Source organism: Rhodococcus qingshengii JCM 15477, assembly GCF_023221595.1.
GTDB classification, from domain to species: domain Bacteria; phylum Actinomycetota; class Actinomycetes; order Mycobacteriales; family Mycobacteriaceae; genus Rhodococcus_F; species Rhodococcus_F qingshengii.
In genome coordinates this window covers 403,701-519,043 of the sequence record NZ_CP096563.1, presented here as the reverse complement: position 1 = coordinate 519,043, position 115,343 = coordinate 403,701, and the positions used below count along the sequence as shown (strand labels likewise).

Below are 115,343 nucleotides of genomic sequence, written 5' to 3'. Positions count from 1 at the left end.
CTGGCTCCAGTTCACGCTCGGATACAGCGCACTCCAGGCAGGGCTCGCACTGGTTCCCATTGCCATCGGCAGCTTTGTCGCCAGTGGTGCGAGCTTCGGGCTGGCATCGAAGGTCTCGCCGTTGGGCTTGGTCCGTATCGGTTTGGCTCTCGAGGCGCTCGGTCTCGCCGGTCTCGGATTCATCGCTGCGACAGACAGCCCCTGGTGGACTATCGCCGCAGTGCTGTTCTTCTACGGAATCGGCGTCGGTTTTGCGACTGCGCAGGTGACCAACGTCGTGCTCGAGGAGATTCCCGAGCAGAGCGCCGGTCAAGGCTCCGGCATTCAGAGCGCGTTCCGCCAACTCGGATCCGCACTGGGCATCGCTGTCCTCACCACGGTCTTCTTCAGCACTCTCAATTCGACGCTGAACAACGACCTCACCGGATCCGGTGTCGACCAAGCTCAGGCTGATCAGTTGACGCGGGCAGTCACCGACAGCGCAGGCGCCGCCATCGACTCGCTGTCCGGTTCACCGAACACTGCCTTCGTCGCCGACGCTGCCCAATCTGCGATGACTCACGGCATCACACTCGGCGGATACCTTGCGGCCGGATTTGTCGTGGTGGGCCTGATCGCCACGGCGCTCATCCCGAACAAGCCGGCCCCGTCAAACGAGGAGGAAACGAAAGCAGCAGCCGACGTCGCCTGACGGTCGGATCGGTGCAGTACGGTGCCGGTATGCGATTGCCCTGGTCACGGTCATCACAGTCACGGTCAGCACAGTCACGGTCAGCACAGTCACGGTCAGCACCGGTGCTCAGTGAGGCCGACATCGTCGCCGTACGTGAGCAAGCACGCGAACTGGTACTCCCAGGTTTCGCGACGTTCGACGAAATCTGCGAAGCCGCCCGAGACTGTGTCGAGGGCGGCTTCGAGAACGACGAACTCGGCAGACAGATCGACGCAGTAGTACGTGAGGTCTGGGACCACAGACTCGGGGAGCAGACCCAGTGGACGGCTCCCGGCGACTTCGAGCGCCTCTCCGCAGCCTTCGCTGATCTCGAGCGCAACGGCATCGTGGCCCGGATGAACTTCACCTGCTGCATGCAGTGCGGCACTACTGAAATCGACGACGAACGCACGCCGTCCGAACCCGACGAGAACGGGTATCCCTTTGCTCAGTGGGCGTACACGTTCTTCCACATGCAAGATGCGGAGCGTCTCGGCGACGAGCCGTCCGATCTCTACTTGTCCTACAGTGCGTTTCGCCCGGCCCACGATCTCGATCCCGCGCTGGTCGCCGCTGCCTTCGGCGGCGACGAAACCGCCAAGGCACACATGATCGCGCACACCGATCAGACCGTCGGGCGCCAGGTAGCCGACGCACTCCGAACTCAGGGGCTGAGCGTCGATTGGAACGGTGACAACAATCAGCGTATCCGTGTCACCGACGTATGTTGGCGCAAACCGCTTCCGCAGTAGGAGATTCAGCTGGGTGGCAATACGCGGTCGAGGAACGTATTGCTGAAGACGCGGTGTGGGTCGTGTTCGTCGAGAGTGGCGAGAGCGAAGTCCCAATTCCCGTCGCCACCGGCACGGAAGGTGGCAGGCACTGTGCTGGTGAGGAATTCGTCGTCCTGGTACGCCGCCTGATCGGTGAATGCCCACCCCTTGGACCACTCCGGACGGAAGGTCGCGTAATCGCCGGAGTAGTTCGCGACCATCCACCGTTCCATTTCGCGAAGGAAGGCAGGCAATCCCGCGGTGCCGGGAATCGAGACCACGTTCATCCAGATCGCTGTGTCCCAGTCCTGACGATCCGCCCGCGGCCGCACCGCTGACAGGTCCGGCACTCCGGCGCTGTCGACCAACACCTCGCCGTCATCGTCGACACCGCAGAGACGCACTTCGAACGGCATGTTGACGGGATACTGCCCCAGCGACGCGTAGTGCGTCATTCGTTCGTTCAGCCAACTCGTCATCTCGTGGACGACTCGGCCGATGTTGGACCGCTTGGTGATCACGGCTCCGCCCCCGGCTACGACGCGCAAGGTCGTGTGCCGGAGGTAGAACAGAACGTCTTTCGACCAGCCCCAGAGATCGTCGGTGTCGGTCAGCACCAATCCTGCTGCTACAGCGCCGAACTGAGAGGCGCCGAACAGCGGTGTCGCAGCTTGGAGACCCTTTGCCACCATCCCCAACGGGGTGGTGACCTCTTCGGGAATCGCGTCGGAGAAGAAGTAGTTGTACGGCCCGCTCACCTCTCGGGACTCCGGCGGTTTGACCGGGGTCGGTGTCCAGACCTTGAGCCACGGTGTTTGCGTGAACGGGAACCAGATTGCTTCCACCCGTCCGGATTTCTCGACGAAACTCTCGTAGGTACGCCCTGGCGAACCGGGAGCAGCAAAGAGTTCTTGCCACGGAATGTCGGTGAAACTCTGGCACCGCAGCCGATAATTCTCCCCGGCTTGCAGCGTCACGGAGGTGACGAAGGTTCGACCCAGATGGGTCAGGAAGGCGGTGCTCTCGACGTCCGATCGGTGAAATGTCTTCAGTGCGTACCGATTGATGCCTTCGTCCCACGCCACCACCGTGATCTCGGTGATCAGGTTGCTCAGCGAACCATACGATTGACCAGGGGTGATCGTCTCCCCCACAGCCGGATAGGTTGCCCCGTGAGCACCGATCGCCAGCGCGCCGGCGATGGACAGCTCACCGATCGCCGGAGAGTTGGCCCAGCCGAGCCCTTCTCGCTCGAGCGCTGTCAGAATCGCTTCGATACTGGCGCCGGCGCCCGCCGTGACCGTTGCGGGCGTGCCGTGCTGCACCACAACCGAATTCAGTTTGGCCATCGTATCGACCAGCAGAACTCGATCCGAAGGCGCGCCGGGCACCACCGTCAACGGACTCCACCCGTGCATCGTTCCCTTCGCACGCACTGTGTACCCGTTGTCGAACGCCCAGTTGGCGAGGGTGACGACGTCATCGCTGTGACGTGCCGTGGCCGTCCACACGCTGTCGAGCATGATTTCTCGCGACCAGTTCGCGTACGCCTGCTGTGACAACGGAATGTCCGACGGAAATCCGGGCGGTGGCGCGATGGTCGATGCCGAACCCCAGGGAACTGCTCCAGCCGGCGCCCAGGAAATGCCCGCGAGAGCAGCTGCGCCGGCACTCGCTGCGAGAAATCCGCGCCGGCTCACACCGTCTTCGCTCGAGCTGTGCTCTGCCATGCGCTCTGCTTGATGCACCACTGCTCACTCCGTCAGCCGACTCGGTTCATGTCAGGGACGAACGTAGAACAAATATGATTACGATGCCAGTGGTTCCGTAATAAAAGTTTTCCGAAGCTCACTGCACCATCGGAGCGAAGACCGCGTAGATCGCTTCCGGGGCACCGTCGAACGCACTGATGATCAACCAGGCAGTCAGAACCGTCAACGCCGGCCCGATCAGGATCTTCTCGAGGTTCCCACCTGCACGGATGGACAGGAATGACGGCAGCCGTTGTTCCCACCATCGTTTGCCGCCGAGCGGAATCAGGGGCGCGAGAAACGGCACCCCTTCCTTGGTGATCGCATCGCCGAGACAGTGCGTGGCGCAACCCAGTGCCACCGCAACACCTAGCCCCGTGGATCCAGCCTCACTCGGATACCACTGCCAGGTGAGGGCAGAGAGCACCAACGCAACGGCGGAGACCGCGAGCCAACCCTTCTCCTTGGCCAATTCACCCGCCAATCCACGGATGGCCAACCCGAGGCAGAAGAACAGGGTGATGATGATGGCTGGCTTCCCGAACTGAACAACCAGCGCCGAGACCCCGGCACCCAACCCGGCGGCGAACAGCGCGGTGTGCGTGAGCGTCCGATGCCCACCACGACGCTTGCCGTCCTTCTTGCCTTTGGTGATGCGGTAGAAGGTCACCGAAATTGCGTCGATGCCTTTGGCCAGAGCCTTGCTGAGCGGACCGAATGATCGCGAAACCGTCGACTGACCGGTATCGAGGTCGGGAAGCAAGGCGGCTCCGGCACACACTCCGGCAAAGGTCAAAGTTTCCGCAGTGGATGTGGGCCCTCCCCAGTCGAGAGGCAACAACTCCGCAACCACCAACCCCACAGCAGCACCGGACATCGCGTGGGTGGGGCCCATGACCATGAAACACAACACCTTTCGAAACGCGCCCCGCATCAGGCCGTACCGCACCCTCTGCAAGACACCACACACATGACGCCGTCGGCGACGGCCCCGGCATGCTCGCCGAGACCGCCCCGAACGTAGCAAGTGCTACCGACAGGCTTGACCAACCTCCAGACCCAGTTGAGTACGGCCGTACCGTTCCAGGTCAAAGCGGTTCATGCGGAGCTTTTTTCGCTCGTCAGCCCGCGGCAACCGTGCATGACAGGGCAACGCCTTCCTCCAGCGGAGCGACACCGGCCATGTCGAGCACCTCTGCCGGAACACCTTCGGTGGTCGGAGCCCATTCGACGGTCGGCAACGCCGGCACCCCTTCACGCGCAACGAATGTCGCAGCTTCGCTCGGCACTTCGATAGTGACTGCGGCCGTACCGGCCTCCTCCGCGCGCACGACCTTCCCCTCGTCGATGAGCTTCTGCAGCTCCTCGTCGGAAATCGGCGCCGCGACACCACACGCTACTTCGGGAGCCACACCCAACTCGGACGGAGCGGTCGCGATCGACCGCACCGCCACCGGTGACCCGTCGGAAATCGGATTGGAAGCCCAGGCGATTCCCGGCGCCACTGCCATACCGAGGACCGCCACGGACGCCACCACCACACCGGTCCGGCGGGCCCGCTTGCCGTTCACTTTCAATCGCGTCATCGTAGTTCTCCTTGATCGAACGTTCTCGAGTTCTCGGCGCGGTCGCATCCGAGAAACCCGAGGTTATGAAGCCAACACTGCAGATCTGTTGTCGGTTTCTTAGGAGTTGATGAGAATGCGACGGCCCTCGCTCCGAGCGAGGCCCCAGTCCTTGATCCGATGGCAACATGGCTGGGGTGAGTACACGCGAGCGCATCCTGATCGTTGACGACGACGCGAAGGTTCTGAATTCGCTCGAACGTGGACTCCGATTGTCGGGCTTCGACACGGCAACTGCCGTCGACGGACGATCGGCCTTGTCATCGGTGAACAAGCAATGCCCGGCCGCGCTCGTTCTCGACGTCAACATGCCCGGCCTCGACGGCGTCGGGGTGGTGACCGCCCTGCGCGCGATCGGCAACGAGGTTCCGATCTGCGTGCTCAGCGCCCGAAGTTCCGTGGGTGATCGCATCGCGGGGCTGGAGGCGGGCGCCGACGACTACCTCACCAAGCCCTTCGAGTTGGCCGAGCTCGTCGCCAGACTCCGCGCATTACTTCGACGCACGACGCGAGCCACCCCGTCGGTCGACCATCCGATCAGGGTGGGACCGCTGACGGTCGATCTCCGTGGCCATCGAGCGCACATCGACGGTAGACGAATCGAACTCACCAAAAGAGAATTCGACCTGTTGTCGGTACTCGCCGAGCACGCCGGTGTCGTACTCAGTCGCGCACAACTCCTGCGACTCGTCTGGGGTTACGACTTCGCTGCCGACACCAATGTCGTCGACGTCTTTGTCACCTATCTACGCAAGAAACTCGAAGTCGACGGGACTCCCCGCGTGATCCACACAGTGCGTGGGGTGGGCTTCGTCCTGAGGGCCGAACGATGAAGCGGCCGCTGTCACTTCAGACTCGCGTAGCCATCGCCTCGGGCCTGGCCGCCGGAATCGTGATTGCCGCGATCGGAATTGCGTTCGCGGTCTTTCTGCGTGTCAACGGATCCGAACAACTCGAACGCACTCTCGATTCCGTCACCCTGGGCGTCGCGGCGAGTGCGCCGAGCCCGCTATTCATCGAAACACCAACTGCAACAACAGAACCATCCGTGGTCAGCCCCGGATTCAACGCCGCGACCGTCAGCGCCTTGGCTACCACCGATGTTCGCAGTCGTGATGTTCTGGTGCCCGGCGACAGCGGCGCCGCACTGGCCGTCAGCATCCCCGAAGACCCACTGACCCAGGCAATCCGTGAGCAGCAGTTCCAAGTGGCCGCTGCAGCAGTGGTCGCCATCCTTGCCGCGGCCGGGCTCGGTTGGTTCCTCACCGGCCGAGCCGTCCGGCCACTACAGCAATTGACCGAGACCACCAGTTCGATCGGCAACAACCTCGACGTCGACGGACTCTCGCGCCGGGCACCGTCGGTACGTGGAACGCGAGAAGCCGAAGAACTGTCGGAGGCAATCCACAGCATGCTCAGTCGCATCGAAAGCGATCGAAGCCGCACCGAGGAGGCGTTGGAGTCGGCACGCGATTTCGCTCGCGTCTCCGCCCACGAACTGCGCACACCTCTCACGTCGATGCGTACCGATCTCGAAGTTCTCGCAACACTCGATCTCACGGAAAGCCAACGGCGCGAACTGTCCGGCGAATTGTTGGAGGCGCAGCGCCAGATCGAGCGCACCCTGACCGACCTCGAGACTCTAGCCCTGGGTGACGTGGCCGATCCCGAGGATTGTGCCGACGTCGATCTCGTGGAGGTTGCCGATCGCGCCGTCGCTGACGCAGGCCGTCTGCACCCGCAGGTCGACGTTCGTTTGAAAGCACCGGAAGAACTTTCGGTTCAGGCCTTTCCCGCGGGTATCCGTCTGGTGCTGACCAACGCCGTCACCAATTCCGTTCGGCACGGCAATGCCGACGAAGTCGAGATCACTGTCCGATCAGGGGCGGCGACGGGTTCGGCGACGGTATTCGTCGACGACAACGGCACCGTGATCGCGCCTTCGGAACGCGAAGCGATGTTCGAGAGATTCGTTCGTGGTACCGGTGCGGGCGACGCCGGAAGCGGTTTGGGACTGGCCCTCGTCGCGCAGCAGGCGAGGCTGCACGGCGGTAGCGCGCGACTCGACAAGAGCCCACTCGGCGGAACTCGATTGATCTTCTCGATCAACCCAATTCGACGTGCAGAGCCTCGAGCAGCGGCTTGGCCGCCTCGTCGAAGAATCGGTCTTGGGTATCTCCACCGATCTGTACCAGTGCCACATCGGTGAATCCGGCGTCCGTGTATGCCTTGACCGCTTCGACGATCACATCGAGATCGGGACCACACGGAATGCTTTCAGCTACATCCTCTTTGCGCACGAACTGAGTCGCACCCGAGAAGCTCGCCGGCGTCGGCAGTTCGGAGTTCACGGACCACCCTCCGCCGAACCACCGGAACTGCTGATGAGCTCGTGCAATTGCCGTGTCGCGATCAGGGTCCCACGAGATCGGAATCTGACCGATGGTCCGGCCTGCGGGAGCCAATCCGTATGCTCGGCCGTGCACGTGCTTCCACAAGTGCACTAGCTCCGAATCCGGTTGCACGGCAATCAGATCGTCGGCCATCGGACCGAAACGCTCGACGGACTTGTCTCCGGACATGGCCAGCGCCAGCGGAACCGGGTTCTCGGGGAGATCCCAGATCCTGGCGGACTGGACGTCGAAGTACTCCCCCTTCCAGCTCACCAGATCTCCGGCGAGCAGTGCGCGAATGATGCTCACCGCCTCCTGCAGCATGTCCTGGCGGGTGTCGATGGACGGCCAACCCTCGCCGACCACATGCTCGTTCAGGCTCTCGCCACTTCCCAATCCCAGGGTGAAGCGTCCGTCCGCGAGGATCTGGATCGTCGCAGCTTTCTGAGCGACGACGGCGGGGTGGTACCTCACGGTCGGACAAGTCACGTACGTCATCAAACCGACTCGCTCGGTGGCGTGGGCGACTGCCCCCAGCACCGACCAGGCGTAGGGTGCATGCCCCTGCTCGGTCAGCCACGGCGAGTAGTGATCACTCATCACTTCGAAGTCGAAGCCGACTTCTTCGGCCCGAACTGCATGGCGAACCAGTTCTTTCGGACCTGCCTGCTCCGTCATCAAGGTGTAGCCGAATCGTGCCATCACTGATCAACTCCCGGTATCTAGGCCTGAAACGAGTTCGGAAATCACACTGCCGTCGAGGTGGTCGAGGAGGTCGCGGGCGTCGTCGTACACGGCAGCCGCACCCGCACCTTCGAGTTCGTCGGTCGACATGCCGCCGCTGCGCACTCCCACAGCCACAACGCCCGCCCATGTCGCCGCCTTCATGTCCCAGACGGCATCCCCGACCATGACCGCATCGCCCGCGTCGACACCTGCCTTCGCGAGCGCGACCTCGATCAGGTCCGGATCAGGTTTGGCCTCGTCGACGGATTCCGAAGAGGTGGCGGCGTAGATCATTTCGTCGATGTCGAGCGTCCGGCGTAGCAACTTCAGTTCGTCGTCCGGCGCCGAGGTAGCGAGCACCACGTGCAGTCCGAGCGAGTGAACTCGGCGGATCAACTCGCGCGCTCCCGGCAGTACTCGGAGACGGTCGGCCGACTGCCGGTAGTACGTGGTGTGAAGTTCTTTGGCTCGCGGTCCGCACCCGTCGATGTCTTCGCCGAGCAAGGACTCCAGTAGTTGGTCTCCGTCCATGCCGATGCTGCGGTGTACCCGCCACGCGTCGACCGGGCGACCTACCTCGAAGAAAGCTCGCGACCACGCTTCTACGTGCAGATAGTTGGAATCGACGAGCGTTCCGTCGATGTCGAAGAGAACCGCACCTATTGCCATGGGAATTGACTGCCCAACACCTCGGTTCGCGAAACTTGTGCCCCGAGCATTCTCAGCTCGAGAAGCGGATCATGGAGAGTGCGAACAGCAGAAGTGAACGTCGAACAGGGGTGTCGTCATGGAGTCAGTCGTTGTATTCCTTCTCGCATGCTTCGTCTATTGGTTTGCGCTTCTGTAGTTGGGTAGACGGAAACGGACCGCTGCCGGGAAGTGATTTCCCTTGCAGCGGTCCGCATTCGGTCGACCTAGGCGATGCTCATGTCAGCGGGTCACTGACCTGCGCGTACACCTTCTTCGACGCGCTTGCCCAAATCTGCGTCGACGTTCTTCCAGTACTCGAAGACGCGCAACAGAACTTCCTCACTGACGCCGGCAAGGGCGTGGCCGACGATGTTGCTCACCAGGCGCTCACGAGCTGCGTCGTCGAGAACTTCACGGACCAGCGTTCCGGCCTGCGTGAAGTCGCCGTCCTCGGCGTGCTCGATGTATCCGGCGCGCACTGCCTTGCCGTCGAACGCCCACAGTCCTTCGTCACCGGCAACCGACGGATCGGCATGCGGTCCGCCGTACGAGTTCGGTGCGTACACCGGCGTCGACGGGGAATTGAAGCTGTAACGCATGGCGCCCTCCTTGGAGTAGGAGTTCACCTCGTTCTTCGGGGCATTGACCGGCAGGTCGGCGTAGTTGGTGCCGATGCGGTAACGATGTGCGTCGGCGTAGGAGAAGACGCGGCCGAGAAGCATCTTGTCCGGGCTGAATCCGATGCCGGGCACCACGTTCGACGGCTCGAACGAAGCCTGCTCGATCTGCGCGAAGAAGTTCTCCGGGTTGCGGTTCAGCGTCCACTTGCCGACCTCGATCAGTGGGTAGTCCTTCTGGGACCAGACCTTGGTGAGGTCGAACGGGTTGAAGCGGTAGCCTTCGGCCTCGTCGACCGGCATGATCTGAACCTTGAGTGTCCAGCTCGGGAAATTACCGGCCTCGATGGCGTTGTACAGATCCGCGCGGTGGTAGTCGGGATCGCTACCGGCGAGGCTGTCTGCTTCGGCCTGCGTCAGGAACTCGATGCCCTGATCGGTCTTGAAGTGGTACTTCACCCAGAAGCGTTCACCCGCAGCGTTGACCCACTGGTAGGTGTGCGATCCGAAGCCGTCCATGTTGCGCCAGGTCTTCGGGATACCGCGGTCACCCATCAGCCAGGTCACCTGGTGAGCGGTCTCGGGACGCAGAGTCCAGAAGTCCCACTGCATGTCGTGGTCACGAAGACCGGAGCCGGGCAGTCGCTTCTGCGAACGAATGAAGTCGGGGAACTTGATGGCGTCCTTGATGAAGAACACCGGGGTGTTGTTGCCGACGAGGTCGTAGTTTCCCTCTTCGGTGTAGAACTTCATCGCAAAACCGCGCGGATCGCGCCAGGTGTCCGGGCTGCCCTGCTCACCGGCGACGGTGGAGAAGCGGACGAGGGACTCGGTCTTCTTACCCGGCTGCAGGAACGCGGCCTTGGTGTACTTGCTGACGTCGTGTGTGATGACGAGTTCACCGAAAGCGCCGCCGCCCTTGGCGTGGACGATGCGCTCCGGGACACGCTCGCGGTTGAACTGCGCGAGCTTCTCGATCAGGTAGTGGTCGTGAAGGAGCACCGGCCCCTGAATACCCGCGGTCAGCGATTCGTCATCACTTGCGACCGCGATACCGAAATTGTTGGTGGTGGGCTTGGTCATGGCGAAGCCTCCTAGCGTTGTGGGCTGGGCGTCAGAGGAGCGGGGCTGCATCCGAGTCGAACGCATGGGCTGCATGCGAGGTGGCTGACTCGGAGGTTCTGGACGCATCAATTCGATTCTGCGAGACCGCGTCCGACTCGGTGTCGGATTCGGCAGAATTCTTCAGGCAATCTTCGCAACGGCCCCAGAACACGACCTCGGCTTCGTCGATTTCGAAGCCGTGATTATCGGAAGGTTCGAGGCAGGGAGCTTGGCCGACAACACAATCGACGTCGACGACCTTGCCGCAGCCGCGACAGACGAGGTGATGGTGGTTGTCACCAGTCCTCGTCTCGAACCGTGCGGGCGAACCCGCCGGCTCGATGCGTCGCAGCAATCCTGCGTTCACGCATGCCTTCAGCACGTCGTAAACGGCCTGTGTGGATACCGATCCGAGCTGCTGCCGCACGAGTGCTGCAACAGAATCGGCGTCTGAATGCGGTTGGGCTGTAACCGCATCCAGCACGGCGAGGCGCGGAGCAGTGACCCTCAACCCGACGGCGCGCAATTGCGCTCGGGGGTCGAAGTCATGCTCTCCGTCTCGCATGTTTCCCAGTATGCCGCTTTTCTGGAATTAGTCAAGAAAAGGATTGCCTAAGTTGAATCGAGACCGGTGTCACATATCAAGGACGGGAACAAATCCGGGGAGACCGCCGTTGAACACCCTGTCGGCGTCCGAACAAGCCCCGGGCCCCACCCCTTTTGTCGCTGCGAGCGACCACCCGCCGAGAGGCGCCTGTGGGACGTCGACACCTGACTTTCACACCACACGACCAAGGCCGCCCGGTCACTGACGGGCGGCCTTGGTCGCTTTTTCGCAGGTCAAACCCCCGTTACCGACGCCTGGCCGCTCCCGTAGTCATTTTTCCGCCCAGAATCACGACGCCGTGATGGGTGCCCGCAGCCAACCAGTCCGGCAGGGTCTGTCCCTCTGCCTCGACGCTCACGCGCGCGTATCGGAACGATCCCGTCAGCCTTGCCGACGCGATCGCCAGACCTCCACCGGACTCCGGCTGCGCAAATCCCAACGCCCCGGCAATCGGCAGACGCGGCCCGAGCATCCGCGTATCCGAACGCACCCGCCATCCGTCGCCGGTTGCAGTGAATTTCTGCTGCACGTCTCCGTCGAACTCGGCCAGAACCTTGGGTAGTTGCCAGTGGACTCGCCCACCGTGCACCGACGGTTCCGAATCCACCGCGATGAAAGGGACCGCCATCCGCGGCATAGGCCCGATCCGTTTCCCTGGCGCATGCAAGACCGGACTGGCGAGGATCTCGCGATACGGGCCGACCGGCGAATCGAGGTAGTCCACCATCATGGCCACCGTCATCGGAATCGTTCGACCATCCGGGCCGAGCTCCCGCGCCGCCGACGTACTGCGGTGCCACCACAGTGTCGCGCGAACGCGAGCCGGCCACGGCGGCGGATCACTCACCGGCCAGTCGACGCGGTCACTTGTCGATTCAGGCACGCTCCACATCGGACACCTTCTCAGCTCGAATGGTCAGGGGAAGCCGCAAAGCGCCTGGTGCATGCGTCGGCACCACCGGATCGGACGGCAAAGTCGGATCGATACGTACGTATGGCTCGCCGGTCTTCGGGCGGGCGTCCGCGCCACCCTTGTTCGGCCACATCGCGCACGCTCGTTCCGCCTGCGCAGTGATGGTCAGGGAAGGATTCACTCCGAGATTTGCGCTCACCACCGAACCGTCCATGACGTGCAGTCCCTCATGACCGTATGCACGCAGATACGGATCGACGACGCCACTCGACGCGCTGTCACCGATCGCGCAGCCACCCAGAAAGTGTGCCGTCATCGGGATGTTCACGATCTCGGCGATGGAACCACCCGGGTCGCCGTCGATCTTCTCGGCGACCTTGCGAATGGCTGTATGACCCTGCGGAATCCACTGAGGAGGTGGATCGCCCGGTCCCGGTCTACTGGTGAGGGAGCGCCCGAATCGTTTGGTGTTCTTGGAAAGTTCGAGGGAGTTGTCGTCGGTCTGCATCACCAGCGCGATGACGGTTCGCTCGGACCAGTTCCGTACCGACAACGACCGCAAGAACGCTCCTGGGTGTCGGGCCGCGACTGCCAGAGTCTTCAGCACCCGGGGAGTTCGCCCACCGCCGTCACTCAGGACGGTCTGCAGAAGTCCTATTGCATTGCTGCCCTTGCCGTATCGCACCGGCTCGATGTGCGTGTGATCATCCGGGTGAAAGGACGACGTGATGGCTACGCCCTGCGTGAAGTTCCGTCGACGCGACTTCGACGTTGCGGCCAGTACGGCCTCGGAATTGGTACGTACGACGGTGCCGAGAGTATCCGACAGGCCCGGCAGGGCACCGGATTCCTTCATACCGAGCAGCAGTCTCGCCGTTCCGTACGTTCCGGCGGCAACCACCACCTGATCGGCGGTGAACCGAACTTCTCGCCGGCGGACGCCGTCCGTTCGCCTCGCGAGCAGGCGGTAACCACCGCTTGCCGCCGGCCGAAGGTCGGTGACGGTCGTGAGCGGATGAACCCTGGCGCCCGCTTGCTCGGCGAGATGGAGGTAGTTCTTGACCAGCGTGTTCTTCGCACCGACTCGGCAGCCGGTCATACATCCCCCGCATTCCGTGCAACCTGTGCGTTCGGGTCCTTTTCCGCCGAAGAACGGGTCCGGCACGGAAACTCCTGCCTCCCCGAAGAAAACACCGACGGGGGTGGACGTGAAGGTCTCCCCCACGCCCATCTCTTCGGCTACGTCCTTCATCACCGCATCGGCAGGAGTGAAGGACGGATTGGTGCGAACACCCAACATCCGTTTGGCCTGGTCGTAGTACGGCGCCAGTTCGTCGTGCCAGTCAGTGATGTGCGCCCACTGACGGTCTTCGAAGAACCGATTGGGTGGCTGATACAACGTGTTGGCGTAGTTCAACGACCCACCTCCGACGCCGGCCCCCGCCATCACGAGCACATCCGGAAGAAGATGGATGCGCTGAACCCCATAACATCCGATCCACGGCGCCCACAGGTACTTTCGAAGTCTCCAACTGGTTTCAGGCAACTCGTCGTCGGCAAACCGTCGACCGGCTTCGAGCACCCCGACGCGGTAGCCCTTCTCCGTCAGGCGAAGAGCGGCGACACTGCCACCGAATCCCGAACCGATAACCACCACGTCGTAGTGCGTAGTGGTCATGCCTCGACGCTTTCGATCTTGCGAGCGGAGTAGTTCTCCCGATCGAAATGCTCCAGCAGCGAACGGAATTTGAAAGTGAACGTCGGCCACTGCACCGAGTTGCGCCCCTCCGGATCGATGTACCAACTCGAGCATCCGCCCTTGTTCCACACCGTGTGCTGCAACTCGTGCTGAATTCCCTTGTTGTAGTGCACCTGCACCGTCTCGTTCACGTCGAGGGCATCGATCCGCTCTCGCTTCATGGTGTTCACGGCGTCGTTGACGTACTCGGCCTGGGACTCGAGCATGTACACGATCGAACTGTGTCCGAGGTTGGTGTTCGGACCGTACATGAGGAACAGATTCGGGAACCCGCTGACCGCAGTACCCTTGTACGCGTTGGGACTACCGTTCCAATGTGCGGCCAGCGTCTCGCCACGTTTTCCGGTGATCAGATGCGCAACAGGCGGTTCCGTCGGCGTGAACCCCGTGGCGAAGATGATGGTGTCGACCTTGTGCTCGACGCCGCTTCCGTCGACCACTCCGTTTTCGGTGACCGAGACGAGCCCACTGTCGACCAGACTCACGTCCGCGCGGTCAAGGGTGCGCAACCAGTCGTTGGACAGAAGCATGCGCTTGCAACCGATCGTGAAATCGGGAGTCAGTTTCCGGCGCAACTCCGGATCTTTCACCTGTCTGCGCAGATGAAGGCGCGCGGCCGCCTCGAAGGCAGGCAGCACCCACGTCGCGTGCGACATCGCGGCACCGAGTAGCTCGCGGAAGCCGTAAACCCACCCTCGAATCACCTTCTGTGTAACGGGAATCCGCGAGTACACGGCCTTCTGTGCGGCAGGCAGGGTGCGATCCATCCGCGGAATCACCCAGGCCGGAGTTCGCTGGAACACGGTGACATGGGCAGCAGGGTCGGCAATTTCGGGAACGAACTGAACCGCCGACGCTCCCGTTCCGATCACGGCTACGCGCTCACCGCGCAGTTCGTGTTCGTGGTTCCACGTCGCCGAATGGAAAGTGGTCCCGGAGAATTGGTCGAGACCGGGAAAATCCGGGATCTTGGGCGTCGACAACGCTCCGGTCGCGGCGACCAGAGCTTTGGCCGTCAACGACCCTCGAGATGTCCGAATACGCCACAGCGCCGCATCCTCGTCCCACACAGCAGCTTCGAGTTCGCAGTTCAGGACTACGCGTTCCACGATGCCGGTGTCTGCGGCCACCTTCTTCAGATAGTTGTAGATCTCGGGTTGACGAGCAAAGGTATGACTCCAATCGGCGCTCGGTGCAAAAGAATACGAGTACAACGCCGTCGGCACGTCACAGGCACAGCCTGGATAGGTGTTGTCGCGCCAAGTGCCGCCGATGTCAGCTCCACGCTCGATCAACACGACGTCTGCAGCGCGATTGTCGCGAAGCATTCTGGCGGCCAAGCCCATACCGGCAAATCCGGCACCGACGATCAGCGTTTCGACATGTTCGGGAAGCTTCACTTCTTCTCCACTCGGGATTGCCAGGCCGGCAACAGTCGCGCTCTGAGCGCGTCGTCGGCTTCGGATGTACGAAACAGGGCTGAGACGGCAAGCCCACGAACGAGTTCGATGGTGAGTTCGACCGACTCGGAGTCGAACCGATCACCGAACAACTCGGCGCTGCCGAACTCGAGCGCCTCACTCACCTTGCGTTCGAGGGGCACCGTCGCCGCATGCAGAACGGGATCGGTCCGCGCCGCGACCCACAATTCGAGGGCGGCATAGAACAGCGGCCCGGAGAACGCGTCCGACAGGACCTCGAGGCCTCGACCACGATCCACTTCAGCGGTGAGGATTTCTTCCAGCCGCTTGTCGACCAGATACTCGACGGCCGCGACGACCAGCGATTCCTTGGTCGGAAAATGATGCAGTTGCGTACCCCGCGAGACGCCTGCGCGGCGGGCGATCTCTTGCGTGCTGGTCCGTGCGTAGCCCAACTCGACCAACGATTCGACGGCGGCGTCGAGGAGGCGCCCACGCATCGCCGCTGTACGTTCGGCCTGGGTACGGCTTACTTTCGCATCGGAAGTGGTCTCGGTCACAAGACAACTGTAGAGCCGAAACGTAAAACAGTCCAGGCTGACTTCAAATCTTGACACGTAACATACCGGTCAGTCAGCTCTGCCTGATAACGTCCTCGCATCGAGCGGAGGGAAACAATCGCTATGCCAGAGCAAACAGCATTTCCACACCGCCGTGTCGGGTTGGTGGAAGACCACGAGTCGGTAGCAATCGGCGTGTCCGTGATGCTCGAGGACGAGCCGGACCTCGAATTGGTGTGCATCGCGACCACTGTGTCCGAGATGCTCGCTCAGAACGTCGCCTTGGATCTGGCAATCCTCGACCTCTGACTGGCCGACGGGTCATCGCCCAAGAGCAATGTCGAGCAACTGCGGTCCGCCGGGCTCGAGACATTGATCTTCACCGGGGCGGAAAACCCGTACCTCGTTCGCTCGGCCGCCCGTGCCGGCGTACTGGGTGTTGTACGCAAGTCCGAACCGACTGCCGTCGTGGTTGATGCGATACGCGCCGCCGCGTCGGGAAGGCAGGTGGTGACGACAGAGTGGGCTGCCGCAATCGACGGGGATCCAGGTCTCGACGAAGTGGGTCTGAGCCCTCGACAACTCGAGGTCCTCGAACTTTACGCATCCGGAGAGAAGGCGGATCGAGTTGCGCGACTCACCGGTTTGGCGCCGCAGACGGTTAACGACTACCTCCAGCGCATCAGGCAGAAATATGCGGCTGTCGGACGACCCGCACCGACAAAAACGGATTTGTACAAACGCGCGGTCGAAGACGGGGTGTTACCAATTCCTGAACGGCCTACTTCCGGAAAAAAGCTGACTTTGACTAACAATGAGGTTCGGCAACAATAACTCTCACAGCGCTGCCCCTGAAAATATGGGCAGAGGAATTGATGTCTGGGAAAAATTTCCCTCTTCGAATTACATTCATCTGACAAGAAGACGGCACTGTCGGGGGTCTGTCATTCCGCTACAGAGAAGTAAGGACGAAACTCATGACAGTCACTGTGGAAAACTGCATGGCACAGGATCCCGTCGGACCGCACCTTTCGGAGCGCGAAATCGAGGTTCTCAGGGAATGGCTACTGAGTGATTCGAAGTCACGCGTTGCTCAAAACCTCTACATCAGCGTGGGAACGGTGGGGACCCACCTGTCGCGGATTCGCGAGAAGTATGCCGACGTTGGAAGGAACGCACCGACGAAATGCGAATTACTCGTGCGAGCGATACAAGATCAGATAGTGACGATCGACGAACTCTGATCGACAGAGTTGCTTTCGACAAAACAGCCAGTGCTTCTGACGAAATTCTGAGGCTCTTCGGCCGTTTCATCGGCGCCGGCTATGTCTGCTATCTGATATTGCTTGCCCCTGCGATTGCAGAAGCCACCACGATGTCTGCGTCGTGGTGGACTCCACTGGCGGTGGTCGCGACTTTCGGTAGTGGGCTGGCGCTGGGAGCATCGACGTTCCACGCCGACACCCGATGGGTGAAACGAACTGCGAGCGCAAATGCGGTTCTCTACGTCGTGGTCATCCTCCTGTGGTGGCCGGCGTGGAATGGTGACCACGTCACAGATTTCACCTTGTGGATTTCCAATTTCCCCGGCGTCGCCAGCCTTGCTGCCGCTGCAGCTTGGCGACCGGCCGCTGCCGTCGTGCACCTTTTCGTAGTGGCAACACTCGCACAGTTGACCAATCACATAATCCGGACGAGTCCCACGACGCACCTGTTGGTTCCCGACCTCGCCTTCGCCTGGACATTCTGCGCGGTTTTCGTAGCAGCGGCCGTCATGGCCTTGCGAACCGGACGAGTACTGGATGCGACCATCGCCACCACTCATGCCGCTGCCGCCGGCGCCGCTGCGGCCGAGGCCAAATCCGTCGAACGCGAGAGATTCGACGCACTCATCCACGACACCGTGATGTCGACTCTGCTCGCTGCTTCGAGAAACGACGCCGATCCCTCGGTCGTCGCTCAGGCGCGAAGGACGGTGGCAAGACTCGACGAACTGCGCTCCGGAACCGACCACGAGACGAGTTTCGACTTCGACGGAATCCTCGCTCAGTTGCGTTCAGCCGCTTCGGAAGTGGACGAAAACATCACGTTCGAGACCGCCCTCTCCGACGGGTCTGATCCGAGCGGATACGCACCCGACTCGATTCGTGCGATGGCCGGTGCGATGGCCGAGGCACTGCGCAACAGCGTCAAACACGCCGGAAGCAGTGCACGGCGTTCGGTCACGGTCACGGCAACCGCCACCCACCTCGAAGTAGTCGTCACCGACGACGGCGTCGGCTTCGATCCGAGCTCCGTCGAGACGCATCGCCTCGGAATCACTGTCAGCATCCGCGGCAGAATGCGTCAACTCGACGGCGGATCGGCAACCATTCGATCGTCACCCGGCCGCGGCACTTCGGTGACTCTGACGTTGAGCTTGCCCGTAGCGGTGATGACATGACCAGGCCGGACGGACGAGATGTCCGCGATCTTCTCGGCATGCACAGCCGTGCGGGCTCGATTCATGGCTGCATGCTTCGCGCTCACCTGCGTGATCTCGGTCGCCTACACATCCTCCGACGTCCGCGCAGTCTGGCCGATGATCTTGGCAATTATCGTGTGCTCGACTGCGGCTTTCACACTCGTACTGAGCAGAGGCGACCCGATGCCGCTGGGGCAGAGCGTTCTGGTGTCTCTGACCGGCGCCGTCACGAGCGGCCTGGTGTTGTCAGTGGTTCCCGTCCCCGTCAACGACATGACTCAACTCTGGATGTTCGGGATGTCGACGGCAGTCTTCACCTTCATGTGCGTTCGTGGGCGTACAGCACTCGCGTGGCTCGGGCTTGGACTCATGGTGTTGGTGACCGCCATCTGGTCCTCCACCACCGGCCAGGGGGCCATGTACGGAGTGTCGTTGACGGTCATCAACGCCGGCCCTGTTCTGATGTCGACCTTCTTCGCATACACCATCCGTCCTCAAGCCAGGGTTATCTACGAACTTCGTGAGCAGTCCACCCAACGAATTGCCTCCGCATCCGCCAGTGCTGCGATTCTCGAGGAACGCGACGCGCAACTCGACAGGCTCGATGTCCTTGCACGCCCGCTCCTCGAACGGGTCGCTTCCGGGGTTCCACTGACAACCACCGAGCGGCAAGAATGCGAACTCCTCGAGGCGCAACTCCGAGATTCGCTGAGGGCGACAGGCTTACAACAAACAGATGTCATCGATGCTGTGCGTGCCGCTCGAAACCGCGGCGTCGAAGTGGTCCTGCTCGACGACCACGGAATGGATGGCGCGAACCCCGACGTGCGCGACCGAATCCACTCGAGCATCGTCCGGGAACTCACCGCGATCACGCGAGGAAAAGTGACCATACGGATCCTTCCACCTCGGCGTACCGCTATGGCCACGATGCTGGTCGATACTGAAGACGTTCGACGAATCGAGTTCGATCACAACGGAATGCAGCTGCTACGGCAGGGGGACCGGGGAGAGCTCGGCACCTCGTCCATGTCCGTCGATCCGACTACAGACAGCGCCGTCGAACCCGAATAGCTTTCGAGGAGAGTGAGATTCACCGGGTCGATCACCAGGAGAAATGAATGATCTTCGAACTGCGTCCAGCGCATGTCGCACGTGCCCTCGCCGCACTGTGTGCCCTTCCGATTCTGTGGACCTTCGCAGTAGAGGGAATCACCACGACAACGGAATACGACTACAGCACAGGCGAAGTGTCCTCGTCGAGCGACCTGGGCTCTCAGATCGGAAGCGTCGTGATCTGGATCGTCCTCGCGATCGCATTTGCCGCCGGTGCCTGGTATCTGGAGAAGCAGCGCATCGGTTGGCCGGCCGCGGCGCACGAGCAGCTGGTCAAACTGCAGCTGGCATCACCCAACCGAGAAGAGTAAAGGTCATTACCGCTTCCGGTCGCCGGCGCGGAGAAGATTACTGGGAACCGTATGGCCCACTATCTCCTCTGCAACGGCAGCGGCACGAATGCTCGCATCCAGGTCGATACCTGTCGCGATGCCCATGTCTTCGAGCATGTAGACCAGTTCCTCCGTCGCGATATTGCCACTGGCACCGGGAGCGAACGGACAACCGCCGAGACCTCCGGTGGACGCGTCGAGGTTTCGAACACCGTGCTGCACAGCCGCAAACGCGCAAGCAAGACCAGCGCCACGCGTGTTGTGGAAGTGCGCACCCAAGCCGAAGTCACCTACTCTTTCGCCCACAGCGTCGATCAATCGTCCGACACGTCCCGGCGTGGCAGTGCCGATGGTATCTGCGATCGAGAACTGATCAGCACCGAACTCCTTGGCCTCCTCCGCAATCCGCAGAACACGATCCGGGTCGGTTGGACCGTCGAACGGACAGTCCCAGGCTGTGGCCACGATGACCTCCACCCGTCCTCCGGCGTCGTGGACGATCCTGACGACCTCTCCGATACGTTCGGTCGCTTGCTCCGTCGTCGACCGAGTGTTGGCCTCGCTGTGGCCATTCGATGCCGACACAACATATTCGACGGTTTTCATTCCTGCGGCGACGGCCCGTTTCGCTCCACCGATTCCGGCGACCAATGCCGAGAACTCGATGCCGGGCCACTGGTGCAGTTCTGCTGCCAACAATTCCGCGTCGGCCAACGCCGGCACAGCGCGCGGTGAGACGAACGACGTCGCCTCGATACGCGAAACACCCGTCGCAGCCAGAGCGTCGACAAGACGAAGTTTCTCCGCCAGCGACACCGGGTCTTCGATCTGCAACCCGTCCCGTGGTCCGACTTCACGAATACTGACTGCTGGAATACCCACGCCAGGTACCGACATGTCAGATCACGCCCTTCATCTTCAGTTCTGCCTGCTCGCCGTCCGAGAGTCCGAGGAGCCCGCCCCACACCGAGGAGTTGTCGTGACCCGGCGCCGACGCTCCCGCGTTGCGCACGGATCCGGGTGTCTCACTGAAGGTAGGCACGACGCCCAGGCCGAGGACGTTTTCACCGATCCGCTCGTCGTAGTGGTCGACGAGCATCCCCCGCTCGATCAGCTGCGGATCCTTGACGACATCTTCAACCGTATTGATCGGCCCGGCAACAACTCCCACTTCGGTGAGGCGTTCCACCAGGCTGGTGGGATCTTGGAGCGCGACCCAGGCACTGATCAGTTCGTCGAGCTCGTCCTGATGTTTGCCACGCGCAACATGATTGGAGAAGCGGTCGTCATGCGCTAGTTCCGGTCGCCCCATGATGGTGCACAGACGCACGAAGAGCGTGTCCTGATTGGCTGCGATCACCACCCAGTTTCCTTCAGAGGTCTGATAGATGTTGGACGGCGCAATACCCTCCAATCTCGTTCCCGAGGGCTGCCGGATGATCCCGCCCCGATCGTAATCCGGGATCGTGGATTCCTGCACCGCCAGACAGGATTCCGTGAGGGCAACGTCGACCACCTGACCATGGCCGGTCCGCTCTCGTGAGAGCAACGCCGCCAGCACTCCCTGAACGGCGAACATCCCGCCGAGAGAATCTCCGAGCGAAAGGGCAATACGCGGAGGCGCCTGCCCTGGATAACCGTTCAGATGCCGAAATCCGCTGACCGCTTCGGCAACCGAGGCGTAGCCGGCGCTCTTGGCTTGCGGTCCGCTCTGCCCGTAACCGGATACCCTGGCCAACACCAACTTCGGATTGCGCGCACTGAGAACGTCGAATCCCAGGCCCCACTTCTCGAGGGTGCCCGGCCGGAAGTTCTCGACCACCACATCGGCATGTTCGATCAGATTCAGAAACAGGTCTCGTCCCGCGTCGACGCGAAGGTCCAACGTCACACACCGCTTGTTGCGGGCGTGAACCGTCCAGAAGAATCGATGACCGTCCTGCTCGGCCTGACCCCAGGTACGAAGCGGGTCCGGGCGGTCCGGCGATTCGATCTTGATCACGTCGGCGCCCATGTCGCCGAGCAGTTTCCCGGCGAAGGGCCCGGCGATCAAGGTTCCGAGTTCAATCACCCGATATCCGTCCAGGGGCCCGGTGGGCGCACCTTCCGACACAGCTGCCTCCTCTGGGAACTTTTCTCCCCTTGAAGGCTACGTCACCACCCGATATCGCAACATCATGTCGTGGTCTTCGTGATCGAGCATGTGGCAGTGCCAGACGTACCCCTGCAGGTCCCCCATACCGGCTTCTCCGTGTGCCGAGTGGTCTGCCATGGAACCTCTCGCGAAAGTTGCATCCGGATCGAAGCCCAACTCGTCGGCCGTCGGAAAGCGCACGATCACGCGGGTGATCGAGTTGGCATCCACGATGACAGTGTCCTTCTCCCCCGTTTCCCACACTTCGGGAGGCCGCAGCGAAGAGGTCACAAATTCCTCGGCCGACGGCGTCCACCGGACCCCCAAGTCAGGCACCGGATACCGCTGCATCAGTGCTGCAGTGTCGAGGCTTTGGCGTCCCACAACGCGGAACGCCACCAAGTGCAGATGAATCGGATGTGGTTCCGTGGTGATGTTGATCAGATTCCATTGCTCGACGGCTCCCTGACGTGGCAGTTCGATATCCGAATCGGTGAACCTCAAATTGTTGAGCGACATAGTGATCGACGGGTAATCCGAGGGACGCGACAGCTGCATGATCGTGAGATTTCGCACCATATCCGGGGACGCCGGTTCGGCAGCAACGGAATTCAGCTGCTGCGGGATCGAGCCGGTGAATCCCTTTGCGCTGCCCACATCGAACCGACAGAAGACCGGCATCACCTGTGTGCCGCGTTGCGCCACCGCAAGGGGTACCGGTTCGTCGTTGCGCAATTCCACCGTCGTGCCCGGCTCGAGCATGCTGAAGTCGACCAGCAGATCAGCGCGTTCACCCGGACTCAGCCGGACGTGATCCGTCGGCGCCGGAGCGGCCAAAAAACCGCCTTCGGAACCGATCACCCAGAACCGCATACGATTTGCGAAATGCAGATTCCACACCGAATAGGTTGCGGCATTGAGCAGTCGCAATCGGTACAGTCCGCGAGCCACCTCCACTTTCGGCCATACGACGCCGTTCACTACACCCACGTCACCGGGAGTCGCCGGATCCCAGGAACCCTGCGGAGTGAGCCACGTGGAACGGACACTCTGTTGACCGTCGGAGGTGAAGACCTTGTCCTGCAGAATCATCGGAAGCTCGAATTCGCCGGACGGCAAGCCGAGAGAATTCCCGGTGGTGCCTGTATCTGCGTCGTCACGGAGAAAATACATCCCGACCAGCCCGGCGTAGACGTTGAGGCGCGTCATTCCCATGGCGTGATCGTGGTACCAGAGATTGCCGGCGGCACGACCATTCCTGTATTCGTGGACCAAACCTTCGCCCGGACGCTGGATCAACTCCGGATGTCCGTCGAACTGTGGTGCAGTAACTCCCCCGTGCAGGTGAAGCGAGGTGGGGACCTGTGTGCGGTCGAGGTTGCTGACGCCGTGCAGACCCGGATCGACATCCGCGGCAAGCGGATACGCAGAAATGTCGTTGGCATATCGGACTGTGACGAGCTGATCGACGTGAGCTTCGATGGTGGGGCCCAGATAATCCATTCCGCCGTAACCCAGCGACGGCGACGACGGTAGGTCCGGATGGAAACGGTGCATCGACGAAGCCGCGCGAAGCTCCAGGTTGCCACCCGAAATGCCCGGCAGGACAGGAAGGGTCTCCCGAAACGGTTCCAGCCGGGGTGACGGAAGTTGGAACGGGCGCAATGGATCGACATCAGGTGGTCGAGCCGTCGCTGATCCAGCGGACAACGCGCTGAGACCGGCCAGCAGGCCAAGCCCTTGAACAAACGATCGGCGACGGATCTTGTGTGACTCGTCCACTCACGGCCCCCTCACGCTGACGGCATCCGGAGCGGGTTACCCGCGTGCTCGCACGGTCAAACACCAACGACATTCTCCAACCAGGGTTTGAGAATGGGTAGAACATGAGTCGGTTGCATTGCCTGCGTGTGATCCAGACCGTCGAGTACCTCGATATCCCACCCTGCCGACCGAACGGCGTCGAGGTCGAGATCGGCCGGCGCGACCCGTACCCCACCCCATCGGTCACCGTATTCGATGACGTCTCGCGAACCGACGAAACACATTCGCGGACAAAGGATGCGCCCTTGAATCGTTCGATCGTCGAATTCACCAAGTGCGCGGTACAGCGTCACGAACTGCCGGGTCTGCGCTCCGGTCAACGCAATGTCGATGGAGTTCCAATCGAATTCGTCTGATGATGCCGCGGGCTGTGATGTGCGCTGGGGCGGTTCACTCGCCATGCGGTGTGTAGCTTCGGTAACCTGGAGCATCGCCTTGTACGGCCCATCCACCGGCGGGAAACCACCCATGACCAGTGCGGTCAGACGATCGGTGCGCAGCGCCAACTGCAATCCGCACAGTGCCAGCCAGGAGTATCCGTAGTAGGCGAACTGGTCGATCCCAGCCGAATTCGCCACAGCCAGAATGTCGGACGCGATGTTGTCGGGAGTGAGCGTGTCCGGCGCGGGCGACGCCATCCGGTGCCCTTCGTAGGCGAAGGCAACCACAGTGAAGTTCGACGCCAACCCTTCCATGAATGTTCGACCGAGCGAGGGGTCAACGCCCCAGGCGCGAAGTTCGTCCGCCTTGATGCCGGTAGCCGAAATCGGATTCACAGGTATCAGCACGGCGGGGCCATGTCCGAGAACCTCGACCTCGATAGATGTCCCGTCGTGAAGTCTTGCCTCAACCATGTCCACTCCCAAATCTTTACACTGTAAAGTAATTAAGAATAGCGCGACTCCACGAAAGCGACAAGATGAACAAACAGGCAGGCCGACGCGATATCGCACGCACGATTTCACTTCTGTGGCGTCAACCCGAGACGCCTTCCGGCCGCCGAGGACCGAAGCCCGCGCTGTCCACGGACACAGTCGTTGACGCCGCGATCGAAGTCGCCGACGCCAACCCCACGACACCGTTGTCGATGCGCATGATCGGCGACCACCTCGGCCGCACTGCGATGTCGTTGTACACCTACATACCGGGAAAGGACGAACTGCTGGACCTGATGTACGACCGGGCGCATGCCGAGCTACCGCCGATCGCAGACACCGGCGACTGGCGCATGGCACTCTCCGACTGGGCCGCCGCACTCTTCGCCCTACATACACGCCATCCGTGGACTTTGGATGTCTCGTTGGCGCGCCCCGTCCTGGGTCCGCACGAGCAGGCAGGACTCGAATCACTCCTGTCCATTCTCTACTCCACAGGTCTCGATGCTCCGACCATCCGCAGATCGGTGAGCATGCTTTTCCATTTCATCCGGGGGTCCGCGCGGACCTTAGCTGAGATCCGAAGCGCCTCGACCATCGGAGATTCCGAATCTCATTGGTGGGCAGAGTCTTCTGCTGCACTGGCCGATGCTGCACCGGATTTCGTGGACGACTTCCCGCACACGACGCAGTTGGGTCGGGAGGCCCCACCGGTACCGGGCGGCGACTTCTATCTCGAACGAGAAACCGAAGAGTCATTTACTCAGGGCCTACAGATCCTCCTTGACGGTATCGAATCGAGGATTCGAAAACGCTCTTGACTCGAACGCATGTTCGAGTATGATTTGGGGAGGGGATCGGGGGGTTCAATGAGTGTTTGTCTGTCGGAAGTGGTGTCGGGTTCTGCGGTGGGGTTACGCGGACGCCTGTGGCAGTTGACTGCTGCCGAGTTGCGCGCTGCTGCTGTCGAGGCGAGTGCGGAGATTCTGCGCCTGGAAGCCGTTCGTGTGGCGGTGGTCGACGAACTCTCGTTGCGCCCGGATGATCAGGTGATTGCCAGCCGCGGTGTGGGGTCCTGGTTGGCGGCCAACACGATGTTGCAGGTTCGGGACGGGAAGAAGATCGCCGCCCTGGGTGCGGCTTTGCGGCCGTTTCCGGCGGTGGGAGCTCGGTTCGATTGCGGGGATTGCTCGTTCGAGCATGCCGTGTTGATCGTGGCGTTCTGCGAGTCGCCACCTAAAGGCATGCCGGAGGAGGCGCTACCGAAGTGCATCGATTTGTTGTTGGCTGCCGCGTCGGGGGTGGAGGCGACAACGACGAAGGTGCGGAACGTGATCGCGACCTTGGAGCGAATCTTCGAATCCGATGAAATTCCACCCGCCGAAGACGTCGACCGGAACGAGCTCCGCATCGCCTCGACGCTCAATGGTCGCGTGGTGGTGCGTGGGGATTTCGACGCCCTCACGGGCGAAATGCTGCTCTCGGCCCTGTCGAACCTGACGATGCCCACCCCGGCGCCGGATGGAACGCCCGATGCCCGGTCGGCGGCGAAACGGACTGCCGACGGGTTCACCGAACTGATCCGCCGCTATCTCGACTGCGCCAAAACAGGCACAGACGGTGGTCAACGCCCGCACGTGAACGTGCACATCAATGCCCATGATCTCGCTGAGCATCGAGACTGCGCCGCCACACCCTCCACTGCTGATGGTGAAGAGTCTCTGTCGGATCTTGATGTCGGGCACATGCCCTGGCTCGGGCCACTCTCGGTGTCGCAGACCAGGCTTCTCGGGTGTGATTGTTTCCTGTCGACCGTTCTGCTCGACGATCACGGCGCGCCCTTGGATGCGCAACCAGGGAAGAGGTTGGTCACCGCCGAACAACGCGTCGCCCTCATCGCCCGAGACAAAGGCTGCGCCTTCCCGGGCTGCACGTGCGTGCCCGCCTGGACGGATGCGCACCATATCCGGCACTGGGCAAACGGTGGCCCGACGGTGATGAACAACCTGGTCCTGCTGTGCCGTTCACATCACCGGCTGATGCACCGCAAATCCGGGTTCGTCGGGAAATGGGAAATCCGAATAGGAGTCGACAACAAACCCTGGTTCATCCCGCCGCCCTCGATCGACCCCGGGCAGCAACCGCGCCCAGCGAACACCACATTCAAAACCTGAGAACGAACCTCAGGCACAACAGAACACGGCCGAGCACCGCATCGAAGGGATCCCCCCGATGCGGTGCCAACAGGCCGTGGCGAACCCGTCAGACGGCCTGCGCAACCTTGGCGGCTCGCGGGAATCGCTCCCGAATCTCCGCTGGCGTGACAACTCTCGGGTCCAGGGGTTGCTCGTCACGCAGGTGGCGCTCCAACACCTTGCCCGTCATCGGCGCAATGACTTTCAGAGCAGTGGTCATGTTCTTCGGTGAACTACCCAACCGGACTGCCGTTCGCACCGCGGGCGCAATTGCTCTGTCCAACAACGCTGGCTGATCGAACCCACCCATCGTTCGCATCCAGCCGGGCAAAGTCGCGATAGTGGCCGGCGCGACCAATCGGCTGAATGTCGCGAACTTCGTCTTCCCCTGCGCTCTCGGTGTTCTCAACAAGTAGTGCATCGCCCGGTTGGCACGCTCGGAGGTACACAATCTGGGCCTGACTTCAGCGAAGTACTCACGTACCTCGTCTCGGGAGCGTGGAACGTCGGAGGTCTTGCATGTCTGTAGTTCGGCAGCGATCACGCATTCTTCCCAGTACCGCTGCTCTTCGACAGCTGAAAGCGGGCCCGGCCCATACATCTCGTAGCACTTGAGCACCGAATGCCAACCCGTCACGTGGATCCAGAGTTGTGACGCCGGATTGTTTGCGCTGTAACGAGTTCCGGTGATCGGTTCAACGCCCGTAGCCTGAGCATGAACTGTCATGAGGTGGTCGGACAGCGCCAGTGCTGTCCGCCCGTCGGCAGTGGCGACGGTCAGGAAGTACGCCAAGGTTCGGTCGAGTCGCCCGGCCGGATCGCTGTAAATCCCGCTCATGTCTGCCACTGCGGCAGCCAAGAAGGGGTCGAAGTGCTCGAGCACCACCGACCGCTGGAACCCGATCAGCGCTGTCGGCGCGGCCCAGATCTTCCAACTGGGTGATCCTGGGCCGAAGAAGCCGTAATCCTCACGCGGTCGATTCATCGTCAGTTCAGACATTTCATTCCTCCCCGTTCGTTGAGCCGGCACCGTTCATTTCGTAGGCACCAGACAAGGCGACTACTTGCTGCCAGACGTACTCGAATCGCTCCGCCACGAACGTGGGGCGCCGGATAGATGCCAGTGCCAACCGTTGCTGATCTTCACTGGCGCTGGGTTTTCCGTACAACTCCACCGCTGCAGCACTGAAGTCGCGGACCAGGACATCGAAGATCTGATCCAGCACCCCACCGTTCCGCTGCCCCTCGTCCAATCCCAAGATCTCGGCTTGTTCGAGGATCAACTGGCCGTAGACGACGAGGGTGAAGAGTTCGGTGATCGCCAGGCCGAAGTCCAAGTCGACCTGCTGCGCCGCATCCGGTGCAGCTTCGGCCAAAAGGGTCACGAGCGCTTCTGCCTGCTCCATGAACAGTGCAACGTTGGGAACATCCGCGAACTTCGCGTACACCGCTCGCCAGTCGTCGAATCGAACCTTCGACAACCCCCGTGCCGGGCCCTGACGGAACAGGAACTCGTCGTCGGCTGCATCGTTGCGCGTCGGAATCGCCGGAAATGACTCGGGGGCAAAGAGGTACGCCGGCATGAACTTGGCGATCAGGGCGAGATTGACGGCGACGGTCCCCTCGAGCTTGGGCAGCCCGTCGACATCCATCTTGGCCACCGCGAGGTAGCTGTCCTTCTCGAAGCCCTTTGCCGCAGCGATGTCGGAGAGCAGTCCGATCACCTTCTGTGCCTCGGTTGTCACCTTCATCTTGGTGACGGGATTGAACAAGAGGTAGCGGCGGTCCTCGGGCGATGCGGTGCGGAAGTAGTCCACCGCACGATCCGAGAAGAGCCTCATCGCCAGCAGGCGCGCGTACGCGTCGACGAATTCACGTCGTACGTGTGGGAACGCCGTGACGGGATTGCCGAACAGGATTCGATTGTGCGCGTGGGTAATCGTCTCGTACAAGGTATGAGTCGACATACCGATTCCGCCGAAGCACAGGTTGAACTTTCCGATGTTCACGGTGTTGAGTGCGGCACTGAATGCTGCCTCGCCGGTATGCAGGATATCCTCTGCCGCAACGGGATAGTCGACGAGTGAGAACTCCGCTACGTGCATCTGGGCCGGAACGATGTTCTTCACCACGGTGAATGCCGGATGGTCCGAGTCGGCGTAAAAGAAGACGTACTGATCAGTGCCCTCCACTCCGTCGACACGGCCGAAGACAGAGACCGTGTTGGCGCAGTTGCCATTTCCGATGTAGTACTTCGAACCGCTGGCCAGGTACCCGCCGCTGCCGTTGGGCGTCAAGACCATGTCCGTGGAGTAGACGTCCGCGCCATGCTCTTTCTCGGACAGTCCGAATGCCGCAACGCCTCCGGAAGCCAAAGCGGAAGCTGCTCGCGCCCTTGCCGTCTCGTTGTCGCTCTGCCACACCGGCCCGAGACCGAGGATGGTCACCTGCCACGGGTACCAGTAGTTGAGTCCGTAGAAGCCGAGGATCTCGGACAGCGCGGCGATACGACTGGTATCCCAGCGCTTGTCAGAGTCGCCACCACTGTCGCGGGCGGGCGTCAGAAATGTGGCGAACAGACCTTCCTTCGCCGCGAAATCGAGGAAATCGGAGTAGAAGATCTTGTCGTGATAGTCGGCCAGGAGTCGGTTCTTTCCACGCGCCTCGAACCAGTCGACGGTCGCGCCCAGCAGTCTCCGCGTGGTCGCGTCGAACTCCGGCCGATCGTACGTGGAGGGATGGAGCAGCAGATCATTCGGCACTAAAGAGGTCGACGCTGTCATAGCGGTTGTTCTCCTCGAGATCTCGGCAGAGGCGCCTCACTGAGCACCATTCGAATACAACGCCACCGTAACAATTGCAGACGATGAATACAACGGTTGCGTATTATTCACGAAGAAGTGGCAGGCAGATTAGGGTGAGAGCGGAGGTGATGCACACGATGACCAGGTCACAAGCTGACGCAACGGATACACCGCGGCGCAAGTACGCCCCTCGCATGGCGCCGGAGCAACGTCGCGAGCAGCTCCTCGACGCAGCATTCGAGGTCACCGGCCGCGTTGGCCTGCACAACCTCAGCATGGAATCCGTCGCTGCCGAAGCCGGTGTCGGCAAGCCCGTCCTCTACACGATTTTCGATACCAGGACCGATCTCGTCGCTGCACTGCTGCGCCGCGAGCACGAGCGAGCCATCGCTCAGGTGCTCGAAACCATGCCGACAGATCTGAGCGAACTCGGCCCAGCGGCGTCGTACACCGGGACCGTCGGCGCCTTCGTCGACGCCGTACTGGAGAACCCGACGCGCTGGCGCCTGATTCTGACGTCTGTCGAGAACGCCCCCAGCGAGTATCACGGCTTGTTGAAGCTCTCTCGCGGAGCTGTCTTCGCCCGCGCCGAAGAACTGGCCCGCGCCGGGATTGCCCTCGAGTCGAAGCTCGAAGGCCTTGATCCGGTTCTCCTCGCACACACCATGATGTCGTTCGCCGAAATGCTCGGACGACTGGCCGTCAGTGATCCCGAAACCTATACCCGAGAACGACTTTCCAGTTTTGCCGTGGCTCTCGCACAATCGGTCGGGCGTTAGCGGCCGACTGAAACCTGTCGGTCGGATCTGCTTCAATACACGCATGACATCACCATCGATCGAACCGCTACAGCTTTTCGAAACGTCTCCGGGCAACTGGTCACTGATGCTCACCGACCAGCATTTCGGCAAGGTGGCATCGATATTCGAGCAGGTAGAGGGTTTCGAAGGCTCCGGTTACGACTGGGCGTCGGTCGCCTACGCAGTGGTAGGCCGCGATGCACCGCATCTGGAGGGCCGCTTCGGCACCGATCCCGAAGCGGGCATGTTTGTTGCGTACGGCAGCGACAACGGAGCTCTCGGTGAGCTCGGAGCGCTACTCGCCAAAGCGTATTCGGATGCCGAGTACCTCGGTGGCCTGGTCGCCATTTCCGAACTCGACTAGAGCGCCTGTCGAAACGACACCGGCCCCACACCTAGGTGCGGGGCCGGTACCGAACGAAAGATCTAGCCGACCAACAGCTCGGCAATCTGAATCGTGTTGAGCGCGGCACCCTTACGCAGGTTGTCGCCCGAAACGAAGAGCGCGAGTCCGCGTCCCTCCGGGACACCCGGATCCTGACGGATACGACCGACCAGCGACGCGTTGCCACCGGCAGCGGCCAGCGGCGTCGGAACCTCGACCAGCTCGACGCCCGGAGCGTCGGCGAGGATCTCCTTGGCGCGAGCAACCGAGAGCGGGTTGGCGAACTCTGCGTTGATCGCGAGCGAGTGCCCGGTCACGACGGGAACGCGCACGCACGTACCCGAAACCAACAGATCGGGAAGTCCGAGGATCTTGCGGCTCTCGTTGCGGAGCTTCTGATCCTCGTCGGTCTCGCCGCTTCCGTCGTCGACCAGCGAACCTGCGAGAGGCAGGACGTTGAACGCGATGGGGGCGACGTAGTTGTTCGGGGCCGGGAAGTCGACGGCACTGCCGTCGTGAACCAGCTTCTCCGCGTCTCCGACTACGGCGCGCACCTGGCCGAGGAGTTCCTCGACGCCGGCGATGCCGCTACCGGACACGGCCTGGTAGCTGGAGACGATCAGACGCTGCAGACCGGCTTCGTCGTGCAGAACCTTCAGCACCGGCATCGCTGCCATGGTGGTGCAGTTGGGGTTCGCGATAATGCCCTTGACCAGGTTCTTCGTGTCCTGCGGGTTGACCTCGCTGACCACGAGGGGAACCTCGGGATCCTTGCGCCATGCCGAAGAGTTGTCGACAACGGTCGCGCCGGCAGCAGCGAAGCGAGGAGCCTGGGCGCGCGAGAGCGTCGCACCGGCTGAGAACAGGGCGATGTCGATGCCCTTCAGGTCCTCATCCGATGTGGCGGCCGCATCCTCGACGATGATCTCTTCGCCGCGGAAGGGCAGCTTCTTACCGGCGGAGCGTGCAGATGCGAAGAACCGCACCTTGTCCGCGGGGAAGTTCCGCTCTTCGAGCAAAGTGCGCATGACGATGCCGACCTGACCGGTCGCACCGACAACAGCGATAGTCGTCATGAGAAATTACCGTCCCGTTCCAGCGTGTACTACTGCTTCTTCTTCGCCACCGAGCCCGAAAGCGTCGTGGATGACACGTACAGCGTCGTCCAATTCGGTGTCCTTGACCAGCACTGAGATGCGGATCTCAGAGGTCGAGATGAGGTCGATGTTGATGTCTGCCTTGGCCAGCGCCTCGCAGAACGTGGCGGTGACGCCCGGGTGGCTCCGCATTCCGGCGCCGACCAGGGAAACCTTGCCGATGTGGTCGTCGAACAAGATCTGCGTGAAGCCGATGTCTTCCTGACGCTTGGTCAGGATCTCGACGGCGCGGGGGCCGTCGGCCGTCGGAAGCGTGAAGGTGATGTCCGTCTTGTTTGTCTCCACCTTGGAGATGTTCTGCAGCACCATGTCGATGTTGATCTCGGCATCGGAGACTGCGCGGAACACCTTGGCAGCGTGTCCCGGTGTGTCCGGCAATCCGACAACGGTGATCTTGGCTTCGCCGCGATCGTGCGCGACTCCGGTGATCAGGGCCTCTTCCACAGGAATGTCCTCCATCGATCCGGACACGATTGTTCCGGGCTTGGTGGTGTATGACGAACGGACGTGCACAGGCACGTTGTAACGACGGGCGTACTCGACGCACCGGAGCATGAGCACCTTGGCACCACACGCTGCGAGTTCGAGCATTTCCTCGAAGGAAACCGTCTCGAGGCGGTGAGCGTCGGGGACGATGCGCGGATCGGCGGAGAAAACGCCGTCGACGTCGGTGTAGATCTCGCAGACGTCGGCGTTGAGTGCAGCTGCCAACGCCACGGCAGTGGTGTCCGAGCCACCGCGTCCGAGCGTCGTGATGTCCTTGCTGTCCTGGCTGACGCCTTGGAATCCGGCGACCAGAACGATCGAGCCTTCGTCCAGCGCAGTGCGAACACGGCCCGGCGTGACGTCGATGATCTTGGCGTTTCCGTGGCTGCCGGTCGTGATGACTCCGGCTTGTGAGCCCGAGAACGAACGAGCTTCGGCGCCGAGGGAGTGAATTGCCATCGCTACCAAGGAGTTGGAGATGCGCTCACCCGAGGTCAGCAGCATGTCCATTTCACGGGCCGGCGGGGAAGGGCACACCTGCTGAGCCAGATCGAGCAGCTCATCGGTGGTATCGCCCATCGCTGACACCACGACGACGACATCATTGCCGGCCTTCTTGGTCTCGACGATCCGTTCAGCGACTCGTCGGATGCGCTCGGCGGTTGCCACCGAGGATCCGCCGTACTTCTGGACGACGAGAGCCACGCGTTTCTACCTCCAGGTCGAAATTGTTTACAGATACCAGAGGTCGAGCTTACCGAGGTGGTCCTGGGACTTCCCGATGCGTACTGCTGTTCGCCTCAGATCCGCGCGGGATCAGTTGCGAGATCCGCGATCGCATCAACGTCGCAGAACGCGAGCCACCGGCAACGTAACCGACCACCGTGACGGCAACTCCGCAGGCGAGAAGCACGCGGATACTGCTGACCAGCGAAACTGCCAGCGCGTCGTACACCGCGACTGCCGCCTCAGATGACGGTATGTCTGAATTCTGTAAATAGACCCGCCGCACGACGGCCAGCGCCACCAACAGGGCGATCATCGCCACCGCCGTCGCCAGCCCGACCAGGGACAGTGCGCGCATTCTCCTCGGCGCAACTGCGACGGCCGCGATCGCACAGGCCAGCGACACCCACGGCAGCCAGGCCGCTGCCCGGTCGAGAGTGTTCGAGAGGTCCTGGGCCCGCACCAGCTCGTCGGATTGCAGGATCTCGAACTGCGGATCGAACGTCGGAAGACGATCGACGACGGTGAATCCGCGATCGCGGAGGTTCGTCCGCAGTTCTGTCATGATCGGCTCGAGGGACAAGGTGACTGTTCCGCTGTCGTCGGACCGAACGATGCCGTCGGTGGCTCTGCCGGTCACCATCGCAGCAAGTTGCGCGTGCGCCTGACGGTTGGCCGCGGTCCAGAGCGTCGCGAACTGGTCGCTGGAGACCAACGACTGAGCCGCCTCCCGAACAAGTTTCTCGGCTTGTCTCGTCACCACCTGCGGAAACCGGTCCAACCGCTGCGTCAGTTCCTCGGTCAGCCGATCAACGACAGCCGCTTGGACAGCAGGTTCGGAAGCCAACGGGGCAACCGTCTCGACGTAACTGTCGGTGTCGTTCACCTGGGTGTGGACGAACAGCGCGAGCACCGAGCCGGCAGCACCGAGACCAGCGAGAACGATCAGCAGTGAACAGACGATCCAGCGGATCGAGCGCATCACGTGTGCTTGGCGCGCGCCGGTCGAATCTTCGCGGTGATGTGGTGAATGCGGTGATCGTCAGCGGGTATCCGGAAGGTCTCGGTAACCCGAACGGTCATCAGGTTCCGCCCGAACAACCCGGCGTCGAGGAGGTAGTCAGCCGTCAGGTCGTCCCCGTCGACCGTCCACTCCACCTCACGAATGTCGCGGATCACGCGATACTGAGGACCTCCGGAAAGGCTGCGCCGCAAATGATTCCCCGAAAATCCGGTCTTGAGCCCGACCTCGTGGCGTACCGCGTCCGGAGCCAGCGGTACGGAACTGCCATCGTGACTGCGGAGCGCGTCGAGGTACGTCCTCGCCACGGCGATTCGGGGATCCATGGACGACAGTCCACCATTTTCGGGGCCGAAACGGCAGCACAATTCGGCGACAAATTGGACATGAGGGCGAACCCCACCGATTTCTCGCGAAATCCAGGAGTAGAGTGCTGTGCATGCAGCGCGCACTCCTTCTTGGTTGCCGCGACGGGGTCTGATCCAGACTGGCCTCCCGCCGCGGGGTTTTTGTGCGCCGGTCGACCAAGCCTTCCGGACTCATGGTCTTGACCAACAGGTCAACAGGCCGGGTCCACAATCCTGGAGATCACACCCATGTCCCCCGCTGACGCATTCACCACCGGCACTCGCACCATCACCCCGCCCACGAAGCCGGCACCGTCCGACCAGCCTGCGTGGAACACGCAGAAGAACTCGTCGATGCCGACGTTCCGCTACCGCCCGTTCGCCGAAGAGGTCGAGACGGTCACGCTGCCCGACCGCACCTGGCCGGACAAGATCATCGACCGAGCACCCCAGTGGTGTGCCGTTGACCTGCGCGACGGCAACCAGGCGCTGATCGATCCGATGAGCCCGGCGCGCAAGCGTCGTATGTTCGATCTCCTGGTTCGTATGGGCTACAAGGAGATCGAGGTCGGCTTCCCGTCCGCGAGCCAGACGGACTTCGATTTCGTTCGCGAGATCATCGAGGACGGCGCCATCCCGTCCGACGTCACCATCCAGGTGCTGACGCAGTCGCGTCCCGAGCTGATCAAGCGCACGTTCGAGGCCTGTGAAGGTGCCGAGAACGCGATCGTGCACTTCTACAACTCCACCTCGATTCTGCAGCGCCGCGTCGTGTTCCGCGCCGACAAGGACACGATCAAGAAGATCGCCACCGACGCCGCCGAACTGGTCCTCGCCGAGTCGAAGAAGTACCCGGACACGAACTGGCGCTGGGAATACTCGCCCGAGTCCTACACCGGCACCGAGCTCGAGTACGCCAAGGAAGTATGTGACGCCGTCACCGAAACCCTGGGTGCGACGCCGGCCAACCCGGTCATCCTGAACCTGCCCGCCACCGTCGAGATGGCTACACCCAACGTGTATGCCGACTCCATCGAGTGGATGCACCGCAACCTGGCCCGCCGCGATTCGGTCATCCTGTCGCTGCACCCCCACAACGACCGCGGCACGGGTGTCGCTGCAGCCGAGCTGGGCTACCAGGCCGGCGCGGACCGCATCGAAGGCTGCCTGTTCGGCAACGGTGAGCGCACCGGCAACGTCTGCCTGGTCACTCTCGCTCTGAACATGTTCACGCGCGGCGTCGACCCGCAGATCGATTTCTCGAACATCGACGAGATCCGTCGCACGGTCGAGTACTGCAACCAGCTACCCGTCCACGAGCGTCATCCGTACGGCGGCGACCTGGTCTACACCGCGTTCTCCGGCAGCCACCAGGACGCGATCAACAAGGGCCTCGACGCCATGAAGGTCGACGCCGACAGCCAGAACTCCGACGTCGACGACATTCTCTGGCAGGTCCCCTACCTGCCGATCGACCCGAAGGACGTCGGCCGCAGCTACGAGGCCGTCATCCGTGTGAACTCGCAGTCCGGCAAGGGCGGCGTCGCATACATCATGAAGGCCGATCACGGTCTGGTGCTGCCGCGTCGTCTGCAGGTCGAGTTCTCGCAGTCGGTCCAGAAGATCACCGACGGCGAGGGCGGCGAGGTCTCGCCGAAGGAAATGTGGGATGTCTTCCACGAGGAGTACCTCGCTCCCATCACCCCGCTCGAGCGCATGAAGCAGAAGGTCACCGCGTCCGAGGAGGACGGCGGCACCGATGCGATCACCGCGATCGTCAAGGTGAACGGCAAGGAGCAGGAGATCTCGGGTACCGGCAACGGCCCACTCGCTGCCTTCGTCGACGCGCTGGGAAGCATCAACTTCGACGTTCGTGTCCTCGACTACTCCGAGCACGCGATGTCCGCCGGTGACGACGCCCAGGCCGCGGCCTACGTCGAGTGCGCCGTGACGGGCCCGGAGGGTCAGAGCACCGTCGTCTGGGGTGTGGGTATCGCCACGTCGATCACGACGGCCTCGCTGCGCGCTGTGGTCTCGGCAGTGAACCGCGCCAGCTGACACTCAGCTCCCGACTCGTGAACAATCCCTGGTCTCACCCGATTTTCGGGTGGGGCCAGGGTCGTTTTCAGAGCACTGAAGATTTTCGGTCGATGTTTTCGATTCGGCATGACATTGGTCCCGAAAGAGTCGGTTAGCGAAGTTAACAAAAAGAATTCACCCATCGAGGATGATGCAGACGCCACGTGCGCGTGAGATAGTCAGCTCAGACAAATCCGACTTGTGAAATGGAGCTCGACAATGGATTCCTTTTGGGACTTCCTCTGGCTGATCATCATCAGCTTCGCGTTCATCGCGTACTTGATCCTGCTCTTCTCGATCATCACCGACCTGTTCCGCGATCACAAGACCTCCGGCTGGGTGAAGGCAATCTGGATCGTCTTCCTGTTCTTCATTCCGCTGCTCACCTCGCTCGTCTACCTGATCGTTCGCAGTGACGGAATGGCACAGCGGTCCCTCGAGGCTGCGCAGCAGGTCAAGAACGCACAGGACAGCTACATCCGTGAGGTTGCCGGAAAGTCCCCGGCCGAATCCATCGCAGATGCAAAGGCACTTCTCGACGCCGGCACCATCAGTGAAGAAGAATTCGCAGCACTGAAGGCCAAGGCTCTCGCCTGATACCGGCCCTCACTAAGCGACCCTCACTAAACCGTGAGGATTGCACTACCGAAACGGGAGCGACACTAATCGTGTCGCTCCCGTTTTGTGTTCATTCACCAACAGCTGCTCATTCACCGACAGCCGTTCATTCACCAACGGCCCTTCATTCACCGACAGCCTTCATTCACCGACAGCACGCGCGACGTCACGAAAGGCGTCGAGCACGACTCCGATAGCCGGACTGCGGTTGGCGTGTAAACGAGTTGCCAATTCATAAACTCGTGCAGCGCGCACTCCCGCCACCGGTTTCCTCGAAACTCCGGGATGCGTGATCGCGTATCGCGGCATCAAAGCCACGCCGTGGCCCGCCGCCACCAGCTCTTCGATGACGCGGAAATCGTTTATCCGATGAGCGACGCGAGGCTGGACGCCGGTTACCGACGCAACCGACAGCAGAACGTCGTCGACCGGAAACCCGCCGCGCACGCTTATCCAGTTCTCGTCGGCCAATTGTTCCAGCCGGACCGAATCCTGCTCGGCGAGTGGATGATCAGGCCGCAGCACCAGATCGATCGGTTCACGCATCAGCGGTTGCACGCTGACCCGGGGAAACGACGTCTCGGCTCCGCGTTCGTCACGGTGGGTGAGGATCACATCGTGATCGGCCAACAGCCCAGGGACGGCGGACGCCGGTTTGTCGACGTCGTAGGCGTCGATGTCCACGTCCGAGTTCTTCAGCGCCGTCAGGACACCGGGCAGCAGGAGCGCCGCGCCGGAGGGAAAGAACGCGACTCGCACCTTTCCCCGCGGCGAGCCTCGGTACGACGCCATCTCGTCCGCCGCCCTGTCTAGCGCCGCCACCACGTCGTCGGCGCGAAGCACCAGCGCTCGACCCGCGTCGGTGAGGCGCAGCGTGCGCCCGTCCGGTTCGAGGAGCGAGACCCCCGCTTCTCGTCCGAGGATCTTGAGTTGTTGCGAGACGGCGGACGGCGTCATCGAGAGGGCGAGAGCAGTAGCGCCGACGGTTCCTCGGTCGGCGAGCTCGCGGAGGATTCGCAAGCGCGTGGCATCCATACGGTGACGAATATCCATGTAGCAAAACTACATGGATAGTGCATCTATATTCGCTTGTTCTGATGCTTCGTAAGGCTCACGATTAACGCATGACTCCCCGCGACCGTCTCCTCGGCCTGACCGTGATCGTCTTGTGGGGTCTGAACTTCCTGGCCATTCGCGTCGGCCTGGATCATTTCCCGCCGTTCTTCTTCGCAGCGCTGCGGTTTCTGATCATCGCGATTCCGGTGGTCATCTTCGTGCCGCGTCCACAGGTGCCGCTCCGCTGGCTGCTGCTCTACGGATTCGGTTTCGGATTCGGCCAGTTCGTCTTCCTCTTCTGGGCGATGCATTCGGGGATGCCGACGGGCCTTGCATCACTTGTCCTGCAGTCGTCAGCACCGTTCACCGTCCTACTCGGCGCTTTCCTGCTCCGCGAGAAGCTCAGCGTCTGGCAAGTCTCCGGTATCGCCGTCGCCGTTGGCGGGATGTCCTTGATCGGCTGGGACCGCTCGCACCACGCGGCACTGTTGCCCGTCATCCTCACGCTCCTCGGCGGCCTGTCCTGGGCGTTCGGCAATCTCGGCAGCCGCTTGGCCGCGGCGAACACCGTCGGCGAGCCTGCACCGATGCGCTTGATGTTGTGGATGTGTGTCATCCCGCCGTTGCCGATGCTCGCACTGTCAGCCGTGGTCGAGGGCCCCACAGTCGGCTGGCACGCACTCGGCACCGCATTCAGCGCCGACGCCTGGCCGTCGCTGGTCGGGCTGGCCTACATCATTCTGCTCGGCACCATCGCCGGATCCGGGCTCTGGACGATGCTCATGGGCCGCTATCCCGCCGGCATGGTGGCGCCGCTCTCCTTGCTGGTGCCAGTCGTGGGAATCGGCGCGTCCTGGCTGTTCCTGCACGAGGATCCGAGCCCGTTGTCACTGGTCGGGGCGGTCATCGTGATCGCCGGAGCGAGCGCCGCACAGATGAGACGTAAGCCCGCGAACACTGTTTTCTCGGACACACCTGCAGCCTCACCACCGGCGCGACTCGGCGTCTGACGACGCCCTGTGCCAAACTCGGGCCGTGGGAACTGGACTATCGATCACAGCGCGCGGAAAGCTCGCCATGCGAGCTGCCGCAGCAGCATCTTGGGCATCGCAGAAGGCCGGTCGCGGCAAGGGTTCGATGATCGGCGGGCTGATCGCCCTCAAGATCGACCCGACGCTCATGACTCAGCTCGGACGCGGCAAGCGCACCGTCGTGGTCACCGGCACCAACGGCAAGTCGACGACCACGCGTATGACCGCCGCAGCGCTCGCGACACTCGGTAACGTCGCCACGCAGGCCGACGGCGCCAACATGGATGCCGGGATCGTGGCCGCCCTGGCCGCGCGTACCGATGCGACGCTGGCGGCACTCGAGGTCGACGAACTGCACGTCCCCCACGTAGCCGACGCCGTGAACCCGGAAGTGATCGTGCTGCTGAATCTCAGCCGCGATCAGCTCGACCGGGTCGGCGAGATCAACATGATCGAACGGAAACTGCGCGCGTGCGTCAACGCGCATCCGAATGCGGTGATCGTCGCCAACTGCGACGACGTACTGGTCACCTCCGTGGCATACGACGCCACCAACGTCGTGTGGGTTGCTGCCGGCGGCGGTTGGGCCGGCGATTCCGTCAGCTGCCCGCGCACCGGCGAACCCATCGTGTGGGAGGGAAAGCACTGGCGCAGTACCGGTTCCGACTTCGCGCGGCCCGAGCCGACCTGGTGGCTCGACGACGACAATCTCTACGGCCCCGACGGCCTGAAGATTCCGATGACGTTGACCCTCCCCGGAAAAGCCAACCGCGGCAACGCAGCTCAGGCCGTAGCGGCTGCAGCGGCTTTGGGTGCAGATCCGGTCGGGGCAGTTGCCGCCGCATCGACGGTTCAAGAAGTCGCAGGTCGATACAGCACCGTCGAGGTCGGACCGCACTCCGTTCACATGCTGCTCGCGAAGAATCCCGCCGGCTGGCAGGAAGCGTTGTCGATGATCGATCCCACGGTGGACGGTCTGGTCATCGCGGTGAACGGTCAGGTGCCGGACGGCGAGGACCTCTCCTGGCTGTGGGACGTGAAGTTCGAGCACTTCGAAGGTGTCAAGGTAGTGGCCGCCGGTGAACGCGGAACAGATCTGGCAGTTCGCCTCACGTACGCGGGCGTCGAGCACACTCTCGACCCGGACCCGTTGCGCGCCATCGCTTCCTGCCCTCCCGGACGTGTGGAGGTACTGGCGAACTACACGGCCTTCCGTGACCTCAACACTGCCATCGCGAAGGAGTCTCGCAATGTCTGACTCGACAGTTCGCATCGGTCTGGTACTCCCCGACGTCATGGGCACCTACGGCGACGGCGGCAATGCCCTGATCCTGCGTCAGCGTCTGCGGATGCGCGGCTACGACGCCGAAATCGTGGACATCACCCTCAGCGATCCGGTCCCCGATTCGCTCGACGTGTACACGTTGGGTGGCGCCGAGGATTCCGCTCAGCGCCTCGCAACGCGTCACCTCGCGAAATACCCTGGTCTGCAACGCGCCGCCGAGCGTGGCGCACCGGTTCTGGCGATCTGCGCTGCCATTCAGGTGCTCGGCAACTGGTACGAAACCTCCAGCGGCGAACGCGTCGACGGTGTCTCGATGCTCGACGTCACGACCTCGCCGCAGGAGAAGCGTTCCATCGGCGAAGTCATCACGAAGCCGCTGATCGACGGACTCACCGCGCCCCTCTCGGGGTTCGAGAACCATCGCGGCGGAACAACTCTGGGTAGCTCAGCCTCTGGATTCGCACGTGTCACCCATGGTGTCGGAAACGGCGTCGGCGACGGATTCGAAGGCGTCGTGCAGGGTTCGGTGATCGGGACGTACATGCACGGACCCGCTTTGGCTCGCAACCCCGAACTCGCGGACCTCCTGCTCATGCGCGCCTTGGGTGTGAACGAGCTTGAACCCCTGCATCTGCCCGAGGTCGACAAGCTCCGCAAGGAGCGACTCGCGATTCGCTGAGCCAGTGTCGTCCGTTCGGACGACTGTTGGCCGGCCACGTCAGCTCGTAGCCTCGTTCCATGCGTCTTCGTGTGGCGATCTGTATTGCGGCGACTGCGATCATTGCCGTCGGGTGTTCGACGCAGGGCAGTGGCGGGCCCAAAGAAGCAGGCGGGACCCAGCAGGTAAGTGTCACTGCTGATCCAGCTTCAGAAGTGAGCGCAACGGCGCCTACCGTCATCGTGCTGGATGCCTCGGGGTCGATGAAGCAGGACGCTCCCGGTCCTCGAATCGATGCCGCCAAGAACGCGATTCACACTCTCGTCAGTGGCCTCCCAGACGATGCTGCGCTCGGTCTGATCGCGTACGGCACCGCCACGGGTAGCAGCGACGCCGAGAAGGTCGCGGGTTGCCGCGACATCAAGACCGTCGTGCCACTCGGACCACTCGATCGAAATGCATTCGCAGCGGGAATCGACGGGTTGTCCGCGTCGGGATACACGCCGATCCTGTCTGCACTTCAGCAAGCGGCCGCCGCACTCCCCGCCGATGGTGAGCGCACGATCATCCTCGTCTCCGACGGGGAGGACACCTGCTCGACCGAACCTCCGTGTGAGTCCACCGAAGCGATGCCCCACGATCCTGACCTGACCATCCACACCATCGGATTCAAGCTCGACGCCGCTGCGTCCGCCCAGCTGAAGTGCATCGCCGACGCAACCGGGGGCATGGCGATCGACGCTGCCAACGCGGCGCAACTCACCGCACGGCTGGCGGTTGCCTCGGATCCCGAATCCGCACGGGAGCGACTCTCCACCAGCGGCTTCCGCAACCTTCGGATCGGCATGACGGAGGAGGAAACGCGGAAAGCCGCCGGCGACCTTGCGCCGGTATCGAAGACCGGAACAGTGGTCGTCCAATGGCAGGACTGCGAATTGACCTTCACCGACGGCGTTCTCGTCGAAATCGCGCCCCGCACCGGCGCTGCCACACTGGACGGACTGACCGTCGGCCAGAAGATGCAGCGCGCCGCCGAACTTTACGGTCCCTTCACTGCCACAACCAATTCCGATGGGGAATCGGTCGCAGTCTTTCCGGCCGACACCGAAGCGGGAACCGGCTATCGAATCACCTTCACACCCGAAGGCAAGAAGGCGGATGAGGGAACGATCACCCGCATAGTCCTCTGCCGATGCTTGCCTGCGACTGCGGGATCATCGGCAGGCGGTACCCCGACCGAGATCGTGAATCTTGTTGCCGTCGACGGTTCCGGCAAACCCACATCCGGTTGGAGCGTCCAAACACCGGCCATGAAGATCAGCGAGTGCTACGCAGCATCACAGTCGGCTGTCACGCCGGGAGTCATCACCTGCGGAATCACCGCTGACGGCGCGGACGCGTGTTGGGTCGGCCCGGAGCCCGATTCGATTCTCTGCCTGCAATTTCCCTGGGGAACAGAACTGATCACCGCTCGAGGCGTGGACGGCGTCGAGGCCTATCCGCCGCCCGCCGACCCGACCCCCTTCGGGCTCGAACTCGAGAACGGCCTTCTCTGCCGCGTCCGGCACGGCGGTTCGTGGCCCTCTCCCGAATCGAACCCAAGCCTGGCGGGCGCCTACTCCTGCCGAGGGCAAGGGACGGATACCCCCATCGTGTGGTCCGAAAGCAGCTATCCGATAGATCGTTCCGAAGATCGGTGGACCGTGCTGGTCGGACCGTCGAAGGGACCACTGGAAACCGTCGCCGTCACCAAGGCGATATTCCTTGCCGCCGAATGAGCGCTCAGACGGTTTCGGATTTGCCCTCGGTCAGAATCAGTTCCACGGCCAACAGCGCGGCGCAGGCCAGTCCCGCGACCAGTTCGGGCACCGCGGTGTAGGTACCACCGAGCACGACGACTATCGCGACCGAGAACGGCACGAGGGTGCGTACCGAGGAGTCGTGTAGTCGAATGTGGATGAACCACAAGGCGGCAAGGATGACCGCGACCGGAACGGTGACGGCAGCACCCGTCACCAACGCGCTGCCGTCACCGTGATGAGTCCAGAAGTCGACGCGCGAGGCCAACCCCGCACCGATGGCGGCAGCGGCGGCGAAGATGAAGTAGTGACCGAACCCCCAGACGAAGGGTGAGACGTTGTCACCGCCGATCACTTCGCCTGCATTGCGTTGGAAGTACAACCACCACAGGCTGAAGACAATCAGAATGCCGCCGATCACGACGTAGGTGACCTGCGCTGCCGGATGCTCACCGTCCACGGCGTCCTGAATCGCGATGGTGGTCGAAAGGATCGTCTCGCCCAGAACGATGATGAAGAACAACGAGTACCGCTCCGCGATGTGATGCGGGTGCCACGGCGTCATGCCCGGCTTCTCCGACCAGATCGGTACCGCGAATTCGCACAGAACCAACACCAGGAACGTCGGGACGTAAACGGCGGACGGCACGAAGTAGAAACCGATCCAACCGATCTGGACCAACACGATTCCGAGAGCGTATCGACGCGCCGTGAGCGCATGTTCGGGGTCGTTCCGCGAGACCCTGAGCCATTGGATGACCAGGGCTATTCGCATGATGACGTAGCCGACGATGATCAGCAGGGCGTCGTCGTTGAAGAAGCGGACGATGCCGGCTGCAAGGACCAGCGATCCGAGGATCTGGAAGATGGTCAGCAGCCGGGCGATTCCGTCGTCGTTGTCGTACGCCGAGGTGAACCACGTGAAATTCAGCCACGTCCACCAGATCGCGAAGAAAGCCATCGCGAAGTGCCCGACGCCCGAAGCCGCATGCCCTTCGCTGATCGCGTGGTGCAGACCGGTGGCCGCTTGAGCGACCGCCACGACGAAGCAGAGATCGGTGAGCAGTTCGAGCGGCGTCGCCACCCGGTGCGGCTCGTGCGGGTCCCGCGGAACCAACGGCCTGATGAACGAACTAGTGCGATTCACGAAGGGCAGAGTAGCGCGATGATTGCCGACGCGCTGCCCGTGACTGGAACCTGTCGTCTCAGATATTCACGCCGACGCCCCGATCTGGGCTCGGATCTCCAACTGATCGGCGAGTTCGGCGCCTATCGCCCCCGCGCTCCCCAAAGTGAAGGCGATCTGCCGTCCCCACAGGAAATAGCGGTGAATCGGATAGTCGACATCCGCGCCGATTCCGCCGTGCATGTGCTGGGTCGCGTGCACCACGCGCAAACCGCCGCGCGACGCCCACCATTTGGCGACCAGCGCAGCCGCTTCCGCTTCACTCTCGACTCCGCTGTCCATCAGCCAGGCAGCGCGGTGGGTGGTCAATCTTGTGCTCTCGGTGTCGAGGTACGCGTCGGCGGCCCGGACGGCAACTGCCTGGTTGGTCGAGAGTGGACGTCCGAATTGCACTCGCTCGGAGGTGTATTTCGCCGTCATCGCCAGCGCTTCCTCGCAGACGCCGGTAGCCAGGGCCGCCAGAGCGACCCGCGCACGTCGTAACGTCCAGTCTCGAACCACCGCGCCGTCCGCGGGAAGTGCGTCAGCTGCAGTAACCGCAACCCCGTCGAACTGCACAGCGCTGTTGCTCTCGCGGTTCGTCACCGCAAGCGGTGTACGCACCAGCGCGTCCCGGTCCGTCGGCACGATCATCACGGTGACACTGCCGTCCGGCATCGTCACCGGAACCACCAGTGCGGCAGCGAACTCGGCGGCCGGTACGGAGTCGACGTGGCCCGACAGAACCCAGCCGTCAGGAGCCGGCTCGGCGCGAACTGCCGTCTCGGCGTTGTAACCGGTGTCGAAGGCGCCGGTGACGATCACCGAGCCGTCGAGCAGTCCCGGAAGCCACGACGCTTTCTGCTCCGTACTGCCGAACTCGGCAATCGGCAGCGCTGCCGTCGAAATCACCGACCAGAGCGGCACCTGGGCGACCCGGCGGCCTTGTTGTTCGAGCACCGCTGCCAGGCCTAGCATTCCGAGTCCCGCTCCCCCGACTTCCTCTGGCAGAGGAATTCCCAGAACGTCGGAGTCGGCGAGGAGCTTCCACAGTTCGGCGTCGAAACCGCCGGCGCCCTCCACTTCCCGCAGGCGGTCCACTCCGGACTTCGCCGAGAAGATCGATTCACTCAGATCCCGCACCGCGGACAAGTTGTCGTCGAATTCGAATTCCATGTCAGCTCTTTTCGTTCTGTGCAGCGGGTCGGCGACGCGCAGCAAGCGCCATGCCCAGACATTTTGCGGCGACGATTTCACGCATCACTTCGTTGGTACCACCGCCGAAGGTGTTGTTCTGGGCGCGTCGACCCAGGTTCTCGACCCGCCCTTCCAGTACCGCTCCGGGTGTGCCGGGGCGCAGTAAGCCCTTGGCGCCCAGCACTTCCTGCAGCATGCCGTACGCACTGACGACGGCTTCGGTACCGAAGATCTTGGCCGCGGCCGAATCCCCGCCGCCCAAGGTGTTGGCGGCGACGTCCGCCACCAGTCGCAGGTTCATCAGGTCGGCAGCACTGAGCAGCGCGTAGACTTCCGCCAATTTCTCACGTACCCAGTCGATGTCGTAGACGTGGCCGTCACCGGCGGGTTCGGTCTTTGCCCATTCGACCACCTCGGCAAAGAGCTCGTTGGCTATACCACCGCGTGCCGCCAGGGCAACACGTTCGTGGTTGAGCTGGTTGGTGATGAGCTTCCACCCTTGATTGAGCTCACCGACGACATTGGTGATCGGCACCCGAACATCTTCGTAATAGGTTGCCGAAGTGCTGATTCCGCCCACGGTGTGAATTTCGGTGACCGAGAACCCCGGCGAGCTGGTCGGTACCAGGACCACGGAAATGCCCTGATGCGTCGGCGCGTCGGGATCGGTGCGAACGGCAAGCCAGACCCAGTCGGCAAACACACCGGCGCTGGTGAAGATCTTGTTGCCGTTGATGACAAGCTCGTCACCCTCGATGCGGGCGCGTGTTTCGAGTGCCGCGAGGTCGGTGCCCGCATTGGGTTCGGTGTAGCCGATGGCAAAGATCAACTCGCCCGCCAGGATCGGACGCAGGAAGAAGTCCTTCTGAGCTTGCGTCCCGTGCTTGATCAGAGCGGGTCCGACGGTGTTCAGCGTGACCAGCGACAGCGGCGCATTGGCGCGAATCACCTCGTCGTAGAACACGTACAGAGCTTCGGGGTTCTCGCCCCGACCGCCGAATTCCTCCGGCCACCCCAAGCCCAGCCAACCGTCTTTACCCATTCGGCGCAGAATGCGATCGAAGACGGGGCCGCCTTCGGTCTGATCCACGAGAGCACGGCGGTCTTCGTCGTTGATGATCTCCGCGAAGTACGCCCGCAATTCCTTGCGCAGAGTCTTCGACTCCTCCGACAAATCCAAGTACATGGTGAAACTCCTAAGATCTACGAACGCGGCAGGCCGAGTACGCGCTGCGCGATGACGTTGAGTTGAATTTCGACGGTTCCGCCGCCGAACAGAATCGAGGGAAGTCCGATGTGGTCTATCGCGTAATTCGCCGACGGGTCGACAACGGCGGCACGAGGTCCGAGCAGTCGCAACAGATCCCGCGAGCCCTCACGCTGCGCCAGGGCGTTGTACACCTTCGACACGCTGATCTCGGAGCCCGGTTCCTGACCCGCCAGTCGCGCCGACACCCCGCGTAGATTCATCGCGGACAGTGCCAACTCACGAGAGATACTGCGGCCGAGGCCCTCCACTGCGTCTTCGCGAGGGCAGTCGTGGCTCGCGTCGGCGATAACCTGACGGAACAGCCGACTCGAACCGTGGTGCAGCGTGCTGCCCATACTCAGGCGTTCGTTGGACAGCGTTGTCGCAGCAAGCTTCCACCCTTGCCCCGGCTCCGCCACCAGGCAGTCGTCCGGGACGAAGACGTCGTCGAGGAATACCTCGTTGAACTCCGACTTACCGGTGGCTTGTTTCAGCGGACGTACGTCGATACCTTTCGAGGTCATGTCGACCAGGAAGTACGACAGCCCACGATGTTTCGGAGCGTCGGCGTCGGAACGCGCCAGGCATACTCCCCAATCGGCCTCGTGCGCGCCCGAGTTCCACACTTTCTGACCCGACAGGACCCAGCCACCGTCGACCTTGCGCGCTTTCGTGCTCAGACCGGCCAGGTCTGATCCCGCGCCCGGCTCACTGAACAGCTGGCACCAGATGATGTCGGCGCGCAGCGAAGGCTCGACGAACCTGTCCTGCTGCTCGGCGTTGCCGTGTTCGAGAATCGTGGGCAGCACCCATTCCCCGATCACCGTGGACGGTTGAGCCCAACCTCGCATCGCGAATTCGTGTGCGATGACGGCCTGTTCTCTCGGTCCTGCTCCCAGCCCGTACGGCGCCCGATAGTGCGGGGCTACCAGTTTGGCGTCGGCAAATCGGGCGCGTCGAGCGCTCCCCTTGGCCGGCGCCCAACTGGCGCTGGTGGTTCCGTCGTCGGGCAGCAGCGCAACCTCGTCCAGAACCCTGCGAACCTGCTCTCGTAGTTCAGGCAGCATGTCCGGGTCTACAAAGGAGAAATCCCGTTCCGAATCGGCAGACCGGTCTCCCAACGTGTGTGCCCACTTCACCTCGGAACCCGCCACCGCAGCGATACTGATTGCCCGGCGCCAGTACAGATGCGCGTCATGCTCCCAAGTGAATCCGATTCCGCCGAGCAACGTGACACATTCGAGGGCGTTCTCGATGCCGACGGGCAAAGCGGCCAACGCAGCTTGAGCCGAGACAAGTCTCTGCTGATCCTCGCCGTGCTCTTCGGACCGAGCTGCGTCCCACGCTGCGGCACAGGCAATCTCGGAGCGGACCAGCATCATGGCCGCCTTGTGCTGAACTGCCTGGAAGCTTCCGACCGGACGGCCGAACTGCTGCCGGGACTTCACGTAGTCGACCGCGGTGCGTAGCGCCCACCCGGCGATACCGCTCGCCTCCGCAGCCAACACCGTGTTGACGATCAGTTCGACTCGGTGCGCCTGGAGACCCTCGACGATCAGCCCAGCGTCGACCTTGTGATCGGTCAACGTCAGCGTCCCGATCGAGCGTGTCAGATCCACTCCGTCTTCGACCTCCACCGCAGCGGAAGACGACTGCTCGAGCCGGAACCACAACTCGCCGTCTTCGCTGTTCGCTTGCACGAGAACGACATCGGCTCCGGGTAGACCTAGAGCCGGGTCGGCAGAACCGCTCACGGTCCACCCTGCATCGCTGCGAGCCGCGCGCAATCCCACGCCGGTGCAGACTGCTCCGGTTGCGCCGGTGGCCAATTCGATCAGCATTGATTCCGCAGCCGGGCCGGCAGCTTTCGCGAGGATCCCACTGGCGATGACCGTCGGAACGTACGGCCCCGGGTAAAGCGCATCACCCAATTGCTCGACTACCACCGCCAGTTCGGCAAGCCCTGCCCCGTCACCGCCGTACTGCTCCGGCAGGTGCACTGCGTGCAGTCCCTGACGGACCAATCCATCCCACGAGTCCGGCCGATCACCGGCGGCGTACCGCTTGACGTTGCTCCGCGTATCGGCGATTCCACCGAAGCGGTTCGCGAATGCGGCTACCGCTTCCGCCAGGTCACGGTGATCTTCGAGCAGGGGCAGTGCCATGGCAGGTTCCTCAATCTTCGGTTCTTGTCAGATGCGTTCGAGAATCAGGCAGGTTGTTGCGGCGGACGCGCAGATCGCGATCAGTGCGATGGACTTGTCCCGACGCTCCAGTTCGTCGATGACATTGGCCAACAGTCTGATTCCGGTTGCACCGGCCGGGTGGCCCAGCGCGATTGCACCACCGTTGACGTTCAGCAATTCGGGATCGACGCCGTGAACCTGCGCGAACGACATCGGTACCGAAGCAAATGCCTCGTTGACCTCGAACAGGTCGATGTCGTCGATCGTCAGACCGGTGCGGCCGAGCACGATGTTTGCCGCGTCCACGGGACCGTCGAGCATGAACTCGATGTCTCCGCCAATGACGCACTGCGCCAATATCTTTGCCCGCGGCCGCACCCCGAGCATCCTGGCTCGATCCTCGGACATCAGCAGAGCGGCACTCGCACCGTCCGAGACCTGCGAAGACGTTCCAGCGGTGTGCAATCCGCCCTCTTGAACGGTCCGCAGTTTCGCGAGTCCTTCGAGACTCGATTCGCGCAGACCCTGATCCCGATGAACCGGAGCGTCAGAGCCCGGAGCGACCACATCGATGATGTGCGAGTCGAAGCGTCCTGCCTCCCATGCTGCTGCGGCTCGCTGCTGCGAGCGCAGCCCGAAGGAGTCGAGATCCTCGCGGCTGAAACCGCGCTTGACAGCAATCCGATCCGCTGCGGTGTACTGGTCGACGGTATCGAGTGACCACGACTCCGGACGTGGTGTTCCGAGGCCGGTACCCACCTTGTAGGTGAGTGGTGCCCGCGACATCAGTTCCACACCGCACGCCACACCCACGTCGACTGCACCGATGGCAATCTGCCCGGCAATCAACTGCACCGATTGCTGCGCGGTTCCGCACTGCGCGTCGATCGTGGTGCAGCCCGCTTCCAACGGAAGGCCCGCATGCATCCAGGACGTACGCACGATGTTTCCGAACTGCTCACCGAGAGGCGTCACACAGCCGCCGATGACCTGGTCGACCGCGCCAGGATCCACGCCCACCCGATCCAGCACGCCTTTCTGCGCATAACCCAACAGTTCCGCCGCGTGGACTCCGGACAGCCAACCCTCACGCTTGCCGAACGGCGTTCGTGCTGCGTCAACGATGACGGGCTTCATGCCAACTCCTCGGTTCGTAATGCTGGGTTCTCCGGTAATGCTGCGCCGTCCAGACCACGCACGGTCAGGGACCACTCGTCGATCAGGTCCAAGCTGACGCTCGAGCGCGCGGTGAACTCGGTGTCGCAATCACACAGCGCTGTGACCGCTTCCACCATTTCTTCCATAGATTCGACCTGATCCGGCCGGATAGTCTCACCGACCAGGACTCTGGCGCCCTCACTGAGCACCGCTGCCCGCGGTTGAACCGTGTTGACGCGAACCCCCTGGCCGTAGAGTTCCACGCCCATGCCGTTGCTCATCCTGTTGAGCGCTGCTTTGGACGCGCCGTACACGGTCATGGCAGTTCCCGGTTCGACCCACGTGAACGGCGGGCCATGCCACGGCTTGACGGTGCCACTGGACACGTTCACGATCCAGCCGTATCCGTTTGCCACCATCCCCGGCACCACGGCTTGCATCAGATCGAGCGGTGCATGGACATTTGCCTCGAACATCAACCGTCGCCGCCGCAGTGGGTAATCCGAGAGCGGCTGATAGATCGCCGCTGCCGCGTTGTTCACCCGGATGTCGATCGTCCCGCCAAGCTTCTCGATCGCCAGCGGCACAACGGTGTCGCGCTGCTGCTCGTCCGTCAGATCTGCGACAACTATCTCGACTTTGTTTCCGTACTTGGCAATTCGAGCCGCAGTCTCTTCGAGACTGCCCGGCAGGGTTGCGTGTGCACCGAGCGTCCGGGCCACGAGAGCGACGTCAGCGCCTTCCGCTGCCAGCCTCTCTGCGACGCCTGCACCGATTCCGCGGCTGGAACCGGTGACAAGCGCTCGGCGTCCTTCGAAGCGATCGGTCATGCTACTTCCACTTCGCGGCGAAGCGATTGATGCTCTCCGCAATCCGAGCAACTTCGTCGTCACGCAAACCGTGGCTCATGCCGAGTGTCATGCCGCGGGCAAAAACTGCGTCCGCTTCCGGCAAACCTTCGGCCGGCTGGCGAAATTCGATGTTGTTCATCATGGGGTGACGAGTGACGTTGCCGCTCCACACGGTTCGGGTGTCGATGCCGTCGGCCTCGATGGCTTCCTGCAGGTCGCTGCGCGTGAAGGGGGCGTTCTCGTTGATCATCACCGGGTAACACAGCCACGCCGTGTCGAGACCGTCGAGTTCTACCGGCGTCGTGAAGAATTCAGGATGGGCGCCGTATGCCGCCGAGAAGGCCGCAAATGTTGCCTTACGCGTCTTGTAGTTCTGTTCCAGCTTGTCGAGCTGCACGACGCCGTAAGCTGCGCCAAGTTCGGAGGGCTCGAAGTTCCACGACATGAGCTCGAAGATGAAGTCGTTGTCGTAGTCGACGCCGTCGAGTTCTTCACGGAAGACTCGGCCGGACTTGGTACTGCCGAACAGGTTCGGCTCGCTACGACGGCCCCAGCGGCGAAGCAGCAACGCCTTGTCACGGCTGGCTTCGTCGTCGACGCACACCATTCCACCGGTTCCCGCGCACGTGATGATGTGTGCCATCGAGAAACTGGTGACGACGATGTCCGCCCGAGACCCGGTGGGAGTACCGCGGAGCGTGGCGCCGATCGCGTCACACGAATCCTCGATCACTTTGAGTCCATGGCGATCAGCGATATCACGAATGACGTCCCAGTCCGGGCAGTTGCCGGCGAGGTTCGGCATCAGGATGGCACCGGTCTTCTCGGTGACCATTGCCTCGATCTTGGTGACGTCGACGTTGAACGTGTTGGGTTCCACGTCCACGAACACCGGCACCAGACCGGCACGCACGATCGGTGCGATGTCGGTGGAGAACGTCAACGGCGACGTGATGATCTCACTGCCGGCAGGCAGTCCGAGCAGCTCGACTGCCAAGTACAAACCCGAGGATCCCGAGTTGCACATGACGCCGAACTTCTTGCCGGCCAAGGCCGCGATACGTTCTTCCATCTCGAAGACGTTCTTGCCGATGCGCAATCCTTGATGCCCGCTGCGCAAGACGTCGACAACAGCCTGTATTTCTTCCTCGCCGTGGGTGGCCCTGGCGTAGGTGATCCGCTCGCTCATCTTGTTCCTGCTTTCTCGAATAGGCGGCAGATTCAGCGATCTGCCGAGAGGACGAGCGCACTGTGCGGGACGGGAGAGCCGCCGGTCACGAGCACGTTGTCCAGAGTTTTGGTCGGTTGATTGGTGGAGGTGCCGCGGATCAGGCGAACACCTTCGGCAATACCGTTGACGCCGTGGATGTATCCCTCACCGAGTTGACCGCCGTGGGTGTTGATCGGCAGGCGACCGTCCAGCTCGAGATTGCCGTCGGAGATGAAGTCTTTTGCCTCGCCCCGACCGCAGAATCCGTACTCCTCGAGTTGAAGCAGAACCATCGGGGTGAAAGCGTCGTAGAGAATTGCGGCATCGATGTCGTCCGGCCCGATACCGGCCTGGTCCCACAGTTGGCGCGCCACGAGTTCGACTTCCGGCATGCTGTCGATGTCGTCTCGGTAGTAGCTGCTCATCGAAATCTGTTGCGGACCTACACCTTGCGCAGCGCCACTGATGACCGCAGGTTTGTGCGGCAGGTCGCGGGCGCGCTCCGCACTGACGATCACCAGCGCCTGTCCGCCGTCACTTTCCTGGCAGCAGTCGAGCAGGCGGATGGGATCGGCGATCATGCGTGAGTTCTGATGGTCCTCGATAGTGATCGGGCGTTCGTAGAACCAGGCCTTGGGGTTGTTCGCCGCATGCTTGCGTGAGAGGACCGAGATCTGGCCGAAGTCGGCGCTTGTTGCCCCGTACTTGTGCATGTACAGCTTGGCGAGGAAGGCTTCCTGCTGCGCCGGGGTCAGAAGCCCGTACGGGTTGATCCAGTTCCGATACTCCTGGTCCGTCGACGCGTTGTACGCAAAAGGTGGCGGGCCGGCGCCGAATCGGTGACCTGATCTTTCGTTGAAGGCACGGTAGACGACCACAACGTCGGCAACTCCGCTGGAGACGGCAAGCGCTGCTTGTTGAACCGGTGCGCAGGCACCGCCGCCGCCGTGTGGAATTCGACTGAAGAACGTCAATTCCGGGATCCCGAGGGCGCGTGCGACCGCAATCTCAGGATTGTTCTCCATGGTGAACAGCGCAAATCCGTTCACCTCTTCTGCCTCGATGTGAGCGTCGTCGAGTGCGGCGATCACGGATTCGCACGCCAACTGCCATTCGCTGCGGCCGGAGTTCTTGGAGAACTCGGTGGCGCCGATTCCGGCGATGGCTGCTTGCCTCGAAAATCCTCGTGTCATGCGATTACCCTTTCCACCGGTTCGAGAGTCACGTCGGCCGTCACGTGTGTTCCGCGGGCGTTTTTCCCGAGAACCGTCACGGTGAGCGCCCGGCCGTCTGTGGCGGTGACCTTGCCGGTGAATGTCATGGTGTCTCCGGGGAAGTTCGGAACACCAAGCCGTAGTGATGTTTTGACGATCCGTGACGCCGGACCGGACCAGTCGGTGATGTAGCGGTCGATGAGCCCGTTGGTGGTGTTGATACTCATGAAGATGTCGGGAGTTCCGCGATCCCGTGCCTTGCCCGGATCGTGATGCACGTCCTCGAAATCCTGAGAAGAGATCGCGGTGGCGACGATCAGCGTTCGATCCAACGGCAATTCGAGGCTGGGGAGGACCGAACCCACTTCGCAGTCAATCAGTTTCGTCATTGCACCGAACCCCGTCGCCTCAGTTGCGGCAGCATCTCGCCGTGAGCGTGCTCGGAGAAGGTCACTTCGAGTTCCATGCCGAATTCGAGTTCCTCGTGATCGATCCCCGCGATGTCGGCAACCAGACGCGTGCCTTCTTCGAGATCGACGAGTCCGACGGCGAGTGGGTACTCGAAAGCAGGATCCTTCGGGTGATGGATGACCGTGAAGCTGTGCAACGTGCATCGCCGCGTGGATTCGACTGTGTCCCAACTGAACGAGCGGCATTCCGGGCAGGCGGGCGCTGGCGGGTGGCGCAGAGTCTTGCAATCCGCACACCGTTGGATCTCGAGGCGACCCTCTTTGGCCGCGGAGAAGAAGAAATCGTTGTCGTCGGTGACGGTGAGTCTCGGCACCGCGGTGTGGCGGGAGCCAGTCTCGCTCATGCGATTACCTCCTGGGCTTCGGGCTTGGTATCTGTCTGGGCATCTGGTTTGAATCTGAGCAGTCGAAAGCGCTCTTCGACCAGCGTCTTTCCGTCCTGGTCCACGTACTTCTTGAACAGAGTGATGAAGCACCCGTGACCGAGAGCCGTCTGTTTGAACGGCGAGATCGCTTCGATGGTGAAATGCGCGGTGACGTGGTCACCGGGGCTCAGCTCCGCGCAATACTCCTGCTCGACGTTGGTCGCGACAACGGAGGTGTATCCGGCCTCGTCCAACAGCGCCAGCAGTCGTGAATAGGCGAAGTCCTCGGAGACTCCGTCGGCACGAAGTTGCTGGACCTGCCGATAACGTCGGTAACCCGCCATCACCCAGGTCGAGATCATGGCGGGCGGACAGACGACGTCTCGACGACCGGTACTGCGGGCGGCCTCTGCGTCGACGTAGATCGAGTTGCGGTCGTCGTGCGCCTCGACCCAGTTGCGGATCATCGCCTCGTTGACGGCGTAGCGGGCGACGCGGGGTGGTTCTGCCTCTGTGCCGATGAAATTCGGAAACTGCGTCTGCAGGCTCTGCACTGAAATCCTCCGTGAACGAAAGTTGAGCAAGCGCTTGATTTTGAAGCTAGCATAGGAATCCGGAAGTGGAAACACGCGATCTCACCGACGAATTGGTTCGAGCCGGAGCTATCAGGCAGGATTGCGCTACGTTCGACGCCGGCAGCCCGGCACCCCCGAAACCCTGCCCTGAGCAGGACCGACAACCAGTGGAGATTTCAGTGGCATCACCAGATCGTCGGGAGAAGATCCTGGAGAGCTCAGCCGAGCTGTTCGCCAGGAAGGGTGTCGCCACCACGACCGTTCGCGAGATCGGCGACGCCGCCGGTGTGTTCTCGGGCAGCCTCTACCACTACTTCAAGTCGAAGAATGCGATAGTTGCCGAGCTCATGCGCGGCTTCATCACCGACATTCAGCTCCGCTTCGATCAGGTGGAGAAGACGGCAAACGACCCCGAGGAAGTCCTGCGCGGCTTGATCCGCGAGACGCTGGTCGTCATCGAACTACACCCGCACCCGACGGCGATCTACCAGAACGATCGGGCTTATCTTCGCGACAACGATCTCCTGCAATCCGTCGACGGGCCTTCCCGCCAAGTCCGCGAGCATTGGATGAAAGCGATTGCCGAAGGCGTCGATCAGGGAATCTTCCGCAAAGACGTGGCACCGGAAATTTTCTATCGATCGGTACGAGACACCTTGTGGTCGACAACGCATTGGCCGGATCGCCAGAAGTACACCACCGACGAGTTCGCGGATCTGATGATCACGCTCTTCCTCTCGGGATTCAGGGTCGCCTGACCAGATCCGGCAAATCCAGATGTTTCGGGGTTCGTCCCTGCGGCAACAGGATCGACACCGCGAACACGACCACCGCGCAGCCCGCGCACACCAGGTAGGCGACGGAGAATCCGGTCCACGACGTGGAATGTTCCGAACCGCTGATCACGAATGCAGCGAGAATGGTTGCCACCGTCGCACTGCAGATCGTGCTTCCGGACGTCCGCAGAAGTGAGTTCACCCCGTTGGCAGCCGCCAGTCGCTGACGAGGTACGGCAACCAGAATCAGCAGCGAGAGCGTGCTGTACACGATGGCAGTCCCGACCGCTGTGATACCCAGTGCTGCAACCACTCCCCACAGCGGCTTACCGGCAACGGCGTGAATCCCGTACCCGCCGGCGAGGAACACGGCACCGGTCAACATCGCGGTCCGTGAACCGAAGCGGTCGGTGATACGCACCGCAACCGGTGAGAACAGCACCATCGCGATACTCGCCGGAATCTGGCAGAGCGCTGCCGCGATGATCGACAGGCCGTACCCGGCACCCGGCCCCTTCATCCCCTGCAGCAGTTGTGTCGTGATCAGCGTGTTCCCGAAAAACGCGAACCCGACCAGCAGAGCCGCCAGATGCGGGATCAACACCGCACGTTTCACGAGAGCACGGACGTCGACCAGCGGATTGACGTTGCGCCGCTGTTGAATTACCCAGAGCGTGAACAGCACCGCCGACGCGGCCAGCATGGAGATCACCGCTCCACTGGTCCACCCCCAACTCGACCCCTGAGTGATCGGCACAAGCAGAGCAATCATCGCGGCGCTCAGACCAACCGCCCCGACGCCGTCGAATCTTCCCGACGGATTCGGCTCGGACTCTCGAATGAACAGCACCGCAGCAAGAGTCACGGACAGCCCGATGGCGGTGGTTACCCAGAACAGGACGTGCCAGTTCGAGTACTGCGCGATCATCGCGGAAAACGGTATGCCCAAAGCGGTTCCGACGCCGAGCGTCGAACTCATCATGGCCACTGCGCCGTTGACCTTGTTGCGTGGCAATTCGTCACGGAGCATGGAGATTCCGATGGGGATGACTGCCGACCCGGCCCCCTGCAACGCTCTCGCGAAGATGAGGACAGCGATGTCCGACGACAGCGCACACAACATCGAGCCGAGAGTCATCATCGAGAAAGCAACCAGAAGCATCTTCTTCTTGCCGAACATGTCGGCGAGTCGACCGAAGATGGGAGTGACGACAGCGCCGACCAGCAGCGTGACGGTCACCAGCCAGGACACGGCCGTGCGTCCAGCGCCGGTGAAGTGCGGCAACTCCGGCAGCAGTGGAACGATGACCGTCTGCAGAACAGCCTGGAACACTGCGGCGGCGACAACGATGGGGAACAGGAAGCGGGAGCGCGGCTGCGCGAGTCCCGCATCGGAGGTGGTGACTGCAGGCGTGCCCGGCGGACGGTCGAGCGTCGTCACCCCACACCGCCTGTTCTCACTAGGTAAATATCCGTTCACCTACAATAGGTGAACGGATATTTACCTAGCAAGAATTGTGACGCCGCTCACCCGTCGAGCAGCTTTTGCACCAGCGGTGCGTACAGCGCAACCACCTCGTCCTGGGTGCCGGTGGCATGGCCGGCCATCATCCGTCGGCGCATGATCGCCACTCCGACCACCATCGACATCGCCAGTTCCGCGCGCAATCTCGCGTCGGGGCCGGACAGGCGAGCGGCGAGGGTGTCGATCATCTGCGTCGAATAGTTCTCGCGCAGCTTGCGGTTGCTCTCTTCACTGACGCCGCTCATGAACAACAAGCTCATGGACAGCGGCTTGTACGACTCCAACGGCTTGGTGAACAGCGAGACCATGCGCTCGCCGAGCGAGTCGTTCGGGGCATCGAAGACCGTGACCGCCGCTGCCCGGAAGTCGACCAACTCGTCGTACAACTGCTCTTTGGAACCGAAGTACTTGATGATCAGAGGCGCGCTGACGCCTGCGTCTTCGGCGATGTCCTTGAGCGTGATTTCGCGGTACGGCCGAGTCGCGAATGCTTTCCCGGCCGACGCGATGATCTGCGCACGCGTCTGCTCGGACGTACGACGCACCTGCTGACCTTGCTCCGTGCCGCTCATCAAGCGTTCCGCGACAATTCACGACGGCCGGACAATGCCCGACCCAGCGTCAACTCGTCTGCGAATTCGAGATCGCCACCCATCGGAAGACCCGAAGCCAACCGAGACACCGTCAGCCCCGGAATGTCTCGCATCATGCGAACGAGATAGGTAGCTGTCGCCTCACCCTCCGTGTTGGGGTCGGTGGCGATGATGACCTCGGACACGTCGACGCCGTCCTCCTGATTTGCGATGCGAGCCAACAACTCCCGGATACGCAACTGGTCAGGCCCGATCCCCGAGAGCGGATTGAGCGCACCGCCGAGCACGTGATAGCGACCCTTGAACTCACGGGTGCGCTCGACGGCCTGAACGTCCTTCGGTTCCTCCACGACGCAGATCACCGTGCGATCGCGACGTGCGTCGGCGCAGATGCGGCACTTCTCCTGATCGGAGACAGTTCCGCACACCGTGCAGAACTGAACGCCGTCACGGATGCGCTGCAATGCATTTTTCAAACGGTCGATCTCGGGAGGCTCCACGGAGAGCAGGTGAAAAGCGATGCGTTGAGCGCTCTTCGGCCCGACTCCGGGAAGCTTCCCGAGTTCGTCGATCAGATCCTGAACCGGACCTTCGTACACGCGTTCTCGTTTCTAGAAGCCGGGGAGACCGGGAAGGCCTCCGCCGAGTCCGCCGGCCAACGGGCCGAGCTTCTCAGCAGCGACTTCCTGTGCCTTACGCGAAGCGTCCTCGATCGCGCCGATCACCAGATCCTGCAGCGTCTCGACATCTTCGGGGTCGACGACCTTGGGATCGATCTGCAGACCGACAACCTCGCCGGTGCCCTTGACCGTGGCGACAACCAGTCCGCCACCGGCCTGACCGGTCACTTCGGCCTGAGCCATTTCCTGCTGCGCCGCCATCAATTGCTGCTGCATCTGCTGAGCCTGAGCCAACAGAGCAGACATGTCGGGTGCTCCACCTGGTTGCACGAGCGGTCCTTTCTACAGAGTTATCCCCACCAGCGTAGTCGGTGCGCGCTACCGTGAGCGGGTGCGCCGGAACCAGTCAGACACCGTAAAACCATCAAGAGGGTCAAACATGGCATCACGTGTGTTCCGCTCCACTGCCCTGATCGCCGTGGTCGGGGCCGGGCTTCTGAGCGCTGCGTGCACGATTCCGACCGAGACTGCCGAGGCCACGACTTCGGTCGAGGTGTCTCCGCTGAGCACTGTCGCCGCTGACGTCCCCGCTGCGCTCACCGGCAAGGTCGTCTTCCTCGATCCCGGGCACAGCGGGGCGAACGACGACAGCATCAACACCCAGGTCCCCACGGGCCGCGGCGGCACCAAGAACTGCCAGACCACCGGCACCAACACCGATGCCGGGTTCCCCGAGCACACCTTCAACTGGGAAGTCGCGAGCCTGGTCAAGAGCGAACTCGAAGGCCAAGGCGCCACAGTGGTCCTGAGTCGACCGGACGACATCAGCGTCGGATCTTGCGTCGACGCACGTGCCGAAGCCGCCAATTCCTCCGGCGCCGACGTAGTGGTGAGCATTCACGCGGACGGCGCAGCAGCCGGAGCCGAGGGCTTCCACGTCTGCTACTCCGCGCCCCCGCTGAACACGGTGCAGGCCGGCCCGTCCGTCGCCTTTGCCGAAACCATGCGCGACTCACTCGTCACCGCCGGGCTCACCCCGTCGACCTACATCGGTGACGACGGGCTGGCACCACGCGCCGATCTGACGGGACTCAATCTGTCGCAGCGGCCGTCGATTCTGGTCGAACTCGGCAACATGCGAAATGCCGACGAGGCAGCGCGCATGACGAGCCCGGACGGTCAGCAGGAATATGCGTCCGCCGTCACCAGCGGAGTCACCGCCTTCCTCACAACCCCCTGACCTGTCTTCTGTGGAGAAATTCCACTTGTCCACAGGTATGTCGGCACCGCCGAGGTAGCCCGCTCACCTGGATACGGTTCTGCCATGGGGCCGATACTTCAGGTAGATTTCGCTGCTCTGCAGCAACTTTCAGCTGATCTGTCTCGAATTGCGGATCAGATCTCGGGGATCGATTCCGCCGGCCCGATTTTCGAAGCCGCGGCGGCCCTGAACTCGTCCGCTGTCGCGGCTGTGTCGACTGGGAATGCCGGCATCATCGCCGACGCGTACCGGCACCTGGCTACGCAATTGGGACTCATGGCGTCGGGAACCGCTGCCGCAGCACGTCTGTACGACGCTGCCGAGGGCGAAGTGGTGTCCGAACTGCGCGGAGCCTACTGATGCAGCCCACCGTCTCTCAGCTTCGAACGTGGTCACCGGAGAAATTGCGCACAAGCGCTTCGGAACTGATCGACATCGACCGGCAGATCGAAGTCCTCGGCAATGACGCCGGACGCAGCATCGACGCCGTCCGCGAATTCTGGCAGGGACAAGCGTCGAGCGCAGCCGCAGTGCAGTGGTCTGGCATCTCGCTTTCCTCGTCGCGGCTGTCGATTGCAGTTCGCGTAGTTGCGGATCTGTATGCCGGAGCGTCCAATACGATCGGTGCGGCGCGAAAATCAGTTCTGGACCTGGTCGAGGAGGCGACTCTCGAACACGGCTTGACGGTGTCAGACAGTGGAGCGGTATCGGCACCTGAGACGAAGCAGCCGTGGAATCTGGCCGACGCCATGCAAGATTCCGAAAACGACACGGCTGCAAAGGTTTTTCAGCAGAAGATCTCCACTGCATTGACGGCACTCGACGACGAAGACAACCGGGCCGCGACTGCTCTGGGTGCGGCATTCCGAGAGATCGGATCACTCCTTGGCAATCAGCCTGATCGCCTCGACCGCACTGTCCTCGACATCCTCGACGGGAGGTCGACACTCCCCGGGACACCCACGGAGCTACACCGACTCTGGGAATCGCTCACGCCCAACGAGAAAGACGCGTTGGCGAGGTGGGATCCGTCCATCGGTAGCCGGGACGGCCTTCCCGCTCTGGACCGGGACTACTACAACCGGCGGTACCTCTCTGCGCTCGAGCAGTTACCGGATCGAACGGTAGCTGCCGGATACACGGCCGTGCGCGGCGAACTTCGACCGGACACGTTCCTTCTCTCGGTCACGGATGGGCATGCCGTCGTGGCAGTCGGTAATCCCGATGCCGCCGGCAACGTCGCAACACTGGTTCCCGGAACCGGCTCCGGGCTGTCGGGCGTCGGCGGAGACCTGCAACGAACCAAGGCCATGTACGACGCGACGGTCAGGGCGGCGCCAACGGAAGCCACATCAGTGATCCTGTGGTCCGGATACGACGCTCCCCCAGGCATTCCCGACGCAGCCTCGGATCGGTACGCCAACTCCGCAGCGCCGAGGCTCGACAGCTTCCAGGACGGGTTACGAACCTCGCATGACGGCCCGCCTTCGCACAACGTGGTGATCGGTCATTCCTACGGCAGCACCGTCGTCGGTGCCGCGACTACCCGTGGCGCTTCTCTCGACGTCGATGAACTGGTTTTTGTCGCAAGCCCCGGCGTCGATGCCGAGCGCGTGAACGAACTGAGCCTGGACGGCGTCGACTCCGCCGAGATGGCTCACCATGTTCATTCGACGACGGCCTTCTGGGATCCGGTCCAATTGATCCCCAAGATCCTCGGAGTCCACGGGTTCGACCCGTCGGATCCGGAATTCGGCGCGCAGGTATTCACCGGATCTCCCGGGGAGCCTGGGTTCGGAGTTCACAGCGATTACTGGGAAAGCGGAAACCCCGCACTCACCGAATTGGGGCGGATCATTACCGGCCCGTGAAAGAAAGCGCCGTACCGGTGAAGGTACGACGCCATCTCGGTGATGCAGGATCGGTTAGACGAGTTCGCGCTTGAGGTTGTCCAGGACCTGGGCCTGGATGCGCTGCAGACCCTTCGGAGCGAACGTGCGCTCGAAGAAGCCGCCGATACCGGTGGCACCCTGCCACTGGGTGAGCGTCGTCACCGTCGTTCCGGTGCCGTTGGGGGCAACGGTCCAGGTGGTGACGAGGCTGGAGTTCGCGTCCTTCTCGGTGATGACGTTGCCGTCGACCGTCACTGTCGCCTTGACGTTGCGCGAGCGCTTTTCCGTCGCCTTGAGCGTCCACTGCGCGACGGTTCCGTCACCCTGGCCACCTTCGACGACCTTGTAGTCGAGGTACTGCTCGGACAGGATTCGCGGGCGAACCGTCTCGTAGTCCGAGAGCGCCGCGAGCACCTTGTCGGGTGCTGCTGTGACGACTGTCGAACTCATTGCATTGACCTGACCCATATGCCCTACGTCTCCTTGCTCGACCAACGCGGCTCGATACCGCGAATGACTACCCGAATCCGCACCTCGAACTGCGCAGATATTCCTTTCCATACTGCCTGCTGCGCCCGGGTATCTCGACCATCTACCCATTCCGTGTGAGCTGGTTCACCACTCGGAGCATTTACCGAGTTCGATTGCAACAACTCGATCAAATTCGGGCATTAATACCCCTCCGGATAGCTTGCACACGCAACTACCGATAGCGTCAGGGTGTGACTCTCTCGTTCAATGGGGTAGTTCAGAAGTTAGATCGAATCCGGACAAAGCAAGGCCCGGGTTCCGATGCTGCGCGTGAAATGGGGTTCGAGCAGCACAGAGAAGGCGTCGAACGCCTACTCGCGTCATACCGCGCCATTCCCGCCGATGCTTCTGTACGCCTGGCAAAGAAGACATCCAATCTGTTCCGCGCTCGCGCCAAGACGTCGGCCCCCGGCCTCGACGTCAGCGGTCTGGCAGGTGTCATCGCCGTCGATGCGCAGGCGCGCACAGCCGACGTCGCCGGCATGTGCACGTACGAGGACCTCGTCGACGCGACGCTGCCCTACGGGCTGGCGCCCCTGGTCGTGCCTCAACTCAAGACCATCACCCTGGGCGGTGCGGTGACCGGCCTGGGCATCGAGTCCACCTCGTTCCGCAACGGCCTGCCGCACGAGTCGGTACTCGAAATCGACGTACTGACCGGAAGCGGCGAGATCATCACCGCAACACCGGACGGCGAACACGCCGAACTGTTCTTCGGTTTCCCCAATTCCTACGGCACCCTTGGCTATTCGACGCGATTGAAGATCGCACTCGAACCCGTCAAGAAGTACGTCGCCTTGCGCCACGTGCGCTTCGATTCGTTGAAGAAACTCGAAGAAACGATGGATCGCATCGTCACCGAACGCGAGTACGACGGGATCGCCGTCGACTATCTCGACGGGGTGGTCTTCACCGATTCCGAGAGCTACCTCACACTCGGCGTGCAAACCGACGAGGAAGGCCCGGTCAGCGATTACACCGACCAGGACATCTTCTACCGGTCGATCCAGCATTCGTCACTCACCCAGCCCAAGACGGATCGCTTGACCATTCGCGACTACCTGTGGCGCTGGGACACCGACTGGTTCTGGTGCTCACGAGCTTTCGGTGCACAGAACCCGAAGATCCGGCGCTTCTGGCCCAAGCAGTACCTGCGCAGCAGCTTCTACTGGAAGCTGATCGCCCTCGACCACAAGTACGACATCGGAGATCGCCTCGAAAAGCGCAAGGGCAAGCCCCCGCGCGAACGCGTCGTCCAGGACGTCGAGGTACCCATCGAACGAACCGCGGACTTCGTCTCGTGGTTCCTCGAGGAAATCCCGATCGAACCACTGTGGTTGTGCCCGTTGCGTCTTCGTGAGCCAAGCCCGGCCGCCGCTTCTGCATCACGGCCGTGGCCCCTCTACCCCCTCGAACCCAAGCGCACCTACGTCAACATCGGCTTCTGGTCTTCGGTGCCGATCGTTCCCGGTGAGCGCGAGGGGGCAGCAAATCGACTGATCGAAGAAAAGGTCAGCGATTTCGACGGACACAAATCGCTCTACTCCGACTCCTACTACTCGAAGGAAGACTTCGAGGAGCTGTACTACGGCGGCGACCGGTACATCGGACTCAAGGAACGCTACGACCCGAAATCCCGTTTATTGGATCTATTCTCTAAGGCGGTGCAACGTAAATGACCACGTTCAAAGACTCCAAAAGCCAGGACAAGCTCTCTATTGCCGAGATTCTCGAGACGCTTTCCGACGGCATGCTGCCGCTTCGATTCACCGCGTACGACGGCAGCACCGCCGGCCCCGAAGATGCCGACTACGGACTGCACCTCAAGTCGACTCGCGGAACCACTTATCTCGCAACAGCTCCCGGCGACCTCGGCATGGCCCGCGCGTACGTCTCCGGCGATCTCGAAGCCGAGGGTGTCCACCCCGGTGATCCGTACGAGATCCTGCGCATCATGGGTGACGAACTCCACCTCAAGCGCCCGTCCGCACTGACGCTCGCCAGCATCACGCGCTCCCTGGGCTGGGATCTGTTGCGGCCCATCGCCCCGCCGCCCCAGGAACATCTCCCTCGCTGGCGTCGCGTCGCAGAAGGACTGCGTCACTCCAAGACTCGTGACGCCGAAGTCATCCATCACCACTACGACGTCTCCAACACCTTCTACGAGTACGTCCTCGGCCCGTCCATGACGTACACCTGTGCCGCTTACGACAATGCGGAACAGACGCTCGAAGAAGCCCAGGAGAACAAGTACCGCCTGGTGTTCGAGAAGCTCGGACTCCAGAAGGGTGATCGACTTCTCGACATCGGCTGCGGCTGGGGCTCGATGGTCCGCTACGCGGCCAGGCGCGGCGTCAAGGTGATCGGCGTGACTCTCTCTCGCGAGCAAGCGGATTGGGCACAGAAGGCCATCGAGGACGAGGGCCTCGCCGATCTCGCCCAGGTCCGTTTCTCCGACTACCGCGACGTGGCCGAGACCGGATTCGACGCAGTGTCCTCCATCGGCCTGACCGAGCACATCGGCGTCGGAAACTACCCGGCGTACTTCGAGTTCCTCAAGGGCAAGCTGCGTGAGGGTGGGCGTCTGCTCAACCACTGCATCACCCGTCCGGACAACCGAAGCAGCGCCAAGGCAGGCGGATTCATCGACCGGTACGTCTTCCCCGACGGGGAGCTCACCGGTTCGGGTCGCATCATCTCCGAGATCCAGAACGTCGGCCTCGAGGTGCGTCACGAAGAGAACCTTCGCGAGCACTACGCACTGACGCTCGCCGGATGGTGCCAGAATCTCGTCGACAACTGGGACGCCTGCGTCGCCGAGGTCGGCGAAGGAACCGCCCGCGTCTGGGGCCTGTACATGGCCGGCTCACGACTCGGGTTCGAGCGCAATGTCGTTCAGCTGCACCAGGTTCTGGCCGTGAAGCTCGGCCCCAAGGGTGAGGCGCATGTGCCGCTTCGCCCGTGGTGGAAGGCCTAGGGGCAAAGCCCCTGTGCGCCTTTTTGGTAGTCGGCACTACCAAAAAGGCGCACAGGTGCCGCAGGCACCCGACTGCGTCCTCACCCAGCCTCCGCGCCGCAAGACCGTCTCCACTTCATGTGCAACCTGGCACGGGGTCTTCATCACCTCGTCGAATCCGTAGACCAACCGCGGACGACCTGCCAGCTCTGCCGCATTGTCACGGCGGCGATCACGAAATGCCACTTCTGCCATGGAATGCGCCCACCGACCGTCGAGACGCACGATCAGCGGCACACCGAATTCGCTGTAGTCGCAATCCTCGTACAACGTGCGACCGTCGACGCGAACCGGTGACTGGCGTCTGGCCGACGGCAACCCGTGCGCCTGCTCCACGTCGACCGCATAGTGGTATTCGAGCGTTGACTGCACCCCGTCTGCCAGGAGTCGTACCGCATCGGAAAGCGCACCCTTGAATCGATGTGGTGTTCGTTCGTCAATCCGACGACGCACATCGTTCAACGGAATTCGCGCATTTGTCACTGTGGTGATGAGTGAAACGTAGGCGCTTCGCGCTGTGGATTCGGCGGTCGCAAGATCAATCGCGGTATCCGCCCGCGACGTTCGAGGTATGACTGACGGCACGCCGATGTATCGGTGGGCTCGGGAGCGGTGGACGACTACCCCGGGGTGAACCACGCCACCCACTCTGACAAGTGCACCCGACGTTCGCGCTGGAACTCGGCGGATTGTCGCGGACTGACAGCGAGCGGACTTGCCGTAGGGCACGGTGACATGGACTGGCTTGTCTGCGTCGATGCGACGCATTCCCCATTCCTCAGCTGCAGTGTCGTGGCTCAGAATCGCTTGCGCGCCACCATAAAGCCAAGCGGCGTTCAAGATCATTTCTCTGGTGAGCGGGCCAGCGGTCACTGCATACACGCCTTGTAGAACGCGCTGCCATTCGCCGCGGTCCAGAAAGTTCCGCAGCATCCCTCGGTTGTATCCGAATGACGAGAGTTGCTGTTGCCGTACCAGACCGGATTGCGCATCGAGAATCCGGAGAAACTCGCTTCCACCATGAGACGTAGTCATGGCACCAAGCGTCAGGCCGAACTCCGACAGGACTGACGTGAAATTCGCTGTCGGAGTTCGTCTGTGGATAACTCACCAGCTGGGGATGAACCCCTGTGCGCCTTTTTGGTAGCCGTAACTACCAAAAAGGCGCACGGGGGCTATGCCCCTAGCGAAGCCGGCGGGGTGAACCGCGGGCCGTACTGCGCAGCGAGTTCCTTTGCACGAGCGACGAAGCCGGCCGTGCCGCCCTCGTAACCGACGATGAACTGGTGAACGCCACCGGTCCAGGCCGGGAATCCGATGCCCATGATGGAGCCGATGTTGGCGTCCGCCGTGGTGATCAGGACGTTCTCGTCGAAGCACTTCTGCGTCTCGATCGCCTCGATGAACAGCATGCGGTCGATGAGGTCCTGGATCGGGGCGTCGGAGGTTCCGGAGTTGAAGTTCTCGCGGAGTCCGGACCACAGGCCGGTGCGCTTGCCCTCGGCGTAATCGTAGAAGCCGGCTCCACCGAGCTTGCCCTTACGATCGAACTTCTCGACGAGGGTGTTGATGACCTCGCCGGCCGGATCTGCCGGCAGTTCCTTGCCTTCGGCCTTGGCGGCGTCGGCAGATTCCTTGCGGATCTTCTGCATGAGGGTGAGGTTGAGCTCATCCGAAAGCTGAAGCGGCGCAGCCGGGTAACCGGCCTGCATACCGGCCTGCTCGATGGTGGCAGGCTCGACGCCCTCGGCGAGCATGCCGATGGCCTCGTTGATGAAGGTGCCGATGACACGCGAGGTGAAGAAGCCACGCGAGTCGTTGACCACGATCGGCGTCTTGCGGATCGCCTGGACGTAGTCGAACACGCGAGCCAGAGTCTCGTCGGAGGTCTTCTCACCGCGGATGATCTCCACCAGCGGCATCTTGTCGACGGGCGAGAAGAAGTGGATGCCGATGAAGTCTTCCTGACGCTTCACGCCGGTGGCGAGACCCGTGATGGGCAGCGTCGAGGTGTTCGAGCCCAGCAGTGCCTTGGGATCGACGATGTCCTCGATCTCCTGGAACACCTTGTGCTTGAGTTCCTGGCTCTCGAAAACTGCTTCGATGACGAAGTCGACGCCGGCGAAATCTGCCGGGTCAGCCGTCGGGGTGATCTTGGCGAGGAGTGCGTCGGACTTCTCCTGCGTGGTCTTGCCGCGCGAGAGCGCCTTGGCCTCAATGCCTTCGGAGTACGCCTTGCCCTTGTTCGCAGCCTCGATGGTGACGTCCTTGAGCACGACGTCGAAGCCTGCCTTGGCGGAGACGTACGCGATGCCCGCGCCCATCATGCCCGCGCCGAGGACACCGACCTTCTTGATGGTGGACTTCTCGATGCCTGCCGGACGTGAACCGCCGCCGTTGATCGACTGCAGGTCGAAGAAGAACGCCTGGATCATGTTCTTCGCGACGCGGCCGGTCACCAGCGAGGTGAAGTAGCGAGCCTCGATGAGCAGCGCGTTGTCGATGTCGACCTGCGAACCCTCGACGGCTGCGGCCATGATGGCGCGCGGAGCCGGCATCGGAGCGCCCTTGAGCTGCTTACGCAGGTTCGCGGGGAACGCCGGAAGGTTGGCAGCGAATGCCGGAGTGGACGGAGTTCCGCCAGGGATCTTGTAGCCCTTGACATCCCACGGCTGAACGCCGCCTTCGGGGTTGGCCTTGATCCATGCCTTCGCAGCCGGAACCAGCTCCTCTACCGAGCCGACGACCTCGTCGATGAGGCCGACTTCCTTGGCCTGAACGGGTCCACGCTGCTGCCCCTGGAGCAGGACGCCCATGAGCGCGTTCTGCAGGCCGAGCATCCGCACGGTACGCACGACGCCGCCGCCGCCGGGCAGCAGGCCGAGGGTGACCTCGGGCAGGCCGATCTTGACTCCCTTGACGTCTGCCGCGATGCGGTGGTGGGTCGCGAGAGCGATCTCGAGGCCGCCGCCGAGTGCCGCGCCGTTGATGGCGGCGACGACCGGCTTGCCGAGAGTTTCGAGGCGACGCAGGTCTGCCTTGATCTCGACGCTGTGGTTGTAGATCTCCTCGGCCTGCTCGGGGCCGACCTTGATCATGTTCTTGAGGTCGCCACCGGCGAAGAAGGTCTTCTTGCCGGAAGTGATGACGGCACCGGTGATGGAGTCCTTCTCGGCGACCAGACGGTCGACGGTGGCCTTCATCGACGCGATGTACGCGTCGTTCATGGTGTTTGCGCCCTGGTTGGGATCGTTGATGGTGAGCACGACGATGCCGTCGGCGTCCTGGTCCCAGTTGATGATGTTCTGATCAGTCACTTTGCTTGACTCCTGGTAAGCCTCGTTGGAAGGACGGACGCCGCGTCAGACGCGCTCGATGATGGTGGCAACGCCCATACCGCCGCCGATGCACAGGGTGATGAGGGCGCGCTTGCCGCCACGACGCTCGAGCTCGTCGACCATCGTTCCGGTGATCATCGCGCCGGTTGCACCGAGTGGGTGACCCATGGCGATCGCGCCACCGTTGACGTTGAGCTTCTCGTCCGGGATGTTCAGGTCCTTCTGGAACTTCAGGACGACGGAAGCGAATGCCTCGTTGATCTCGAAGAGGTCGATGTCGTCGACCGTCAGGCCGGCAGCTGCCAGAACCTTCTTCGACGCCGGCGTCGGGCCGGTGAGCATGATGGTGGAGTCGGCGCCGCTGGTGGCGGTGGCGACGACGCGAGCGCGCGGCGTCAGACCCATGTCCTTGCCGGCCTGCTCGCTACCGACGAGCACGAGGGCAGCGCCGTCGACGATCCCCGAGCTGTTGCCGCCGTGGTGAACGTGGTTGATCTTCTCGACCCAGTGGTACTTCTGCAGCGACACGGCGTCGAATCCGCCGATTTCACCGATCACACCGAACGCGGGAGCCAAGCCGGCGAGGTTCTCTGCCGTGGTGCCCGGACGCATGTGCTCGTCGTTGTCGAGGATGGTGATGCCGTTGATGTCCTTGACCGGCACTACCGACTTGGCGAAGTATCCGCCGGTCCACGCCTTGGCGGCGAGGTCCTGCGAGCGCACGGCGTATGCGTCGACGTCGTCACGCGAGAAGCCCTCGATGGTGGCGATGAGGTCTGCGCCGACGCCCTGCGGCACGAAGTAGTTGTCGTAGTTGGTGGCGGGGTCGAGTGCCCACGGTCCACCGTCGGATCCCATCGGAACGCGGGACATCGACTCGACGCCACCGGCGATCACCAGTTCGTCCCAGCCGGACCGAACCTTCTGAGCAGCCATGTTCACGGCCTCGAGGCCGGAAGCGCAAAAACGGTTGAGCTGAACGCCGCCGACGGTGTCGGGCAGTCCCGCATCGTTGACTGCAACGCGGGCGATGTCCATTCCCTGATCGCCAACGGGGGTGACGACGCCCAGGATGAGGTCGGAGATCCGGTCCTCGTCGAGGTCGGGAAAGCGCACGCGCAGTTCCTGGATCAGACCCGTGACCAGCGAGATCGGCTTGACCGAGTGCAACGACCCGGTCTTCTTGCCGCGGCCTCGCGGGGTACGGATGGCTTCATAAATGAATGCCTCTGTGGTCACTGTGAGGTGTTCCTTCCGTGTAATTCGTCGAACCGGTCTGCAGATCGTCCGCGCCACCTTCGGTGGTGGCGCATGGCCGAGGTACAGACCTCAGCCCTTTCACTGTAGAACGTGTTCCAAATTCATGGGAAGGACCGAAGCGATCCTGCTAGGTGACCGAGGTGATCAGGTGCGCGAACGCCTGCCCGCTTCGGTTCATTTCGGGTGCGCCCCCGGAAGCACTCACGGCACGATGCGATACGGCAACATCATGTCGTGATCTTCGTGATCGAGTAGATGGCAATGCCACACATATCCCTGGAGTCGACCAGAATCAGCCATATCGTGGCGCCCGCCGCCCGTCATCCCACCGCCCGTCATCCCACTGCCCGTCATCCCACCGCTCGGAAGACGATCGAACATCGCGTCGGGATCGAAACCCAGCTCATCCGCGGTGGGGAATCGCACGATGATCCGGGTGACGGTGCCGCCGTCCACCCTGACGGTGTCCTTCATTCCCGCTTCCCACGGCGCCGGCGCGATCATCGGCCCCGCCTCGAACCCTTCGGGCGACGGAGTCCACTTGTTGCCGATCACCGGCTGCGGATGTCGGATCAAGTACTCCAGCGTCCGCATCGGTGTTCTGCCGAGAATCCGGAAATTCACCAGGTGCAGGTGTATCGGATGCGGGTCCGGCGTGGTGTTGACGATGTTCCACTGCTCGACGGTGCCTTGCCGCGGCCTCTCGACGTCCGTGGTGCTGATCGTCAGGTTGTTCAGCGTAATCTGAGCCGGTGGATTCCGCAGTTCCAGTTGCTGGCTCACCGTCACCGTGCGAATTACCGTCGGCTGCTCCAACGGGGCGAGAACGTCACGTTGCCGGCGCCCACCGCGCAGTTGCGACGGAACACCACCGGTGAATCCGCGCCTGGCGTCACCGCGGAACCGGCAGAACAGCGGCATAGTCACTTCACCGATGACAGCGGCGGGTAGCGGGGGCGCCTCGTCGTTGCGAAGCTCCACCGTCGATCCCTCCGACAGTCCGGTGAAATCGACGAGGAGGTCGTACCGCTCCCCCGGTGCGCAGCGGAAGGCATTGACCGCGACGGGTGCGTCGAGCATTCCGGCGTCGTTGCCGATGACCCAGAACGTCATCATGTTCGAGAAGTGAAGATTCCACACACTTGCCGACGACGCATTGACGATGCGGAGGCGGTAAAGGCCCCGAGCCACGGACAGTTCCGGCCACACCTTGCCGTTGACCAAGCCGACGTCGCCCACCGCGCCGCCTTCCCACGATCCTTCCGGGATCAAGATGGTGGATCGGCCGTTCTGGGCGCCTGTCGGCGTGAAGATCTTCTCCTGCAGGATCAACGGGATCTCGAATTCCTCGGCCGGCAACCCCAACGGATTTCCCAGTTCGCCGGTGTCGAATTCATCCCTGATCAGATAGTTGCCGATCAGACCGGCGTAGACGTTGAGCCGGGTGATGCCCATCGCATGATCGTGATACCAGAGGTGGGCGGCTTCCTGACCGTGCAAAAAGTGATGCATCGCAGCCTGTCCCGGCATCACCAGCAGCTCCGGATGGCCGTCGCTCTCAGGTGAAGTGACTCCCCCGTGCAAGTGCAACGACGTCGGCGGGTGCGCACGAAAGTCGGCCTGCATTCCGTGCAGCGTCATATCCATGTCCGCTGCCAACGGATGTCCGGTCAGATCGTTCTCGAACGTCAACATGATCGGCTCGCCGGAATGCGCCTCGACGGTAGGGCCCAGATAACCGCCACCGATCTCTCCGCTGCGGTACGACAGTGCTGGGGACGGGGGAAAATCCCGATGAAAGGCATGTTGCCCCACTTGCGCTGTCAGTGTGATCTCGTTTCCGGAAAGCGTTGACAACGAATGTAGTTCGTCACAGAACGGCTCGAACTCCGGCGAATGAAAAATCAACGGAGACTCGATATCCACACTCCCCGCCGGAGCAGCACCTGCCTTTGCACCCAAAGCAACAGCCGCTGTGCCGACTACCGACCCTTTCAGAACCGATCTTCTGGAAACCCCGATACCCATACATTCCCCTCCCCATCGAAACGGGTTGCGTTCTCCCACAAGGAAAACGCAACCCGTCTCTCCACTTCGATCTCGGAAAATCCCCCGTCTACTTTCCGTCGATCGCCTCCAGCACCGAATCGATCAGCGACTGTGGAAGTTTCGACGGCGGAGAGATTTCCAGTTCTCCCGGAGCGCCCGGCATCGTCCAGACAGTTCTGTGCCGAGCGATCGCGAGCTTCTCCCGTGATCCGTCCTCGTTGACCTTGAAGTACTCGAACTCGAGGTCGATCCCCCTCTCGTAGAGGGCAGACAAGGACATCGTGACCAGGACGTCGTCGAACGGCATGACCTCGCGCAGATGCTCAACCCTGGTGTGCACACAACGAAGTTCCCCGAGAGCGCCTCTGGCCGCCATGGCCTCACGCTGAGAACGGACCAGGAACTTGTCCCGAACCCTCGACTGCCAGATGTAATAGTTGCCGAAGTAGATGTTGCCCACGACGTTTCCGTCCTGCAACGTCGTCGAGAACACCTCGGATTCGAGCAGGTACGGATTGCGCGGCACCATCGGAGCCGAGCGGATCACGGAACCACGATCGACGTTCTTCGGTTCGGTGGGAACAGCGATGTTCTTCGTCCCCGTCGGAATCGTCATCGGCTCGATGAAATCGTGGAAGTACTGCGGCATCGGCCGTGCCGCCACCACACCGTGGGAGAGGATTTCCACCCACGTCGTCTGCATCGCACTCCACCCGATGTGAGTGCGCGTCTCGCCGTCGACCCGGCACCATTCGACATGCAGATTGGTGGTTGCCCGATCCGGACCGGTGAGCTCGGTGATCCAGATCGTCCCCTCGACAATGTCGTCGGTGTACAGGTTCGCATCGATGAACACCTCGGAGTTGTTGGTCACCATGCCCCAACGACCCGTCGCCATGTCCTCCACGATCTGCTTCGAGATCGGTCCGGTTCCCCTCTCTCGCAAAGCGCCCAACCACAGCGCGAAGCTCGCGAACCCCACTGATCCACCGACGTTGCACGCGTCCCGGAACCCGACGGGGAACCGGATCGACACCGCCGGATAGCCGCTCCGGGCCACCACATGCACGTCGGAGCCGTAGGCCATCGGATCGAACTGCGCGAGAGACTTCGCCGACAACGGGCCGGAGTCGAACTGTGGTGCCGGGTCCTGCGCCGGTTCTTCCGCATCCTCCTCATGAGTCACAAACGCGAGAATCCGCTCCTCGTTGTCGGTCAACAGAGCTGGAAAAGTAAGAACCACCACGCTTCCGTCTGCGCCGCCGCGGAAGGTCACTGCGTCGTCCTCCCTGGCGCCCATCGCCAGAGAAACCGACATCTGCCCCGTGGCCTTTCGGATCGCCTCGGCCGCCGCCCACAGCCTGGTTCCCGCACGATCGAGTGATTCGCCGCCCGCGATCAACTCGTCCAGCAGCGGAATCCGCGCCGAACCCAGAAGCGCCTTCCACTGCATGACGGTTCGGGAGCGAATCGGTTCGATGTCACATCCCTGAGGCCAGTCGCCGGCCGAACTGAGTGACTTACTGCCGTCGTGCGAGAGCGAGACATCCACAGAGGGTGGAATATCACCGACGACGACGGGCTTTCCGGTTTCCTGCCATTCGATGGCAAAGGCATTACTCATTTGATCACCACATCCTCATCGAGATGAATGTTCACGGCCGCCTCGGCGATCGGTTTCTCCTGCTCGTGGCGTTCCGACTTGGTCAACTCGTGAATCCCCGGGGTATGCGCGACCACAACCCGCGGGCTCTTCACTCCCAACGCCCGGCTGTGTTGCGCGAGCTTGTCGAGAATGATCTGTGCGTCGCGCGCAGTCGGATCCGCGATTTCCTCAGCCGTAGGACGGCTTTCGTCGTGGGAGAGAATCTGGGAGCGATATCCCTCGAGCTGCATCACCACTCGTCCGTCCTTCACCACCGCCACGTCGGCTTGCATGTGGGTCTCGGTCTGCACCTTGTCGTAGGCGTACGCGGTGAACGAACGAGCCTCGAATCGTCCGTCGTACATGTCGATTCGCGCAATGTTGACCGGAAGGCAGATCTCCCGCGGAACCATGATCTGGCCCGATTGGAGCAGGGAATCGAGGAAGTAGGGATCACCGAGGAGGTGCTGCTTACGGTCGGCTCGCGAAATAGCGCTGAAGAGGATGTGCTCGGAATCGAGGCTCGAGATCTCTTCGAGTCGGCGGAAATCGCCCTCCTGGAACAGCAACCACGAGTAGAGATCGTCCAACGGATCGATGTCGAGCACCGGTCGCGGCAACTCCTTCTCGAACTCCGGCAGTGTTTCGTCCAGTCCGAAGATGAAGTCGGCCGAGAAATGGGGCCGCCCGTACCCGGTCCGTTCGGTGCCGATCGTGACATGCACCCGCGTTCCTGCGGCATCACGATCCTGCTCCACGACGCTTGCCTTGATCTCGACTCTGGTGCCCTCGACGGTGTCGACGACGATCGGTCGATCCAGTTTGATGTCGTCGATGCGGACGCGGCCCAGAGTCACGCGTCCGGTGACATAGGCCGCCGCCTGCGACATCGCCTCGAGCCCGAACACCGTCGGAAGCAGCGCCGATCCCTTCCAGACATGGTCGAGGACAAAAGGATCTGCCGAGGTGGACAACGTCGTCCGGGTAACCAGTTCTACCTGCGGCTCGCAGGTCACCACTTGGTCGATGTAGCGCGACACCGCCGGCAGAGCCGGTGCTGCCGGCGCCCAGGTGTCCAGACCGCCGAGTCGACTGGTCACGACGATACGACTCGCCTCGGGTCCGCTGTCGACCAGGCGAAGGAAATGATCCACTCCCGCAGCCGTCGAAATCGGCATGACACCCATCTTCGCGAGGTGGTTGACACTGCCCATGCGGGCGCCCATGCCGGTCTCCCCCCACACGCTGTACGCGAGCGAGAACGTCCGAGTCTTCGGGTGCCCGGCGGCATACCGCACCACCATTTCGTCGAGAAGCTCGTTTCCGTATGCATACCAACTGTTTCCGGGCATACCTGTGAATCCGATGATGGAAGAGAAGCCCACGAACAGCTTCAGGTCACGATCAGCGAGCGCTTCGACGAAGTTGGCTGCGCCCAGGACCTTAGGTGCAACCTCCTTGAAAGCCGCAGCGCTGTCGACTCTCTCGAACCGCCGCGGAACATTCGCCCCCGCACCGTGGACAAACCCGGTGATCGGCCCAACCTCGACCTCGATCTGGGCGACGACGCCGGCCACCGCCGCAGCATCCGTGACGTTGCAGCGATAGTAGTGAGCGCTCAAACCGGCAGACGTGAAGTCCGCAAGAGTGGAAGCGATTTCGTCACCCGCTTGTCGCTGAGAGCTTCCGATCAGCACTAGTTCGGCGCCTGTCTTTCGGCCGAGAGCCAGAGCGCATTGCGCCATGATGCCTTTCGCGCCACCGGTCACGACCACTACATCCGAACTCCCCAACCCGCTCTCGCGGACGGTGTAGTCGCTCGAGGCGAGAACCCGCGGTTGCAGTGCCGTGCGTCCCATCTCGGTGTCGTAAGTCGCGAACACATAGGATGCAACCGAATCCAACTCGGAGACGACGGTGGTTGCCACCACCGCGTCCGCAGTCGAGCCGTCGAATCCTATGACGCGGACATCCAGTTCGGGGCGCTCGTGATGCACCGAAGCGGCAAAAGCCGCCGCACTCGGTACCGGCGCCGGATTGCCCAACTCGACATCGGTGAACTGAATCACTGCCAATGTGGTTCGTGCGCCTCCACTTTGCTGCGCCGGAACCATCTTGTACATGTGTTCGATCCCACGGCGCAAGCCGATTTCGGTGACGGAATCATCGGTCACACGCGGCATTACGGCAACCACGTGCTGTGCATTCGCAGGAGCGCCGTCGGAGAATGTGCGAATGTCGACCTGAGCACCACGCCCTCGTAGTTCGGATTCCAACCTTCCGACCAAACCGGCGTCGTCACCGATGACGACAAACGTCGTGTCCGTGAGGTCTCGGACTCCGTGCAACGCTGTCTCGCTCCGAACCTTTTCCAGGGTGTAATCGCGAACCCAGGTGAAGCTGTCGGCTGATAGACCCTTTGCCTTCACCGGCAGCGCCCGCGCAACCGGCTGCTGCTGCCCCGACTTCTCTTTCGCGGATCGATCGAGCACTTCGATCAGTTCACCCAGGCTGACGTTGACGAGTTCGGCCGGATCCAGATCACCCTGAACACCCAATCGCGTTGCCACAGTTGCTATCGCATCGGCAGCCTTGATCGAGTCCATGTTCAGGTCGTCGAGCAGGTGGAGATCCACATCGAGAGACTCCACCGGAAATCCGGTGTCCTCCGCGATTACCTCGAGCAGTATTCGCGACACGTCCGACTGCACCGAACTCGCTGCTGGAACGGCAGAACCGAGATTCGGTGATGCCGCAAGGATCAGCGATGCTGCTTCTCCGATCGTGGCATTGGCCAACTCGGCAGGGTCGAGGTCGACAACCTCGAACTGATGCGCAACCTTCGAAATAGCCTCTGCCGCACTGATCGAGTCGAGATTCAGATCATCGAGCAGACGCAGATCCGTCGTGATCGACTCGGCGGGGAATCCCGTCGTATCGGCGAGGATCCTGATCAGCTCACTTTCGACGGACCCAGCGCCCGCGTCAGCGGGCTCTTCGACTACCGGAGCCGAAACCGGCGAAGGAGCTTTCGCTGCCACGGATTCGTGGCCGTTGGTGACTGCCCGCGAAGTCGGAGCAGATGGAGAAGACGCTCCACTGCCTACATCAGCACGAATCACGTCGACGAGGAAGGTCCCGCGTCGGCTCAGGTAATCGGCCAGCGCCGCAGCCGGATCCCCGCCGGACGTACCAAGTGCGAGCGGTTCGGGAGCAGAGGTAACCGTCAGCTTCGCCTCGGCCAGGTTCTCGATGAACACCTTCTGATCGGCAGGAACGAATTCGCGCACGAACCGGCCGTCGAAAAGTTCGTTCCATCGGACCTGAGCGCCGTGTACGTACATCGCGGCCAGTGCGACATTGAAGTCCTCGTCGCGTCCGGACTTGGACGCAACGGGGAAGCAGCGCACGCCGTCGGTCCCATTGATCGCCTTGGTGAGCCCGGTCAGCACACGGCCGGGACCGACCTCGACGAGCAGGTCCACGTCCTGCGAGATTCCACTTACCGTCTTGACCCAGTCGACCGGTGAGACAACCTGTTTGGTGACCAATTCGCGAAGTGCCAGTGGCGTCTGTACGCGTTTCCCTTCGACGCAGGAATACACGGGGCAAGTCAGCGAATCGACTTGCTCGTCAACGGGCGCAGTGGACTTCAGCTCCCGCTCGGCCTCGTTCATCATCTCGGAGTGGAAAGCATTCGACACGGCAAGCGCCTGAGCCGACACTCCGCGCGTCTTCGCGATGGCAACCACATCGTCGACCGCGTCTTTGGTGCCCGAAACCACGGTCTGTGTAGGCGTATTCAGATTCGCGACGGTCGCGTAACCCTTTGTTTCCGCGATGATCGCCTCAGCCGTCGATCGGTCGCAGGTCAGGCTCGCCATCGCGCCGTTTCCACCACCACTGACAGCCATGGCCGCACCCTTCGCCGCAGCCAAGGTGATCAGCGTCTTCTGGTCGTAAGCTCCTGCCGCGTAGAGCGCGGTCAACTCGCCGAGACTGTGGCCGGCGACAGCACTGGGTGTGACACCCAATCGGCGGAGGTACTCGAACCAGAGCAGCGAAGCCAAAGCGACGGCAGGCTGGGTGAACTGCGTCTGGGCGAGATCCCGCTTCCACTTCGCCAATTCCGCAGCGTCAGCGCTCTTGACCGGGTTCCGCAGAATTCGAGGCGTGATCGCCTCCGCTCCAACTCCCTCCAACCAGCCGTCCGCCTCGGTCGCCAGTTCGCGTGCCCACTCGAAGCGCTCGATCAGCACGCGCGCCATCTCTAGTTGTTGGGATCCCTGTCCCGGGAACAGGAATCCGATGTCGTGGTGGACGGCGTTCGAGATCGAGATCTCGTTGCTCACGACCTTCACCTGACCGGATGCAGGAGCGGAGTTCTCGCAGATCACGGCAAGCTGACGCATGCGTTCGGCCAACTGCGCGGGACGTCCGGCCACCACTGCGGCACGGAAGGGCGCGGTCGGCGAGATCACTCGAGAGAGTTTCGCCGAAAAGTCCAGCAGCTCGGCAACACTCAACGGAACCGCCAGATCTGCAACATCCCGCGCTCGGGTCGCCAAGTCCACCGCGGAATCTGCAGAAAGTACGAAAACCTCGGTGTCCTGATACGACGCCATCATCGTGCGGACGTCTTGCGAGGGTGTCAGCTTGCTGGATGGTGCATCAGCCGATTCGATCGCGACGTGGCAGTTGATACCGCCGAAACCCATGGCTTGCGCACCGGCACGCATCTTCTCGGACGGATCTCTGATCTCACCGTTGACGAGCGGAAAGAGTGCCGGCGCTTCGGTTCCGAACGCCGGGTTCGGGTCGGTGCAACCGGCGAGCGGCGGAAGGATTCGTTGATTGACGGCCATGGTCGCCTTGATCAGCGCAAGGATGCCCGACGCCGCCTTCGTGTGCCCGATCAACGACTTCAGTGACGTCATGCCGATGCTACGAGCCTCGACGGGCCCGTCCGTCTGAGCGGCCTGCTGGACGCCGGCCAGTTCGACGGGGTCTCCGACGGGAGTACCAGTTCCGTGTCCTTCGACGAAGGCAACCTCGCTGGCCGCGAATCCCGCTCGCGAGTATGCGCGACGGATCATCTCGGCCTGAGTTTCGGCGCGGGGCTTGGTGATTCCACCCTTGCCATCGGTGGAGATGCCCCAGCCGCGAATCGTCGCGTACACGTAGTCGCCGTCCGCCCTGGCGTCCTCGAGTCGTTTCAAGGCCACGAATCCGCAACCTTCACCCGGGATGAATCCGCTTCGGCTTGCGTCGTACACGTTCATGTCGCCACGGGTCAGTGCACCCAAACGGGCGAATCCCACCAGTTCCAAAGGATCCAAGCTGACGTCGACTCCCCCTGCCAAGACGAAGTCGGCCGCGCCGGACGCCAGCTTTTCGGCTGCAGTCGCCACCGCGAGCATTCCGGACGCGCACGCACCGTCCACGACGTACCCGCCGCCGTTGAAGTCGAGATAATTGCAGATCCGGCCGGCAATCGTATTCGACAACATGCCGGCGAGAGTGTCTTCACTCGGCTCCACCAATGGGCCCTTGTAGACATCTTCCATCGTCTCGGCGAGAGCATCAGCGACGGAACTGTCCAACTGGCGCGCTTCGGCTGCGACAGCGAGTGCGCGCTTGACGTAAGGCCAACGCAAACGCATCGACCACATCCGGGATTCTTCACCGGTGAGGGAGTTGCCGACGATTGCGGCGCTGCGTCCAGTGGGTACCGATCCTCGGCTGTAGCCCGCGTCCGTCAAAGCCCCGAGTGCTGTTTCCAGAGCCAACCAGTGTGTGAGATCTGTCGACTTGAAGGTCCGCTCCGGTATCCGGCGACCGACCCAGTCGAATTCGAAACCATCCATGAACGCGCCGCGATCGGCGTATGTCTTGTCGACGTCGTCAGGGCTCGCGCTCCAGTAGTCGTCGAGGGACATCCGTGACTCCGGAAACTTTCGGAATTGCATCCGACGCGCGAGGACGTTCTCCCAAAATCCTTGCAGATCATGTGCACCGGGGGACCACATGCTCATCCCGACTATCGCAATCGCAGGATTAGTTGAATCTTCAGTCATCTTACACTTCCTATTTTCGCGCGCATCCACGGGAGACTCAATCGACCGAAGACTAACCACGCCCTCATCGGTGTGTAAAACGCAGATTCACCTCAAGGCATAAACAAATAACAAAGGTCGTTCGTCGCAATGAACGTGTTTCAGCAATTTGACAGCAATCGAGAGTTAGCTGTAACTCGGAGTTACTTATTTGCTTCGCAACCGGTCATGCTCCTGCTTGAACATCCGTACCGGATCCCGGTTTCACGGCCGCCATCTACTCGCGATCGGCAAATATTCAGTTGAATATGCACCGAAATACCGCAATGCCGAACATGTGGCCAATTCGCCGAATGTCCCAAATTGGTCGATCCCCGCAAAACAAACATCCGACAACTATCAATCTGAACATTCGTGACACACCGAAATTTAACAGCAGCACTCGAATGCCCATCAGACAACGAGAACTTCCAGATATTCTTCGGCGACCATCGTCCGAATCGACGTTTCGTTACACCGGAACTGAGCGAACGAATGTGCCAGCAAACCAGCCACATACAATTCAGCTTTGCGAGGCCGAGCCGGTGCGCTTTCGAGACGCGCGCACACAAAGGGAACGGCACTTATAACAATTCGATCACACAGTGGTGCAGCTGGATTCCGACAGCTGTTTCACGCACACGGACCGACTCGGCAACTCAGCTTTCGAGGCGGCGAGCTCCGAGGACGTCCTTGAGGAGTTCCTTTGCAACATCCTCGGGATCACGTCTGGCAGTCGGATCAGCGGGCTCAGCCGCCTCCGCAAACATCTCGTCCTCGTCCTCCGGCGTTGCAGGCGGAGGAGTTGCCTCGTAGTCGACCTCAGGAGCAGGCGCCGGTCCAGGGTCTTCCGGATAGTCGGGGGCCTCGGGCGGCGGAATGTCGTCCGAATCTCCGCGCTGGGGCTGCGGGGCCTTGGGCTGCTGCGCTGCGCGCTCCTGACTGGGCCGTGAGAAGCGGGGCGCAGCGGCAGGGCGGCTCGGAGCTTCTGTCGCCTTGGTTGCGCTCGATACTGTCGGCGCTGTAGGCGCACCTTCTTGATACTCGACTTGCCAAGTGCCACCGAACATTTCGGCAAGGACCTCGCAAATGACCGCCGCGTTGTGCGGTTGCGTCACACGAGCACCCAGGACCGGTGAGCCGTGAGCGATGACAACGACATGTCCACGCACGTCGTGAACCGTCGCAGCGGACAGCATGGCCGGAAGAACCTTGTTTCGTTCACCGACCTTGTTGCGCAAGGTGTTCCACGATTCACGGAGAGTCTCGACTGTGGGGCCTGCCGAGACCGGCGCAGCTTCGGCAACCGCCGGCTCGTCGAACTCGGGCTCGGGCTCGTAGTCGGGTTCCGGCTCGGCAAGCCCGATCAGCTCTTCCGCCTCGACAGAAGCAGTAACCGGTGGTTCAACCACAGGAGCTTCAACTATTGGAGCTTCGGCAACCGGAGCTTCAACCACCGGAGCCTCGGCAACCGGCGGTTCCACGATCTCGACAGTGGGAGTCTCGACGACGGGAACTGCCGCTACCGGAGGTTCGACGACAGGAGCCTCCACAACCGGCGGCGCCGCAGCTGGAGCAGGCGCGGCTGGTTCCGGCCGTGCCTCAGGCTCGGCCTTGCGTTGAGAGGGCCGTTGGAACTTGGAAGCAATCTCCGGTTCGAGCGGCGGCACGGTGGGTGCCGGCGTTGCTGCCGCGCGAGGAGCAGCCGCGACTCCGGCAGCCGGAATACCTTGTTCCAGGCGCTCCAGCCGCTGCAATACAGCTGACTCGGTGTCGGAGGCCGACGGCAGCAGCATTCGCGCGCACATCACTTCGAGCAGCAGCCGCGGCGCCGTCGCACCACGCATTTCGCTGAGTCCGGCATGGACAGTTTCGGCGAAGCGGGTGAGCGTGGCCGGGCCGACTCGTTGAATCTGCTCACGCATCGTGACCAGCTCCGCTTCCGGAGCGTCGACCAATCCTCGTTCGCTGGCGTCGGAAACAGCCTGCATCAAGATGAGATCACGCAGGCGCTCGAGAAGATCGAGCGCGAATCGGCGTGGATCGTGACCGGCGTCCATCACGCGATCGACAGTGCCGAACAACGCGGCCCCGTCACTGGCAGACAGGGCGTCTACTGCTTCGTCGATGAGCGCGACGTCGGTGACTCCGAGAAGAGAGAGAGCGCGCGGATACGTGACACCTTCTTCTCCTGCGCCCGCGAGCAGCTGATCGAGGACACTCAACGAGTCACGAGGGGAACCGCCGCCGGCCTTGATGACCAGTGGATACACCGCAGGCTCGACCGGTACGCCCTCCTGGGCGCAGATCTTTTCCAGGAGTCCGCGCATGGTCGACGGCGCCAACAGGCGGAACGGGTAATGGTGTGTACGCGAACGGATGGTCGGGAGAACCTTTTCCGGTTCCGTCGTCGCAAAGATGAAGATGAGGTGTTCCGGCGGCTCTTCGACGATCTTGAGCAGCGCATTGAAACCCGCCGCCGTCACCATGTGTGCCTCGTCGATGATGAAGACGCGGTAGCGAGATGCGGCGGGTGCGTGGAACGCCTTGTCTCGGAGTTCTCGGGTGTCGTCGACGCCACCGTGACTTGCGGCGTCGAGTTCCGTCACATCCAGGTTGCCTGTGCCGCCCGGGCCCAGCGAAACGCACGAGTCGCATACGTTGCACGGCGTCGACGTCGGTCCCTGCTCACAGTTCAGCGAACGCGCCAGGATTCGCGCCGACGACGTCTTTCCGCAGCCGCGCGGGCCGGAAAACAGGTAGGCATGGTTGATGCGTCCGGTGTCGAGGGCCGTGCTGAGCGGTGCGGTGACATGCTCCTGCCCCACCACCTCGGCGAAGGACGCGGGTCGATACTTCCGGTACAGGGCCACGCGCAAAGACTACCGGCGACCCACGACAGGTGGTCCGGTGCGGGTGCAACGCCGACTTCTCCCGAAACATGTTCGCAACACAATCGCAGTGCGGAGGAAACCGCACGCACTCATCGTGGGTTCCGTGCACGCGGGCTGGTCCGCGTGCGTGAGGAGAAAACTGTGCCCGCCACCATCGATGCCGGAGCAACTGCCTGGTTGCTCGTCAGTACTGCACTCGTACTTCTGATGACGCCAGGACTCGCACTGTTCTACGGCGGCATGGTCCGCTCGACGGGCGTACTCAACATGATCATGATGAGTTTCGTCTCGATCGCACTCGTCACGGTTGCGTGGTTGTTCGTGGGCTACAGCCTCGTGTTCGGCGACGATCACGGTGGCATCATCGGCGGACTCGAGCACATCGGCATGGCGGGCATCGACCCGTCGACGGTGCACGGGAATGTCCCGGAAGTGTTGTTCGCAACCTTCCAATTGACGTTCGCAATCCTTACTGCAGCGCTCATCAGTGGTGCGATCGCCGACCGCGCGAAGTTCTCCGCCTGGATGATCTTCGTCCCCATCTGGTCCTTGCTCGTCTATGTCCCCGTCGCTCACTGGGTGTGGAATCCGCAGGGATGGCTCGCCCAGATGGGCGCACTCGACTACGCCGGTGGCCTCGTGGTCGAAATCGTGTCCGGAGCGTCGGGTCTGGCATTGGCACTGGTCCTCGGCCAGCGGATGGGTTTCAAGGCCGAGTCGATGCGTCCGCACAATCTGCCGTTCGTCCTGCTCGGCGTAGGCCTGCTCTGGTTCGGTTGGTTCGGATTCAACGCCGGCTCGGCCCTTGCGGCCGACGGTATGGCCTCGCAGATCTTCCTCAACACACTCGTCGCCGGTTGCACCGGACTACTCGGCTGGCTGTTCGTCGAGCAGAATCGTGACGGACACCCCACCACGTTCGGCGCAGCTTCGGGCGTCGTCGCCGGTCTGGTCGCGATCACCCCGTCGTGCGGAACGGTGAACATGTTCGGTGCGCTCGTCATCGGTCTGATCGCCGGCATCGTCTGCTCGTACGCCGTGGGATGGAAGCACAAGCTCGGCTACGACGACTCCCTCGACGTCGTCGGCGTGCACCTCGTCGGCGGAATCGTCGGCTCGTTGTTGATCGGACTCCTCGCGACGGCCGTGATGACAGGCGGTCCGGAAGGTTTGTTCTTCGGCGGTGGATTCGCGCAGTTGGGCAAGCAGTTCGTCGGCGTCGTCGTGGTCGCGCTCTATGCCTTCGGTGTGACCTACGGTCTCGGAAAGCTCATCGACAAGACCTTCGGCTTCCGCATTTCGCGTGAAGACGAGGCCCGCGGAATCGACGTTGCCCTGCACGCGGAGTCGGCCTACGAGCACGGAGTCCTCGGCCACGGTCCGATCGGCGGACAGAACCCGAGCCCGTTCCTCCAGCGTCAGCGGGAGGAACGGGAGAACCGCGAGCGGGACTGACCGCCCTCACCGGTTCGCGATTTCCTCCATCAGGATCGGAACGCCGACATTGCAGGAATGAATCCCGACGACGGTGGTCAGTTTCAGCACCTCGAGAATCTCCTTCGGGGTCACTCCCATGTCGAGCGCGGCGCGAATATGGCGTCGTACGCCGGGTGCGTACATGTGTGTGCTCGCCGCATCGACGGCTATGCACAGCAACTGGATCACCTGAGGTGACAGCACCCCGCTGTTCCAGGGCTGCATCGCTGTCTTCATGTACAGCTCGGTCCACTCGGGATCCAGCTCCGAAAGTCCGTCCCACAACGGATTCCAGCCACCCGAATCCTTCATGGCCTGGGTCACGGGAAAAGCTTCACTTGCTCGAACGTCAGTCATCGATCTCCTCAGGCCATCGAAAATGCTTGATTCAGTTCACGTTTGAGAATCTTTCCGGTTGCCGTCATCGGCAGCGACGGCACGAACTCGATGCGACGCGGATATTTGTAGGCGGCCATCTGTTCCCGCGTCCATTCCACGAGATCCGATTCGGAGATCTCTTCACTCGGCTCTCGGATCACGAACGCGACAACTTCTTCGCCGAGGCTCGAGTCCGGCACCCCGACGACGGCGACGAGTGAGACGGCTGGGTGAGTGAGCAGAACCTCTTCGATTTCGCGTGGGTAGACGTTGAATCCGCCCCGCACGATCATGTCCTTCGCGCGATCGACGATGTAGTAATTTCCGTCGGTATCGACCCGTGCCAAATCCCCGGTGCGAAACCATCCGTCGCGCATGACTTCCGCCGTCGCCTCGGGTCGGTTGAAATAGCCCTTCATGACGTTGTGCCCGCGAATGGCCAACTCTCCCACTTCATCGGGGCCGGCGATCGTGTGCCAAGAGTCGTCGACAAGCCGCGCTTCGACGCCCCAGATCGGCACGCCGATCGAACCGGGCCGGGGGTCGCTCTCCGGGTCACTGAACAAGGCCAACGGAGAGGTCTCGGACAACCCGTACCCTTCGGGGATCTGAACACCGAAGCGTTCCCTGAACTGTGTCAAGATTTCGACGGGAAGCGCTGCACCACCGGAGATCGCGCACCGCATGTTCTGTGCAACGGTCTCGATATCCACCCCGGATTTCACTACCTCCTCCAGCACGCCGAGCAGTCCCCAATACATGGTCGGGACGCCCGCGAAGACCGAGATCTTTTCGCGTTCCATGATCTCGCGTGCCGCGGTCGCATCGAAGCGCGGCATCAACACCAAGGTGGCACCGACGCAGATTCCCGCATTCATGGTCACTGTCTGGCCGAACGAGTGGAACAACGGCAAAGTCAGGAGATAACGCTCATGCATGGACGGAACGCTCTCGAACAACCGGTTGGTCGACAGTGCATTCAAGACCATGTTGCAGTGAGTGAGTTCGGCGCCCTTGGGCTTTCCGGTCGTGCCGCTGGTGTAGAGGATGACCGCGGTGTCCGTCGGTTCACGAACAACCGCGACTGCAGGCGTTTCCGTGCCGGACACGGATGCCAGTGCTTCGCCTAGAGTCTCGACTCCGAGGATCGATGACGGTGCACCCGACTCGGCGCTGATCACGATCAGGGCCGAACAGGTCTCGCTCTGCTCGAACCCGGCGATGGCGTACTCAGCGATCGGCAATTCGGGACTTCCCTCGAAACAGAAGTACAGCTTTGCTTCCGAATCAGCCAGGTGATAGGCGATTTCGCGCCCCTTGAGCAGAATGTTCAGAGGAACGACGACGCCGCCGGCCTTGAGAATGCCGTAGTAGACGATCGGGAACTCGAGAACGTTCGGGCAGGACAACGCCACCTTGTCACCTGGCTCGACACCCCGCGAGACGAGCAGATGGGCGATGCGATTCGCGTAGGCGTCGAACTGCGCATACGTCAGCCTCGCTTCCCCGAGAACCAGCGCATCCCGTTCCGGGTATCGCCGGGCCGAATCTTCCAGCAGAGCAGCAAGATCAAGCACGACTGTGTTCCTCCTGCGCCTCGGAATCCGTGGCATGAGACGAGGCAGCGCGCGACACCGACTCGAGCAGTTCCCGCACCAACGATTCCGCCCGCGGCCAATACCCGTATCCGGACGCCGGATTGAGGTGTCCGACCTCGCCCAGATCCAGTAACCGACTCCCCCATCCTTCAGCCAAACCCACAACTCGGCGATACCCGGCCAGCGGATCGTTCCGACTCGCCGCGACCGTGCTCGGAAACGGCAGACGCTGACGCGGTATCGGTAGCCACCCGTGTCGGTCGAGATCTTCGAGAGACGGATAAGACTCGGGCAGCGGAAGTTCGAGATCCGCCGGCGTGACCAGAAGTGCGCCCGCAACCTCTCGATGATGCGCCCTCGCCCAGTGAGCAACTGTCATGACTCCGGCGCTGTGCCCGACCAGGACCACCGGCCCGCAGACACTTGTCAGCACCTCGTTCAATGCCGCAACCCGCGCATCGCGGCTGAGCTTGTCGGTCTCGAGGGGAGGAACCGTCAGAACGATGTCGAGCCTGCGCGCGAGGTGAGTCTGCCAATGATCTTCGACATGATCCCGCAGACCGGGAACCATTACTACCGTAGTTGATTCATTCATCATGAGCTCCGAACGTCTGTTACTTCAGTGGCGCCGGGGATCTCGGGCCGATTCTGCAACGTCGCCAGCCGCCTCATCCCGGCGGGATAGGCACGCTTGCCGGCTACCAACGCGAGGGCCGCGACGACATAGACGAAGGGCGAAAGCTGTAGAGCGCCGAGAAGACCCAGGTGATCGGCGAGGATGCCGACAACGAAGGGACCGAGCGCCAGCCCGAGAAGGTTGTTGGCGACGGTGAGCGTTCCCATGGCCGACGCTCGAATCGAGTGATGGGTAAGGTTCGCGACCATCGCTGCCGTCGGCCCCGACGAACCGGCGGAGAAGAATGCACCGATACCGAGCAACACGAGTTGTGCTGTCCCCGTGCCCAACCGGAGCCCGATGCTCAGCGTCACCAACGAGATGGCGCAGTAGACGATGGCGGTGGTCCATTTTCGCGCCGAATCGTCGCGGCTGAATCTATCTGTGATGAAACCGCAGACCACCATCCCGCTTCCGACCAGGAGGACGAACACGGAAGCCGTGACACCGGCCTTGTCCGGGGCCAAATCGTAGTAACGATTGAAGAAGCTCGGCAACCACGCCAGAAGTACAGCGGCGGTGAACATCTGGAGACCACCACCGATATAGGCGAACAACACGGCGGGATTGGTGAACAGCGAGGACACCGGCGCACGAAAACCGTCGTGTCTCACCGCTTCCCCGGCGGCATCCGGCGCGGCCTCGACGGCGTAAGCGGTGAGCTTCTTCTCGGTGACGAGGGCACGGAAGAGCGCGACCAGAATCAGACCGAAGATTGCCATGGCGGCAAAAGACCACCGCCAACTGAACTGGACTGCGATGAACCCACCGATTGCCACACCGATGACCGAACCGAACGATCCACCGGCCATGAAGGCACCTGCAAGAGCTGCGTGCACGCGGGGCGCAAACACACTGAGGACCACGGCGATACCCACGCTGCCGTACGCCGCTTCACCGACACCGACCAGGAACCGGGCGCCCAACATCTGTTCGTAGGTCTGAGCGATTGCGCACAGCAACGTCGCGACACTCCACAACACCGCCATCAAGATCAAGCTCTTGACGCGGCCCCAGCGGTCCGCGAGCAGCGACAACGGGAACGTCAACAGCCCGACCATCAATGCCACCACGCTGCTCAGGGAGGCGAGGTGCGAATCGGAGAGATCCCAGTCCGCTTTCAGGATCGGGAAGACTGCACTGAGCACCTGCCTCGACATGTAGTCCGAGAGCAGAAGACCGAAAGCCAGGGCGAAAACGATCCACGGGTATAACTTTCGTCGTCCGCCGATTCCGAGCACGGTGTCCACACGTGGCGTGGCGGGAGCTTGCAGTCCCATGACTCTCCTAGGAAGTACTCGAGGTAGACGGGGGGATTCGGGGGTACGAACCGTCGCGGTTCGTACCCCCGGAACTGTTGTACGAGAGGGTGCGAACTCAGGCGTGCTGCGTGAATCCCAGCTGGCCGATCCGGCGGTTGGGCGCGTAACCCAGCTTCGCCAACGTCTCGTCGGTGTCGGCATACGTCTCACCGATCCGGTAGATGTCCCGAGCTTCCTTCGCCGTAGCCACCTCGCGGCCCAATTCGCCTGCAATGCGCACCAACTGCTCGATCTGCTGCACCGACGTCATCTTCTCGCCCTTGCGGCCCCAGATGGTGTCCTCGTTGCCGCAGCGAGCGTGCAAGCCCATCGCGATGGCCATCGTGTTCACCGGCAGGACGCTACGCATCAGCGTTTCCAGCGTCAGGCACGCACCGTCGGGAACACGCTGGACGAAGTTCATCATGTTGTACGGGTTGGGTCCGTCGAAGCCGCCGCCGATTGCGACCCACGTGAGGTTGACCGGACCCGTGTAGATGCCGCGTCGGATCAACCGCTCCACCGTTTCGAGCTGCGGAATACTGGACAACTGGAAATGCGGCTGGATTCCGGCGGCCTGCAACCGGCGCAGGTGCTCTGCCACCCACTCCGGACCGGCGGGCACAGTCATTTCCCGATACGTATCGGCCAATTCCGGACGCTGCATCGACGTACCCGCGATGTCGTCGTCGGTCATCAGTTCCATGATGTTCATCTGGCTGGTATTGATCGCGATCGTCACCTGATCGGGAGCCGGCTCCAATTCCGCCAGCATGTGACGCACGTCGTCGGACAACCACTTCGCATCGGCACCTTCCCCCTCCGGGGCAAACGAAATCGACCCGCCGACCTGCAGAATCATCTCGGGAACGGCCTCACGCAAGCGACCGAGAAGCTCGTTGAACTTCGACAGACGCTTCGAGCCCTTGCCGTCGAGTTCACGCACGTGGATGTGGAGAACTGTGGCACCGGCGTTGAAGCAGTCGACGGCTTGCTGGACGTGCTCGTCCATCGACAGAGGGAGGTCTTCTGCAAAATCGTCCGGCTCCCACTCCGGTCCGTAGGGAGCAACGGTGATGACAAGCTTGTCCTGGGTTTCGGGGAACAGTGAATCGTCGTGGAAATGCATAGCGTGACTCCGATCGAGTGAATGAATTTATCTTCGGGGCTGGGAAGAGAGATCAGAACGGTGCGTCGCCGATGATTCCGGCGCGCTCCATCTTTCGAACCGCGGGCCAGTAGTCCTGCACCGCGTAATGCTGTGTCGAACGGTTGTCCCAGATCGCGACGCTGTTTTCGCTCCAACGCCACCGAACCTGGTACTCGGGAATCTGAGCCTGGCTCGCCAGGTAAGTGAGCAGATTCCCGGCGCCGGGGGCGTAATCGATTCCATAGCGGACGTTCTCGGGCGTGTGATAGTTCACGAGGTGTGTGGCGAACGAATTGACGAAGAGAATCTTCTCGCCGGTCTCCGGATGTGTTCGTACCACGGGATGTTCGGCGTCGGGAAAGCGTTCCTTCAGCTGGTGCCGCTGTTCGATCGGCATCCGAGCGCCAAAGGTCGACTCGATACTGTGCCTGGCACGCAGATCCTTGATCTGCTCCTTGACCCGCGCCGGCAGATTCTCGTAGGCGAGTGTCATGTTCACCCAAATCGTGTCGCCGCCGACAGGAGGTGTTTCCACACAACGCAATACACATCCCATGGGCGGGTTAACGCGCCAGGTGGCGTCGCAGTGATATGCATTCTCGAAATGCTCCGGCGGGCTGTCCAGATCCTTGTAGATGCGGACCAGGCCCGGGTGGTCGGGGTCGCTGCCCAGAGCCGGATGATCCTCGAGTTCACCGAATCGCTGGGCAAGTTCTACGTGCTCGGCTTTGGAGAAGGTCTGGTCGCGAAAGAACAGAACCTTGTGTTCGAGCAACAATGCCTTGATTTCGGCGAAGAGTGCATCATCTCGCGCGACCTCGCCGAGATCCACCCCGGACAACTCTGCCCCGATCGAACAGGTCAATTTCTCGACGCGGATCGTATTCCTCGACGAGGGAAGGTTTTCTGTGAGCGTTGCGGTGTTGGTCATGACAATTCCTCTGGGAAGTGCTGTTTCGGTTCAGACGGAGAAGACGGAGGAACCGATACTGCGACCGGACTCCATGTCGTGGTGCGCACGCACCGCATCTTCGAGGGGGTACCGCTGGTTGATCTCGATCTTGATTCGCCCGGACTCGACGTGTGAGAACAGTTCGCCCGCCAGTTCGGCACGTTCTTCGGGATCCGCGATGTAATCGGCGAGAGCCGGACGTGTGAGGAAGAGTGATCCCTTGACTGCCAACTGCATTGCCTGAATCGGCGGAGTCGGTCCGGACGCCGTTCCGAAGCACACCAGCAGCCCCCGCCTGGCAAGGCAATCGAGAGAGATGTCGAACGTGGATTGCCCGATACTGTCGTAGACAACCGGCACGCCGACGCCCCCGGTGATCTCCTTGACACGCGCGACGACGTCCTCGCGGGTGTAGATGACGACTTCATCGCACCCGTGAGCTCGGGCAACGCTCGCCTTCTCGTCGCTCGACACCGTTCCGATCACTTTGATTCCCAACAGTTTTGCCCACTGGGTGAAGATCAGTCCAACCCCGCCCGCCGCAGCATGTAGCAACACGGTGTCTCCCGCTTTCAACGGGTAGATGCGACGCAGAAGGTAGGCGGCAGTCAGTCCTCGCATGGTCATGGCGGCCGCGGTGTCGAAGGCGATGCCGTCGGGTAGCGCGATCAGGTCGGACGACGCCATGATCCGCTCGGTGGCGTACGCACCCAGCGGACTGCCGGTGTAGGTCACACGGTCCCCCACTGCAAAATCGACTACTCCCTCGCCGATCTCTTCGACCACACCGGCGCCCTCGACGCCCATCCCGGCAGGCAATTGCGCAGGATAGAGGCCACTTCGAAAGTAGGTGTCGGCGAAGTTCAACCCCACCGCTTCATGACGAACCCGAACCTCTCCGGCGCCCGGTCGTCCTACCTCGATCTCTTCCCAACGCATGACGGACGGTGTGCCGATCTCGTGGAACCGAATGGCGTTTGCCATCAATGCTCTCCAATTCTGTGGGCGGGCTCGACTCGATTACGGTCGAGCTGTATTCGTACGCAACAACTTCCAGAAGTCGGTGCTCGGCTTCGTGGTCGTGCCGAACTGATGTGAACAAAACTATGTGAGATCCGGCTCACATGCTTAACTTGACGAGACACACAACACAACATTTCGGGACATCGAGTAAAGGGGGCCCTATGAAGCCACTCGCCCGCTACGCGTCACTGAACCGATACGTCGACCTGTGCCGAACAGTGGACGTGGACGCTGTGGCCCTCATGAGAAGTGTCGGCCTGAGCCCGGCAAGCCTGGCGAACCCCGACCAATGGGTACCGGCCGCCTCCATCGCATCGCTCCTGGAGCGATCGGCAGCGGAGTCCGGACACGAAGACTTCGGGCTTCTACTCGCCGGCCTGCGTCGACTGTCCAATCTCGGTCCCCTCAGCTTGGTCATCAGGGAAGAACCAGACGTCAGGAGCGCGCTCGACGTATTGATGCGATACGAGCACACGTACAACGAGTCATTACGCATTCGATTGAACGAGGTCAACGGACTCGCCACCCTGCGAATCTCGCTCGAGGTCGGCGAACCGGTCGACACCAGACAGAGCGTCGAACTCGCAGTCGGCGCGACGCTGCAGATCCTGCGAAGTTTCCTGGGTTCTCGATGGCAACCGGTCAGCGTGGGATTCACGCACAATGCCCCGAAAGACACGAGCACGCATCGGCGAATCCTCGGCGAGACGGTGGAATTCGATCACGAGTTCACCGGCATCGTTTTCTTCGCCGCCGACCTGGATGCGGCTAACCAACTTTCCGACGAGTTACTCCGGCCGTACGCTCGCCAGTTCCTCGACTCGCTTCCCGCCTCGGAAACCTCCGATACCCTCAGCCGCACCAAGGAATTGATCGAAGTTCTGCTTCCGACCGGCCGCTGCTCTGTCGAGCAGGTGGCACGCAGTCTCGGATTCGACCGGCGGACACTGCACCGTCATCTCGCCGAATCCGGAGATACGTTCACGGCCGTTCTCAATTCGGTTCGAAGCTCCCTCGCGGAACGATTTGTCTCCAACCCTCGCTATTCGTTGACCGAAGTGGCTGTGCACCTCGGGTTTTCGACGCAGGGTAGTTTCTCGCGCTGGTTTCGCACTCAGTTCTCGATGAGCCCGAGCGCGTGGCGGACTCAGCGCTCGATCAGCTGACCAGCACGACTCCGACGTAGGCGATCGTTGCCACCCACACAGTGGAAATCGCGGCCAGCACGAATGGCCGGGCGCCAACTCCACGAATGACGCTCAACCGCACCCCCAGCCCGAGTGCGAACATCGCGGCCGCCAACAGCGCCGTCTGCACCGTCTTCGCCAGCCCCAGAAGCTCATCCGGCAAGATGCCCGTGGAGCGCAAGCCCATGCAGCCGATGAATGCCACGACGAACAACGGAATCAGCGGGGGACGCTTGGCGGCAGTGCTGTCGACCATCCTGCGTTGCCGGATACTCAGAAATGCCATGACCGGCGCCAACATCAACACGCGCGCAAGTTTCACCACGGTCGCGACACCCAACGCGGTGGCGCCGAGAGCGCTGCCGGCAGCCACCACTTGCGCCACTTCGTGGATCGACCCACCGGCCCACAAGCCTGCACCGACCTCGTTCATACCGAAAGCGTTGGCCAACAGTGGGATTGTCGGAATCATCAGAGTTCCGAAGATCACCACCAACGCAACAGCGGTGAGCAACTCTTCCTCTCGCGCATTCACCACACCGTCCGCAGCAGCCACGGCGGCAGCGCCACAGATCGAGAAGCCGCAGGCAATCAGAATTCTCTGCGACCAACTCAATCCGAGAAGTTTTCCGGCATACATGGTCCCGGCGATACCGAGGAACACAATCGCCACCACAACGGCGATCACTCCCCAGCCCAAACCGACGATGTCGGAGAACATCAATTGCAGCCCGAGCAGAGCGATACCCACCCGAAGTAGCCGTTTCGCCGAGAATGCCAGGCCAGGTTGGAATTTCGCCGGCAAAGAGACGGTATTCGCCAACACCGCACCCGCCACGATCGCAATCAGCAACGGACTCACGGCGGAGGTGAACTGACCGGCTATCAGCGCGACCGTGGCCCCCAAGGCGCACAACGCAACTCCGGGCACCAATGCAGCCACACTGGACCACCGTCGTACTTCTGACGAAGGTGCGACTGCGGGTTTCTCGGCCACGGACTTCACATCACGGTTCACTCATCCAGCGTCCTTGAGCCACCATCGCTCCGGTAGGGCGATTTCTACCATCACGGCATATCAAATCGATATGAACGTGAAGTTCGGTATAGCCTGTTTGCATGACCAGACGGTGGCCCGACCTCACCACTCTCGAGCTACTCATCGGCATCGATGATCACGGAAGTCTCAGTGCGGCAAGCCGTTCAGCAAACATTGCGCAGCCGAATGCCAGCCGCGCCGTCAAAGCCCTCGAGCGGCAGCTCGGGATGCCACTCATACACCGAAGGTCGACGGGGGCGACTTTGACTCCGCAGGGGACCGTCATCGTCCACTGGGCGCGCCGCGTCCTCGCCAACTCGAGGCAGCTTCTCGACGTCGCCGAAGGGATGCGGACCGAACGATCCGCGGAATTGACCGTGTGTGCCAGCATGACCGTCGCCGAACATCTGATTCCGGCCTGGCTCGGTATCTTTCGGTCACTACATCCTGGTGTCACCGTCCACCTTCAGGTCTACAACTCGACCCGCGTCCTCGAGGCTGTCGAGGTGGGAATGTGCGACCTCGGATTCGTCGAGTCACCGACCGTTCCGAAGAGCCTGTCCAGCGTCACCGTCGCGCGTGACTCGCTGGTCGTGGTCGTTCATCCGGATCATCCATGGGCGCGTCGACGAAAGCCGCTGACCGTCGCCGAACTGGCAGCGACGCCGCTGCTGGTGCGCGAGCCCGGATCGGGAACCAGAACGACTCTCGACCTGGCGTTACACGAATACGAGCGCGGTGCACCGTTGTTGGAACTGGGTAGTTCGGCCGCGATTCGAACCAGCGTGCTCGGTGGCGTCGGCCCGGCGGTACTGAGCACGCTGGCCGTCGAGGACCAGGTGAAGCAGGGAGAACTTCGGGTGGTAGCCGTCGAAGGCTTGAAACTCGACCGATCCCTGCGCGCAGTGTGGCGTCCCCCGCGTCAGCTCGAGGGTCCCGCAGGAGACCTGATGAAAGTAGTGCGTGCGAGCGGGTCCCGGAAATCCTGAAAGCGGCTTACTTCTTGTCGGCCTTCGCTGCTGCCTTTGCGGCCTTCTTGAACTCGCGGACCTCGAGCAAAGACTGTTCGTCGACCACGTCTGCAATCGAGCGCCTCGAACCTTCGAGCCCGTAGTCGCCGGCCGCTTGGCGCCAACCTTTCGGCTCGACGCCGATCTGTTTTCCGAGCAACGCCAGGAAGATCCGGGCTTTCTGATCCCCGTAACCGGGTAGGGCTTTGAGCCGCTTCAGCACTTCCTTGCCGTCGGGATTTCCCGAAGTCCAGATCGCCGCGGTGTCGCCGTCGTAGTTCTCGACGATGAACTGGCACATGAGCTGGATACGCTCGCCCATCGACTTGGGGAATCGGTGCACAGCCGGAGGCTCGGCACAGACGGCGATGAACTCGTCGGTGTCCATGTCGGCGATACGCCTGACGTCGATACCGCTGAGCCGATCCGCCAGCTTCTTCGGACCGAGGAAGGCCGTTTCCATCGGAACCTGTTGATCGAGAAGCATTCCGATCAACAACGCCAACGGGTCCTCGGCGAGGAGAGCATCAGCTTCGGGGTCACCGACAAGGTTCAGTTGAAGTGCCATGAGTCCGATACTGCCACGTCAGGCGGCAGTTGTGACCGGCGCCGACGCATCCGGGGCCGGAATCTTCCACTTCTTCCAGCCGAACAGAACCACCGTCGAGACCGCGGCAAGCGTGAAGACCCAGAGGTAGACGCCGACGGTCGGAATCCGCAGATACTCGGGCGGCACGAACATGAACAGGCCCATTCCGATGAAGCGATCCGTACCCGGAATGACCGACGGGTCCCACCAGGTGTGAGACCAGTTCAAGACCGGGAGCAGGAAAACGAACGGCGCCACCCACGCCCAGCGCTTCTTCGACACCATCGCGTAGTGCGCGGCGAGGACGACCAGCGGGACGAACCACACCCAGTGATGGCCCCACGAGAACGGCGAGACAGTGGTCGCAGTCAACCCCGTCATGGTGAGGCCGAGCAATTTCTGGCCGTGCCGGTGAGCAATCCACGCGGCACCGAGTCCGAGGCATACCGCCAGCGCACTGAAGACTAGAACCAGGACCCGCGACGGCGTCGGAGTGTGAGTGAGCTGAGCGATCAGACCGGACACGGACTGGTTGCTCGGAGCATCCGTCGGTCCGACGCGTTCGCTGTCGACAAGAGTGCCGGTCCAGTACTTGTACGCATCGTTGTAGATCACGACGAAGCCGATCGCAACGGTCGCAGCGAACGTCACGACGGCCGTCACCAACGCACGCCATTGACGAGTGATGAAGAGGTACGCCCAGAAGAAGGCCGGAGTGAGCTTCACGCCGGCGGCGATGCCTGCCCCGATTCCTCGGAGCCGACTCTTCTCGTCCCGACCGAGGTCCCACACGATCAAGAGCAGCAGGAAGATGTTGATCTGCCCGAGCCAGAGCGTCGTACGTATCGGTTCCATGAACAGAAAGATCGTCGTCGCCAACGCACTCACGGCGTACGCCTTCACGTCGAGCCGATAACCGAGGTACTTCCAGCACAACAAGATCACTGCGAACAACGCAGCGATGTTCAAACCCGTCCACACAACAATCGCCTGTTTGAACGAGAGCACCGCCCACACCGTGAACAGCAAAGCCGCAAACGGGGTGTACGTGAACATCATTCCGTCCAGGACTGGCCCGTCGTACAACGGAAGGCCCTGAACCACAACGCTGCCGCCGTGGCGGTAGACGTCGAGATCGAGGAAATTTTCGAAGATCCCCCAGTACCGCGTATTCATCGGCACGGCGAAAAGAACCATCAGCACGGACGCGACTGCCAGAACACCGAGTACAGAGAATCCGAGAACACCGACACGGAGGGTGCGTCGCGGTATGTCAGCTTCGATGACCGACTCTGATTTCGCGGTGTGCGCCTCGAAAGAAGGCCCATCCGAAGCGTTGATCGCGCCCGTCACTACAACCTCCGGGATTTACACCCTATGTCGGGAATTGATGCTCCGAACGGTACAAGACAAGACCGAAAAGTACCGACCGGGCACGCCGCTTCGAGAACTCAGATCTCGGAGAGACGCGATTCGGTAGCTGCGAGCAGAACACACGTAGCCACGCCGTCCATGGCAACTTCGAGTTCAGCCTTGGACGGGAAGCTCGGGGCCAACCGGATGTTCCGGTCATCCGGATCCGTGCTGTACGGGAAAGCCGACCCGGCAGCGGTGAGCGCGATACCCGCGTTCTTCGCCAGTTCGATGACCCGCTTGGCCGTGCCGTCGACCACGTCGAGGCTGATGAAGTATCCGCCCTTCGGCTCGGTCCAAGACGCGACCTTCGATGCACCGAGACGATCCTCGAGGATCCGCAGTACGAGCTCGAACTTGGGCGCGAGGAACGCGCGATGCTTCTCCATGTGCGCACGAACGCCGTCGGCATTGCCGAAGAAACGCAGGTGGCGAAGCTGATTGACCTTGTCCGGTCCGATGCTCTTCTTGCCCAGGAACTTCTGGTACCAGGCAAGGTTTTCCGCCGAGCTACCGAAGAAGCTCACACCAGCGCCGGCGAAAGTGATCTTGGACGTCGACGCGAACACGAGCGGACGGTTGGGGTGTCCGGCCTCCGCTGCCATCGAGAGAATGTCGTAGGAAGGCGCAGTCTCGCCGACAAGCGGATGTACGGCGTACGCGTTGTCCCAGTACAGGCGGAAGTCGGGCGCGGCCGTCGGCATCGACGCGAGCGTACGGACAATTTCTTCGGAGTACACGGCACCGGTGGGGTTCGCGTAAACCGGAACCGCCCACATGCCCTTGATCTGCGGATCTGACGCAACAAGTTCGGCGATCTTGACGACATCCGGGCCGTCGTGGTTCATCGGCACCGCGATCATCTCGATGCCGAGGGACTCGGTGATCGCGAAGTGGCGGTCGTAGCCCGGTGCCGGGCAGAGAAACTTGATCTTCTCTTCCTGTGCCCACGGCCGGGCCGAATCCGGTGTGCCATGAAGCAGTGAGAACACGACGTTGTCGTGCATGATCTCGAGGCTCGCGTTGTTTCCGGCGAGAAGGTTCGCAACGGGGATACCCAGCAGCTCGCCGAAGATGGCGCGCAGTTCCGGCAGACCGGTGAGTCCGCCGTAGTTACGGCAGTCGGTGCCGCTTCCGTCACGGAAATCACCGTCGCCGGGCAGCGTCAGCAGCTCTGCGGAAAGGTCGAGTTGTTCCGGGGAAGGCTTACCGCGGGTCAGATCGAGTGCGAGCTTCTGCGCCTGGAGCTGCGTGTACTTCGCGCTCTGGCTCTCATGCTCGGAGGTGAGTTCTTCATGGCTCATCAACCCGATCTGGGTTTGGATAGGCATCCGGAGCGGCCTTTCACCGACGAGGCGGGGTCGGGTATGTGAAAAAATAGAGGACCCCGCGCACCCGGCAGAGCCCGTTGACCCTTGCTGCCTTCCGGCCCTGGGGGAGTTCACAGGATGCGCGCCGCGCGGGATCCAATGAACAGTGTAGACGGCTTTCTCCGGCCGCTGCACACCACCTACCGGGGCCGAGATGCAAACCTCGAGTTCCACCGGTTCTTCGCAGGTCAGGTACCCGTTTAACGCTTCGCGCCCGCAATTGGGTATGCTGCTCCACGGAGGATTCGCCTAGTGGCCTATGGCGCTCGCCTGGAACGCGGGTTGGGTTAACGCCCTCAGGGGTTCAAATCCCCTATCCTCCGCCAAAGGAACCCCTGTGAACTGCTGAGAAGCGGTTCACAGGGGTTCTTTTCTGTCCTCATGCAACGAGTAATGCAACAGGGTCTCGGTTCAGCTCGATGTTCTGCGAGCTCAGACGGTCTGCCGACTCGTGGTGGTTTCGATCCCGCAGCGCGCCGAATCGGAATGCTGCTGCGTGATTTCGAGTGGCCCGCCGATGGCCCGAACCCGATTCGGGAAGCTATGGCCACATCTGCTCCTGCAGCCCGCGTTGGTCATGAAATGACACCCGCGCCGCAAGTCTTATTTATCCAGATCCCATTCTGGATAAGATAGGCATGGAAAGCAAGGCGGCAATATAGCGTGGATACAGGGAGAGACCAGATGGCGTACAGGACGTTGAAATCGATCTTTCACCAACGAGATCGTGCTGGTGCCGATGCTGAGGAGCGAGCGCGACGCGATTCTCCCGCCGCCGTCCACTGGGACCTACTGATCGGCGAACACTCGACGTTCGCACTGATGACACCCGAAGTCGCAGCGCTGATCGAACGGATCATGAGCTTCGAGCCGAAGATCCGGGCTGAGTGGAACGGGCTGCCGGCCCTCGCGCGCACCCACTACCTGCATCGCATGGTGATCGACGAGATCCAGGCAACGAACGAGATCGAACAGGTCCGCTCAACCCGGAAGGAGATCAGCGAGGCAATCGAGATGGTGTGGGCGGAGCAACCCCTCGCGAACAAGCGGTTCGCCGAGATGGCGCGGCTCTATCTCAATATCGGCAACGACCAGGCCGAGAGTCCGCAGACGCTCGACGACATCCGAGACGTCTACGACGCGGTAACTCGGGGCGAGATTCGCGACGAGGACGCCCCCGATGGGAAGCGGTTCCGGCAAGGGCCAGTATCGATCACGTCAGGAATCAAGGTCGTGCACACCGGTGTGGTACCCGAGTCAGCGATCGACGACGCGCTGACCCTCATGCTGAGCCAGGGGGGCGACGACTCGATTCCACGACTGATCAGGGCAGTGGTCGCGCACTTCATCTTCGAGTACACGCACCCGTTCTACGACGGCAACGGCCGAACCGGACGCTACCTTCTCGCGCTGGACCTTCGACAGGTGTTGGCTCCGTATGCGAGCCTGGCATTGTCGGCGACCGTCGCCGACAACAAGGATCGTTACTACAAAGCATTCTCTGACGCGGAGAATCCATTGAACCGCGGAGATCTGACGCCCTACCTGATCGATATGCTGGAGATCATCGCCGAGGCGCAACATCGACTGCTGCTCGACCTCTCCGAGAGGCGGCATAAGATCGACACACTCGAGGCGCGTATCCGCGTTCTGGTGGAGGATGAGGAATTTCCGCTGAACTTGGGACTCGATCGCGAGTCGACGCCGCCGGTTGATAGCAACCACATCGGCGCAGTCCTGTTCACCCTGGGTCAGACCCACTGCTTCGAGGCGAACCGCGCCATCAAGTTGAACACCCTGGTCGAGGTGGTGGGTCGATCCAGCCAGTTCGCCCGCCCGCGACTTCAGCGCCTGGACGATGCCGGGATCATTGAGACGGTTACGAAGAGACCGCTGCGCTTCCGGCTCACGGCACGGGGGGTATCGCTCCTCGATCTGGATGGGGAGTGATTTTCGCCAGGTCGCAGATGGGCTAGGTGGCGATTGGGCGCACGATCGACGTTTCCATTCCCACTCGCGAATGGAGTGCAGAGGCCGCAACATTTGTGGTCTTCGTCGGCGCACTGGTTCTGCCGCCGGGTACCGCACGGCGATTGGTTGCAGCGAGCTGGGCCGTCCACCCGATTTTCGACCTACTTCACGAGCGTGGTCCAGAATCACGTCTGCCGGATTGGTACCCCGCAATTTGCGCGGGATACGACCTCGGAACCGCTGGACTTCTTGCTGCCGAACCACGCAATTTCGTTTGACAGACTCACAAACCCGAGGACAGACTTTCCGTCCAACCCAACCATCGGGAGTACGCGTGATTGCCGGCCAGACCAATCTGCTCGCAGATTGCAGCAGTTGCTTCGGTCTGTGCTGCGTCGCACTCCCCTTTTCCAAGTCCTCCGACTTCGCGACCAACAAGAATGCCGGCGACCCCTGCAAGAACCTGCAGCAGGATTTCCGTTGCGGCATTCACACCGGATTGCGAAAGAAGGGCTTCACCGGTTGCACCGTCTACGACTGTTTCGGTGCGGGACAGAAGGTTTCACAGCAGACCTACGACGGCGTCAGCTGGCGTGATGCCCCGGAGACCGCGTCAGACATGTTCGAAACCTTCCCTGTCATACGCCAGTTGCACGAACTGCTCTGGTATCTCGCCGAAGCCCGCTCGCTGAAGCAAACCCACTCGATACGAAAGGAACTCGACGCTGCACTCGCAGAGACGGAAAGCCTGACCAACGGCACACCTTCGCAGATTCGAGCCGTCGACGTCTCAGCACACCGAGCGGCAGTCAACACACTGCTCTTGCAGACGAGTAACCTTGTGCGCTCACCGATCTCAACCAAGAAGGGTCGAAAACTCGACCACCGCGGCGCAGACCTCATCGGCGCCAAATTTCGTGGTTCCGATCTACGTGGGGCCAACTTTCGCGGGAGTTACCTGATCGGTGCAGACCTCCGCGACTGCGAACTCGATCGAGCCGATCTGATCGGTGCAGACTTACGCGGCACCGACATTCGCGGCACAAAACTCCGCGGCAGTATCTTTCTCACTCAGTTCCAGATCAACGGGGCGATCGGCGATTCGGCTACCACACTTCCCGATTCACTGACCCGCCCCAGCCACTGGGCCTGAACCCGACTGTCAACTCCGTCGTCTGTCGGCGACTGTCAACTCCGTCGACTGTTGACGACTGTCAACTCCGTCGACGGAGAACGACCTTGTTAGCTTCCGGATCGACAGACACCCACGGCGGGTCACCGTCCGTTCCGTCCTCACGATGCATCAATGCGCTCTGACGCTGTTCGAATTCATGATGCTTGGACCCCTGAAACAGGGCAGCAACCTCTTCGAAGCCCGCGGCCGAGACCGGACGAGTCGTACGTCCCCGAGTCCACGGCAGTGCCCGGCCGCCGGTGAGCCGGTTCCAGAGAGTCTCGGCGAAAGCGAACAGGACCAGCAGCACGAGCAAGCCTGGCAGCGTCAACGCGAACAGAGTGCCCATGAAAGAAGTCTAGCGACGAACGCCCCCGGTTCCCTCGACTTCCGATCGGCCGCCCTATGTCTGGTCCCGCGGTCGATGATCTGCCAGAATGCAAGCTGTTACGACTAGTAACACCTTCGGGGGGAGGATTTCACGTGAGCTTGATACTTGCAGCTACCGACCGTTCGGAGCTTGCCCAGACACTCGGTACCGAATTAATACATTTCGGGCACCAGATACAGCTCGTCCGCACCGGGCGCCGCCTACTCGATGACCTGGACACCGACAGTTTCGATATCGCCGTGATCGATCTCCTTCTGCCGGACATCGACGGCTACGAGATCGCACGGCAGATCCGCTTGCGCAGTTCGATGCCGATCATGATGCTGGTGGATACCTACGAGGACATCGACGAAGCACCACATCGCGCTGTCTCGGACTTTGTGCTGAACCCGATCGATTCTCACGCGCTCGATCTTCGGGTCACCGCAATCCTTCGTGAAACCGCACATCCCGCCCCCGGCAAACACCAACGTCACGGTGACCTGCTCCTCGATCGACGTGCGATGACGGCGACGATGGGCGGAAAGCTGCTGGTCCTCAGCCGGACAGAATGGCGGGTGCTCCTGGAGCTGTCGACCGAGCCTGGGCGCGTGTTCTCACGTGATCACCTGATCCGAAACGTGTGGGGTTCCGACCACGAAAGGACGCGTGTAGTCGACGCAACCATTCTCAGCCTGCGGTCCAAACTCGAATCCGATCCCGCGAAACCGAAGTACATCAAAACCATCAGGGGATTCGGATACCGCTTCGGCCCGGTCGACTGAAGTCGCCTTCGTGTCGGTGCCGCTCGATAAGCTCTTGTCATGGGTTGGTACACACCACAATCGGTCGCCCCGGATCTCTCCGACATCCTGGTGTGTGGCTGGACGGCGTGCGCAGAAGGAGAACACCTCCTCGTGCCCGATGCTTGCATGGACGTGCTGTGGATACGCGGCGTCGGCATACGCGTCTGTGGCCCCGAAACCGCTGCATGGTCATTCACTCTTCCGCCCGGAACACGCTCCGTGGGTGTTCGATTCCGCCCTGGATCGGCATCGCCGATGTTGCGAACCTCGGCGTCCGAGCTTCGGGATTCTCGCGCCGATCTCAGCGATGTAACCGACGCACGCACGGAACGAATACTGTTGAACCGCTTGGAAAATTCCGAAGACCACGAACAGGTCTCCATCCTCGAAAGCGCTGTTCGGAGTTGGGTAAGTTCGAGTTTCCGTCACGATCCGGTGATCAACCACGTTCGCACCGCACTGTCCGAACATTCGTGGAATGTCAGCTCTCTCGCCGACGCGGCGGCACTGACTTCGCGCCAACTCCAACGTCGATGCAACGACGCCTTCGGATACGGCCCGGCAACGCTGCGCTCGATCCTGCGCCTCCAGCGCTTCATGGCGCTCGCTCGCAGTCGACCCGCGCTGGGACTCGCTGAATCCGCAGCGCACTGCGGATTCAGCGATCAGGCCCATTTGACTCGTGAATGCCGCCGAATCTCGTCACTGACCCCGGCAGCTCTACTCCGAACTCAAGCCCCCGACTGGCACGGGTCGGATACCGTCGTCGCGCTAGCAGAGGGAGACGCGGTCGCGTAATCCCGACCGCGCTCCCCCGCCGTCACTTCTGCCTGAAAAGCGTTCTTGCCGACCACAGCCCGCCGAGGGAGAGCACTGCGACGGTCATGTAGTAGTAGCTCGGGGCGTCGAGCGAGCCTGTTGTACTGATCAACCAGGTCAAGACCAACGGCGCGATTCCGCCGAGCAAGGTCACTCCGAGGTTGTACGACAATGACATGCCGGTAGCCCGGATCTCTGCCGGGAACAGCGAACTCATCAAGGCAGGCAAGGGACCGAAGGCAAACGCCATGATGACACCCAGGACCGAAACAACCAGGACGAGGGTCAGAGTCGACGGGTGATCGACCATCAATTTGAAGAGCGGCCAGGCCAAGACGATTGCCGCAACGGCGGCCCAGGTCATAACTCTCGCCGGTCCGACCCGGTCTGCAAGATGCCCGATCAACGGCACGGTGATCAAGGTGACCAGTCCGGCGACGATGCCGCCGAGATAGCCGGCAGAGGCGGAAACTCCGAGGTTCTTCACGGCAAACGTCGGCATGTACAAGATGAGATAGATCGAGATCGTCGCGACGCCCACTACTGCGGCACCGGTCAGCACCCGGCCGAGATGCCTGGTCAGCGTCGTCTTCAGCGGAGCCTTTTCCGGAACACTCGTCTTGAAATCGTCCGTTTCGTCAAGCTTGGCACGGATGTAGAGTCCGACCGGCCCGACGATGATGCCGAAGAAGAACGGAACGCGCCAGCCCCACGAGTAGAGCGCTTCATGCGAAAGGTGAGTGTTGAGCACGTATCCGAACAGCGATGCCAGGAAAACCGAGGCACCTTGGCTGGCAACTTGCCAGGAAGAGTAGAACGCCTTCTTGTGTGGCGCAGTCTCCACGAGGAAGGTTGTAGCAGTACCGAATTCACCGCCGGCGGAGAATCCTTGAATGAGACGCGAAACAAGGATGACGACGCCCGCCCACGGTCCGATCATCGAGGTCGTCGGCGCCACGGCCATGATGAGCGTGCCGATCATCATCAGCATCATCGTCAACGTCAAGGCGTTCTTGCGCCCGCGACGGTCGGCATAGCTTCCGAGAACCATCCCGCCAAGCGGCCGGATGACGTACGAGATCGCGAACGTCGCGAACGTCAGTATCAAACCGAGCGTGTTGTCGCCGCCGGGAAAGAAATTATGGGCGATCACCACTGCGAATGATGCGTAGACGATGACGTCGAACCATTCGAGCGCAGCGCCGAGCGAACTGCTGATCACCGCCTTGCGAGCAGCGGCCAGGCGTTCCGGGGTGACTGTTCCGGAGGTTGGCGTAGTTGCCGTGGACATGGTTTTCCTTAGGGGGTCAGGGTGGGTCAGGCGCGGGCGTGAGCGATGACGTTCCGAACGAACTGCTCGCACTGTGCCAATTGGTCAAGTGTCACGTACTCGTCAGGTGCATGCGCCTGAGTGATGCTTCCCGGCCCACACACGACAGTGGGGATACCGATACTCGCGAACATCCCGGCCTCGGTGGCGTACGCGACCTTTTCGTCCGAGGCCCGACCACCCCATTGTTCGACCAGTGCGGCCGCCGAAGCATTCGCATCCGTCTCCAGGGGAGGAACCGAGGCCGACACGTGCATCGTCACGGAGGCTGACGGGTTTTCTTCCTGCATCAGGTTTTCGATCCGATTCGCCTCGGCGGCAAAGCGTTCGAGCAAATCTGCGGCGCCAGCTGAGCTGATGCTCCTGAATTCGAAAGTGATGGAGCAATCCTCGGGGACAGTGTTCACTGCGATCCCGCCGGATACGAGATTGACCGAACACGTCGTCCAGGCCACGTCGAATGCGTCGTCGTACGGGCCGGACGCACGGAGCTCGTCGGCCGCGCTTCTGACGAATCGAATCAACTCCGCGCCGTATTCGATCGCGTTGACTCCTTGCGGAGTGAGCGACGAGTGCGCCGAAACACCATGCAGATCAACACGTATGACGTTCATCGACTTGTGTGCGCGAATGACCCGCATCTCTGACGGCTCTCCGACGACGCACACATCAGGGCACAGGTTCCGGGAAACAACCTCCTCGACCAACCCGGCCGCACCGATGCAGCCGACTTCCTCGTCGTAGGAGAATGCAAAGTGAATAGGCTTCGCCAGCGGCCGAGCAACGATGTCGGGGATCGCAGCGACGACGATCCCGATGAACGACTTCATGTCGCACGTGCCACGTCCGTACAGGCTTCCGTCGCGAACGTCGGGCGCGAAAGGGTCGCTACTCCAGTCTTGATCGTCGACCGGCACTACGTCTGTATGGCCGGAGAACATCACACCGCCGGCAGTACTTCCGTCAGGAGGAGTGAACGTTGCCAACAAGTTGAGCTTCGTTCCCTCGTCATCGGCAACAAGTACCGGCTCGACCCCATGGCGACGTAGTTCCGCCGCAATGAGATCGATCAACGGTCGATTGCTCACGGCACTCGTCGTATCGATTCCGATGAGGCGTTGCACCCACTCGAAGCTTCTCTCTGTCGGAACAGCGGGCAACGTGGTCGATGACATCTGGTTTCTCCTTTCACAGCATGAACGCGGTGGGCACTCGCCACCGCGTTCTGCCCTTCGAGCATGAATGAAGTGATCCCAGACACAGTGGAGATGCACGATACTTGCACCATGATCGAAGAAACGCAGGATTCCGCCGTACTGGACGACGTCGACCTCGCCCTGATCAATTGCCTGCAACTCGACCCGCGAGCGTCGTGGCGCACGGTTGGCGACGCGCTCAAAGTGGATCCGGTTACCGTGGCTCGCCGCTGGCAGCGGTTACAGGATTCCGGCACCGCCTGGGTCTCTGCCAGGGCAACCGGCCATGGCCGTCCGGAGTCGTGTCTGGCTTTTGTCGAAGTCGACTGCACGACTTCGAACGCGTTGACGATTGCAGAACGACTTGCCCGCTGGCCGCACGTACTGAGCGTCGAACACACAAGCGGCCCAGGCGACTTGACACTTCTCGTCGAGGTCAGAGACATGGCTTTCCTGTCGCGCTTCCTGCTTCGGTCGCTCGCGTCGGTACCCGGGATCGTCAGTTCGCGTGCACACCTCGTCACCGAGGTCTTCGCGATCGGAGACGACTGGAAATTGCAGGTACTCGATGCCGCGCAGCGAGCGACGATGACAGACCGGCCTGTGCGATACAAATACGCGCCGACGGATCAGCGCCATCACGGGAAGACGTTCGACGCGGTCGATCGCCAATTGATATTGAAGCTGGGCGAGGACGGTCGATCCTCGATTGCCGAGCTCACGGTCGGTACCGGCCTCAGCGAAAGTACGGTCAGGCGGCGACTTGCCGAATTGACGTCGCGCAACCAGATCGTGTTCCGCTGCGACGTGTCTCTACCGCTGTCCGGCTGGCCCCTCGTGACCTGGGTGTGGGGATATGTCGATCCCACGGACCGGTCGACGATTCGTGCCCTGGTGGAGCGAGTGCCGGGAACGCGGGTGTGCATGCGGATATCCGGTGGACGCGCCAACACACTGCTCGCGATCGCCGCACACTCCCTTCGCGAAACTCCCATTACCGAAGTACAACTCGCACAAGAGGCACCGGGCCTGGTGGTGCTGAACAGGTCAGTGGTGCTGCGATCGATGAAGAGGGTGGGCCGACTTCTCGACGACGAGGGCAAGAGTGCCGGGGTCGTACCGATGGACATCTGGGCGGAAGCCCCGGAGATCGAGTGAATGTCCGAAATAATCAATCACGATGCGCTGTGGCGGTGAAGGATTGTTGTCATGACTTCAACAGAGATCTCCCCCGCCCAGCGTTATCGGGATCTGGCTGCCGGATTCACGGCCCGGATCGACGCCGTACCCGCCGACCGCTGGGACGACGATTCCCCCTGCGAGGGCTGGACCGCCCGCGACGTGGTGAGACACGTGCTCGACAGCGAACGAGACATGGTCAAGGTAGTCGGCCTGGAATTGGCACCCGGTCCGTCGGTCGACGACGACCCGTCGGCAGCCTGGGCGGCCGTCCGCAATTCGATGCAGGAAATTCTGGACGATCCGGCAAAGTCCACCCTGGAATACGACGGACACTTCGGCAGGACCAACCTCGGGGCCACGGTCGAGGGGTTCTTGTGTTTCGATCTGGTCATCCACGGTTGGGACCTCGCGGCCGCAACCGGCACCGATACGACGATGCGAGACGCGGACGTGGAGTGGGTGTCGGAGATCGCCGCGGGCCTGGGCGAGTCGATCCGCATGAGCGGTGTGTGCGGCCCGGAAATACAGGTTCCGGACAACGCTGACAAAGCGACGAAACTCCTTGCCTTCCTCGGCCGGAAGGCGTGAAAAAGCACCCCTGACGTGGGCATTACTTCCATACGCATGTAATGTCGCGGTATGCCGGAACGCCGAAAATCCTCCACGAGTCCAGACCTGCTTGCGGCGGCATTGTTCGATGTCGCCGCGGAATCCGGACTGGAAAATGCCAGCGTTCGCGAGGTCGCAAAACGGGCGGGTGTCTCGATCGGCGCAGTGCAACATCATTTCTCGACCAAGGACGAGATGTTCGCATTCGCACTGCGAACACTCGTCGATCGATTGTTGACGCGACTGGCCGAATCGTCCGCCGACGCAGACCCGCATACCGCCCTGTTCCAGGCACTCTCGCAACTCCTGCCCCTCGACGAGCAACGCACGCGTGAGGCGCATGTGCTCGCCGCGTTTGCCGTGCGCGCCGCAACCAGTGAGTCACTCTCCGAAATCCGCCGGACAACCCTGTTCACAATCCGCACCGGCATCTCGACAGTTCTGATCGGCATCGGAACTCCGGAAGCGGAAACCAGAGCGGCACTTCTGCTTTCAACCGTCAATGGATTGGCACTCGACGCACTCGGAAGCCCCGCCATGTATCCGCCGCAGTACCTCGATCACGCTTTGGAAACCCAGATCCGCCTCACCCTGCACGACGCCGAGAACCCGCTCGCCTCCGTCGGGCTCGCCAGCTGACGTGGAAGGAGCAGGACGCTTCGCGCCGAGTCCGTCCGGCGATCTCCATCTGGGAAACCTCCGGACTGCCCTCCTGGCCTGGCTGTTCGCCCGCACCAGCGGGCGCGACTTCCTCATTCGGGTAGAGGATCTCGACCGTGTCCGCCCCGGCGCGATGGAACGACAACTCGACGATCTGCGCAGGCTCGGCCTCACGTGGGACGGCCCAGTCGTATTGCAGTCACACCGTCTTCCCTTGTACCACAAGGCTATCGACCAATTGCGCGAGCGTGACCTGACCTATCCCTGCTTCTGCACACGCAAGGAGATCCTGCAGGCACCGTCAGCGCCCCATGCTCCAGACGGCGCCTACCCCGGCACGTGTCGGAACCTTTCGGAGGCCGAACGCGCCGAGAAATCGGCAAGTGGCCGATCTCCCGCGCTGAGGCTACGGGCCGGCATCGACTCGTTCACCGTCCATGACGAACTGTTCGGCGAGGTGACGGGACCAGTCGACGACGTCGTCCTGCTCCGCGGAGACGGGGTGCCCGCTTACAACCTTGCCGTTGTCGTCGACGACGGTGCACAGAACATCGACCAGGTGGTTCGCGGCGACGACCTCCTGACCTCGGCTCCGCGTCAGGCATACCTTGCCCAGCTGCTCGACATCGAACCACCGTCGTACGCCCACGTTCCTCTTGCCTTGAACAGTGAAGGCAAGCGACTCGCGAAGCGCGACGGCGCAGTGACTCTGGCAGATCAACTCGAGGCCGGACGCAGTACCGAGCAGGTTCTGACGATGATCGCGTCGAGCATCGGTCTCGCCGAACCCGGCGAGGTTGTCACACCACCCCAATTGGCGGATCGATTCGACTCTCGCAAGATCCCCCGGACCCCGTGGATTTTCCCGGCGAAGTAAGTGACGTATCAATCGGTGCCTCGTCGGAACAAAACTACGATTGTCCGATATGACAAAGCCGTCCGCAATAGCTATTCGTTGGCAATTCTCGAATAGTGAAGTACGGTCGAGACTGGCGAAGGAAATTCAGGGCGAGTTGTTCCTGCAAAACCACGCCCGGGATCTGAACCTGGAATCCGACCACAGTACCCACTTGCAGCATCCACGCTGACACGCACGTGCGGCACGGGCGACTCAGGACGAAAAGGAATACGCATGGTCCGCGAGCTTCGCGAGGCACTCGACGACCATCAATTCGAGGTGTTGTATCAACCCCAGGTCAATCTGAACTCGTCAGCAATTATCAGCTATGAAGCTCTTTTGCGTTGGCGCCATCCGCTGCGAGGGTTGATCGAACCTCAAGATTTCATGCGCTCCGCCGAATCCTCTGGGCTCATCATTCCCATCGGGCTACAAGCTCTGGAAATGATTTGTGCCCAAACAGCGTCGTGGCCTGAGCACATGATGGTCGCGGTCAACTTTTCGCCTCGCCAACTCGCTACCCCGCACGCCGCTCACGAGATCCTCGGAGCGCTCGACAGTTCACAAACGCCACTGAGCAGAATAATCGTGGAAGTCACCGAACTCGGCGTCGTAGGCCGGCATGCCGCCGAGACTCTTCACGTCTTGCACAACGAGGGAATTCGAATCGCGCTGGATGATTTCGGGGCGGGCTTCGCGTCCTTCTCCGCATTGTCGGAATTGCCGCTCGACATTCTCAAGATCGACCAATCCTTGACCTGGGCTGTCAGCGCAGCGGGTCGTGCTGGAGACCGCGCCTTCATGGTCATGGAGTCCATCGCCGACATCGCTCGGAAGCTAGGGCTTGATTCGATCGCAGAGGGCGTCGAAACCGCGGAACACGCAGCCAACGTCTTGCGGGCCGGCTGCGACATGGGCCAGGGCTATTACTTCGGCAAGCCACTTCCTGCGTCGTCCGTCGTCACTCCCGTGTGAGCGCTCGCCACTTCAGCACGACGGCACTTCAGTACGACGACGATGCACTCGCTATGAGTGCGACCACGAGAATCACGGCAAAAATTGCCAAGAAGGCCGCGCCGACCGCAATTCCGGCTATCGCAAGCCCGCGCCCCTGTTGACCTGTCTGCTTGATCTGATTGAGCGCGACAATTCCCAGAATGATTCCGACGATTCCGCCGAGACTGTAGAAGCAACCACCCGCAAGCGATACAACCAGCGATGCAATTGCGAGACCATTGGTGCCGACCGGCTGCATCGGCGGTGCGTACCCACCCGCGAATTGATTCGGTTGACCGTACGGGTTCGGAGGTTGGCCGTACTGAGGCTGTCCGTATTGAGCCTGTCCGTATTGTCCGGGTTGCTGATATTGATTCTGCTGATATTGATTCTGCGGTCCGAAATTCTGCGGCGGCAGGTACGGGTTCGGTTCACCGATTCCGCCCGGCTGGGGGTTATTACCGGGCGGGTTGTACGACGGCGGTGGATAACCCGGGTACTGCTCGTTGGGAGTGGTATATCCGGGAACTTCAGGTGAAGACTGCGTTTCGGACGGGGACACGCCGTACCCCTCAGGAGGCAGGCTCGGAAATTCTCCGTACCCAGGTTTTGCCTGGTAATCGCTCGAAGAATCGTCGTTGTTGCCCCCGGAACTCGTCATACAACGCAGCCTAAACCACAGGTGACCTCCGAATCCAAGTGAGCAGATGTCATCCACATCGCTCTTTGATCCCAGTAGGGTCATATCCACTGTCACACTCGAGCGCGATATTTACGACTGAGGGGAACACATGACAACCGGTGGGTACGACCCCAACCAGAATCCAGAAGGCGGGAAGCAATTCCCACCCCAGGATCCATATGGCCAGCAGGGAACACCTCCTCCCGGAAGTTACCCACCACCCGCAGGCCCCCCGCAGGGCGGTAGCTACCCGCCGCCTCCACAGGGCGGAAACTTCCCGCCCCCTCAGGGTGGCAACTACCCGCCTCCCGGTGGATACCCGCCGCCGCCCCAGGGCGGAAACTTCCCGCCGCCTCCGCAGTTCAACGACCAAGGTGCGTACGGCGGAGGAAACCGGCTGCCTTCGGGTGCTCAGCCGGGCGATCTGTGGATTCGACTCGGTGCCCGCATCATCGACGGCATCATCGTCGGCGTCATCGCCGCGATTCTGGCTCTATTGGTCAGTGACTCCGACAGCTTGATTCTGGTCTCGGGACTGTTCTCGGGAATTCTGACCTTCGCTTACTTCATCGCAATGGAAGTAACGCAGGGTCGGACTTTGGGAAAGATGATTCTGGGCCTTTCAGTACACGGTCCGGGTGGCGCACCTCGCCCCTCCGTCCAGCAGTCTGCGATTCGCAACGCCTTCACGTTGCTCTCGATCATTCCGATCATCGGCGGAATCCTCGCGTTGGTCGCCTACATCGTCATCGCGGTCACGATCAACAACAGCCCCACCAAGCAGGGCAAGCATGACGAGCTCGCTGGTGGAACTCAGGTAGTCAAGGGTTAGGTGCGCATATGACAACCGGTGGGCACGACCCCAACCAGAATCCCGAGGACGGAAAGCAATTCCCGCCCCAGGATCCCTACGGCCAGCAGGGAACGCCTCCTCCTGGGAGCTATCCCCCGCCGGCGGGGCCTCCGCAGGGCGGAAGCTACCCGCCGCCTGGTGGATACCCCCCACCTCCTCAAGGTGGCAATTACCCGCCGCCAGGTGGATATCCGCCGCCTCCGCAGGGTGGAAGCTATCCCCCTCCCGGAGGCAACTACCCACCGCCCGGTGGATACCCGCCACCTCCCGGAGGCGGCAACTTCCCACCGCCGCCCGCCAATGACTACGGCGCAGGATTCGGTGGACCGCAGCTTTCCGTGGGCGCCGCAATTACCTACGGCTGGAACAAGTTCAAAGACAACGCATTGGTTTGGATCGGAATCTCGATCATCGCGTTCTTGATCGCCGGACTGATCCAGGGCGCTTTCAACGGTTTCGACTACACCAATACCGAATTCAGCGCGCTGTCGATCGTGGGTGGATTGGTCACCGCTATCGTCGGCTACATCATCCAAGCCGCATTCCTTCGTGGAGCGTTGAGCGAACTGGATGGAATCAAGCCGGCTTTCGGCACCTTCTTCCAATTCACCAACATCGGCGCAGTTGTTCTCGGCGGTTTCCTGGTAGCAGTGGCAACTTACGTCGGTTTGGCTCTCTGCATCATTCCCGGCATCATCGCGGCGTTCCTGCTCTACTACACGCTGACCTTCATCGTGGACAAGAATCAGGATGCGATTTCGGGCATCAAATCGAGTTACGCGTTGACCTCGTCGAACGTCGGGACATTGGTCCTGCTGGCGCTCGCTCTGATCGGTATCAACATCATCGGCGCGCTGCTGTGTGGAATCGGTCTTCTGGTGACGGCGCCCGTCGCACTGATCGCCAGCACCTACGCATACCGCGTGCTGACCGGCGGCCATGTAGCTGCCTGATCAGTTCGTTTGCATCACCGAAGGCCCTGCGGTTCCACGTGAAACCGCAGGGCCTTCGGTGTGTTCTGCGCAACTGGACGGTCGCCAACTCGCATCCGAGCGCCTTGTGGTGCTTGGATGACGGACGTGACAGCTCAGGATCAGCAAGACGAATCGACCCACGAAACCAAATTTGCGCACGTCAGCCGGGGTTATTACCCGACGATCGTCGCGCTCTTCACCGCAACGCTGCTGATCTCGAACGTGGCGGCGACCAAGGGGGTCGCCTTCTTTGCGGATTCCGACTTCTCGCTCGGTCCCTTGCAGATTCTGCCCATCATCACCGATGGTGGATTCTTCTTGTTCCCGCTCGCCTACGTCCTCGGTGACGTGCTCAGCGAGGTCTACGGCTTCAAAGCGACCCGACGCGCGATCTACCTGGGCTTCGGCGCACTGATTCTTGCCGCTGCGTGCTTCTGGATTGCAGTGCAACTCCCGTCGGCAGAGTTCTACGAGAACCAGGCCGCCCTCGAAACCGTGGTCGGTGTCATTCCCCGGCTACTGGTCGCAGGCTTGGCCGCCTACCTCGTCGGACAGCTACTGAACTCACTGGTTCTGGTCATGATGAAAAAGCGCATGCAGGAGAAGCATCTGTGGGCGCGACTGATCGGCTCGACCGTCGTCGGCGAATTCGCCGATACCCTCATCTTCTGTTCCATCGCGGCCGGTGTCATCGGCATCAGCACATGGGAAGACTTCATCAACTACGTGCTGGTCGGCTTCCTGTGGAAGACGCTTGTCGAGGTTCTGGTCATGCCGATCACCTACCGCGTCATCGCATACGTGAAGAAGCGCGAACCGACCTACGCCTGAGGTGCAGGCGTCTTCGCCGCGTAGAACTTTCCGAGCATGTCTGCCTTGAAGTCGTGGAAGTACCCACCTTCGATGCTGGCTCGGATGTCGTCGACCAACTTCACGGTGAATCGCTCGTTGTGGATGGTGCAAAGCGTCGACGCGAGCATTTCCTTCGCCTTGAAGAGGTGATGGATGTACGCGCGGGTGTAATTGGCGCACGTGTAGCAGTCGCACTCGTCGTCGATAGGCGTGAAGTCACGACGGAATCGGCTGGTGTTGATGTTGAACCTGCCGGAGCGGACGTAAATCGCAGCATTGCGAGCAACACGCGACGGGTTGACGCAGTCGAAAGTGTCCGCGCCGTTCTCGATTGCGACGAAGAAGTCGTCCGGTTCACTGATGCCGAGCATATGACGCGGCTTGTTCTCGGGTAGTTCCTCGTTACACCAACGCACGATCGTTCCGAGGTTCTGCTTCTCGAGGGCGCCGCCGATGCCGTAGCCGTCGAAGCCGTATCCGTTCTCGCCTTCGATCGACTCGAGTCCGCGGCAGGCTTGACGTCGCAGATCTTCGTACTGCGCGCCTTGGATCACGCCGAAGAGAGCCTGATAGGGCTTGTCAGCGCGTTCGGCGGTGAGCTTCTCGTGTTCATTGATACAGCGGATCGCCCACGCCTGCGTGCGCTCGACCGATCGCTCCTGGTAGCCGCGGGTGTTGAGCAGCGTTGTGAGCTCGTCGAACGCGAACATGATGTCGGCGCCGAGCTGATGCTGGATCTGCATCGACACCTCGGGGGTGAAGCGATGCTTACTGCCGTCGAGGTGCGATTTGAACGTCACGCCCTCGTCGTCGACTGTCGCGAGACGCTCCTTGCCCTTCGCGATGACGTCGTCGGACTGCACACCGACGGCCTCCATCGCGAGCACCTTCTTGAACCCGACGCCAAGAGACATCACCTGGAAGCCACCGCTGTCGGTGAAGGTGGGCCCGTCCCAGTTCATGAACTTGCCCAGCCCGCCGGCCTCGTCGACGATGTCGGGGCCCGGCTGCAGGTACAGGTGGTACGCATTGGCGAGCAACGACTGCGCACCGAGTTCCTTCATGGACTCGGGAAGCACGGCCTTGACCGTGGCCTTGGTTCCGACAGCCACGAACGACGGCGTCGCGATATCGCCGTGCGGTGTGTGGATGGTTCCGGTTCGTCCGAGCCGGTCCTCGAGCCTGGTCCCAATGGTGAAAATCGACTCGGGACGCTTGTCGACGGAGGGCGCGGGCGGTGTCGGTACTGCAGAAGTCACGGGCTCAATCCTGTCACAGGAGCAAATATCGCCGTGATCACAGCGAAGAAAGTTCCTACGCGATCAGCATCCGACATTGGTCTACTGACCGAACCCGAGCGGTACCGCCGCGTGAGGGTCCCCACCATACTTCCCACTACACATCCCCCGGCTCGACCGGTTTACCCCGCCAACCCGCTGACAGGAGCTCACTTGACGAGACAGACCGGCCAGACCTACAACTTCGTCACCGTCGACGTCACAGACTCGATTGCCACCGTGACTATCGACAAACCTCCAGCCAACGCATTCAACCCCAGCATGATCGCCGAGCTTCTGGAGATACTGCCGGTACTCGCGTCGGACCAGACCGTCCGCGTCATTGTCGTGACGGGCACTGGACGGTTCTTCGTCGCCGGTGCGGACATCACCGTGATGCGCGAGCTGACGGAAGAAACTCAGCGCGCGATGCGCCCGTGGGTCGACGTACAGCGGATCCTCGAGTCGGCTCCCAAACCTGTCGTCGCGAAGATCAACGGGCACGCACTCGGCGGCGGAGCAGAACTGACGTTGGCCTGCGACTTCCGCATCATGGCGCAGTCGGCGACCATCGGCTTCCCCGAGATCGGACTTGGGCTTTTTCCGGGTGCCGGTGGCAGCCAGCGACTTCCACGCCTCATCGGGGCTCACCGAGCCAAAGTGCTCATGATCGAAGGCAAGCGCCTCAGCGCCGAGCATGCACTCGATATCGGCCTGGTCGACACCGTCGTTGCGGACGCCGACCTCGATGCGCATTGCGCTGACCTCGCACGCGAACTCGCGACGAAACCCACTGCCACCATCGGAATGATCAAACGCATTGTCGACGAGGGCATGTCGTTGCCGCTCGATCAAGCGCTGGATCTCGAATTCGAGGCAGTGCTCGACCTGATCAAGACGGACGACGCTGCTGAGGGACTTCAGTCATTCCTCGACAAGCGGTCCCCCACCTTCACGGGACGCTGACAGCTCCCATTTACCGAGAGGCCATCATGCTCAACAAATTTCAGAAGAAATGGGTGGGCGCAGTCGCTTCTCTCGCCGCCCTGACGATCGCGGTCAGCGGATGCACCCGGCCCGCTACCGACAACTCCGCGGAAAGTGGTGGCCTGGTACGGATCGCGGTGGGTGTAGACCCGTCGTACGCCCCGATTTTCCTGGCCGACCACGAGGGCATGTTCGAGGCCGCCGGCCTCGACGTCCAGGTCATCCAGACGGAAGGCGGGGCGGCGGGCGCCCAGAACGTCGTAGCCGGAACTTCGGAACTCTCCGGCAATGCCGACTCGACGGCACTGTCCGTCATGGCCGCCAATCCGAGCCTGCGGGCGCTGGGCGTATTTCAGGAATCCGACCGATACTTCCAGGTTGTACTGAGGAATGGCGTCGAGCCGAAGTCGATCAAGACCATGGGCGTCTTCCCCGGCATCGGCCTCTACTTCACGAACCACTACCTGGCCAGTCTCGGCATCGACCCCACGACGGTCACACTCGTGAGCACAAGCCCGCCCGAACAGCCTGCTTTGCTGGCGCGCGGTGACATCGACGGCTTCCTGT

At 61.9% G+C, this 115,343-nt stretch carries 103 protein-coding genes, 1 tRNA gene, 1 other RNA gene and 1 pseudogene (2 of these 106 cut by a window edge); 44 read left to right on the top strand and 62 right to left on the bottom strand.

Features of this window, described 5'->3' with window-relative positions; all coding sequences use genetic code 11:
- A protein-coding gene (locus M0639_RS02370) for a DHA2 family efflux MFS transporter permease subunit (protein WP_064073524.1) crosses the window boundary here: on the top strand, positions 1-691 show its 3' portion. Its footprint begins 926 nt before the window's first position; 691 of the gene's 1,617 nt are visible here — the last part of the coding sequence; its start codon lies off the left edge, out of view; its stop codon occupies positions 689-691.
- A gap of 104 nt (positions 692-795) precedes the next feature.
- Positions 796-1,464, top strand: a complete 669-nt coding sequence (locus tag M0639_RS02365; RefSeq protein WP_054801215.1) for a DUF6891 domain-containing protein — start codon at positions 796-798, stop codon at positions 1,462-1,464.
- 5 nt (positions 1,465-1,469) lie between these two features.
- On the opposite strand, the gene M0639_RS02360 is transcribed toward M0639_RS02365, so the two are convergent.
- The 3 genes from M0639_RS02360 to M0639_RS02350 form a co-directional block, all read right to left on the bottom strand.
- Positions 1,470-3,215, bottom strand: a complete 1,746-nt coding sequence (locus tag M0639_RS02360; protein WP_064073650.1) for a cholesterol oxidase substrate-binding domain-containing protein — start codon at positions 3,213-3,215, stop codon at positions 1,470-1,472.
- 118 nt (positions 3,216-3,333) lie between these two features.
- Entirely contained in the window at positions 3,334-4,137 is an 804-nt protein-coding gene (locus M0639_RS02355) for a metal-dependent hydrolase (protein ID WP_007732353.1), read from the bottom strand.
- 220 nt (positions 4,138-4,357) lie between these two features.
- Positions 4,358-4,822: a hypothetical protein gene (locus tag M0639_RS02350; RefSeq protein WP_050656940.1), complete on the bottom strand. Its 465-nt coding sequence runs from the start codon at positions 4,820-4,822 to the stop codon at positions 4,358-4,360.
- A 167-nt stretch (positions 4,823-4,989) separates the two neighbouring features.
- Between M0639_RS02350 and M0639_RS02345 the strand changes: the two genes are divergently transcribed.
- Positions 4,990-5,694, top strand: coding sequence for a response regulator transcription factor (locus tag M0639_RS02345; protein WP_064073525.1), 705 nt, complete (start codon positions 4,990-4,992; stop codon positions 5,692-5,694).
- On the top strand, positions 5,691-7,070 hold the full coding sequence (locus M0639_RS02340; RefSeq protein ID WP_042446646.1) for a sensor histidine kinase: 1,380 nt from the start codon (positions 5,691-5,693) through the stop codon (positions 7,068-7,070). The genes M0639_RS02345 and M0639_RS02340 overlap by 4 nt, the downstream gene beginning before the upstream one ends.
- Here the strand turns inward: M0639_RS02340 and M0639_RS02335 are convergent.
- The 8 genes from M0639_RS02335 to M0639_RS02300 all read right to left on the bottom strand — a co-directional run bounded on the left by M0639_RS02335 (position 6,967) and on the right by M0639_RS02300 (position 15,591).
- Positions 6,967-7,956: an LLM class F420-dependent oxidoreductase gene (locus M0639_RS02335; protein WP_007732341.1), complete on the bottom strand. Its 990-nt coding sequence runs from the start codon at positions 7,954-7,956 to the stop codon at positions 6,967-6,969. The two genes, M0639_RS02340 and M0639_RS02335, sit on opposite strands and share 104 nt — an antisense overlap.
- Before the next feature lie 6 nt (positions 7,957-7,962).
- The gene (locus tag M0639_RS02330; protein ID WP_064073526.1) at positions 7,963-8,649 is read right to left on the bottom strand and encodes an HAD family hydrolase; all 687 of its coding nucleotides are present in this window, start codon (positions 8,647-8,649) and stop codon (positions 7,963-7,965) included.
- Between the two features lie 269 nt (positions 8,650-8,918).
- Positions 8,919-10,370, bottom strand: coding sequence for a catalase (locus M0639_RS02325; protein ID WP_003943483.1), 1,452 nt, complete (start codon positions 10,368-10,370; stop codon positions 8,919-8,921).
- A gap of 31 nt (positions 10,371-10,401) precedes the next feature.
- Positions 10,402-10,956, bottom strand: a complete 555-nt coding sequence (locus M0639_RS02320) for a Fur family transcriptional regulator (protein ID WP_003943517.1) — start codon at positions 10,954-10,956, stop codon at positions 10,402-10,404.
- A gap of 286 nt (positions 10,957-11,242) precedes the next feature.
- The gene (locus M0639_RS02315; RefSeq protein ID WP_007732330.1) at positions 11,243-11,890 is read right to left on the bottom strand and encodes an acetoacetate decarboxylase family protein; all 648 of its coding nucleotides are present in this window, start codon (positions 11,888-11,890) and stop codon (positions 11,243-11,245) included.
- Complete coding sequence (locus tag M0639_RS02310) at positions 11,874-13,589, bottom strand: GMC oxidoreductase (protein WP_003943453.1); 1,716 nt, start codon at positions 13,587-13,589, stop codon at positions 11,874-11,876. Before M0639_RS02310 ends, M0639_RS02315 begins: the two co-directional genes overlap by 17 nt.
- Positions 13,586-15,070, bottom strand: coding sequence for a flavin-containing monooxygenase (locus M0639_RS02305; protein ID WP_064073527.1), 1,485 nt, complete (start codon positions 15,068-15,070; stop codon positions 13,586-13,588). Before M0639_RS02305 ends, M0639_RS02310 begins: the two co-directional genes overlap by 4 nt.
- Positions 15,067-15,591 (bottom strand): TetR/AcrR family transcriptional regulator, encoded by a 525-nt coding sequence (locus tag M0639_RS02300; protein WP_202427151.1) that lies wholly within the window; start codon positions 15,589-15,591, stop codon positions 15,067-15,069. Before M0639_RS02300 ends, M0639_RS02305 begins: the two co-directional genes overlap by 4 nt.
- A gap of 183 nt (positions 15,592-15,774) precedes the next feature.
- On the opposite strand from M0639_RS02300, the pseudogene M0639_RS02295 reads away from it, so the two are divergent.
- The 5 genes and pseudogenes from M0639_RS02295 (at position 15,775) to M0639_RS02275 (ending at position 19,542) form a co-directional block, all read left to right on the top strand.
- Positions 15,775-16,485, top strand: a pseudogene (locus M0639_RS02295) (DNA-binding response regulator).
- A 143-nt stretch (positions 16,486-16,628) separates the two neighbouring features.
- Complete coding sequence (locus M0639_RS02290; RefSeq protein ID WP_370333094.1) at positions 16,629-16,895, top strand: response regulator transcription factor; 267 nt, start codon at positions 16,629-16,631, stop codon at positions 16,893-16,895.
- 131 nt (positions 16,896-17,026) lie between these two features.
- Positions 17,027-18,094, top strand: a complete 1,068-nt coding sequence (locus M0639_RS02285) for a sensor histidine kinase (protein WP_042446628.1) — start codon at positions 17,027-17,029, stop codon at positions 18,092-18,094.
- Between the two features lie 18 nt (positions 18,095-18,112).
- On the top strand, positions 18,113-19,189 hold the full coding sequence (locus M0639_RS02280) for a hypothetical protein (protein ID WP_231914984.1): 1,077 nt from the start codon (positions 18,113-18,115) through the stop codon (positions 19,187-19,189).
- Positions 19,190-19,236: 47 nt separating this feature from the next.
- The gene (locus tag M0639_RS02275; protein WP_047270033.1) at positions 19,237-19,542 is read left to right on the top strand and encodes a hypothetical protein; all 306 of its coding nucleotides are present in this window, start codon (positions 19,237-19,239) and stop codon (positions 19,540-19,542) included.
- Between the two features lie 6 nt (positions 19,543-19,548).
- Here the strand turns inward: M0639_RS02275 and M0639_RS02270 are convergent, their stop codons facing one another.
- From M0639_RS02270 to M0639_RS02255, 4 genes are read right to left on the bottom strand one after another with little or no spacing between them, the layout of a single operon-like run.
- Entirely contained in the window at positions 19,549-20,445 is an 897-nt protein-coding gene (locus M0639_RS02270; RefSeq protein ID WP_371713992.1) for a hydroxymethylglutaryl-CoA lyase, read from the bottom strand.
- Between the two features lie 16 nt (positions 20,446-20,461).
- On the bottom strand, positions 20,462-21,676 hold the full coding sequence (locus M0639_RS02265) for a CaiB/BaiF CoA transferase family protein (RefSeq protein WP_058227104.1): 1,215 nt from the start codon (positions 21,674-21,676) through the stop codon (positions 20,462-20,464).
- A gap of 36 nt (positions 21,677-21,712) precedes the next feature.
- Entirely contained in the window at positions 21,713-23,479 is a 1,767-nt protein-coding gene (locus tag M0639_RS02260) for a multicopper oxidase family protein (protein WP_064073528.1), read from the bottom strand.
- Positions 23,480-23,535: 56 nt separating this feature from the next.
- Complete coding sequence (locus M0639_RS02255) at positions 23,536-24,375, bottom strand: alpha/beta fold hydrolase (RefSeq protein ID WP_064073651.1); 840 nt, start codon at positions 24,373-24,375, stop codon at positions 23,536-23,538.
- A 65-nt stretch (positions 24,376-24,440) separates the two neighbouring features.
- On the opposite strand from M0639_RS02255, the gene M0639_RS02250 reads away from it, so the two are divergent.
- Both M0639_RS02250 and M0639_RS02245 read left to right on the top strand, forming a co-directional pair.
- Complete coding sequence (locus tag M0639_RS02250) at positions 24,441-25,217, top strand: TetR/AcrR family transcriptional regulator (protein WP_007732297.1); 777 nt, start codon at positions 24,441-24,443, stop codon at positions 25,215-25,217.
- A gap of 48 nt (positions 25,218-25,265) precedes the next feature.
- On the top strand, positions 25,266-26,570 hold the full coding sequence (locus M0639_RS02245) for an HNH endonuclease signature motif containing protein (RefSeq protein WP_064073529.1): 1,305 nt from the start codon (positions 25,266-25,268) through the stop codon (positions 26,568-26,570).
- 88 nt (positions 26,571-26,658) lie between these two features.
- On the opposite strand, the gene M0639_RS02240 is transcribed toward M0639_RS02245, so the two are convergent.
- Both M0639_RS02240 and M0639_RS02235 read right to left on the bottom strand, forming a co-directional pair.
- Entirely contained in the window at positions 26,659-27,591 is a 933-nt protein-coding gene (locus M0639_RS02240) for an oxygenase MpaB family protein (protein ID WP_081557256.1), read from the bottom strand.
- Between the two features lies 1 nt (position 27,592).
- Positions 27,593-29,374: an acyl-CoA dehydrogenase family protein gene (locus M0639_RS02235; RefSeq protein ID WP_064073530.1), complete on the bottom strand. Its 1,782-nt coding sequence runs from the start codon at positions 29,372-29,374 to the stop codon at positions 27,593-27,595.
- Positions 29,375-29,523: 149 nt separating this feature from the next.
- Here M0639_RS02235 and M0639_RS02230 point away from each other — a divergent pair, with 149 nt between their 5' ends.
- Positions 29,524-30,174: a TetR/AcrR family transcriptional regulator gene (locus M0639_RS02230; protein ID WP_007731498.1), complete on the top strand. Its 651-nt coding sequence runs from the start codon at positions 29,524-29,526 to the stop codon at positions 30,172-30,174.
- 43 nt (positions 30,175-30,217) lie between these two features.
- A complete protein-coding gene (locus M0639_RS02225) occupies positions 30,218-30,559 on the top strand; it encodes an Imm51 family immunity protein (protein ID WP_054800956.1) in 342 nt (113 codons plus the stop codon).
- A gap of 62 nt (positions 30,560-30,621) precedes the next feature.
- Here M0639_RS02225 and M0639_RS02220 read toward each other — a convergent pair whose 3' ends face one another.
- Genes M0639_RS02220 through M0639_RS02205 form a run of 4 tightly spaced genes read right to left on the bottom strand, consistent with a single transcriptional unit; the run spans position 30,622 to position 34,296 of the window.
- Positions 30,622-31,656, bottom strand: coding sequence for an aspartate-semialdehyde dehydrogenase (locus tag M0639_RS02220; protein ID WP_042447794.1), 1,035 nt, complete (start codon positions 31,654-31,656; stop codon positions 30,622-30,624).
- Between the two features lie 6 nt (positions 31,657-31,662).
- Complete coding sequence (locus tag M0639_RS02215) at positions 31,663-32,928, bottom strand: aspartate kinase (RefSeq protein WP_003943494.1); 1,266 nt, start codon at positions 32,926-32,928, stop codon at positions 31,663-31,665.
- A gap of 49 nt (positions 32,929-32,977) precedes the next feature.
- Complete coding sequence (locus tag M0639_RS02210; RefSeq protein WP_007731502.1) at positions 32,978-33,931, bottom strand: hypothetical protein; 954 nt, start codon at positions 33,929-33,931, stop codon at positions 32,978-32,980.
- Positions 33,931-34,296, bottom strand: coding sequence for a DUF8021 domain-containing protein (locus M0639_RS02205; RefSeq protein WP_042922809.1), 366 nt, complete (start codon positions 34,294-34,296; stop codon positions 33,931-33,933). Before M0639_RS02205 ends, M0639_RS02210 begins: the two co-directional genes overlap by 1 nt.
- 270 nt (positions 34,297-34,566) lie before the next feature.
- Between M0639_RS02205 and leuA the strand changes: the two genes are divergently transcribed.
- Complete coding sequence (leuA, locus tag M0639_RS02200; protein ID WP_003943488.1) at positions 34,567-36,375, top strand: 2-isopropylmalate synthase; 1,809 nt, start codon at positions 34,567-34,569, stop codon at positions 36,373-36,375.
- A gap of 240 nt (positions 36,376-36,615) precedes the next feature.
- Positions 36,616-36,993, top strand: coding sequence for a PLDc N-terminal domain-containing protein (locus M0639_RS02195; protein ID WP_003943489.1), 378 nt, complete (start codon positions 36,616-36,618; stop codon positions 36,991-36,993).
- A 162-nt stretch (positions 36,994-37,155) separates the two neighbouring features.
- Here M0639_RS02195 and M0639_RS02190 read toward each other — a convergent pair whose 3' ends face one another.
- Entirely contained in the window at positions 37,156-38,049 is an 894-nt protein-coding gene (locus M0639_RS02190; RefSeq protein ID WP_003943476.1) for a LysR family transcriptional regulator, read from the bottom strand.
- A gap of 89 nt (positions 38,050-38,138) precedes the next feature.
- Here M0639_RS02190 and M0639_RS02185 point away from each other — a divergent pair, with 89 nt between their 5' ends.
- The 4 genes from M0639_RS02185 to M0639_RS02170 are packed head-to-tail and all read left to right on the top strand — an operon-like array spanning position 38,139 to position 42,822.
- On the top strand, positions 38,139-39,080 hold the full coding sequence (locus M0639_RS02185) for an EamA family transporter (protein WP_050656967.1): 942 nt from the start codon (positions 38,139-38,141) through the stop codon (positions 39,078-39,080).
- A 25-nt stretch (positions 39,081-39,105) separates the two neighbouring features.
- Complete coding sequence (locus tag M0639_RS02180) at positions 39,106-40,359, top strand: Mur ligase family protein (RefSeq protein ID WP_064073531.1); 1,254 nt, start codon at positions 39,106-39,108, stop codon at positions 40,357-40,359.
- A complete protein-coding gene (locus tag M0639_RS02175; RefSeq protein WP_007731510.1) occupies positions 40,352-41,065 on the top strand; it encodes a type 1 glutamine amidotransferase in 714 nt (237 codons plus the stop codon). Before M0639_RS02180 ends, M0639_RS02175 begins: the two co-directional genes overlap by 8 nt.
- Before the next feature lie 59 nt (positions 41,066-41,124).
- Positions 41,125-42,822, top strand: coding sequence for a vWA domain-containing protein (locus tag M0639_RS02170; RefSeq protein ID WP_064233716.1), 1,698 nt, complete (start codon positions 41,125-41,127; stop codon positions 42,820-42,822).
- A 4-nt stretch (positions 42,823-42,826) separates the two neighbouring features.
- On the opposite strand, the gene M0639_RS02165 is transcribed toward M0639_RS02170, so the two are convergent.
- From M0639_RS02165 to M0639_RS02115, 11 genes are all read right to left on the bottom strand, one after another.
- Positions 42,827-43,990 (bottom strand): low temperature requirement protein A, encoded by a 1,164-nt coding sequence (locus M0639_RS02165; protein ID WP_047271595.1) that lies wholly within the window; start codon positions 43,988-43,990, stop codon positions 42,827-42,829.
- A gap of 66 nt (positions 43,991-44,056) precedes the next feature.
- A complete protein-coding gene (locus M0639_RS02160; protein ID WP_058227094.1) occupies positions 44,057-45,184 on the bottom strand; it encodes an acyl-CoA dehydrogenase family protein in 1,128 nt (375 codons plus the stop codon).
- Position 45,185: 1 nt separating this feature from the next.
- Positions 45,186-46,391: an acyl-CoA dehydrogenase family protein gene (locus tag M0639_RS02155; RefSeq protein WP_064073533.1), complete on the bottom strand. Its 1,206-nt coding sequence runs from the start codon at positions 46,389-46,391 to the stop codon at positions 45,186-45,188.
- Between the two features lie 17 nt (positions 46,392-46,408).
- Entirely contained in the window at positions 46,409-48,619 is a 2,211-nt protein-coding gene (locus M0639_RS02150) for an acyl-CoA dehydrogenase family protein (protein ID WP_064073534.1), read from the bottom strand.
- A gap of 27 nt (positions 48,620-48,646) precedes the next feature.
- On the bottom strand, positions 48,647-49,777 hold the full coding sequence (locus tag M0639_RS02145; RefSeq protein WP_007731522.1) for a steroid 3-ketoacyl-CoA thiolase: 1,131 nt from the start codon (positions 49,775-49,777) through the stop codon (positions 48,647-48,649).
- Positions 49,774-50,628 carry an SDR family NAD(P)-dependent oxidoreductase gene (locus M0639_RS02140; protein WP_064073535.1) on the bottom strand — a complete coding sequence of 285 codons (855 nt, stop codon included), beginning with the start codon at positions 50,626-50,628 and terminating at the stop codon, positions 49,774-49,776. The genes M0639_RS02145 and M0639_RS02140 overlap by 4 nt, the downstream gene beginning before the upstream one ends.
- 1 nt (position 50,629) lies before the next feature.
- Positions 50,630-51,838 carry a DegT/DnrJ/EryC1/StrS family aminotransferase gene (locus tag M0639_RS02135; RefSeq protein WP_047271586.1) on the bottom strand — a complete coding sequence of 403 codons (1,209 nt, stop codon included), beginning with the start codon at positions 51,836-51,838 and terminating at the stop codon, positions 50,630-50,632.
- 32 nt (positions 51,839-51,870) lie between these two features.
- Entirely contained in the window at positions 51,871-53,052 is a 1,182-nt protein-coding gene (locus tag M0639_RS02130; RefSeq protein WP_042447777.1) for a lipid-transfer protein, read from the bottom strand.
- A complete protein-coding gene (locus M0639_RS02125) occupies positions 53,049-53,462 on the bottom strand; it encodes a hotdog family protein (RefSeq protein ID WP_054781276.1) in 414 nt (137 codons plus the stop codon). The genes M0639_RS02130 and M0639_RS02125 overlap by 4 nt, the downstream gene beginning before the upstream one ends.
- Positions 53,459-53,887 carry a Zn-ribbon domain-containing OB-fold protein gene (locus M0639_RS02120; RefSeq protein ID WP_054781277.1) on the bottom strand — a complete coding sequence of 143 codons (429 nt, stop codon included), beginning with the start codon at positions 53,885-53,887 and terminating at the stop codon, positions 53,459-53,461. Before M0639_RS02120 ends, M0639_RS02125 begins: the two co-directional genes overlap by 4 nt.
- Positions 53,884-54,462, bottom strand: coding sequence for an FAS1-like dehydratase domain-containing protein (locus tag M0639_RS02115; protein ID WP_063315206.1), 579 nt, complete (start codon positions 54,460-54,462; stop codon positions 53,884-53,886). Before M0639_RS02115 ends, M0639_RS02120 begins: the two co-directional genes overlap by 4 nt.
- A 65-nt stretch (positions 54,463-54,527) precedes the next feature.
- Between M0639_RS02115 and M0639_RS02110 the strand changes: the two genes are divergently transcribed.
- Positions 54,528-55,241 carry a TetR/AcrR family transcriptional regulator gene (locus M0639_RS02110; protein ID WP_172827063.1) on the top strand — a complete coding sequence of 238 codons (714 nt, stop codon included), beginning with the start codon at positions 54,528-54,530 and terminating at the stop codon, positions 55,239-55,241.
- Here the strand turns inward: M0639_RS02110 and M0639_RS02105 are convergent.
- The 4 genes from M0639_RS02105 to M0639_RS02090 form a co-directional block, all read right to left on the bottom strand.
- Positions 55,228-56,700: an MFS transporter gene (locus M0639_RS02105; protein WP_007731537.1), complete on the bottom strand. Its 1,473-nt coding sequence runs from the start codon at positions 56,698-56,700 to the stop codon at positions 55,228-55,230. The two genes, M0639_RS02110 and M0639_RS02105, sit on opposite strands and share 14 nt — an antisense overlap.
- A gap of 86 nt (positions 56,701-56,786) precedes the next feature.
- Complete coding sequence (locus M0639_RS02100; protein WP_007731538.1) at positions 56,787-57,356, bottom strand: TetR/AcrR family transcriptional regulator; 570 nt, start codon at positions 57,354-57,356, stop codon at positions 56,787-56,789.
- A complete protein-coding gene (gene recR / locus M0639_RS02095) occupies positions 57,356-57,976 on the bottom strand; it encodes a recombination mediator RecR (protein WP_003943917.1) in 621 nt (206 codons plus the stop codon). Before recR ends, M0639_RS02100 begins: the two co-directional genes overlap by 1 nt.
- Before the next feature lie 12 nt (positions 57,977-57,988).
- Positions 57,989-58,327, bottom strand: coding sequence for a YbaB/EbfC family nucleoid-associated protein (locus M0639_RS02090; protein ID WP_003943929.1), 339 nt, complete (start codon positions 58,325-58,327; stop codon positions 57,989-57,991).
- A 109-nt stretch (positions 58,328-58,436) separates the two neighbouring features.
- On the opposite strand from M0639_RS02090, the gene M0639_RS02085 reads away from it, so the two are divergent.
- The 3 genes from M0639_RS02085 (at position 58,437) to M0639_RS02075 (ending at position 61,129) form a co-directional block, all read left to right on the top strand.
- Positions 58,437-59,237 carry an Rv3717 family N-acetylmuramoyl-L-alanine amidase gene (locus tag M0639_RS02085; protein WP_030535716.1) on the top strand — a complete coding sequence of 267 codons (801 nt, stop codon included), beginning with the start codon at positions 58,437-58,439 and terminating at the stop codon, positions 59,235-59,237.
- Positions 59,238-59,321: 84 nt separating this feature from the next.
- Entirely contained in the window at positions 59,322-59,618 is a 297-nt protein-coding gene (locus M0639_RS02080) for a hypothetical protein (protein ID WP_030535717.1), read from the top strand.
- Positions 59,618-61,129, top strand: a complete 1,512-nt coding sequence (locus tag M0639_RS02075) for an alpha/beta hydrolase (RefSeq protein WP_064073536.1) — start codon at positions 59,618-59,620, stop codon at positions 61,127-61,129. The genes M0639_RS02080 and M0639_RS02075 overlap by 1 nt, the downstream gene beginning before the upstream one ends.
- A 54-nt stretch (positions 61,130-61,183) precedes the next feature.
- Here the strand turns inward: M0639_RS02075 and M0639_RS02070 are convergent, their stop codons facing one another.
- Positions 61,184-61,618 carry an SRPBCC family protein gene (locus M0639_RS02070; protein ID WP_003943959.1) on the bottom strand — a complete coding sequence of 145 codons (435 nt, stop codon included), beginning with the start codon at positions 61,616-61,618 and terminating at the stop codon, positions 61,184-61,186.
- Between the two features lie 338 nt (positions 61,619-61,956).
- Between M0639_RS02070 and M0639_RS02065 the strand changes: the two genes are divergently transcribed.
- The gene (locus M0639_RS02065; RefSeq protein WP_007731548.1) at positions 61,957-63,360 is read left to right on the top strand and encodes an FAD-binding oxidoreductase; all 1,404 of its coding nucleotides are present in this window, start codon (positions 61,957-61,959) and stop codon (positions 63,358-63,360) included.
- On the top strand, positions 63,357-64,658 hold the full coding sequence (locus M0639_RS02060; protein WP_003943932.1) for a class I SAM-dependent methyltransferase: 1,302 nt from the start codon (positions 63,357-63,359) through the stop codon (positions 64,656-64,658). Before M0639_RS02065 ends, M0639_RS02060 begins: the two co-directional genes overlap by 4 nt.
- 36 nt (positions 64,659-64,694) lie before the next feature.
- Here M0639_RS02060 and M0639_RS02055 read toward each other — a convergent pair whose 3' ends face one another.
- From M0639_RS02055 to M0639_RS02025, 7 genes are all read right to left on the bottom strand, one after another.
- A complete protein-coding gene (locus tag M0639_RS02055; RefSeq protein WP_058038223.1) occupies positions 64,695-65,732 on the bottom strand; it encodes a type IV toxin-antitoxin system AbiEi family antitoxin domain-containing protein in 1,038 nt (345 codons plus the stop codon).
- Between the two features lie 140 nt (positions 65,733-65,872).
- Positions 65,873-68,014 carry a 3-hydroxyacyl-CoA dehydrogenase NAD-binding domain-containing protein gene (locus M0639_RS02050; RefSeq protein ID WP_030535720.1) on the bottom strand — a complete coding sequence of 714 codons (2,142 nt, stop codon included), beginning with the start codon at positions 68,012-68,014 and terminating at the stop codon, positions 65,873-65,875.
- A gap of 45 nt (positions 68,015-68,059) precedes the next feature.
- Complete coding sequence (locus tag M0639_RS02045; protein WP_007731553.1) at positions 68,060-69,274, bottom strand: acetyl-CoA C-acetyltransferase; 1,215 nt, start codon at positions 69,272-69,274, stop codon at positions 68,060-68,062.
- Positions 69,275-69,496: 222 nt separating this feature from the next.
- The gene (locus M0639_RS02040; RefSeq protein WP_064073537.1) at positions 69,497-71,323 is read right to left on the bottom strand and encodes a multicopper oxidase family protein; all 1,827 of its coding nucleotides are present in this window, start codon (positions 71,321-71,323) and stop codon (positions 69,497-69,499) included.
- 88 nt (positions 71,324-71,411) lie between these two features.
- On the bottom strand, positions 71,412-72,968 hold the full coding sequence (locus M0639_RS02035) for a hypothetical protein (protein WP_064073538.1): 1,557 nt from the start codon (positions 72,966-72,968) through the stop codon (positions 71,412-71,414).
- Complete coding sequence (locus M0639_RS02030; protein ID WP_064073539.1) at positions 72,965-79,066, bottom strand: type I polyketide synthase; 6,102 nt, start codon at positions 79,064-79,066, stop codon at positions 72,965-72,967. Before M0639_RS02030 ends, M0639_RS02035 begins: the two co-directional genes overlap by 4 nt.
- A gap of 677 nt (positions 79,067-79,743) precedes the next feature.
- The gene (locus M0639_RS02025; protein ID WP_064073540.1) at positions 79,744-81,957 is read right to left on the bottom strand and encodes a DNA polymerase III subunit gamma and tau; all 2,214 of its coding nucleotides are present in this window, start codon (positions 81,955-81,957) and stop codon (positions 79,744-79,746) included.
- 162 nt (positions 81,958-82,119) lie between these two features.
- On the opposite strand from M0639_RS02025, the gene M0639_RS02020 reads away from it, so the two are divergent.
- Positions 82,120-83,433, top strand: a complete 1,314-nt coding sequence (locus M0639_RS02020) for an ammonium transporter (protein WP_003943791.1) — start codon at positions 82,120-82,122, stop codon at positions 83,431-83,433.
- A gap of 6 nt (positions 83,434-83,439) precedes the next feature.
- Here M0639_RS02020 and M0639_RS02015 read toward each other — a convergent pair whose 3' ends face one another.
- The 7 genes from M0639_RS02015 to M0639_RS01985 form a co-directional block, all read right to left on the bottom strand.
- The gene (locus tag M0639_RS02015; RefSeq protein WP_020905896.1) at positions 83,440-83,811 is read right to left on the bottom strand and encodes a carboxymuconolactone decarboxylase family protein; all 372 of its coding nucleotides are present in this window, start codon (positions 83,809-83,811) and stop codon (positions 83,440-83,442) included.
- Positions 83,812-83,819: 8 nt separating this feature from the next.
- Positions 83,820-85,409, bottom strand: a complete 1,590-nt coding sequence (locus M0639_RS02010; RefSeq protein WP_064073541.1) for a long-chain-fatty-acid--CoA ligase — start codon at positions 85,407-85,409, stop codon at positions 83,820-83,822.
- The gene (locus tag M0639_RS02005) at positions 85,402-86,025 is read right to left on the bottom strand and encodes an RBBP9/YdeN family alpha/beta hydrolase (RefSeq protein WP_064073542.1); all 624 of its coding nucleotides are present in this window, start codon (positions 86,023-86,025) and stop codon (positions 85,402-85,404) included. Before M0639_RS02005 ends, M0639_RS02010 begins: the two co-directional genes overlap by 8 nt.
- Entirely contained in the window at positions 86,025-87,386 is a 1,362-nt protein-coding gene (locus M0639_RS02000; RefSeq protein ID WP_064073543.1) for an MFS transporter, read from the bottom strand. Before M0639_RS02000 ends, M0639_RS02005 begins: the two co-directional genes overlap by 1 nt.
- A gap of 97 nt (positions 87,387-87,483) precedes the next feature.
- Entirely contained in the window at positions 87,484-88,536 is a 1,053-nt protein-coding gene (locus tag M0639_RS01995; protein WP_003943988.1) for a beta-keto acid cleavage family enzyme, read from the bottom strand.
- A gap of 52 nt (positions 88,537-88,588) precedes the next feature.
- Complete coding sequence (locus M0639_RS01990; RefSeq protein ID WP_064073544.1) at positions 88,589-89,488, bottom strand: TauD/TfdA dioxygenase family protein; 900 nt, start codon at positions 89,486-89,488, stop codon at positions 88,589-88,591.
- Between the two features lie 30 nt (positions 89,489-89,518).
- Positions 89,519-90,493 (bottom strand): quinone oxidoreductase family protein, encoded by a 975-nt coding sequence (locus tag M0639_RS01985; RefSeq protein WP_003943928.1) that lies wholly within the window; start codon positions 90,491-90,493, stop codon positions 89,519-89,521.
- Positions 90,494-90,693: 200 nt separating this feature from the next.
- Between M0639_RS01985 and M0639_RS01980 the strand changes: the two genes are divergently transcribed.
- Positions 90,694-91,698 (top strand): AraC family transcriptional regulator, encoded by a 1,005-nt coding sequence (locus M0639_RS01980; RefSeq protein WP_007731570.1) that lies wholly within the window; start codon positions 90,694-90,696, stop codon positions 91,696-91,698.
- Here the strand turns inward: M0639_RS01980 and M0639_RS01975 are convergent.
- The gene (locus M0639_RS01975; protein WP_172403520.1) at positions 91,691-92,716 is read right to left on the bottom strand and encodes a YeiH family protein; all 1,026 of its coding nucleotides are present in this window, start codon (positions 92,714-92,716) and stop codon (positions 91,691-91,693) included. The genes M0639_RS01980 and M0639_RS01975 overlap by 8 nt on opposite strands.
- A gap of 122 nt (positions 92,717-92,838) precedes the next feature.
- Here M0639_RS01975 and M0639_RS01970 point away from each other — a divergent pair, with 122 nt between their 5' ends.
- The gene (locus M0639_RS01970) at positions 92,839-93,747 is read left to right on the top strand and encodes a LysR family transcriptional regulator (RefSeq protein ID WP_064073545.1); all 909 of its coding nucleotides are present in this window, start codon (positions 92,839-92,841) and stop codon (positions 93,745-93,747) included.
- A gap of 7 nt (positions 93,748-93,754) precedes the next feature.
- Here the strand turns inward: M0639_RS01970 and M0639_RS01965 are convergent, their stop codons facing one another.
- The 4 genes from M0639_RS01965 to ffs form a co-directional block, all read right to left on the bottom strand.
- A complete protein-coding gene (locus M0639_RS01965) occupies positions 93,755-94,336 on the bottom strand; it encodes an HhH-GPD-type base excision DNA repair protein (RefSeq protein WP_003943868.1) in 582 nt (193 codons plus the stop codon).
- A gap of 18 nt (positions 94,337-94,354) precedes the next feature.
- Complete coding sequence (locus M0639_RS01960) at positions 94,355-95,710, bottom strand: glycosyltransferase 87 family protein (RefSeq protein ID WP_064073546.1); 1,356 nt, start codon at positions 95,708-95,710, stop codon at positions 94,355-94,357.
- Positions 95,711-95,808: 98 nt separating this feature from the next.
- Positions 95,809-97,101 carry an aspartate aminotransferase type Ic gene (locus M0639_RS01955; protein ID WP_003943985.1) on the bottom strand — a complete coding sequence of 431 codons (1,293 nt, stop codon included), beginning with the start codon at positions 97,099-97,101 and terminating at the stop codon, positions 95,809-95,811.
- A 41-nt stretch (positions 97,102-97,142) separates the two neighbouring features.
- Positions 97,143-97,242: signal recognition particle sRNA small type (gene ffs, locus M0639_RS01950), an RNA gene on the bottom strand.
- A 136-nt stretch (positions 97,243-97,378) separates the two neighbouring features.
- Here ffs and M0639_RS01945 point away from each other — a divergent pair.
- The 4 genes from M0639_RS01945 (at position 97,379) to M0639_RS01930 (ending at position 100,264) form a co-directional block, all read left to right on the top strand.
- Positions 97,379-97,466: transfer RNA gene (locus M0639_RS01945), tRNA-Ser, on the top strand.
- Between the two features lie 358 nt (positions 97,467-97,824).
- On the top strand, positions 97,825-99,090 hold the full coding sequence (locus M0639_RS01940; RefSeq protein WP_064073547.1) for a Fic family protein: 1,266 nt from the start codon (positions 97,825-97,827) through the stop codon (positions 99,088-99,090).
- A 26-nt stretch (positions 99,091-99,116) separates the two neighbouring features.
- Positions 99,117-99,389 carry a hypothetical protein gene (locus M0639_RS01935; protein WP_054800548.1) on the top strand — a complete coding sequence of 91 codons (273 nt, stop codon included), beginning with the start codon at positions 99,117-99,119 and terminating at the stop codon, positions 99,387-99,389.
- Between the two features lie 56 nt (positions 99,390-99,445).
- Positions 99,446-100,264, top strand: a complete 819-nt coding sequence (locus tag M0639_RS01930; RefSeq protein ID WP_064073548.1) for a pentapeptide repeat-containing protein — start codon at positions 99,446-99,448, stop codon at positions 100,262-100,264.
- 61 nt (positions 100,265-100,325) lie between these two features.
- Here M0639_RS01930 and M0639_RS01925 read toward each other — a convergent pair whose 3' ends face one another.
- Complete coding sequence (locus tag M0639_RS01925) at positions 100,326-100,634, bottom strand: DUF6191 domain-containing protein (protein WP_007731580.1); 309 nt, start codon at positions 100,632-100,634, stop codon at positions 100,326-100,328.
- Positions 100,635-100,768: 134 nt separating this feature from the next.
- Between M0639_RS01925 and M0639_RS01920 the strand changes: the two genes are divergently transcribed.
- Both M0639_RS01920 and M0639_RS01915 read left to right on the top strand, forming a co-directional pair.
- Positions 100,769-101,440: a response regulator transcription factor gene (locus M0639_RS01920; RefSeq protein WP_064073549.1), complete on the top strand. Its 672-nt coding sequence runs from the start codon at positions 100,769-100,771 to the stop codon at positions 101,438-101,440.
- Between the two features lie 39 nt (positions 101,441-101,479).
- Positions 101,480-102,259 (top strand): helix-turn-helix domain-containing protein, encoded by a 780-nt coding sequence (locus M0639_RS01915; protein WP_003943809.1) that lies wholly within the window; start codon positions 101,480-101,482, stop codon positions 102,257-102,259.
- A gap of 22 nt (positions 102,260-102,281) precedes the next feature.
- Here the strand turns inward: M0639_RS01915 and M0639_RS01910 are convergent, their stop codons facing one another.
- Both M0639_RS01910 and argE read right to left on the bottom strand, forming a co-directional pair.
- On the bottom strand, positions 102,282-103,571 hold the full coding sequence (locus M0639_RS01910) for an MFS transporter (protein WP_064073550.1): 1,290 nt from the start codon (positions 103,569-103,571) through the stop codon (positions 102,282-102,284).
- Between the two features lie 26 nt (positions 103,572-103,597).
- On the bottom strand, positions 103,598-104,785 hold the full coding sequence (argE, locus tag M0639_RS01905; RefSeq protein ID WP_064073551.1) for an acetylornithine deacetylase: 1,188 nt from the start codon (positions 104,783-104,785) through the stop codon (positions 103,598-103,600).
- Between the two features lie 111 nt (positions 104,786-104,896).
- Between argE and M0639_RS01900 the strand changes: the two genes are divergently transcribed.
- The 5 genes from M0639_RS01900 to M0639_RS01880 all read left to right on the top strand — a co-directional run bounded on the left by M0639_RS01900 (position 104,897) and on the right by M0639_RS01880 (position 109,130).
- Complete coding sequence (locus tag M0639_RS01900) at positions 104,897-105,964, top strand: Lrp/AsnC family transcriptional regulator (RefSeq protein WP_064073653.1); 1,068 nt, start codon at positions 104,897-104,899, stop codon at positions 105,962-105,964.
- Positions 105,965-106,015: 51 nt separating this feature from the next.
- Positions 106,016-106,576, top strand: a complete 561-nt coding sequence (locus tag M0639_RS01895) for a TIGR03086 family metal-binding protein (protein ID WP_050656464.1) — start codon at positions 106,016-106,018, stop codon at positions 106,574-106,576.
- A 51-nt stretch (positions 106,577-106,627) separates the two neighbouring features.
- Positions 106,628-107,236 carry a TetR/AcrR family transcriptional regulator gene (locus M0639_RS01890; RefSeq protein ID WP_019746515.1) on the top strand — a complete coding sequence of 203 codons (609 nt, stop codon included), beginning with the start codon at positions 106,628-106,630 and terminating at the stop codon, positions 107,234-107,236.
- Between the two features lies 1 nt (position 107,237).
- On the top strand, positions 107,238-108,134 hold the full coding sequence (gene gluQRS, locus M0639_RS01885; RefSeq protein ID WP_042447725.1) for a tRNA glutamyl-Q(34) synthetase GluQRS: 897 nt from the start codon (positions 107,238-107,240) through the stop codon (positions 108,132-108,134).
- Between the two features lie 255 nt (positions 108,135-108,389).
- Entirely contained in the window at positions 108,390-109,130 is a 741-nt protein-coding gene (locus M0639_RS01880) for an EAL domain-containing protein (RefSeq protein WP_003943863.1), read from the top strand.
- A 28-nt stretch (positions 109,131-109,158) separates the two neighbouring features.
- On the opposite strand, the gene M0639_RS01875 is transcribed toward M0639_RS01880, so the two are convergent.
- A complete protein-coding gene (locus M0639_RS01875) occupies positions 109,159-109,812 on the bottom strand; it encodes a DUF4190 domain-containing protein (RefSeq protein ID WP_030535740.1) in 654 nt (217 codons plus the stop codon).
- Positions 109,813-109,942: 130 nt separating this feature from the next.
- Between M0639_RS01875 and M0639_RS35060 the strand changes: the two genes are divergently transcribed.
- The 3 genes from M0639_RS35060 to M0639_RS01860 all read left to right on the top strand — a co-directional run bounded on the left by M0639_RS35060 (position 109,943) and on the right by M0639_RS01860 (position 112,491).
- A complete protein-coding gene (locus M0639_RS35060; RefSeq protein ID WP_064073552.1) occupies positions 109,943-110,665 on the top strand; it encodes an RDD family protein in 723 nt (240 codons plus the stop codon).
- 8 nt (positions 110,666-110,673) lie between these two features.
- Positions 110,674-111,639, top strand: a complete 966-nt coding sequence (locus M0639_RS01865; RefSeq protein WP_207624207.1) for a DUF2189 domain-containing protein — start codon at positions 110,674-110,676, stop codon at positions 111,637-111,639.
- Between the two features lie 117 nt (positions 111,640-111,756).
- Positions 111,757-112,491 carry a queuosine precursor transporter gene (locus tag M0639_RS01860; RefSeq protein ID WP_030535741.1) on the top strand — a complete coding sequence of 245 codons (735 nt, stop codon included), beginning with the start codon at positions 111,757-111,759 and terminating at the stop codon, positions 112,489-112,491.
- Here M0639_RS01860 and tgt read toward each other — a convergent pair.
- The gene (gene tgt / locus M0639_RS01855; RefSeq protein ID WP_007731594.1) at positions 112,482-113,771 is read right to left on the bottom strand and encodes a tRNA guanosine(34) transglycosylase Tgt; all 1,290 of its coding nucleotides are present in this window, start codon (positions 113,769-113,771) and stop codon (positions 112,482-112,484) included. The two genes, M0639_RS01860 and tgt, sit on opposite strands and share 10 nt — an antisense overlap.
- Before the next feature lie 192 nt (positions 113,772-113,963).
- Between tgt and M0639_RS01850 the strand changes: the two genes are divergently transcribed.
- Both M0639_RS01850 and M0639_RS01845 read left to right on the top strand, forming a co-directional pair.
- The gene (locus tag M0639_RS01850) at positions 113,964-114,755 is read left to right on the top strand and encodes an enoyl-CoA hydratase/isomerase family protein (protein WP_020723626.1); all 792 of its coding nucleotides are present in this window, start codon (positions 113,964-113,966) and stop codon (positions 114,753-114,755) included.
- A 26-nt stretch (positions 114,756-114,781) separates the two neighbouring features.
- A protein-coding gene (locus M0639_RS01845; RefSeq protein WP_064073553.1) for an ABC transporter substrate-binding protein crosses the window boundary here: on the top strand, positions 114,782-115,343 show its 5' portion. Its footprint extends 410 nt past the window's final position; the window shows 562 of its 972 coding nt (coding positions 1-562); it begins with the start codon at positions 114,782-114,784; its stop codon lies beyond the right edge, outside the window.

Excerpts from the sequence above, each read along its gene's own strand:
- M0639_RS02360 (WP_064073650.1), bottom strand. The coding sequence starts at position 3,215 with ATGGCAGAGCACAGCTCGAGCGAAGACGGTGTGAGCCGGCGCGGATTT.
- M0639_RS02355 (WP_007732353.1), bottom strand. The coding sequence starts at position 4,137 with ATGGTCATGGGCCCCACCCACGCGATGTCCGGTGCTGCTGTGGGGTTG.
- M0639_RS02350 (WP_050656940.1), bottom strand. The coding sequence starts at position 4,822 with ATGACGCGATTGAAAGTGAACGGCAAGCGGGCCCGCCGGACCGGTGTG.
- M0639_RS02345 (WP_064073525.1), top strand. The coding sequence starts at position 4,990 with ATGGCTGGGGTGAGTACACGCGAGCGCATCCTGATCGTTGACGACGAC.
- M0639_RS02340 (WP_042446646.1), top strand. The coding sequence starts at position 5,691 with ATGAAGCGGCCGCTGTCACTTCAGACTCGCGTAGCCATCGCCTCGGGC.
- M0639_RS02335 (WP_007732341.1), bottom strand. The coding sequence starts at position 7,956 with ATGGCACGATTCGGCTACACCTTGATGACGGAGCAGGCAGGTCCGAAA.
- M0639_RS02330 (WP_064073526.1), bottom strand. The coding sequence starts at position 8,649 with ATGGCAATAGGTGCGGTTCTCTTCGACATCGACGGAACGCTCGTCGAT.
- M0639_RS02325 (WP_003943483.1), bottom strand. The coding sequence starts at position 10,370 with ATGACCAAGCCCACCACCAACAATTTCGGTATCGCGGTCGCAAGTGAT.
- M0639_RS02320 (WP_003943517.1), bottom strand. The coding sequence starts at position 10,956 with ATGCGAGACGGAGAGCATGACTTCGACCCCCGAGCGCAATTGCGCGCC.
- M0639_RS02315 (WP_007732330.1), bottom strand. The coding sequence starts at position 11,890 with ATGTGGAGCGTGCCTGAATCGACAAGTGACCGCGTCGACTGGCCGGTG.
- M0639_RS02310 (WP_003943453.1), bottom strand. The coding sequence starts at position 13,589 with ATGACCACTACGCACTACGACGTGGTGGTTATCGGTTCGGGATTCGGT.
- M0639_RS02300 (WP_202427151.1), bottom strand. The coding sequence starts at position 15,591 with ATGCGTGGGCGCCTCCTCGACGCCGCCGTCGAATCGTTGGTCGAGTTG.
- M0639_RS02290 (WP_370333094.1), top strand. The coding sequence starts at position 16,629 with ATGACAGTCACTGTGGAAAACTGCATGGCACAGGATCCCGTCGGACCG.
- M0639_RS02285 (WP_042446628.1), top strand. The coding sequence starts at position 17,027 with ATGTCTGCGTCGTGGTGGACTCCACTGGCGGTGGTCGCGACTTTCGGT.
- M0639_RS02280 (WP_231914984.1), top strand. The coding sequence starts at position 18,113 with ATGTCCGCGATCTTCTCGGCATGCACAGCCGTGCGGGCTCGATTCATG.
- M0639_RS02275 (WP_047270033.1), top strand. The coding sequence starts at position 19,237 with ATGATCTTCGAACTGCGTCCAGCGCATGTCGCACGTGCCCTCGCCGCA.
- M0639_RS02255 (WP_064073651.1), bottom strand. The coding sequence starts at position 24,375 with ATGGTTGAGGCAAGACTTCACGACGGGACATCTATCGAGGTCGAGGTT.
- M0639_RS02250 (WP_007732297.1), top strand. The coding sequence starts at position 24,441 with ATGAACAAACAGGCAGGCCGACGCGATATCGCACGCACGATTTCACTT.
- M0639_RS02245 (WP_064073529.1), top strand. The coding sequence starts at position 25,266 with ATGAGTGTTTGTCTGTCGGAAGTGGTGTCGGGTTCTGCGGTGGGGTTA.
- M0639_RS02240 (WP_081557256.1), bottom strand. The coding sequence starts at position 27,591 with ATGTCTGAACTGACGATGAATCGACCGCGTGAGGATTACGGCTTCTTC.
- M0639_RS02235 (WP_064073530.1), bottom strand. The coding sequence starts at position 29,374 with ATGACAGCGTCGACCTCTTTAGTGCCGAATGATCTGCTGCTCCATCCC.
- M0639_RS02230 (WP_007731498.1), top strand. The coding sequence starts at position 29,524 with ATGCACACGATGACCAGGTCACAAGCTGACGCAACGGATACACCGCGG.
- M0639_RS02225 (WP_054800956.1), top strand. The coding sequence starts at position 30,218 with ATGACATCACCATCGATCGAACCGCTACAGCTTTTCGAAACGTCTCCG.
- M0639_RS02220 (WP_042447794.1), bottom strand. The coding sequence starts at position 31,656 with ATGACGACTATCGCTGTTGTCGGTGCGACCGGTCAGGTCGGCATCGTC.
- M0639_RS02210 (WP_007731502.1), bottom strand. The coding sequence starts at position 33,931 with ATGCGCTCGATCCGCTGGATCGTCTGTTCACTGCTGATCGTTCTCGCT.
- M0639_RS02205 (WP_042922809.1), bottom strand. The coding sequence starts at position 34,296 with ATGGATCCCCGAATCGCCGTGGCGAGGACGTACCTCGACGCGCTCCGC.
- leuA (WP_003943488.1), top strand. The coding sequence starts at position 34,567 with ATGTCCCCCGCTGACGCATTCACCACCGGCACTCGCACCATCACCCCG.
- M0639_RS02195 (WP_003943489.1), top strand. The coding sequence starts at position 36,616 with ATGGATTCCTTTTGGGACTTCCTCTGGCTGATCATCATCAGCTTCGCG.
- M0639_RS02190 (WP_003943476.1), bottom strand. The coding sequence starts at position 38,049 with ATGGATGCCACGCGCTTGCGAATCCTCCGCGAGCTCGCCGACCGAGGA.
- M0639_RS02185 (WP_050656967.1), top strand. The coding sequence starts at position 38,139 with ATGACTCCCCGCGACCGTCTCCTCGGCCTGACCGTGATCGTCTTGTGG.
- M0639_RS02175 (WP_007731510.1), top strand. The coding sequence starts at position 40,352 with ATGTCTGACTCGACAGTTCGCATCGGTCTGGTACTCCCCGACGTCATG.
- M0639_RS02170 (WP_064233716.1), top strand. The coding sequence starts at position 41,125 with ATGCGTCTTCGTGTGGCGATCTGTATTGCGGCGACTGCGATCATTGCC.
- M0639_RS02160 (WP_058227094.1), bottom strand. The coding sequence starts at position 45,184 with ATGGAATTCGAATTCGACGACAACTTGTCCGCGGTGCGGGATCTGAGT.
- M0639_RS02155 (WP_064073533.1), bottom strand. The coding sequence starts at position 46,391 with ATGTACTTGGATTTGTCGGAGGAGTCGAAGACTCTGCGCAAGGAATTG.
- M0639_RS02150 (WP_064073534.1), bottom strand. The coding sequence starts at position 48,619 with ATGGCACTGCCCCTGCTCGAAGATCACCGTGACCTGGCGGAAGCGGTA.
- M0639_RS02145 (WP_007731522.1), bottom strand. The coding sequence starts at position 49,777 with ATGAAGCCCGTCATCGTTGACGCAGCACGAACGCCGTTCGGCAAGCGT.
- M0639_RS02140 (WP_064073535.1), bottom strand. The coding sequence starts at position 50,628 with ATGACCGATCGCTTCGAAGGACGCCGAGCGCTTGTCACCGGTTCCAGC.
- M0639_RS02135 (WP_047271586.1), bottom strand. The coding sequence starts at position 51,838 with ATGAGCGAGCGGATCACCTACGCCAGGGCCACCCACGGCGAGGAAGAA.
- M0639_RS02130 (WP_042447777.1), bottom strand. The coding sequence starts at position 53,052 with ATGACACGAGGATTTTCGAGGCAAGCAGCCATCGCCGGAATCGGCGCC.
- M0639_RS02125 (WP_054781276.1), bottom strand. The coding sequence starts at position 53,462 with ATGACGAAACTGATTGACTGCGAAGTGGGTTCGGTCCTCCCCAGCCTC.
- M0639_RS02120 (WP_054781277.1), bottom strand. The coding sequence starts at position 53,887 with ATGAGCGAGACTGGCTCCCGCCACACCGCGGTGCCGAGACTCACCGTC.
- M0639_RS02100 (WP_007731538.1), bottom strand. The coding sequence starts at position 57,356 with ATGAGCGGCACGGAGCAAGGTCAGCAGGTGCGTCGTACGTCCGAGCAG.
- M0639_RS02085 (WP_030535716.1), top strand. The coding sequence starts at position 58,437 with ATGGCATCACGTGTGTTCCGCTCCACTGCCCTGATCGCCGTGGTCGGG.
- M0639_RS02080 (WP_030535717.1), top strand. The coding sequence starts at position 59,322 with ATGGGGCCGATACTTCAGGTAGATTTCGCTGCTCTGCAGCAACTTTCA.
- M0639_RS02075 (WP_064073536.1), top strand. The coding sequence starts at position 59,618 with ATGCAGCCCACCGTCTCTCAGCTTCGAACGTGGTCACCGGAGAAATTG.
- M0639_RS02070 (WP_003943959.1), bottom strand. The coding sequence starts at position 61,618 with ATGGGTCAGGTCAATGCAATGAGTTCGACAGTCGTCACAGCAGCACCC.
- M0639_RS02065 (WP_007731548.1), top strand. The coding sequence starts at position 61,957 with ATGGGGTTCGAGCAGCACAGAGAAGGCGTCGAACGCCTACTCGCGTCA.
- M0639_RS02060 (WP_003943932.1), top strand. The coding sequence starts at position 63,357 with ATGACCACGTTCAAAGACTCCAAAAGCCAGGACAAGCTCTCTATTGCC.
- M0639_RS02055 (WP_058038223.1), bottom strand. The coding sequence starts at position 65,732 with ATGACTACGTCTCATGGTGGAAGCGAGTTTCTCCGGATTCTCGATGCG.
- M0639_RS02040 (WP_064073537.1), bottom strand. The coding sequence starts at position 71,323 with ATGGGTATCGGGGTTTCCAGAAGATCGGTTCTGAAAGGGTCGGTAGTC.
- M0639_RS02035 (WP_064073538.1), bottom strand. The coding sequence starts at position 72,968 with ATGAGTAATGCCTTTGCCATCGAATGGCAGGAAACCGGAAAGCCCGTC.
- M0639_RS02030 (WP_064073539.1), bottom strand. The coding sequence starts at position 79,066 with ATGACTGAAGATTCAACTAATCCTGCGATTGCGATAGTCGGGATGAGC.
- M0639_RS02015 (WP_020905896.1), bottom strand. The coding sequence starts at position 83,811 with ATGACTGACGTTCGAGCAAGTGAAGCTTTTCCCGTGACCCAGGCCATG.
- M0639_RS02005 (WP_064073542.1), bottom strand. The coding sequence starts at position 86,025 with ATGAATGAATCAACTACGGTAGTAATGGTTCCCGGTCTGCGGGATCAT.
- M0639_RS02000 (WP_064073543.1), bottom strand. The coding sequence starts at position 87,386 with ATGGGACTGCAAGCTCCCGCCACGCCACGTGTGGACACCGTGCTCGGA.
- M0639_RS01995 (WP_003943988.1), bottom strand. The coding sequence starts at position 88,536 with ATGCATTTCCACGACGATTCACTGTTCCCCGAAACCCAGGACAAGCTT.
- M0639_RS01990 (WP_064073544.1), bottom strand. The coding sequence starts at position 89,488 with ATGACCAACACCGCAACGCTCACAGAAAACCTTCCCTCGTCGAGGAAT.
- M0639_RS01985 (WP_003943928.1), bottom strand. The coding sequence starts at position 90,493 with ATGGCAAACGCCATTCGGTTCCACGAGATCGGCACACCGTCCGTCATG.
- M0639_RS01980 (WP_007731570.1), top strand. The coding sequence starts at position 90,694 with ATGAAGCCACTCGCCCGCTACGCGTCACTGAACCGATACGTCGACCTG.
- M0639_RS01970 (WP_064073545.1), top strand. The coding sequence starts at position 92,839 with ATGACCAGACGGTGGCCCGACCTCACCACTCTCGAGCTACTCATCGGC.
- M0639_RS01965 (WP_003943868.1), bottom strand. The coding sequence starts at position 94,336 with ATGGCACTTCAACTGAACCTTGTCGGTGACCCCGAAGCTGATGCTCTC.
- M0639_RS01955 (WP_003943985.1), bottom strand. The coding sequence starts at position 97,101 with ATGCCTATCCAAACCCAGATCGGGTTGATGAGCCATGAAGAACTCACC.
- M0639_RS01940 (WP_064073547.1), top strand. The coding sequence starts at position 97,825 with ATGGCGTACAGGACGTTGAAATCGATCTTTCACCAACGAGATCGTGCT.
- M0639_RS01925 (WP_007731580.1), bottom strand. The coding sequence starts at position 100,634 with ATGGGCACTCTGTTCGCGTTGACGCTGCCAGGCTTGCTCGTGCTGCTG.
- M0639_RS01915 (WP_003943809.1), top strand. The coding sequence starts at position 101,480 with ATGGGTTGGTACACACCACAATCGGTCGCCCCGGATCTCTCCGACATC.
- M0639_RS01910 (WP_064073550.1), bottom strand. The coding sequence starts at position 103,571 with ATGTCCACGGCAACTACGCCAACCTCCGGAACAGTCACCCCGGAACGC.
- argE (WP_064073551.1), bottom strand. The coding sequence starts at position 104,785 with ATGTCATCGACCACGTTGCCCGCTGTTCCGACAGAGAGAAGCTTCGAG.
- M0639_RS01900 (WP_064073653.1), top strand. The coding sequence starts at position 104,897 with ATGATCGAAGAAACGCAGGATTCCGCCGTACTGGACGACGTCGACCTC.
- M0639_RS01895 (WP_050656464.1), top strand. The coding sequence starts at position 106,016 with ATGACTTCAACAGAGATCTCCCCCGCCCAGCGTTATCGGGATCTGGCT.
- M0639_RS01890 (WP_019746515.1), top strand. The coding sequence starts at position 106,628 with ATGCCGGAACGCCGAAAATCCTCCACGAGTCCAGACCTGCTTGCGGCG.
- M0639_RS01880 (WP_003943863.1), top strand. The coding sequence starts at position 108,390 with ATGGTCCGCGAGCTTCGCGAGGCACTCGACGACCATCAATTCGAGGTG.
- M0639_RS01875 (WP_030535740.1), bottom strand. The coding sequence starts at position 109,812 with ATGACGAGTTCCGGGGGCAACAACGACGATTCTTCGAGCGATTACCAG.
- M0639_RS35060 (WP_064073552.1), top strand. The coding sequence starts at position 109,943 with ATGACAACCGGTGGGTACGACCCCAACCAGAATCCAGAAGGCGGGAAG.
- M0639_RS01865 (WP_207624207.1), top strand. The coding sequence starts at position 110,674 with ATGACAACCGGTGGGCACGACCCCAACCAGAATCCCGAGGACGGAAAG.
- M0639_RS01860 (WP_030535741.1), top strand. The coding sequence starts at position 111,757 with ATGACGGACGTGACAGCTCAGGATCAGCAAGACGAATCGACCCACGAA.